The sequence below is a fragment of the Telluria sp. ZB4P36 genome, assembly GCF_059685865.1.
On record NZ_JCASIE010000010.1, the window covers coordinates 1 to 115,343 of the forward strand.

General features: G+C 67.4%; 78 protein-coding genes and 3 pseudogenes (1 of these 81 running past the window's edge). 28 read left to right on the forward strand and 53 right to left on the reverse strand.

Going from position 1 to position 115,343, the window contains the following annotated elements; all coding sequences use genetic code 11:
* Positions 1-111: 111 nt before the first annotated feature.
* Entirely contained in the window at positions 112-669 is a 558-nt protein-coding gene (locus AC56LK_RS14250; protein WP_497185153.1) for a hypothetical protein, read from the reverse strand.
* Between the two features lie 731 nt (positions 670-1,400).
* On the opposite strand from AC56LK_RS14250, the gene AC56LK_RS14255 reads away from it, so the two are divergent.
* Positions 1,401-2,723 carry a TonB family protein gene (locus AC56LK_RS14255; protein WP_497185154.1) on the forward strand — a complete coding sequence of 441 codons (1,323 nt, stop codon included), beginning with the start codon at positions 1,401-1,403 and terminating at the stop codon, positions 2,721-2,723.
* A gap of 10 nt (positions 2,724-2,733) precedes the next feature.
* Here the strand turns inward: AC56LK_RS14255 and AC56LK_RS14260 are convergent, their stop codons facing one another.
* Positions 2,734-6,474, reverse strand: a complete 3,741-nt coding sequence (locus AC56LK_RS14260) for a PAS domain S-box protein (protein WP_497185155.1) — start codon at positions 6,472-6,474, stop codon at positions 2,734-2,736.
* Positions 6,475-6,651: 177 nt separating this feature from the next.
* On the opposite strand from AC56LK_RS14260, the gene AC56LK_RS14265 reads away from it, so the two are divergent.
* The 3 genes from AC56LK_RS14265 to AC56LK_RS14275 all read left to right on the forward strand — a co-directional run bounded on the left by AC56LK_RS14265 (position 6,652) and on the right by AC56LK_RS14275 (position 8,329).
* Entirely contained in the window at positions 6,652-7,062 is a 411-nt protein-coding gene (locus tag AC56LK_RS14265; RefSeq protein ID WP_497185156.1) for a hypothetical protein, read from the forward strand.
* Positions 7,063-7,089: 27 nt separating this feature from the next.
* Entirely contained in the window at positions 7,090-7,479 is a 390-nt protein-coding gene (locus tag AC56LK_RS14270; protein WP_497185157.1) for a hypothetical protein, read from the forward strand.
* 61 nt (positions 7,480-7,540) lie between these two features.
* Positions 7,541-8,329: a hypothetical protein gene (locus AC56LK_RS14275; protein WP_497185158.1), complete on the forward strand. Its 789-nt coding sequence runs from the start codon at positions 7,541-7,543 to the stop codon at positions 8,327-8,329.
* A 40-nt stretch (positions 8,330-8,369) separates the two neighbouring features.
* Here AC56LK_RS14275 and AC56LK_RS14280 read toward each other — a convergent pair whose 3' ends face one another.
* Complete coding sequence (locus tag AC56LK_RS14280; protein ID WP_497185159.1) at positions 8,370-9,602, reverse strand: MFS transporter; 1,233 nt, start codon at positions 9,600-9,602, stop codon at positions 8,370-8,372.
* Positions 9,603-9,689: 87 nt separating this feature from the next.
* On the opposite strand from AC56LK_RS14280, the gene AC56LK_RS14285 reads away from it, so the two are divergent.
* Positions 9,690-10,475 (forward strand): AraC family transcriptional regulator, encoded by a 786-nt coding sequence (locus AC56LK_RS14285; RefSeq protein WP_497185160.1) that lies wholly within the window; start codon positions 9,690-9,692, stop codon positions 10,473-10,475.
* Here AC56LK_RS14285 and AC56LK_RS14290 read toward each other — a convergent pair.
* The gene (locus AC56LK_RS14290) at positions 10,465-11,709 is read right to left on the reverse strand and encodes a sensor histidine kinase (protein ID WP_497185161.1); all 1,245 of its coding nucleotides are present in this window, start codon (positions 11,707-11,709) and stop codon (positions 10,465-10,467) included. The genes AC56LK_RS14285 and AC56LK_RS14290 overlap by 11 nt on opposite strands.
* The gene (locus tag AC56LK_RS14295) at positions 11,699-13,045 is read right to left on the reverse strand and encodes a sigma-54-dependent transcriptional regulator (protein ID WP_497185162.1); all 1,347 of its coding nucleotides are present in this window, start codon (positions 13,043-13,045) and stop codon (positions 11,699-11,701) included. The genes AC56LK_RS14290 and AC56LK_RS14295 overlap by 11 nt, the downstream gene beginning before the upstream one ends.
* Positions 13,046-13,259: 214 nt before the next feature.
* On the opposite strand from AC56LK_RS14295, the gene AC56LK_RS14300 reads away from it, so the two are divergent.
* The 4 genes from AC56LK_RS14300 to AC56LK_RS14315 all read left to right on the forward strand — a co-directional run bounded on the left by AC56LK_RS14300 (position 13,260) and on the right by AC56LK_RS14315 (position 20,181).
* Complete coding sequence (locus tag AC56LK_RS14300) at positions 13,260-14,552, forward strand: efflux RND transporter periplasmic adaptor subunit (protein WP_497185163.1); 1,293 nt, start codon at positions 13,260-13,262, stop codon at positions 14,550-14,552.
* Positions 14,553-14,578: 26 nt separating this feature from the next.
* Complete coding sequence (locus AC56LK_RS14305) at positions 14,579-15,259, forward strand: ABC transporter ATP-binding protein (protein WP_497185164.1); 681 nt, start codon at positions 14,579-14,581, stop codon at positions 15,257-15,259.
* A gap of 10 nt (positions 15,260-15,269) precedes the next feature.
* Positions 15,270-17,678 (forward strand): ABC transporter permease, encoded by a 2,409-nt coding sequence (locus AC56LK_RS14310; protein ID WP_497185165.1) that lies wholly within the window; start codon positions 15,270-15,272, stop codon positions 17,676-17,678.
* Between the two features lie 148 nt (positions 17,679-17,826).
* Positions 17,827-20,181: a GH92 family glycosyl hydrolase gene (locus AC56LK_RS14315; protein WP_497185166.1), complete on the forward strand. Its 2,355-nt coding sequence runs from the start codon at positions 17,827-17,829 to the stop codon at positions 20,179-20,181.
* On the opposite strand, the gene AC56LK_RS14320 is transcribed toward AC56LK_RS14315, so the two are convergent.
* Positions 20,182-20,823 (reverse strand): hypothetical protein, encoded by a 642-nt coding sequence (locus tag AC56LK_RS14320; RefSeq protein ID WP_497185167.1) that lies wholly within the window; start codon positions 20,821-20,823, stop codon positions 20,182-20,184. It abuts the gene before it with no gap.
* A 114-nt stretch (positions 20,824-20,937) separates the two neighbouring features.
* Between AC56LK_RS14320 and AC56LK_RS14325 the strand changes: the two genes are divergently transcribed.
* From AC56LK_RS14325 to AC56LK_RS14345, 5 genes are all read left to right on the forward strand, one after another.
* A complete protein-coding gene (locus tag AC56LK_RS14325) occupies positions 20,938-21,282 on the forward strand; it encodes a four-helix bundle copper-binding protein (protein WP_497185168.1) in 345 nt (114 codons plus the stop codon).
* 258 nt (positions 21,283-21,540) lie between these two features.
* On the forward strand, positions 21,541-23,538 hold the full coding sequence (locus tag AC56LK_RS14330; protein WP_497185169.1) for an LTA synthase family protein: 1,998 nt from the start codon (positions 21,541-21,543) through the stop codon (positions 23,536-23,538).
* 152 nt (positions 23,539-23,690) lie between these two features.
* Entirely contained in the window at positions 23,691-25,802 is a 2,112-nt protein-coding gene (locus tag AC56LK_RS14335) for a protein-disulfide reductase DsbD family protein (RefSeq protein ID WP_497185170.1), read from the forward strand.
* 45 nt (positions 25,803-25,847) lie between these two features.
* Positions 25,848-26,453: a redoxin domain-containing protein gene (locus tag AC56LK_RS14340; protein WP_497185171.1), complete on the forward strand. Its 606-nt coding sequence runs from the start codon at positions 25,848-25,850 to the stop codon at positions 26,451-26,453.
* Between the two features lie 52 nt (positions 26,454-26,505).
* The gene (locus AC56LK_RS14345; RefSeq protein WP_497185172.1) at positions 26,506-27,405 is read left to right on the forward strand and encodes an alpha/beta fold hydrolase; all 900 of its coding nucleotides are present in this window, start codon (positions 26,506-26,508) and stop codon (positions 27,403-27,405) included.
* A 9-nt stretch (positions 27,406-27,414) separates the two neighbouring features.
* Here AC56LK_RS14345 and AC56LK_RS14350 read toward each other — a convergent pair whose 3' ends face one another.
* Together AC56LK_RS14350 and AC56LK_RS14355 are read right to left on the reverse strand one after the other, a co-directional pair.
* On the reverse strand, positions 27,415-27,558 hold the full coding sequence (locus tag AC56LK_RS14350; protein WP_497185173.1) for a hypothetical protein: 144 nt from the start codon (positions 27,556-27,558) through the stop codon (positions 27,415-27,417).
* Between the two features lie 122 nt (positions 27,559-27,680).
* Positions 27,681-31,205, reverse strand: coding sequence for an indolepyruvate ferredoxin oxidoreductase family protein (locus tag AC56LK_RS14355; protein ID WP_497185269.1), 3,525 nt, complete (start codon positions 31,203-31,205; stop codon positions 27,681-27,683).
* 124 nt (positions 31,206-31,329) lie between these two features.
* Here AC56LK_RS14355 and AC56LK_RS14360 point away from each other — a divergent pair, with 124 nt between their 5' ends.
* The gene (locus tag AC56LK_RS14360; protein ID WP_436105446.1) at positions 31,330-31,797 is read left to right on the forward strand and encodes an Lrp/AsnC family transcriptional regulator; all 468 of its coding nucleotides are present in this window, start codon (positions 31,330-31,332) and stop codon (positions 31,795-31,797) included.
* On the opposite strand, the gene AC56LK_RS14365 is transcribed toward AC56LK_RS14360, so the two are convergent.
* The 4 genes from AC56LK_RS14365 to AC56LK_RS14380 all read right to left on the reverse strand — a co-directional run bounded on the left by AC56LK_RS14365 (position 31,794) and on the right by AC56LK_RS14380 (position 40,474).
* Positions 31,794-33,374: an EAL domain-containing protein gene (locus AC56LK_RS14365; RefSeq protein WP_497185174.1), complete on the reverse strand. Its 1,581-nt coding sequence runs from the start codon at positions 33,372-33,374 to the stop codon at positions 31,794-31,796. The genes AC56LK_RS14360 and AC56LK_RS14365 overlap by 4 nt on opposite strands.
* Before the next feature lie 151 nt (positions 33,375-33,525).
* Entirely contained in the window at positions 33,526-36,444 is a 2,919-nt protein-coding gene (locus tag AC56LK_RS14370) for a TonB-dependent receptor domain-containing protein (protein WP_497185175.1), read from the reverse strand.
* Positions 36,445-36,770: 326 nt separating this feature from the next.
* Complete coding sequence (locus tag AC56LK_RS14375; protein WP_497185176.1) at positions 36,771-38,210, reverse strand: PQQ-dependent sugar dehydrogenase; 1,440 nt, start codon at positions 38,208-38,210, stop codon at positions 36,771-36,773.
* Positions 38,211-38,386: 176 nt separating this feature from the next.
* Complete coding sequence (locus AC56LK_RS14380; RefSeq protein ID WP_497185177.1) at positions 38,387-40,474, reverse strand: putative bifunctional diguanylate cyclase/phosphodiesterase; 2,088 nt, start codon at positions 40,472-40,474, stop codon at positions 38,387-38,389.
* A gap of 269 nt (positions 40,475-40,743) precedes the next feature.
* Here AC56LK_RS14380 and AC56LK_RS14385 point away from each other — a divergent pair, with 269 nt between their 5' ends.
* Positions 40,744-41,910 carry a hypothetical protein gene (locus AC56LK_RS14385; protein WP_497185178.1) on the forward strand — a complete coding sequence of 389 codons (1,167 nt, stop codon included), beginning with the start codon at positions 40,744-40,746 and terminating at the stop codon, positions 41,908-41,910.
* 23 nt (positions 41,911-41,933) lie between these two features.
* On the opposite strand, the gene AC56LK_RS14390 is transcribed toward AC56LK_RS14385, so the two are convergent.
* The 13 genes from AC56LK_RS14390 to AC56LK_RS14450 all read right to left on the reverse strand — a co-directional run bounded on the left by AC56LK_RS14390 (position 41,934) and on the right by AC56LK_RS14450 (position 65,961).
* Positions 41,934-43,166, reverse strand: coding sequence for a hypothetical protein (locus AC56LK_RS14390; RefSeq protein WP_497185179.1), 1,233 nt, complete (start codon positions 43,164-43,166; stop codon positions 41,934-41,936).
* Between the two features lie 72 nt (positions 43,167-43,238).
* Positions 43,239-43,784, reverse strand: a complete 546-nt coding sequence (locus AC56LK_RS14395) for a hypothetical protein (RefSeq protein WP_497185180.1) — start codon at positions 43,782-43,784, stop codon at positions 43,239-43,241.
* Positions 43,785-43,828: 44 nt separating this feature from the next.
* Complete coding sequence (locus AC56LK_RS14400) at positions 43,829-45,088, reverse strand: sugar MFS transporter (protein ID WP_497185181.1); 1,260 nt, start codon at positions 45,086-45,088, stop codon at positions 43,829-43,831.
* Positions 45,089-45,120: 32 nt separating this feature from the next.
* Positions 45,121-47,526 (reverse strand): GH92 family glycosyl hydrolase, encoded by a 2,406-nt coding sequence (locus tag AC56LK_RS14405; RefSeq protein ID WP_497185270.1) that lies wholly within the window; start codon positions 47,524-47,526, stop codon positions 45,121-45,123.
* On the reverse strand, positions 47,526-48,449 hold the full coding sequence (locus AC56LK_RS14410) for a carbohydrate kinase family protein (protein WP_497185182.1): 924 nt from the start codon (positions 48,447-48,449) through the stop codon (positions 47,526-47,528). Before AC56LK_RS14410 ends, AC56LK_RS14405 begins: the two co-directional genes overlap by 1 nt.
* Positions 48,442-49,656 carry an AGE family epimerase/isomerase gene (locus AC56LK_RS14415; protein ID WP_497185183.1) on the reverse strand — a complete coding sequence of 405 codons (1,215 nt, stop codon included), beginning with the start codon at positions 49,654-49,656 and terminating at the stop codon, positions 48,442-48,444. The genes AC56LK_RS14410 and AC56LK_RS14415 overlap by 8 nt, the downstream gene beginning before the upstream one ends.
* Before the next feature lie 23 nt (positions 49,657-49,679).
* The gene (locus AC56LK_RS14420; protein WP_497185184.1) at positions 49,680-50,666 is read right to left on the reverse strand and encodes a LacI family DNA-binding transcriptional regulator; all 987 of its coding nucleotides are present in this window, start codon (positions 50,664-50,666) and stop codon (positions 49,680-49,682) included.
* Between the two features lie 142 nt (positions 50,667-50,808).
* Positions 50,809-54,132 (reverse strand): GH92 family glycosyl hydrolase, encoded by a 3,324-nt coding sequence (locus tag AC56LK_RS14425; protein WP_497185185.1) that lies wholly within the window; start codon positions 54,130-54,132, stop codon positions 50,809-50,811.
* Positions 54,129-56,795, reverse strand: coding sequence for a beta-mannosidase (locus tag AC56LK_RS14430; protein ID WP_497185186.1), 2,667 nt, complete (start codon positions 56,793-56,795; stop codon positions 54,129-54,131). The genes AC56LK_RS14425 and AC56LK_RS14430 overlap by 4 nt, the downstream gene beginning before the upstream one ends.
* Positions 56,792-58,309, reverse strand: a complete 1,518-nt coding sequence (locus AC56LK_RS14435) for a tryptophan halogenase family protein (RefSeq protein ID WP_497185187.1) — start codon at positions 58,307-58,309, stop codon at positions 56,792-56,794. The genes AC56LK_RS14430 and AC56LK_RS14435 overlap by 4 nt, the downstream gene beginning before the upstream one ends.
* 61 nt (positions 58,310-58,370) lie before the next feature.
* Positions 58,371-61,493 (reverse strand): TonB-dependent receptor, encoded by a 3,123-nt coding sequence (locus AC56LK_RS14440; RefSeq protein ID WP_497185188.1) that lies wholly within the window; start codon positions 61,491-61,493, stop codon positions 58,371-58,373.
* A gap of 202 nt (positions 61,494-61,695) precedes the next feature.
* The gene (locus tag AC56LK_RS14445) at positions 61,696-64,245 is read right to left on the reverse strand and encodes a family 20 glycosylhydrolase (protein ID WP_497185189.1); all 2,550 of its coding nucleotides are present in this window, start codon (positions 64,243-64,245) and stop codon (positions 61,696-61,698) included.
* Positions 64,246-64,254: 9 nt separating this feature from the next.
* On the reverse strand, positions 64,255-65,961 hold the full coding sequence (locus AC56LK_RS14450; RefSeq protein WP_497185190.1) for an MFS transporter: 1,707 nt from the start codon (positions 65,959-65,961) through the stop codon (positions 64,255-64,257).
* A gap of 248 nt (positions 65,962-66,209) precedes the next feature.
* Between AC56LK_RS14450 and AC56LK_RS14455 the strand changes: the two genes are divergently transcribed.
* A complete protein-coding gene (locus AC56LK_RS14455) occupies positions 66,210-66,917 on the forward strand; it encodes a hypothetical protein (protein WP_497185191.1) in 708 nt (235 codons plus the stop codon).
* On the opposite strand, the gene AC56LK_RS14460 is transcribed toward AC56LK_RS14455, so the two are convergent.
* Together AC56LK_RS14460 and AC56LK_RS14465 are read right to left on the reverse strand one after the other, a co-directional pair.
* Positions 66,895-68,121, reverse strand: a complete 1,227-nt coding sequence (locus AC56LK_RS14460; RefSeq protein WP_497185192.1) for an MFS transporter — start codon at positions 68,119-68,121, stop codon at positions 66,895-66,897. The genes AC56LK_RS14455 and AC56LK_RS14460 overlap by 23 nt on opposite strands.
* A gap of 62 nt (positions 68,122-68,183) precedes the next feature.
* A pseudogene (locus AC56LK_RS14465) lies at positions 68,184-69,112 on the reverse strand (NAD(P)-dependent alcohol dehydrogenase).
* A gap of 167 nt (positions 69,113-69,279) precedes the next feature.
* Here AC56LK_RS14465 and AC56LK_RS14470 point away from each other — a divergent pair.
* Positions 69,280-70,173 (forward strand): LysR family transcriptional regulator, encoded by an 894-nt coding sequence (locus AC56LK_RS14470; RefSeq protein WP_497185193.1) that lies wholly within the window; start codon positions 69,280-69,282, stop codon positions 70,171-70,173.
* Here AC56LK_RS14470 and AC56LK_RS14475 read toward each other — a convergent pair.
* The 12 genes from AC56LK_RS14475 to AC56LK_RS14530 all read right to left on the reverse strand — a co-directional run bounded on the left by AC56LK_RS14475 (position 70,170) and on the right by AC56LK_RS14530 (position 84,519).
* The gene (locus tag AC56LK_RS14475; protein WP_497185194.1) at positions 70,170-70,511 is read right to left on the reverse strand and encodes a cyclophilin-like fold protein; all 342 of its coding nucleotides are present in this window, start codon (positions 70,509-70,511) and stop codon (positions 70,170-70,172) included. The genes AC56LK_RS14470 and AC56LK_RS14475 overlap by 4 nt on opposite strands.
* Before the next feature lie 17 nt (positions 70,512-70,528).
* Positions 70,529-70,894, reverse strand: a complete 366-nt coding sequence (locus tag AC56LK_RS14480; RefSeq protein WP_497185195.1) for a (R)-mandelonitrile lyase — start codon at positions 70,892-70,894, stop codon at positions 70,529-70,531.
* Positions 70,888-71,100, reverse strand: coding sequence for a hypothetical protein (locus tag AC56LK_RS14485; RefSeq protein ID WP_497185196.1), 213 nt, complete (start codon positions 71,098-71,100; stop codon positions 70,888-70,890). The genes AC56LK_RS14480 and AC56LK_RS14485 overlap by 7 nt, the downstream gene beginning before the upstream one ends.
* Positions 71,101-71,216: 116 nt before the next feature.
* Positions 71,217-74,066 carry a TonB-dependent receptor gene (locus tag AC56LK_RS14490; protein ID WP_497185197.1) on the reverse strand — a complete coding sequence of 950 codons (2,850 nt, stop codon included), beginning with the start codon at positions 74,064-74,066 and terminating at the stop codon, positions 71,217-71,219.
* 228 nt (positions 74,067-74,294) lie between these two features.
* Positions 74,295-75,230, reverse strand: a complete 936-nt coding sequence (locus AC56LK_RS14495) for a carbohydrate kinase family protein (RefSeq protein WP_497185198.1) — start codon at positions 75,228-75,230, stop codon at positions 74,295-74,297.
* The gene (locus AC56LK_RS14500; protein WP_497185199.1) at positions 75,227-76,321 is read right to left on the reverse strand and encodes an ABC transporter ATP-binding protein; all 1,095 of its coding nucleotides are present in this window, start codon (positions 76,319-76,321) and stop codon (positions 75,227-75,229) included. Before AC56LK_RS14500 ends, AC56LK_RS14495 begins: the two co-directional genes overlap by 4 nt.
* An 8-nt stretch (positions 76,322-76,329) precedes the next feature.
* Positions 76,330-79,263: a glycoside hydrolase family 32 protein gene (locus tag AC56LK_RS14505; RefSeq protein WP_497185200.1), complete on the reverse strand. Its 2,934-nt coding sequence runs from the start codon at positions 79,261-79,263 to the stop codon at positions 76,330-76,332.
* 31 nt (positions 79,264-79,294) lie between these two features.
* Positions 79,295-80,284 carry a family 43 glycosylhydrolase gene (locus AC56LK_RS14510; protein WP_497185201.1) on the reverse strand — a complete coding sequence of 330 codons (990 nt, stop codon included), beginning with the start codon at positions 80,282-80,284 and terminating at the stop codon, positions 79,295-79,297.
* A 17-nt stretch (positions 80,285-80,301) separates the two neighbouring features.
* Complete coding sequence (locus AC56LK_RS14515) at positions 80,302-81,186, reverse strand: carbohydrate ABC transporter permease (protein ID WP_436105361.1); 885 nt, start codon at positions 81,184-81,186, stop codon at positions 80,302-80,304.
* Positions 81,183-82,229, reverse strand: coding sequence for a carbohydrate ABC transporter permease (locus tag AC56LK_RS14520; RefSeq protein ID WP_497185202.1), 1,047 nt, complete (start codon positions 82,227-82,229; stop codon positions 81,183-81,185). The genes AC56LK_RS14515 and AC56LK_RS14520 overlap by 4 nt, the downstream gene beginning before the upstream one ends.
* Positions 82,226-83,500, reverse strand: a complete 1,275-nt coding sequence (locus tag AC56LK_RS14525; protein WP_497185203.1) for an extracellular solute-binding protein — start codon at positions 83,498-83,500, stop codon at positions 82,226-82,228. Before AC56LK_RS14525 ends, AC56LK_RS14520 begins: the two co-directional genes overlap by 4 nt.
* The gene (locus tag AC56LK_RS14530) at positions 83,497-84,519 is read right to left on the reverse strand and encodes a LacI family DNA-binding transcriptional regulator (protein WP_497185204.1); all 1,023 of its coding nucleotides are present in this window, start codon (positions 84,517-84,519) and stop codon (positions 83,497-83,499) included. The genes AC56LK_RS14525 and AC56LK_RS14530 overlap by 4 nt, the downstream gene beginning before the upstream one ends.
* Positions 84,520-84,839: 320 nt before the next feature.
* Between AC56LK_RS14530 and AC56LK_RS14535 the strand changes: the two genes are divergently transcribed.
* Positions 84,840-85,211: a hypothetical protein gene (locus AC56LK_RS14535; protein WP_497185205.1), complete on the forward strand. Its 372-nt coding sequence runs from the start codon at positions 84,840-84,842 to the stop codon at positions 85,209-85,211.
* A gap of 19 nt (positions 85,212-85,230) precedes the next feature.
* Here the strand turns inward: AC56LK_RS14535 and AC56LK_RS14540 are convergent.
* Positions 85,231-85,788 (reverse strand): annotated as a pseudogene (locus AC56LK_RS14540) (SUMF1/EgtB/PvdO family nonheme iron enzyme); the annotation flags it as partial.
* Positions 85,789-85,953: 165 nt separating this feature from the next.
* Positions 85,954-86,199 carry a LysR substrate-binding domain-containing protein gene (locus AC56LK_RS14545; RefSeq protein WP_497185206.1) on the reverse strand — a complete coding sequence of 82 codons (246 nt, stop codon included), beginning with the start codon at positions 86,197-86,199 and terminating at the stop codon, positions 85,954-85,956.
* Between the two features lie 38 nt (positions 86,200-86,237).
* On the opposite strand from AC56LK_RS14545, the gene AC56LK_RS14550 reads away from it, so the two are divergent.
* The 4 genes from AC56LK_RS14550 (at position 86,238) to AC56LK_RS14565 (ending at position 90,089) form a co-directional block, all read left to right on the forward strand.
* Positions 86,238-86,555 (forward strand): LysR substrate-binding domain-containing protein, encoded by a 318-nt coding sequence (locus tag AC56LK_RS14550; protein WP_497185207.1) that lies wholly within the window; start codon positions 86,238-86,240, stop codon positions 86,553-86,555.
* A 448-nt stretch (positions 86,556-87,003) separates the two neighbouring features.
* The gene (locus tag AC56LK_RS14555; RefSeq protein ID WP_497185208.1) at positions 87,004-87,729 is read left to right on the forward strand and encodes a FadR/GntR family transcriptional regulator; all 726 of its coding nucleotides are present in this window, start codon (positions 87,004-87,006) and stop codon (positions 87,727-87,729) included.
* Positions 87,730-87,733: 4 nt separating this feature from the next.
* Positions 87,734-88,582 (forward strand): NAD-dependent epimerase/dehydratase family protein, encoded by an 849-nt coding sequence (locus tag AC56LK_RS14560; RefSeq protein ID WP_497185209.1) that lies wholly within the window; start codon positions 87,734-87,736, stop codon positions 88,580-88,582.
* 10 nt (positions 88,583-88,592) lie between these two features.
* Entirely contained in the window at positions 88,593-90,089 is a 1,497-nt protein-coding gene (locus tag AC56LK_RS14565) for a GH39 family glycosyl hydrolase (RefSeq protein ID WP_497185210.1), read from the forward strand.
* Positions 90,090-90,140: 51 nt separating this feature from the next.
* On the opposite strand, the gene AC56LK_RS14570 is transcribed toward AC56LK_RS14565, so the two are convergent.
* Genes AC56LK_RS14570 through AC56LK_RS14580 form a run of 3 tightly spaced genes read right to left on the reverse strand, consistent with a single transcriptional unit; the run spans position 90,141 to position 93,382 of the window.
* Positions 90,141-91,436, reverse strand: coding sequence for an MFS transporter (locus AC56LK_RS14570; RefSeq protein WP_497185211.1), 1,296 nt, complete (start codon positions 91,434-91,436; stop codon positions 90,141-90,143).
* Between the two features lie 12 nt (positions 91,437-91,448).
* On the reverse strand, positions 91,449-92,174 hold the full coding sequence (locus AC56LK_RS14575; RefSeq protein WP_497185212.1) for a ribonuclease activity regulator RraA: 726 nt from the start codon (positions 92,172-92,174) through the stop codon (positions 91,449-91,451).
* Positions 92,175-92,182: 8 nt separating this feature from the next.
* Positions 92,183-93,382, reverse strand: coding sequence for a mandelate racemase/muconate lactonizing enzyme family protein (locus tag AC56LK_RS14580; RefSeq protein WP_497185213.1), 1,200 nt, complete (start codon positions 93,380-93,382; stop codon positions 92,183-92,185).
* A gap of 136 nt (positions 93,383-93,518) precedes the next feature.
* On the opposite strand from AC56LK_RS14580, the gene AC56LK_RS14585 reads away from it, so the two are divergent.
* The gene (locus AC56LK_RS14585) at positions 93,519-94,247 is read left to right on the forward strand and encodes a FadR/GntR family transcriptional regulator (protein WP_497185214.1); all 729 of its coding nucleotides are present in this window, start codon (positions 93,519-93,521) and stop codon (positions 94,245-94,247) included.
* Positions 94,248-94,351: 104 nt separating this feature from the next.
* Here AC56LK_RS14585 and AC56LK_RS14590 read toward each other — a convergent pair whose 3' ends face one another.
* The 7 genes from AC56LK_RS14590 to AC56LK_RS14620 all read right to left on the reverse strand — a co-directional run bounded on the left by AC56LK_RS14590 (position 94,352) and on the right by AC56LK_RS14620 (position 105,011).
* On the reverse strand, positions 94,352-95,146 hold the full coding sequence (locus AC56LK_RS14590; protein ID WP_497185215.1) for a hypothetical protein: 795 nt from the start codon (positions 95,144-95,146) through the stop codon (positions 94,352-94,354).
* A 47-nt stretch (positions 95,147-95,193) separates the two neighbouring features.
* Positions 95,194-98,028: a TonB-dependent receptor gene (locus AC56LK_RS14595; RefSeq protein ID WP_497185216.1), complete on the reverse strand. Its 2,835-nt coding sequence runs from the start codon at positions 98,026-98,028 to the stop codon at positions 95,194-95,196.
* A gap of 147 nt (positions 98,029-98,175) precedes the next feature.
* Positions 98,176-99,528: a TolB-like translocation protein gene (locus AC56LK_RS14600; RefSeq protein ID WP_497185217.1), complete on the reverse strand. Its 1,353-nt coding sequence runs from the start codon at positions 99,526-99,528 to the stop codon at positions 98,176-98,178.
* Entirely contained in the window at positions 99,525-100,988 is a 1,464-nt protein-coding gene (locus tag AC56LK_RS14605) for a glycoside hydrolase family 125 protein (RefSeq protein ID WP_497185218.1), read from the reverse strand. The genes AC56LK_RS14600 and AC56LK_RS14605 overlap by 4 nt, the downstream gene beginning before the upstream one ends.
* Positions 100,989-101,025: 37 nt before the next feature.
* Complete coding sequence (locus AC56LK_RS14610; RefSeq protein ID WP_497185219.1) at positions 101,026-102,270, reverse strand: XylR family transcriptional regulator; 1,245 nt, start codon at positions 102,268-102,270, stop codon at positions 101,026-101,028.
* Positions 102,271-102,519: 249 nt separating this feature from the next.
* A complete protein-coding gene (locus AC56LK_RS14615) occupies positions 102,520-103,428 on the reverse strand; it encodes an SMP-30/gluconolactonase/LRE family protein (RefSeq protein WP_497185220.1) in 909 nt (302 codons plus the stop codon).
* Positions 103,425-105,011 carry an aldehyde dehydrogenase (NADP(+)) gene (locus AC56LK_RS14620; RefSeq protein WP_497185221.1) on the reverse strand — a complete coding sequence of 529 codons (1,587 nt, stop codon included), beginning with the start codon at positions 105,009-105,011 and terminating at the stop codon, positions 103,425-103,427. The genes AC56LK_RS14615 and AC56LK_RS14620 overlap by 4 nt, the downstream gene beginning before the upstream one ends.
* A gap of 396 nt (positions 105,012-105,407) precedes the next feature.
* Here AC56LK_RS14620 and AC56LK_RS14625 point away from each other — a divergent pair, with 396 nt between their 5' ends.
* From AC56LK_RS14625 to AC56LK_RS14635, 3 genes are read left to right on the forward strand one after another with little or no spacing between them, the layout of a single operon-like run.
* On the forward strand, positions 105,408-107,501 hold the full coding sequence (locus AC56LK_RS14625) for an alpha-galactosidase (RefSeq protein ID WP_497185222.1): 2,094 nt from the start codon (positions 105,408-105,410) through the stop codon (positions 107,499-107,501).
* Between the two features lie 31 nt (positions 107,502-107,532).
* Positions 107,533-109,803 carry a GH92 family glycosyl hydrolase gene (locus tag AC56LK_RS14630; protein WP_497185223.1) on the forward strand — a complete coding sequence of 757 codons (2,271 nt, stop codon included), beginning with the start codon at positions 107,533-107,535 and terminating at the stop codon, positions 109,801-109,803.
* The gene (locus tag AC56LK_RS14635) at positions 109,764-110,672 is read left to right on the forward strand and encodes a sialate O-acetylesterase (RefSeq protein ID WP_497185224.1); all 909 of its coding nucleotides are present in this window, start codon (positions 109,764-109,766) and stop codon (positions 110,670-110,672) included. The genes AC56LK_RS14630 and AC56LK_RS14635 overlap by 40 nt, the downstream gene beginning before the upstream one ends.
* Here AC56LK_RS14635 and AC56LK_RS14640 read toward each other — a convergent pair.
* Positions 110,669-112,282, reverse strand: a pseudogene (locus tag AC56LK_RS14640) (MGH1-like glycoside hydrolase domain-containing protein). The gene AC56LK_RS14635 and the pseudogene AC56LK_RS14640 overlap by 4 nt on opposite strands.
* A gap of 266 nt (positions 112,283-112,548) precedes the next feature.
* On the opposite strand from AC56LK_RS14640, the gene AC56LK_RS14645 reads away from it, so the two are divergent.
* Positions 112,549-114,759 (forward strand): beta-glucosidase, encoded by a 2,211-nt coding sequence (locus AC56LK_RS14645; protein WP_497185225.1) that lies wholly within the window; start codon positions 112,549-112,551, stop codon positions 114,757-114,759.
* A 324-nt stretch (positions 114,760-115,083) separates the two neighbouring features.
* On the opposite strand, the gene rbsK is transcribed toward AC56LK_RS14645, so the two are convergent.
* A protein-coding gene (gene rbsK / locus AC56LK_RS14650) for a ribokinase (RefSeq protein ID WP_497185226.1) crosses the window boundary here: on the reverse strand, positions 115,084-115,343 show its final stretch. The gene runs 700 nt beyond the window's last position; the window shows 260 of its 960 coding nt (coding positions 701-960); the start codon falls outside the window, past its right edge — the gene reads right to left on this strand; it ends in the stop codon at positions 115,084-115,086.

The window sequence follows — 115,343 nt, forward strand, 5'->3', positions numbered from 1 at the left end:
CTTCACGGCTTCTTCCTTGAGTTCCGGGGTGTACGTCTTCTTCAATGTCATCATAAAAGCTCCTGTTGGTGAACTTTACCAAACAAGAGTGTCCGAAAAAATCAGAGTACCTCACCGGTACAGGCGCGTGAATTCGAGCGTTTGAGAGTGGTAGTCTGTCTCACGCTGAATCTTTTCACGTGTCGCGACGTTGATGGGATTGCCAACCTCAGAGGAAAACGAAGGAAGATTCTTGTGGCATGAGGCACATTGCGGCGGTTTTCCCACCGCTGGGCACGTTATAGGAGTGCGACTAGTTCCCCACCCCGCCCTAGGGCAAGCAAAGGCCCAAAGGAACCAATTTTGATGTTGCAGCCCCCAATTGAACCGGCAAACCGGCTGCATGCTTGGATGAAAATTATTGCTTTCGTTGGCATCGTTGCCGTATTCAATATGGTCCAGAGTACCGCCAGGAGCTTCACAAACCTCCTTCGCAAGATCTAATTCGTTGGGGTACATGTAGATGGAAGAGCTGTACCCTTCCAGCGGCGGTCGTGCCAATGTTTCTGCAATGGATGGCGAAGCCAACCCAAGCATTACAAAAACGCTCAAGAGGAAGCGCCATAGCGGAGGTCTTACAGCGTGGTACTGCCATTTGTGCGTTTCGAAAAGAACAAATAGAACCTGCATGATTATTCCAGCTTCGCATTGGGACAACCAACATGATAATTTATATTTCCATGCGGAAACTATCAAAAATTCACGTTTCCTTCGTTGCAGCAAAGTCGGAATTGATCAGGTGCCGCGTTTCGAGTAGCACGCCCAAGTAGAGGATATCAAGGCACGACGAGGTGCTCACACCGGCTCGCAAGGAGCTGATTGATGAGGATACCGTCATGGCGTCCTGCCCCATTGGGAAGCGGCACCTTACTTGCTAGGAAATAGTTCGGATCATTGCGCGAGCATCAATCTGCTCTCGACCTAGGCTGTCTAAAACCTCATAGCAGAATCTGTGAGCCGTGTTTCGCGGGTCGGAACGCGTCCCGACCTACATAGCAGCCCCGCAGTGGTTTATTCCCCACCTCATTGGGGCCCCGGCCTTGCTTCGAGTGGGTTCGGAATGGACTGGCTGTCGACGCTCGACGCCGTCCCCTCCTGGATGGCTCATACCATGTCGGCGGTTTTCCTGACCTCGTTCGGAATAGGGATGAGGGCCGTCACCGTGGCCCTCACTGCCGTGCACGGGGGCGATGAGTGGACGGGCGTGCTCTCTGCTGTCGTGAGTATGTCGCAGCAGATTGGTGCAGCCTTGGCTTGCCATCTTCACGAAGGTGGTTGTGTCGCCGACGCACGAGCACTTGCCGGACGCAGCAATCGATTCTCGTCAAGCAGCGTGACAATCCGCGTATCTGTAGCACCTCATGAACGCGTACATTCATGAAATGAAGACCACCATCCTTTTTTTCGCTGCCGCCGCCTTCATTCTTCCCACGCATGCAAGTGCCGCCCGCATCCAGGACGCGCAGCAGGTGATGGTGATCGATTTGAACGCCTGCCCTCGCCCCGTCTGGCCCGCTGCCGCGCTGGCGCAGCGCGCCGAGGGCAAGACGACGGTCGAGGTACAGATCGGCGAGAAAGGCCTGGTCACCGATGCCCGCGTGCTCGTCTCCAGCGGCAGGGAAGACCTCGACCAGGCGGCGCTCGACGGCATCCGCCGCTGCGTCTTCCGCGCGGTGCTCGCCACGAACGAGACGCCCACCGGCTGGCTCAAGACGCAATATGTCTGGGTGCCTGGTACGGCAAACAGCGCGACGGCGCAGGATGCCGCGCAGCTGGCCAGTACCAGGGCGCTGGCGGCATCCGGCGAGCCGGTCGCGCAGAACAGGCTTGGCGCCTGGTACGAGAATGGCACCTACGTCAAGGCCGACCTGACCCAGGCCGCAGTCTATTACCGTTTGGCAGCGCAGGCGGGCAACGCCGTTGCGCAGAACAACCTCGGGGTGCTGTACAACCGTGGCGCCGGCGTTCCGCGTGACCAGAAGCAGGCGGTCGAATGGTATGCCAAAGCGGCTGGGCAGGGACACGGCTGGGCACAGGCAAATCTCGCCTACGCCTATCAATTCGGGACCGCCGGAGAACGCGATCTCGACAAGGCGCAATACTGGCTGACGAAATCCGCCGAGGGCGGACTGGCTGCCGCCCAGGTTCGGCTTGGCCTGTTGCTGATGCAGCGCGCGCAAACCGATGAAGAGCGTACGGCAGCGTCGGCGTGGCTGGCACGCGCCGCGGCCCGCGACTATCCCCAGGGCCTCTACTATCTCGGCCGCAGCTTCGAACTGGGATTGGGCAATGCCCAGGACGATGCCCAGGCGTTGGCACTGTACCGACGCGCGCTCGGACGTAGCGAGGGCCGCGCCGAAACCGCGTTGGGAACCCTGCTCGAGGCGGGACGGGCCGATATTGCCGGCGACGAGGAACTGAGCCGGCTGTACCGGAAAGCCATGCAATCGCGTTACCCGGCTGCCTTCTATCGCTATGGCCTCCTGCTCGAACGCCAGGGAGAAACCGGCATGGCGGCAGCGGTTCTCCGGCAGGGTGCGGAACTGGGCGACTGCGATGCGGCACTCAAGCTGCTGCAACTGCGGCAAGCGCAAGGCGTGACCGGTGCCGATGCCGCCGACGCCACGCTGGACCCGCAGGCCCGCTTGTGCACCGTTCTCCAGGCCTTGCCACCAGGGCTTTGATCGGCCTGTCTCAGGCTGCCGCGGCCAGCCGGCCGAGCAGCGCGTCGATCTCTTCCAGCCCGGCGGGCTTGGTGAGGTGGGCGTCGAAGCCGGCGGCCGTCGCCTCGCTGCGGTCGTGTTCCGCACCCCAGCCGGTATGCGCGGCCAGCAGCGCGCCGTCCAGGTGCGGCAGCCGGCGCAGGGCGCGCGCCAGCTCGTAGCCGGACAGGCCGGGCATGCCGATGTCGAGGATCAGCAGTTCGAAGCGGGCTTCGCGCGCCAGCGCCAGCGCGGCGGGTCCGTCGTGCGCCAGCGTCACCCGGTGGCCGCGCGCCTCCAGCACGGCGGCGAGCATGGTGGCCGCGTCGACGTTGTCGTCCGCGACCAGGATCGGCAAGCCGCTGGCCCGACCGGCCGGCACGGCGGCGCCGCCATCCGGGCCGTCACCGCCTGCAGGCAGGCAGGCCGGTGCCAACGGCAGACAGAGCGTGAAGCAGCTGCCCTGTCCCACCCCGGCGCTCTCGGCATGGATGGTCCCGCCATGCATCTGCACCAGGCTGCGCACCAGCGCCAGGCCGATCCCGAGGCCGCCCTGGGCGCGGCCGATGTTCTGCGACACCTGGCTGAACATGTCGAACACGCTTTCCAGCGCGTCCGGCGGGATGCCCATGCCGGTGTCGCGCACCGCGACCGCGACGCTCTCGGTGCCGTCGGCGCGCGCCGACAGCGTGACCATGCCGCCCGGCGGCGTGTACTTGCAGGCGTTGGTGAGCAGGTTGGTCAGGACCTGCGCCAGCCGGGTCGGGTCGGCGTCGAGCCACAGCGCCTCTTCCGGCAGCTCGGCATCCAGCCGGTGCCCGGCCGCCTCCATCATCGGCATCACGCCCTCGATCGCGATCGTGACGACCTGGCGCAGCGCGACATGCTCGCGCTTGAGCTCGATCTTGCCGCTGTCGATGCGGGCGATGTCCATCAGGTCGTCGATCAGGTGCACCATCTGGCGCAGCTGGCGGTCCATCATCGTGCGCGCCCGTGCCAGCGTCTGCGGGCTGCTGCCCGGCAGCTGCATCAGGTCGAGCCCGGTGCGCAGCGGCGCCAGCGGATTGCGCAGCTCGTGCGCCAGCGTCGCCAGGAAGCGGGTCTTGCGGTTGTTGGCGTCCTGCAGGTCCACCGTGACCTGGCGCAGGCGTTCCTCGGCCAGCTTGCGCTCGGTGATGTTGCGGCTGACCGTGGCATAGCCTTCGGGCTGGCCATCCTGATCGCGGATCACATAGACAGCGTAGATCATCCAGATCGCCGCGCCGGAACGGACGTGCCGCATGCGCACCTCGGTTTCGCCATACCCGTCGCGTGCGACGCGCGGCAGGAACTCCTGCGCGATGTAATCGCGGTCTTCGGGGAAGAAGAAGCCTTCCACCGGCGTGGCCAGCGCTTCCTCGAGCGAGGCCGCGCCGATCAGGCGCACCGCGGCCGAGTTCAGGAAGAACACGTTCAGGTCGAGTCCGGCCATGCCGATGAAGTCCTCGCTGCGCTCGGCCAGCGAGACGAAGCGCTGGCGTTCCAGCTCGCTCTGGCGGCGGTCATGGATGTCGGTGGTGGTGCCCACCCACTCGCGGATCGCACCGTCCTGGCCGAAGATCGGCACCGCGCGCGCGACGGTCCAGCGGTACATGCCGTCCGCCGTGCGCAGGCGCTGCTCGGACTCGTAGGGGATGCACCGGGCGACACACGCGCGCCAGTGCGCCTGCGCGGCCGCGCGGTCGTCCGGATGGACGGCGTCGAGCCAGCCGAAGCCTTTCCATTCGTCGTAGGTCTGGCCGGTGTAGGCGCGCCAGGTCGGCGAATCGGCTTCCATCATGCCTTCCGGCCCGCAATGCCATACCATCTGGGTGGTCGCGACGATCAGCGAACGGAAGCGCTCCTCGTTCTGCCGGATCGCTTCTTCAGCCTCCAGGCGCTCGGTGACGTCACGCGTGGTGCCGGCCACTGCCTCGACCTCGCCGTCCGGTCCGAACACCGGCACGAAGATGTACTCGTACATGCGGCGCCCGAAGCTGCCGTCGAAGGGCACGATGCCCTTGATCGGCGCCCTGGTCGCCTTGACCTGTTCGATCTCGCGGCCATGCATCTCGGCGTGCCAGGCTTCGTAGCCGAGCTCGAGGCAGGTCTTGCCGATCGAGTCTTCCCAGCTGCGGTTCCACATCTTGAGCAGGACGTCGTTGGCATAGGTGAAGCGGTGCTCGAGGTCGAACACATAGGCCAGGTCCGGGGTGTTCGACAAGAAGGTCTCGTATAGGCGACGCCGCTGTTCCGACGCGCGGCTCAGCTCCTGGAGCTCGCGCTCGGTCTCGCGCTGGCGCGTGATGTCGCGGTACAGCACCGCCACCCCCTCGTCATACGGGTAGGCATGCACGCTGTACCAGCGCGTCTGCCCGTCGCGCTCGTAGGACACCGGCATGGCGGCGGCGACGCGCTCGCGCATCACGCGCCGGTACAGCTCCCCGGCCGCCTGCCGCTCCGAGCCCGGCCACGCGTCCCAGTGCGTGCGTCCGACAATCTCGGCGGCGGACCGCCCGTCCATGGCGGCGCCGGCGGCATTGATCTGCAGGATGCGGTAGTCCCGGTCCATCAGCACGAAGCCATCCTGCAGGGTCTGCAGGATGCGGTGGCTGCGCTGCTGTTCCAGGTGCAGCTGCGCCTGGGCGCGTTCGCGTTCGACGATCGGCGCCAGGTGGCGCGCGCAGATGTCGGTGAGCTGCATCTCACGTTCGTCCGGCACGCGCTGATCGGAAAAGTACATGCTGATCACGCCCAGTGCGCTGCCGTCGTTGGCAAAGAAGGGCGTACTGTACAGCGCCTTGATGCCCTGCTCCAGCGCGAAACCGCGGCACTCGGCGTACAGCGGGTCGGTGGCGATGTCGGCGACGACGATCCGCCGCTTGTCCCTGAAGGCGGTGCCGCAGGCGCCCGCGCCCACCGGCACGCAGCGCAGCGCGGCCAGGCCGGCAGTGCTGATGCCCTGGCTGGCCTGGGTCACCAGGCCACCGGCGCCGGCATCGTGGAGCGAGACCACGCCCTGGTGGCAGCCATGCAGCTGCGTAACGGTGCGCAACACGATGTCGAACTGGCCGGACAGCGTGCGTGCCTCGAGCAGGCGCTCGCTCATCGCATGCAGCTGCTGCCAGTCGCCGAGCTGGCGTTGCAGCTGGTGCTCGGACACCGCCAGCGCGACCTCGCTGCGCATCGCCGCCGCCGCCAGGGCAGCCCGGGTTTGGTGTTCCGCGGTGACGTCCTTGCAGATCGCCAGCACGCCGCGCACCCCGTCGTCGTCCTCGATCGGGCTGTAGCCGTAGGTCCACCAGGCATCGGACAGCACGCCGTCGCGCACCAGCGGCACCAGGTGGTCTTCGTGCCAGGTCGCGCCGCCGCCGCGCATCACCTGCTCGATCTGGGGTCCGATGATCGGCCATGCCTCTTCCCAGCAGGCGCGTCCGCGCTGGCCGAGCGCGGACGGGTGGCGCCGCGCGTCCAGGGTGGCGCGGTAGGCATCGTTGTAGAACTGGATGAGTTCCGGCCCCCACCAGATGAACATCGGATGGTTCGAGGTCAGCAGCAGGCGCAGCGTGGTCTTGAGGGCGGTGGGCCAGGCTGCCGGCTCGCCCAGGGGCGTGGCGTTCCAGTCGCAGGCACGCATCAGTGCGCCCATTTCGCCGCCGCCCGAAAGGAAGGCTGCCGGCGCGGACATCAGCTTGTCGCAATCGGCAGGCAGCATGGCGTCATCAGGTGATGTTGAGGTGGCGGACAGTATAGCCCACCTGCCCGTCTACCCCCTGTCTTGCAGGAAAGCACCACGGGCCTTCCCGTAACGCGCGGAAACGAATGTTTCGTCCGTTACGGTTTGGAACAATTTTGAATCGTGCAGTCGCTCAGCCGGGATTACGATTTATGCATGAACTTCAGCTTTTCAACCCCAACCAGCGGCGAGTGCCTGGTGAAACTCTGGGCCAGCGGCCGCTACGGATTCTCGCTGCCGAAGAAGGTCGAGATCACCGGGCCGGACGGCCTGACCTCGACCTATCAATACCACAGCCGGAAAGTCGGGCTCTCGGCCGAACTCACCAACCGTATGCTTGTCAGAATCGCGATTGCCCACTACCTGGCAGGCGCCAGGGGCGAGACGGCGGACGAGATCCGGCAGATCGACGACACGGTGGCGCCCTTCGACGGCACCCTGAGCCAGATCCGGCCCTTCGCCCCTCCGCCGCCGCCGCCGCGCGTACGGCCCTCGCGGATCATGCCGAAGGCGGCGTCCGTCCATCCGCGGCCAGGCAGGCTCGCCTGCAGCAAGGAAGCGGCATGAACCCACCACCGAAGACGAGGTAGACGCATGCGTATCAGCTTCACTCCCGGCCAGGTCGCCATGCTCGTCGGCAGGGCCGAACGCCAACTCGAACAGATCGTCGCCGACTCGATACGCGATTCCGGCAACGGGCGCAACATCGCGCGCGGCGCGCAGCACATGCTGCACGAAACAGTGGTCACCCTGATCCGCCTGTACCGCGAGCAGGTGCAGGATGGCGCGCCGGTGGCGACCCGCATTGCCCGGGCCTACGCCAAGGGAGCCGACGCCCAGAGCGGGGTGCCGACCCTGGCCTGCGTGCGCAGCATCCTGGCGATCATCCGCGACGCCCGCGCGCTGCTGGCGGCGCCGCAGGAGGAGACGCCGCAAACGGCGCCGCCGCCGGCACCGCAAACACGCGCCAACATAACAATCTGATAGTTTTCCGGCTGCGCCGCCACGCTACACTCCCCAGATCACACGATATTGGGGAGAACCAATGCGCGCACTCTTGAAGCTGTGGAACGCAGTGCTCATCGGCCTGGCGCCGGCCATCGCACTGGCGGCGCTGCCCGACGGCTGCGGGCCGGTAGAGGATACGCAGCAGCTCGCGCGCACGGCGCCCATCATCCTGGTCGGCGAAATGCACGGCACCCATGAATATCCGGCGCTGGTGGCGCGCCTGGCCTGCCTGGCACTGGACGGCGGCCGTCCGGTGACGCTGGCCCTCGAAATGCCGCATGAGGAAGAGGCGCGGCTGGCCGCCTACCTGGCGTCAAGCGGCGACGCCCTGGCGAGCCGCGCACTGACGGCCGATTCCCCGTTCTGGCAAAAGATCCGCGACGGCCGCTCGAGCGGCGCGATGCTGGTCCTGATCGAGCAGGCGCGGCGCTGGCGCGCCCAGGGCAAGCCGGTGCGGGCGATCACGATCGACAAGCCGCGCGCCGCGCCGGGCAGCCGCGACGAGCACATGGCCGCCCGCGTGCGCCAGGCGGCGCTGGACGGACCGCAGACCCTGGTCATCGCCCTGACCGGCAACATGCACAACCGGCTGACGCCTTTCGAAGCCCACGACCTGCCCGTCCCCATCCCGACGCCGATGGGCGTGCTGCTGCGCGACCTGGCGCCGGTCTCGATCGGCAGTGTGGGCTCGCGCGGCAGCTTCTTCGCATGCATGCCCGACTGCCGGGTGCACGGAGAGCAAGACGGCGGCGCGCCCCTGGCCGTGCCGCGCATTACACCAGCCCCGGACCGTGGCCGCGGGCCCTTACCCACCTGGTGGAACTAGGCAGCACGACGGCATCGGCGCCTGCCATCGACGCCCTGCGCTAGGCTGCCTTCCTGCTGCCCGCGACCTGGCGCGCACGGGTGCTCCCGCCCACGCCCACCGCGGTGGCGATCGCCAGCGCCTGGAACAGGGCCACGCCGGCGAACACCCAGCCCGGCCGGCCCGCATCCATCACCAGGCCGAACAGCAGCGGCCCGATCGCCAGCCCGCTGTCCAGGCCCGAGTAGACGACGCCGTACACGCGGCCGGTGGCGCCCTGCGGCGCGGCGGCGCGGATCATCAGGTCGCGCGAGGGTCCCGCCACGCCCGAGCACAGGCCGATCAGTCCCATCAGCGGCAAGGCCATCCAGGACGGACCGGCGCCGGCCGCCAGCACCAGCGCCAGCAGCGCGGCCGCTGAAAACGCCAGGGCCACGGTGCGGTCATGGTGTTTCGCGTTCGCGCCGAGGAAGCCGCCGGCCAGCATGCCCAGCGCCGAGGCCAGCATGTACGCCGTATAGGAACTGGTTGCCAGCGCATGCGAGATCCCGTACAGCGATTCCAGGCTGATGGTCGCGAAGCTCTGGATGCCGCCCAGCGCCACCGCCGTCAGCAGGAAGAAGCCGAAGCACAGCCACACTGCGCGCAGCTTGAGGAAGCCCAGGGCGCCCTCCTTGCCGCCCTGGCTTGCGCCGCTCCGGCGCACGATCGGGTCCGGGTACAGGACCTGCCGGTTCAGCACCAGCAGCGCCAGCACCACCATCGGGATTGCGGCCGCCGACAGCAAGGCGACGCGCCAGCCCTGGCTGGCGGCGATCGCGGCCAGGAAGACCGGCGCGGCAGCCCAGCCGATGTTGCCGCTGATGCCGTGCACCGAGAAGCCGTGCGCCAGCCGTTCGCGCGAGACGCGCTGGTTCAGCAGCGTGTAGTCGGCCGGGTGGAAGATCGCATTGCCGCAGCCGGCCAGCAGCGCCCCCGCCAGCAGGCCGGCGTAGCTGTCGGCGCCGGACAGCACCAGCGCCGACACGCCCAGCATCGACATGCCATAGAACAGCACGGCGCGCGCGCCGACCCGGTCGACCACGAAGCCGGCCAGGGCCTGTCCGATGCCCGAGACCACGAAGAACACCGTCATCAGGAGACCCAGCTCGGTGTAAGTCAGGTTGAAGGCCGGCTTGAGCCAGGGGATCAGGGCCGCCAGGATCAGGTGGTAGAAGTGCGAGGTGCCGTGCGCCAGGCCCACCAGGCCGATCACCCGCGCGTCGTGGCGCATGCTGTTGTTCTGTTTGCTCATCCCTGCCCTCCGGTCGAAAAAGCCAGTGTAAGCAGAATTCCGGCGTCCGATTTAAGATAGCGTGTCAAGATTTATCGAGAATCTGCCATGCGCACCTTGCCTCCTACCCCGGGACCGGGCCCCACCGGCGAGCGCCCGGTCTGCCTGTATGCACGCGACCTGCCAGCCGACGTCTCGGTCGGCGCCCACAGCCACGAGTGGGGGCAGCTGACCTATGCGCACAACGGCATGATGCGGGTGAGCGCGGAAAACAGCAGCTGGATCGTCCCGCCCCAGCGCGCGATCTGGATCGCGCCGCACGTCGTCCACGAAGTCACGATGCTGGAAGCGGCCTGCCTCAGCCCCTTGCGCATCCACACCACGCGCGACCCGTTCCGGGGCGAGCGCTGCCGCGTCGTCGAAGTGGGCAGCCTGCTGCGCGAGCTGATCGCCGCCCTCGAGCCGGGCGACCAGCCGCGCGCTCCGCAGCGCGCGGAACTGCTGGGGGAGCTGATCCTGGACGAGCTGGCGCGCGCGCCCTCGCGCCCGATCCGCGTCCCGCTGCCGGCCGACAAGCGGCTCAGGGGCCTGTGCCAGGCGCTGATCGACGCTCCCGGCGACACCCGGACCCTCGCGGACTGGGCGCCGGCAGTGGGCGCCTCCGAGCGCACGCTGGCGCGCCTGTTCGAGCGCGAGCTGGACATGAGCTTCGGCCAGTGGCGCCAGCAGGTGCGCCTGGCCCATGGCGCCTCCCTGATCGCACGCGGCATGCCGCTGTGGCAGGTGGCCCAGCAGCTCGGCTACGCCAGCCAGTCGGCCTTTACGGCGATGTTCAGGAAAACCTTCGGGACCACGCCGTCCGCCTTCTTCGCGGACGACCGCGTCAGAAGCTGATGATAAAGCGCGCGCCTGCGCCGACCGGCCGCGCATAGCGCACCGTGCCGCCGTTCTCGTGCGCCAGGTGGCGCACCATCGCCAGCCCGATGCCGCCGCCCTGCTTCTTGGTCGTGAAGAAGGGCGTGAAGATGTGCTTGACGAGTTCGGCCGGCACGCCGGGACCGTCGTCCGCCACCTCGATGCGCAGGCGCCCGCCGCGCACCAGCCTTGCGCTGACCCGGGCCCCGCCCCGGGCGACGCCGGCGCTGGCCTCGAAGGCATTCTTCAGCAGGTTGATCAAGGCCTGCTCCAGCTGCCCCGGATCGGCCACCAGCTCGAGCGAGCCGGGTTCCACCGAAAACAGGACCTCGCCGCCACGGGCACGCCAAGCGGGCGACACCAGCGCGCGCACCCGTTCGAACAGGGCGGCGACAAGAATCCGTTCCGGCCGCGCGGCCGGTACGTTCGACAGGCTGCGGTAGCTGGTCACGAAGTCGGCCAGGCTGTCGGCGCGCCGGCTGATGGCATCCAGGGCCGTGACCAGGTCATGCCCGACATCCGGCGGCAAGGCCTCGCGGCAATCCTCCAGCATGTCGCGCGCGGTGCGCGACAACGAGGCCACCGGGGTGAGCGAATTCATGATCTCGTGGGTCAGCACGTGCACCAGCTGGCGCCAGGCGTTCAGGGCCTCCGCTTCCAGCTCGCTCTCGACCGGCATCAGGGCCGCCAGGCGCTGGGCGCTGCCCTGCAGCGAAAGCAGCGATACCGCCAGCATGGCACGCTCGGCCCCGCGCTCGGTGTCGAACTGGATCAGGCTGCGGCGCTCCGAGGCTTCCTGCGCCAGCTGCCGGTACAGCGCTGCCGGATCGCTGGCGCGGCCCGGTGCGACCAGCTTGCGCGCATTGCCGTTCAGGGGCGCCACCTTGCCTTCCCCATGGACGCCGTCGATGCGGAACAGCGCGATCGGCGCGTGTTCGAGGCTGGTCTCCAGCGCCAGCGCATTGTCGACCAGGTGCTGCTGCTCGATGCTGAGCACGGCCTTCGGTTCCGGCGGCTTGGGATGGCGCAGCATGGCCAGGCGGTCCAGGCAGCGCCACAGCCTGAACACGAACGGCAGCGCCGCCAGGCCGCACAGCACCACCAGGCGCGGGGAATCGTGGACCATGCCCGCGCCGAAACCGAGCAGCGCGACGCCTGCCACGCACAGCAGGACGCCGGCTTTGAGCCGGGTCTCCTGTGAGTCAGATGCCATGCTTGCCCAGCTTGCGGTACAGGGCGGCGCGGCTCAGGCCCAGCATGCGCGCCGCCAGGCTGATGTTGCCCTTGGCCTTGTCGAGGGCGGCGGCGATGGTCTCGCGTTCCAGCGTGCCGAGGCTGAATTCCTCGGGCTGCGCCGGCTCGGGCACGGCAACGGGGACGGCTGCCGGCGCGGCCAGCCCGAAGTCCTCGAAGCGGTATTCCGGCTGGGCCGCCAGGATCGCCGCGCGCTCGCAGGCATGGCGCAGCGCGCGCACGTTGCCGTGCCAGGGCCAGGCGCACAAGGCTTCCTGCGCATTCGGCGCCAGCTCGCGCACCGGGCGCCCGTACTGCTGTTCGTACAGCGACAGGTAGTGGTGCAGCAGTTGCGGGATGTCTTCGCGGCGCTCGCGCAGCGGCGGCACGCGCAGCACGATGGTGTTCAGGCGGAACAGCAGGTCGGGCCGGAACACGGCCGGATCGAACAAGCGCGCCTCGTCCAGGTTGGTGGCGCTGATGATGCGCACGTCGATCGTCTCGGCGCGGTCGGCGCCCAGCGGGGTAACTTCGCGCCGCTCCAGCGCAGTCAGCAGCTTGGCCTGGGCGCCGAGCGGCATGTTGCCGATCTCGTCGAGGAAGAGGCTGCCGCCGCGCGCGGCCTGGAAGCGCCCGGCGCGGTCGGTCCTGGCATCGGTGAAGGAACCCTTGCGGTGGCCGAACAATTCGCTTTCGAAGGTCGATTCCGGCAGTGCGCCCATGTCGACCGCCAGGAAGGTGGCGCCGGCGCGCTTCGAGGCAGCGTGAATGGCGCGCGCGACCAGTTCCTTGCCGACGCCGTTTTCGCCCAGCACCATCACATTGGCCTCGGTCGGCGCGACGGCGGCGATCATCGCGCGCAGTTCGCGCATCGGGCCTGACTCGCCCATCAGCGGCGAGGCGGCCGGGGCGGCCGGCGCGGATGCCGCCTGGCGCGCCAGCGCGCCGTCGACCGCCGCCACCAGGCGCGCGTTGTCCCAGGGCTTGGTGATGAAGTCGCTGGCGCCGCGCTTGAGCGCCTCGACCGCCAGCGGAATGTCGGCATAGGCGGTCAGCGCGATCACACCCGGCGGCCGCGGCAGCGCGCGCAGGCGGTCGAGCACCGCGAGGCCCTCGGCGCCGTCGATGCGGCCCGGGGTGAAGTTCAGGTCGAGCAGCACCAGGTCGGGAATACCGTCCGCCAACTGCGCCTCCAGTCCGCGCGGATCGTCCAGGGTCGCGACCCGGCCATGGCGCCGGCGCAGCAGCATCTGCGCGGCGCAGGCGACGTCGGCGTCGTCGTCGAGGATCAGGATGGATGCGGTCGAAGGAAGCATGCAGGGTGGGCGCAGGTAGGAACAAAGCGCATTCTAGCAGCGCAGAAAGGGCAAGTGATCGTCCGCCGGACAGCTGTCCGCCTGCGAACATGCATACCTGTCCGGATCCGGACACTTTTGTCCGAAACCCTGTCCGGACGGGCGAAAAAACGGGTGGCACGGAAGTTGCGATGACTGAGGCATCGCAAACCAGTCATACGCTGATTCTGAAAACATGGACCGACTCCCTCCCCAAGCCGTCACCGGCGCCGCCATGGATGCGGTGCTGCCCAAGCGCCGCAGCAAGCTGTATCTGCGTGCCGGCCGCAGTTTAGCCCTGCTCGCCCTGCTGGCCGCCTTCGGCGCCGCCGCCTGGCACTTCATGCCGCACGGCCTGCAGGTGGCCGCCGCCGACGTGCGCTTGGCAAGCGCCGCCAACGGCATCTTCCGCGACGACATCGTGGTGCGCGCCAGCGCCCAGCCGCTGAATTCGATCATGCTCGACTCGGTCGAATCCGGCCGCGTCGAAGAAGTGCTGGTGCAGGACGGCCAGTCGGTCGACAAGGGCCAGCTGCTGTTCCGCCTGTCCAATCCACAGCGCAACCTGGCCCTGCTCGAGCGCCAGGCCGAGCACGCGCAGCAGATCTCCAACCTGGCGAACCTGCGCGTGGCCCAGGAAACCAGCCGCAGCGAGCATCGCCGCCGCTTGTCGGACGCGCAGTATGCCGTGCAGCAGGCCGAGAAGCAGCATGCCCGCAACAGCCGCCTGTCGCAGCAGGGCTTCATCTCGGCGGTGGCGCTGGAAGAATCCGCCGACAGGCTGGCGCAGCAGCGCCGCACCCTCGACAACGAGCGGCGCCGCTTCGACATCGAAGAAGGCGTGCGCCAGCGCGGCCTGCAGCAGATGGAGACCGCCATCGACGGCCTGGCCTCCGGCCTGCGGCTGGTCAGCGCCACCGTCGATGCGCTCGCGGTGCGCGCTCCGGCGGCCGGCATGCTCACCGATTTCCGCCTGCAGGTGGGCCAGACCGTGCAGCCGAACCAGAACATCGGCCGCATCGACGATCCCAAGCGCTTCAAGCTGTCGGTCCAGATCGACGAGTTCTACCTGCGCCGCATCACGCGCGGCCTGTTCGGCAGCGCGACCCAGGATGGCAAAGCCTACCCGCTGCAGGTCAGCGCGGTGTTCCCGCAGATCCGCGAAGGCCGCTTCACCGCCGAGATGGTATTCACCAAGGACCAGCCGGCCGTGATCAGTCCGGGCCAGAGCCTGGACGCCCAGCTGACCCTGGGCCAGTCGGTCCAGGCCCTGCTGCTGCCGACCGGCGCCTTCGTGAACGACACCGGCGGCGCCTGGGTCTTCGTGGTCGACAAGGCCAGCGGCCGCGCGGAAAAGCGCCCGGTGCGCCTGGGCCGCCGCAACAACAGCCACGTCGAGGTCCTGTCGGGCCTGGCCGCCGGCGAGCAGGTCATCATTTCCGGCTACGGCCCCTTCGGCAAGGCCGAGCAGCTCCAGGTCAATCAATAAAACAATTCAACACGAAAGGAAGCAGCATGCTGAAACTCAGGGGCGTCTCCAAGATCCACCTCGCGGGCGAAGTCCAGACCCGCGCCCTCGACCGTGTCGATCTCGACATCGCGGCCGGCGAATACGTCGCCATCACCGGGCCTTCCGGCTGCGGCAAGTCCACCCTGCTGAGCGTACTCGGCCTGCTGGACGTGCCGAACGAGGGCGAGTACTTCTTCGAAGGCCAGAACGTGGCCGGCTGGAGCGAGGCGCGCCTGAACGCGCTGCGCCGCGGGCGGGTCGGCTTCATCTTCCAGAGCTTCAACCTGATCGAGGAGCTGAGCGTCTACGAGAACGTCGAACTGGCGCTCGAGTACACCGGCACCCCGGCGGCCGAGCGGCGCCGCCGCGTCGACGCCATGCTGGACCGCCTCGGCGTGGCGCACCGCGCCAAACACCGCCCTTCCCAGCTGTCGGGCGGCCAGCAGCAGCGCGTCGCGATCGCGCGCGCCCTGGTGGCCAAACCGGCCATGCTGCTGGCCGACGAACCGACCGGCAACCTGGATACGGCCCATGGCGACGAGGTGATGCGCCTGCTGCGCAACATCAACGCCGAGGGCACCACCGTGGTCATGGTCACCCACTCGCCCGCGCACGCGGCCCAGGCCTCGCGCACCCTGCACCTGGTCGACGGCCGCGTGGTGGTCGACGCCCTGCAGGCAGCATGAGGAGCCAGCGATGATCTTGCGCGACTTCCGCATCGGCTGGCGCCTGCTGGTCAAGGAATCCAGTTACTCGGCCGTGGTGGTGCTGGGGCTGGCGGTCGGCTTCGCCGCCTGCTTCCTGCTGCTCGGCTACGTGGCCCATTCGCTGTCCTACGACCGCCACGTGCCGCAGCGTGAGCATATCTACCGCCTCATGCAGAAATGGAATACCTCGGGCGCGAGCGGCCACTGGAACGATTCGACCAGCCTGCCCGCCCGCGACGCCATCGTCGCCAGCGGCGCGCCGCTGCTGGCCAGCGCCTTCATCGCGCGCGACATCGACGTGCGCTCTGTCGTCAACGGCAATGCCCAGGTGCAGACCATCAGCCTGACCGTGGTCGACCCCGACTTCCGCCGCATCTTCAAGCCGCCGGTCCTCGCCGGCGACCTGGCCGCCGCGCTGGCCCGCCCGGATGCCCTGGCCCTGACCCGCGAAACCGCGGTCAAGCTGTTCGGCAATACCGACGTGGTCGGCAAGACGGTGCAGGTGGGGGGCCAGCCCTACCAGGTGCTGGCGCTGCTGGAAGACCAGCCGGCCGCCACCACCCTGCCCTATGCCTCGCTGGCCGGCAGCAAGACCTCGATCTGGCACCCGGAATACCGCCAGCTGGTCACCACCAACTGGGGGTCCTCGCACGGCGGCGTCTATGTCAAGCTGCTGCCCGGCGCCCGCACCGCGCTCGATGCGGTGCGCCGCGCCATGCTGGCCTCGAGCTTCTACCAGCGCCAGAGCCCCGAGCAGATCGCGTCCCTGAATGGCCGCGACATGATCGATTTCCGGCTCGGCCCGCTGGGCGAAGCCTACCTCGACCCGCTCATCAAGGGGTCGACATCGACCCACGGCGACCGCAAGACCATCTTCGGCCTGGCCGCGGTCGGCGTGCTGATCCTGGTGCTGGCCGCCACCAACTACGTCAACCTGGCCACCGTGCGCACCCTGCGCCGGCAGCGCGAAATCGCGGTGCGCAAGGTGCTCGGCGCGTCCACCCAGGCGGTGAGCCGCCATTTCCTGGCCGAGTCGGTACTGGTGTGCCTGATCGCGACCGCCATCGGCCTGCTGCTGGCCTGGCTGCTGCTGCCGGTGTTCTCCGACCTGGTGCAGCGCAAGCTGGACCGCATGTTCACCCCGGCCTCGCTCGGGCTGAGCGTGCTGCTGGGCGTATTCGTCGGCGTGCTGGCCGGCGCCTATCCGGCCTGGTCGGCCATCAAGGTGCGCCCGACCTCGGCCCTGGCCGGCCGCGGCAACAGCGAAACCGTGGGCGGCCTGCGCCTGCGCCGCGTCCTCACGGTGCTGCAGTTCGCCACCGCGATGGGCCTGACCGGCCTGACCCTGGCGGTGGCCTGGCAGACGCGCTACGCCAGCAATCTCGATCCAGGCTTCGACGCGGCCCCGCTGCTGATCGTGCCGACCGCCGACGACATGCGCAGCGCCAACGTGCGCGCCTTCCGCGACGCCCTGGCGCGGCTGCCGGGCGTGTCCGGCGTGGCCGTCAGCGATGCCCCGGTGACCATCAACTTCAACAGCACTGCCCTACAGCGCGACGGCGGCGCCCCGATCGAGATCAACTGGTCCCGGGTCAGTCCGGAATTCTTCGGCGTCTACCGGCTCAAGCCGGCGGCCGGACGGGCGTATGAGGCAGCGCGCGACAAGCCCGAGGACGAGAACAAGATCGTCATCAACGAGGCCGCGGTGCGCAAGTTCGGCTTCGCCAGCGCCCAGGATGCGGTCGGCAAGTTCGTCCGCACCCCGCACGACAAGGACGTCATGCAGGTGCTCGGCGTGGTGCCGGACATCCGCCACCGCTCGGCCCACGAGGAAATGCAGGCCACGGTCTACTTCCTGGGCGACCGCACCGGCATCTTCACCGTCCGCGCCGAGCAGGATCAGGCGGCGGTCCAGCGCGCCATCGAGGAACTGTGGCCGCGCTACTTCCCGAACGACGTGCTGGAGGTGCGGCGCATGGCGGCCATGTTCGCGTCCAGCTATGCGGACGACCTGCGCCTGGCCAAGCTGCTGGCCGCGTCGAGCGTGATCGCCACGGCCATCGCCGCCTTCGGCATCTATGTGCTGGCGGCCTACAGCGTCCAGCGCAAGGCGCGCGAGATCGTGCTGCGCAAGCTGTACGGCGCCGGCCACTCGGCCATCGGCCGCCTGGTGGCGCGCGAGTTCGTGGTGCTGATCGGGATCGGCGCCCTGTTCGGCCTGCCGGTGGCCTTCGTGGCGGTCCAGCGCTATCTCGCCAGCTTCACCGAGCAGGCGCCGGTCGGGGCCTGGACCCTGGCGGGTGCCCTGGTGGTGGCGGCGCTGGTGGCGATGGGCTCGACCGCCCGCCACGCGGTGGCGGCAATGCAGATTCGTCCGGCGCAGGCGCTGCGCGAGTAAGGGCGAAGGCCGGATGCCCAACGCATCCGGCCTCTTGTTTAGTAAACCAGCTAAACAATGGCTGAGTTTCGGCCGCAATATTGCTCAAAAAGCAAACTGAGCTTATACATGGGGACACGATTCGTTTGCCGTCATCGTTGGAGACCCCATGACCGTTCGCACCACCCGCACAGCCATCTGCCACCCTGCCCTGGTCCTGTTGGCCGCACTTGCCACCGGCATGGCGCCGGCGCAGGCCGCGGCGCCCGGCACCCCGGCCGCCGCCGTCAACGTCTTCATCGGCACCGGCGGCGACGGCCACACCTTCCCCGGCGCCTCCCGCCCCTTCGGCATGGTGCAGCTCAGTCCCGACACCCAGGTGCGCCACTTCCGCCAGAGCTACCCCTGGGCCGCCGGCTACCGCTACGAAGACACGTCGATCCTCGGCTTCTCGCATACCCACTTTTCCGGCAGCGGCCACTCCGACCTGGGCGACGTGCTCCTGATGCCGTATAGCGGCGAGACCAAGCTGGAGCCGGGCTATCCCGAGCGCCCCCACTCCGGCTACCGCTCGCGCTTCTCGCACGAGCAGGAAAAAGCGGAACCGGGCTACTACGCGGTGCGCCTGAAGGACAACGAGGTGGACGTGGAACTCACCGCCAGCGAGCGCGTGGGCCTGCACCGCTACCGCTTCGGCAAGGATGCGCAGGCCAAGGTGATCCTCGACCTGCGCGGCAGCATCTACGACCACGCCGGCAAGAACCTGTGGTCGCGCCTGCGCCTGCGCGACGCCCATACCCTGACCGGCATGCGCGAGACGCGCGGCTGGGCGCCCGGCCGCCAGCTCTACTTCGCCGTGAAATTCTCGCGTCCCATGAGCGCGCACCAGCTGCACAACCGCGAGGAAGCCATCGAGTACCGCGGTTTCGCCGCGCCGGGCAAGACCCCGGCGGACAAGGTGCTGATCGAGGGCAAAGCCCTGGTGGCGGCGCTGGAATTCGGCGCCCCGCCGGATGGCACCCTGCTGGTGAAGGTGGCGCTGTCGCCGGTCAGCGAAGACAATGCGCTGGCCAACCTGGACGAGATGCCGGGCTGGGACTTCGACGCCGAGCGGGCCACCGCCTCCAGCGCCTGGAACGGGGCGCTGTCCAGCGTCAAGGCCGAGGCGCCGGAACCGATGCGCACCATGTTCTACACCGCCCTGTACCACAGCATGCTGGCGCCTTCGCTGTTCATGGACCGCGACGGCCGCTACCGCGGGCCGGACAACCAGGTGCACCAGGCCAAAGGCTTCAACTTCCATTCGACCTTCTCGCTGTGGGATACCTACCGCGCCCTGCACCCGCTGCTCACCCTGGTGGCGCCGGAAAAACGCAATGCCGACTTCGTGAATTCCCTGATCGCGGCCCGCGAGCACAGCCCCTACGGCATCCTGCCGGTGTGGTCCTTCCACGGCCTCGAGACCTGGTGCATGATCGGCTACCACGCGGTGCCGGTGATCGCCGACGCCTACATGAAGGGCATCCGCGGCTTCGATGCGGACAAGGCCCTGGCCGCGATGCGGGCCAGCGCCGAATACGGCCCCTACGGCGGGCTGGAACACTACATGAAGCTCGGCTACGTGCCGATCGACCGCGAGCCGGAAGCCGCGTCCAAGACCGTGGAGTATGCCTTCGATGACTGGACCATCGCGCGCATGGCCGAGAAGATGGGCAGGAAGGATGTCGCCGCTACTTACTACAAGCGGGCGCAGAACTACCGCAACGTGTTCGACAGGGAGACCGGTTTCATCCGCGCCCGCAAGTCGACCGGCGAATTCCGCACGCCCTTCAACCCGGTGCAGTCGAACTACGGCAGCGACTACACCGAGGGCAGCGCCTGGCAGTATTCCTGGTATATGCCGCACGATAATGCGGGACTGATTTCCATGCTGGGCGGCGATACCGCGCTGGCGGCAAAGCTCGACCAGGTGTTCGACGCCAGGATCGACGACAAGGTCTACGGCCACATGGAAGACATCTCCGGCCTGATCGGCCACTACGCCCACGGCAACGAGCCTTCGCACCACGTGGCCTACCTGTACAACTATGCGGGCGCGCCCTGGCGTACCCAGGAGCGCCTGAGCCACATCATGGCGACCCAGTACGGCAACCGCCCGGACGGCCTGTCGGGCAACGACGACCTGGGCCAGATGTCGGCCTGGTTCGCGTTTACCGCGCTGGGCTTCTACCCGGTGGCGCCTGCTAGCGGCGAGTACGTGATCGGGCGTCCCTTCCTCGACAAAGCCCAGCTGGCCCTGCCGAACGGGAAGCGCTTCACGGTACGCGCCGAACAGTTGTCGGACGCGAACCGCTACGTCGGCCGCGTCACCCTGAACGGCAAGCCGCTGGCCCGGACTTACCTGAAGCACGAGGAGCTCAGCGCCGGCGGGGAGCTGGTGTTCACGATGCAGGCGACGCCGAACAAGGACTGGGGCAAGGAGCGCGCTGCCCGTCCCTACACCCAGACCGCCTACCAGCCGTGATCAGCGCAGGTCGCCCGTCTCGAAGTAGATAGTGCCGCGTACCGGAGCCAGGCGCTTGATCTGTGCTTCCGGGTTGTCGAGACCGGACTTGCGGATCGTGAGCGGGGACGGCGCCGGCGCGGACAGCGCGACGATGTGGTCGAAGTCGGGCCGGCTGTCGATTTCCTTGACCAGGAAGCGGCCGACCGGCAGGTAGCGCGCCTCGAGGCGGCTGCGCACGGCAGGGTCGAGCCGGCGGTACAGGATCACCTGCTCGACCATGAACTGCGCCGCGGCATGCACGCGCTTGCCCTCGCGTTCGAAGTGGCCGTTGAAGACATCCGCGCCGAATGCGCGCAAGGGCGAGGCGTTGGCCGGATCGAGCCGCGACAGTTCAAAACGCTCCGGCTCGATGGTCCACAATGCCGTCTTCCGGTCCAGCTGCGCGCGCAGGGCACGGTCGAGCGCAGGGTCGGCCAGCTTCACCCTGAGCACCACCTGGTGCTCGTGCGGCGCACGGAACAGCGGCAGGTGCGAGAGGTAGAGCCCGTCGCGGTCGCCGAACAGGGCCATGCCATGGGTGCCGAAGCTGTGGTCATGCGCGTGGGCGGTGCCGCCCGTCAGGGCGAGCAGCAGCAGGAGAGCAAACAGGCGACGGATCATGGGAGCGATGCGATGGAGGACAAACCGGCATTATGCCTTCTTTCATCGCGGAATCGGACGCTCGGCAGGCAGGCGATGCGCTAGCATGGGCGCCTACACAGCAAGGAGACCAAGATGGGCGAATCCGAAATGGCGAACGTGCAGTCGTGCATCCAGGCTTGCGAAGAGGCGATGCGGGCCTGCCAGGCCTGTGCGGCAGCCGACATCCGCGAAGGCCGGAACAACTGCGCGCTGATCAACCTCGACTGCGCCGACATCTGTGCGGCCACCCTCAACGTACTGTCGCGCGGCTCGCCCCACCACGGCGACTTCTGCGCGCTGTGCGCCCACATCTGCCGCGCCTGTGCCGCGGAATGCGCCAAACATGCGGCCATGCACCGGCATTGCGCCGACTGCCGGGCGGCCTGCGAACGCTGCGCCGCCGAGTGCGACAAGCACGCGCGCGAACGCCACATCTGACGGTGCCGGCGGCCACGCCGCCGCCTTGCCTCCCTTGCCAGCTTCCGGGCTGGCCTCGCCGCGTCCATGTCACCGGAGGGCAACAGTTGTGCCAGACCGTCAAGATTTGACCCGGCAAAAACCTCCCTTTTCCGCGTGGCATCAGCTATGATTTGTCCATACATATGCATATAGGCTGCGGCGCTTACCAGTGCCGGGCCACCGGACATCGCCTGGCGATGTGTGTTCCACGTCAACAGGCGGCCTTACGCGGTTTCCATGATTCCAACAGCATCGGGCATTACCCAGCAGGACAAGACCCCTTCCGCGCGGCTGGCGCGCTTCACCCGCTGGGCCGGGCCCTATGCCAGCCTGCTCCAGATGCTGCTCATCGGGCTGGCTTTCCTGAGCCTGTCGCGCCTGGGCCTGGCCGTCTGGCAGTGGGACCGGGTGCAGGCCACCGGCATCTCGGGCGTCCTCTTCCTGCAGGGCCTGCGCGCCGACCTTATCCTGCTCGGCTATTTCCTGGCCATTCCGCTGCTGCTGGCGCCCCTGCTCGCGCACCGCTTCGCGGCCCGCTTCTGGCGCGCGGCCACGGTGGGCTGGGCCACCTTCGCCCTCGTTTTCATCGTCTTCATGGAACTGTCCTCGCCGCAGTTCATCATGCAGTACGACGTACGCCCGAACCGCCTGTTCATCGAATACCTGAGCTATCCGCGCGAAGTGTTCGCGACCCTGTGGAACGGCTTCCGCACCGCCCTGCTGCTGGGCGTGGGTGCGACCCTGGTGCTGGCCGTGGTCCTGTTCCGGCTGCTGCAGCGCGCCTCCTCGGGCATGCACATGTGGACCTCGCGCAAGCTGCTGCTGCTCTGGCCGCTGCTCTGCCTGGCCGTGATCATGCAGGTGCGCTCGACCACCGGCCACCGCCCGGCCAACCCCGCCCTGTTCGCGCTGACCGGGGACTCGATGGTCAATTCCCTGATCATCAATTCGGCCTGGTCGGTATTCGACGCCCTCGGCTCGATGCGCAAGGAAGCCGTGTCGTCCGAGATCTACGGCGACATCCCGCGCGCCAAAGTGCTGGAGCAGGTGAAGGCGGCGCCCTGGCTGCGTGAGGCCCGCTTCGACAACCCGCAACTGCCGACCCTGCATCACCAGCAGGCCGCGATCGCGCGCGCGCGGCCGCTCAACCTGGTGATCGTCCTCCAGGAAAGCCTGGGCGCGACCTTCGTCGAATCGCTGGGCGGCCTGCCGGTGACGCCGGAGCTGGAAAAGCTGAAGCACGAAGGCTGGTGGTTCGAGCAGCTGTACGCCACCGGCACCCGCTCGGTGCGCGGCATCGAAGCGGTGGTCGCCGGCTATGCGCCGACGCCGGCGCGCAGCGTCGTCAAGCTGTCGCTGGCCCAGCAGAATTTCTACACGCTGGCGGCCGGCCTGGGACAGCAGGGCTACCAGACCGAGTTCGTGTACGGCGGCGAAGCCCACTTCGACAACATGCGCAGCTTCTTTACCGGGAACGGCTTCCAGCGGGTGGTCGACATCGGCCAGATGCGCCCGAACTTCGTGGGCAGCTGGGGCGCCTCGGACGAAGACCTGTTCGACAAGGCGCTGGAGCGCCTCAAGGACCTGCACGCGCAGAAGAAGCCCTTCTTCAGCTTGGTGTTCACCTCGTCCAACCATGAACCCTTCGAATTCCCGGACGGGAAAATCGCGCTGCACGACCCCACTAAACAGACCGTCAACAACGCGGTGAAGTATGCCGACTACGCGCTCGGCAAATTCATCCGCGCAGCGAAGCAGCAGGACTACTGGAAGGACACCCTGTTCCTGATCGTGGCCGACCACGACAACCGGGTCTACGGCAATGCCCTGGTGCCGATCAAGAAGTTCCACATCCCGGGCCTGATCCTCGGCGCCGACATCCAGCCAAAGCGGATCGCCACCATCGCCAGCCAGGTCGACCTGGGCCCGACCCTGTTGTCGCTGCTGGGCGTATCGAGCACCCACCCGATGATCGGCCGCGATTTCGCACGCGACAGCACGACGCCAGGCCGCGCCCTGATCCAGTTCGACAACCTGTTCACCTGGCTGGAGGGCAGCTCGGCCACGATCCTGCGGCCCGGCAAAGCCCCCCTGCTGGGCCGCTACGATGCCGCCACCGGCGTCCTCGATCCGCATGCGGGCACGCCCAGCCAGGCCCAGGTCGACCAGGCGATGGCACACGTGATGCTGCCTTCCCTGCTCTACCGCGAACAGCGCTACCGGCCGGCACCCTAGGCTTGCAGCGCGGCAGCGCTGGAAACAAAACTGCAACAAAGTCGGCCGGCCACGACGGTTTCTTCGACTTGGGATCCTGCTAATATTGTCCTGCCCCGCTCGCCTTGGCGGCGGGTGCAAGGCGCAGTGCTCTTCCAACCGGGGACGACCAGATGAACGCATTACCGCAAGCGACGAATGGCGGCCTGTCTGGTCGCGCCGTGCGCTTTTTCCTCGCTCTTGTCCTCCTCTTCCAGGCCGCCTGGGGGCAGGCCGCCTCCTCGGCCGCCACCGGCCATGCGCGCGCCGAACTGCTGGTCCACGCCCCTGGCGGCGTCAAGCCGGGCGCCGAGGTCTGGCTGGGCCTGCGCATCCTCCACGATCCGGGCTGGCATACCTACTGGCTGAACCCGGGCGATTCCGGCCTGCCGACCACCATGGCCTGGACCCTGCCGGCCGGCTTCACGGCCGGCGCGATCGCCTGGCCGACCCCGAAGCAGATGCCGCTCGGTCCCCTGATGAACTACGGCTACGACGGCGAACTCCTGCTGCCGGTGCGCCTGACCGTGCCGGCCAGCTATCGGGGCGGCGCGCTGCCGGTGAAGCTGCGCGCGGACTTCCTGATCTGCGAGGAAGCCTGCATCCCCGAATTCGCCGAACTGGACACCGAGCTCGCGCCGGGGCCGGCTTCCGCGCATGCGGCGCTGTTCGAGCGCGCCTTCCGGGCCGCACCGGTCGCCGTCCCCGGCCTGCGCGCCGGCGCCCGCATCGAGAACAATGCGCTGGTGATCGAGGCCACCGGCCTGCCGCCCGCCTGGCGCGGCCGGCCGCTGCAGCTGTTCCCGGAAAACGGCGGCGTGCTCGAACCCCCGGCGCCGCCGGCACAGGAATGGCAGGGAGAGAAGCTGGTGCTGCGTGCGCCCCTGTCGGCGCAGCGCAGCGACAGCCCGGCTGCGATGGACGCGGTCATCACGGCGGACCACAAGGCGCCGGGCGTGCGCATCGGCTTCGCGATCGCCGGCGCCTGGCCGCAGGCCGGCGCCGCAGCGGCGCCCGCTGCGCCACCCGCCGCCGATGCTGCCCGTCCCTGGCTGCTGGTGCTGGCCTTCACCTTCCTCGGCGGCGCCATCCTGAACCTGATGCCCTGCGTATTTCCGGTGCTGTCCCTGAAGGTGCTCGGCTTCGCCCAGCACGGCGGCGAGCGCCGGCGCATCGTGGCCGGCGGCTTCGCCTATACCGCCGGCGTGATCGCCTCCTTCCTGCTGCTGGCGGCCCTGCTGCTGGCGCTGCGTGCCAGCGGCGAGCAGCTGGGCTGGGGATTCCAGCTGCAGTCGCCATTGTTCGTGGCCGCCCTCGCCGTCCTGTTCACCCTGATCGGCTTCAACCTGGCCGGCCTGTTCGAATTCCACCACATGCTGCCGAATCGCCTGCTGAATGCGCGCGCCCGCAACCCGGTGCTGGACGACTTCCTCACCGGCGTGCTGGCGGTCGCCGTCGCCTCGCCCTGCACCGCGCCCTTCATGGGGGCGGCCCTGGGCGCCGCGCTGGCGCAGCCCGCGCCCCAGGCCTTGTCCGTGTTCGCGGCGCTGGGCGCCGGCATGGCCGCGCCCTACCTGGCCGCCAGCCTGTTCCCCGGCCTGGCGCGCATGCTGCCGCGCCCGGGACCCTGGATGGCCCGCTTCAAGACCTTCATGGCCTTCCCGATGTTCGCCACCGTCGTCTGGCTGCTGTGGGTGCTCGGCCTGCAGGCCGGTCCCGACGCGATCGCGGCGACCCTCGGCCTGGTCGTGGCGGCCGCCTTCGGCGTCTGGGTGCTGGGCATCCCGGCGCGCAGCAGTGCCGGCAAGTTGATCGGGATCGGCGCCGCCGGGCTGGCAGTGGCCGGCGCCGCCTTCTGGGCCTGGCCCGCCTTCCAGGGCGCACAAGCGGCTGCACCGGCTGCCGCCGGCTGGCAGGCCTGGTCGCCGCAGGCCCTGGCCCTGGCGCGCCAGGAGGGGCGGCCGGTGTTCGTCGACTTCACGGCCGCCTGGTGCGTCACCTGCCAGTACAACAAGCGCACCACCCTCGCCGACCCGGGACTGATGGAAGACTTCCGGGCGAAGCAGGTCGTGCTGCTGCGCGCCGACTGGACCCGGCGCGACGAAACGATCACGCAGGCACTCAAGGAACTCGGACGCAGCGGCGTGCCGGTATATGCGCTGTACCGCGAGGGCGCGGCGCAGCCGGCGCTGTTGTCGGAACTGCCGAGCGTGGAAGAAGTCAGGCAGGCACTCGCCGCGCCCTGATGCATCAGTAGCAGAGACCAACCACACCATCACCAGGAGGATCACATGAAGCGCACCATCGCACTCTCGCTGCTCGCCGCCGGCCTGACCCTGGGCGGTAGCGCCGTGGCCGACGCCGTCGTCGGACAGGCGGCGCCGGCCTTCAAGGGCGTCGACGCCGCCGGCAAGCCGGTCTCGCTGGACCAGTACAAGGGCAAGTACGTGGTGCTCGAATGGGTCAATCCGGAATGCCCCTTCGTCAAGAAGCACTACGATAGCGGCAACATGCCCAGCACGCAGAAATACGCCGCCGACAAGGGCGTGGTCTGGCTGGCGGTGAGCACCAGCGCCGACGGCGACCGCGCCGGCAAGTCCGCGGCCATCAACGACTGGGTCAAGGCGAAGAAGGCCATGCCCGCCGCGACCATCATGGACCTTGGGGGTGCGATCGGCAAGGCCTACGGCGCGCGCACCACGCCGCACATGTACCTGATCGACCCGAGCGGCAAGCTGGTGTATGCGGGCGCGATCGACAGCAAGCCGAGCGCCAACCCGGGCGACATCAAGGACGCCACCAACTACATGGTCAAGGCGATCGACGAATCGCTGGCCGGCAAGCCGCTGAGCCAGGCCGTCACCAAGCCTTACGGCTGCTCGGTCAAGTACGGCTGATGCACCTGGCCGGCCGGAGTTCCGGCCGGCCGCTCATAACAAGGGGATCCGAATGCGTCACACACCAACTTCCCGCCGTGCCCTGCTGGGCGCTGCGGTCCTTGCAGCCTTCCTGCCGCTGGCGAATGCGCTCGCGGCGCCCTTCGAATCGCAGCGCATCACCGTGCGCACCGAGGGTTCCGGTCCCGACGTCGTCCTGATTCCGGGCCTGAATTCCTCGCCGCGCGCCTGGGCGACGACCGTGGCCGCCTTGCCGGGCTACCGCTACCACCTGGTGCAGGTGTCAGGCTTCGCCGGCCAGCCGGCGGGCGGCAACAAGGAAGGCAATGTGGCGGCGCCGGTGGCCGAGGAGATCGCACGCTACATCAAGGAAGCAGGCCTGAAGCAGCCTGCCGTGATCGGCCACTCGATGGGCGGCACCATGGGCATGATGCTGGCGGCCCGCCATCCGGAGGTGCTGTCGCGCCTGATGGTGGTCGACATGGTCCCTTACCTGGGCACCTTCTTCGCCGGCCCCGGCGCGGCGCCGGACAAGGTCGAGGCGGTCGCGAATGCAGCGATGGTGGGCATCCGCAGCGCCAGCCCGGAACAGCGCGCGAAGAACGTCAGCGATACCATCGCCAGCATGGTCGACACCGAGGCGATGCGCGCCGGCGCCATCGCGGATTCCTCGGCGAGCGACCTGGACGTCAGCAGCCGCGCCTTCCGCGAGCTGCTGGTCACCAACCTGATCCCGGAACTGCCGAAGATCACCAAGCCGGTGACCGTGCTCTACGTGCAGCCGAAGGGCGTGCCGCTCCCGGCCGAACAATTCGATTACGTCTACAAGAGCGCGTATGCGCCGGTGAAATCCCTGACCCTGAAACGGATTCCGGACAGCGCCCACTTCATCATGTGGGACCAGCCGCAGCGCTTCCAGGGCGAGGTGAAGGCCTTCCTGGCCGCGCCGTGACAAGCTTGGTCAGATGAAGGGCCAGGACAGGACGCGCTTCAAGTGCAGCACGGTGCGCGCGACCGGATAGCCGATCGCGAAGGCGAAGGCCGGCAGGCTCCAGGCATCGCCGAGCACCGCCAGCCAGGCGCCGCCGACCGTGGCGGCGGCCACCAGTCGTGTTCGCAGTTTGGCAATGTTAGAAATGAAAGTCCGGCGCCGGAAATGCAAATCGCCGGCACGGGCCGGCGATTTACTATTTTTTGTTGCAATGCATTATAACTGCGTGAGCCGCTTCAACGCTGCATGCGCACCAGCGCAATCTCCTTGACCGGCTGCCTGAACTCCTGCAGCAGGCGTGCCGTCTCCTCCTGCGCGCGCGCCATGTTCGCCGCCTTCACGTGACCATAGCCGCGGATCGACTCCGCCACCTGGGCCAGCTTGAGCGCCGCCGCGCGGTTGTCCGCGCTCAGTTCGGCGGCCAGCATGTCGACCAGCGCGAGGTAGTCCGAACGCAGCCGGCGCTCGGCACGCCGCTCGTGGGTATAGCCGAAGACGTCGAAGGCGGTCCCGCGCAGCACTTTCAGGGGCGCCAGCATGCGGAAGGCCGAGCGCATCCACGGACCGAAGCGCATCTTCGCCGGGATGTCGCTGCCGGGCTTCCTGCGCGCCAGCAGCGGCGGCGCCAGGTGATATTCCACCCGGAAGTCACCCTCGAACTGCTGCTGCAGCCCCTCCAGGAAGCCGGTCTGCGTGTGCAGGCGCGCCACCTCGTATTCGTCCTTGTAGGCCATCACCTTGAACAGCGAGCGGGCCACCGCCTTGCTCACGGCCCGCTTCGATGCCGGTCCTTCGATCTCGACTTCACGCGCTTCGACCTTCGCCACGGCGGCGCGGTACTGCTGCGCATACGCGGCATCCTGGTACTGCGTCAGCCAGTCGGCGCGGAAGGCCACCAGTTCCTCGAGCGAGGCCGGCGGCGTGAACTGCACCACCCTGGCCGGCTGCGCCAGGCGCGCCGCCGCCTTCTCGTCGGCCGCCACCAGGCGGCCCAGCATGAAGGCCTTCTTGTTCATCTCGATGGCGACGCTGTTCAACTCGATCGCCCGCATCAGGGCTTCCAGGCTGACGGGCACCAGTCCCAGTTGCCAGGCCGCGCCCATCATGAGGATGTTGGCGCCGATCGGGTCGCCCAGCACGCCGCTGGCGACCTGCTGCGCGTTCAGGCGCAGCGCCGGGCCGCCGGCGTCCATGATCTTGGCGAGCAGCTCGTCCTTGCGGATGTCGGCGTCCGGATCGCGCGTGAATTCGGCGGTCGGGGTCTCGTTCTCGTTGGCCACCACGCGGGTGTGCCCGCGCCGCATCACCGCCAGCGCATCCGGCATCGCCGCCACCACCAGGTCGCAGGCCAGCAGGGCGTCGGCCTGCTGCAGGTCGATGCGCACCTGGTGCAGCGCCGCGGGCGACGGCGCCACCCGCACATGCGACATCACCGCCCCGCCCTTTTGCGCGAAGCCCATGAAGTCCAGGGTCGAGGCGCCCTTGCCTTCCAGGTGGGCGGCCATTGTGATCAGGGCGCCCACCGTGACCACGCCGGTGCCGCCGACGCCGGCCACCAGCATCTCGAAGGGCTTCTCAAAAGCGTAGGGCTGGGGCAGCGGATAGGCGGCCAGCATCTCCTCGAGCCGGCGCAGTTCGAGGGCGGCGGCGGCCGGCTTCTTCAGCTGGCCGCCGATGACCGACACGAAGCTCGGGCAGAAGCCCTCGACGCAGGAATAATCCTTGTTGCAGGAAGCCTGGTCGATCTGGCGCTTGCGCCCCAGCGGCGTCTCGAGCGGCAGGATCGACAGGCAGTTCGACTGCACGCCGCAGTCGCCGCAGCCCTCGCACACGGCCGGATTGATGACCATGCGGCGCGCCGGATCGGGGAACACCAGCTTGTCCGGCTTGTTCTTCTTGCGGCGGCGGCGCTTCTCGGCGGCGCAGGTCTGGTCGTAGACCAGCACCGTGACGCCGGGCGTGTCGCGCAGGCGGCGCTGGACCGCATCGAGTTCGCTGCGGTGGTGCACGGCCACGCCGGCAGGCAGGGTGACGCCCTCGTAGTTCGCCGGCTCGTCGGTGACCACGGTCGCCGATACCGCGCCTTCGCTCAGCACCTGTTGCAGGATCTGCGGCACGCTGAGCTTACCGTCGACCGGCTGGCCGCCGGTCATGGCGACGGCGTCGTTGTACAGGATTTTATAGGTGATGTTGGCGCGCGCCGCGATGGCCTGGCGGATGGCCAGGGAGCCCGAGTGGTAATAGGTGCCGTCGCCCAGGTTCTGGAACACGTGCTTCTCGCGCGAGAAGCGCGAAGCCGCGACCCAGGGCACCCCCTCGCCGCCCATCTGGGTGAGCGTGACGGTGTCGCGCTTCATCCAGCTCGCCATGAAGTGGCAGCCGATGCCGGCCAGCGCGCGGCTGCCCTCGGGCACCCGGGTCGAGGTATTGTGCGGGCAGCCGGAGCAGAAGTAAGGCGTGCGCTTGATCGCGTCGGCGCCATTGGACAGGACGTCGGCGCGGCAGAACTGCGGCAGGAATTCCTCGAGGCGCAGGTCCGGGAAGGCCGGCGCCAGCCAGCGCACCAGCACCGGCGCGATGCGCGAGGGGCGCAGCTCGCCCAGGTTCGACAACAGCGGCGCGCCCGCGGCGTCGTGCTTGCCGAGCACCTGGGGACGCCGCTCGGGCGCCAGGTTGTAGAACAGGCTTTTCAGCTGGCCTTCGATGACCTCGCCCTTCTCTTCCACCACCAGCACTTCCCGCAGGCCGTGCGCGAAAGCCTTCAGGCGGCTGCGCTCGAGCGGAAAGGTCAGGCCCGGCTTGTACAGGCGCAGGCCGCGTTCCTTCAGCTTGTCCAGCGTGAGGCCGAGGCGCGCGAAGGCTTCCAGCAGGTCGAGATAAGCCTTGCCGGCCGCGATGATGCCGAGCGTGGCGCCGGGTGCGGCCACCACCAGCTTGTCGATCGAGTTCACGCCCGCGAAGGCATGCACGGCCTCGAGCTTGTCGGCGACCCGCTGCTCGATCGCGAGGCTGGGCAGGTCCGGCCAGCGGTAGTGCAGGCCGTCGGCGGGCGGCACATAGGTTTCCGGGGTCTTGAACACGGGTGGCGCGGGCAGTTCCACGACGGCGCCGCCTTCGACGGTTTCCGAGATCGCCTTGAAACCGACCCAGGCGCCCGAGAAGCGCGACAGCGCCCATCCGTACAGGCCGAACTCCAGGTATTCCTCGATATTGGCCGGGTTCAGGACCGGCATGCCCCAGGCCATGAAGGCATGGTCGCTCTGGTGCGGCATCGACGAGGATACGCAGCCGTGGTCGTCGCCGGCCACCACCAGCACGCCGCCCAGCTGCGAGGAGCCATAGGCATTGCCGTGCTTGAGCGCGTCGCCGGCACGGTCCACGCCCGGTCCTTTGCCGTACCACATGGCGAATACGCCGTCGACGGTGCGGTTCGGATCGCCGCCGACCTGCTGGCTCCCCAGTACGGCGGTGGCGCCCAGTTCTTCGTTGATCGCGGGGAGGAATTCGATGGCGTTCTGCTGCAGGATCGTCGAGGCGCGCCAGGCTTCCTGGTCGACCGCGCCCAGCGGCGAACCGCGGTAACCGGAGATGAAGCCGCCGGTATTCAGGCCGGCGCGCTCGTCGAGCGCCTTTTGCATGAGCGGCAGGCGGATCAGGGCCTGGGTCCCGGTCAGGAATACCCGCCCTTCGCTGCGCTTCAGGTTGTCGTCCAGCCGGTAGGAGGGATCAGCCAGCCCGACTTCCTCATGCATCGTTCCCATCTTGTTGGTCTCCACTGTGCTCTTCTTTAGTGGGGACATGATAGGTCCGTGTAAAGGAAATAACTTTTCTAACTTACCGACTTTTGCTTCAGAATAGGCAAATCATTTCGATTTATACCTATTTATGGACAAGAATAACCTCGACCCCGCTTCGCTGCGCATCTTGCGCGAACTGCAGCAGGATGCCCGCCTCTCCGTCAACGAACTGGCCGAGCGGGTCGGCATGTCGGCCTCGCCCTGCTGGCGGCGCCAGAAGGAGCTCGAAGAGAACGGTTTCATCCGGCGCTACGCCGCCATCCTCGAGCGCCGCAAGCTCGATCTCGGACTGGTGTGCGTGCTGCACGTCTCGCTGACCCGGCACGAGGCCGGCGTGGTCGACACCTTCGAGGCGCAGATGAAGGCCTGCCGGGAGGTGATGGAGTGCTACGAGGTGACCGGCACCTCGGACTACATCGTCAAGGTGATGGTCGCGAACATGGATGCCTACCACGACCTGCTGCACAACGTCCTGCTCAAGCTGCCGGGTGTCTCTCAGCTGAATACCAGCGTGGCGCTGCGCGAAGTGAAGTACGAGACCGCCCTGCCGCTCTAGGCTGTCGCATCCTGCCGCCCCTGTTGCTGCGCCAGGCCTAGCGCATCGGCAAAGGACATCGGCCTGCCGAACAGCCAGCCCTGCGCATACTGCACCCCGTGGTCCCTCAGGAAGCCCGCCTGGGCCTCGGTTTCGACGCCCTCCGCGATCATGCGCAGTCCCAGGGTGCGCGCCATGGCGATGATGTGCCCGACCACCTGGCTGGTCGGCGCACGGGTACCGATGGCTTCGATGAAGGAGCGGTCGATCTTCAGGAAATCGAGTTCCAGCGATTCCAGATAGGACAGGCTCGAGTAACCGGTGCCGAAGTCGTCGATCGCCACCTCGATGCCGCGCGCGCGGAAGGCCGCGATGACGCGCAAGGCATTGTCCATGTCGAGGAAGCCGCGCTCTGTGATCTCGACGATCAGGTTGGACGGGGTGGCGCCGCTGCGCTGGAGGAAGCGCTCGACCAAGCCGACGATCGCCGTCGATTGCAGGTCGGCCGCCGACAGGTTGAGCGCCACGTGGAAGCCGGGATGGGCTGCCAGGTAGCCGCCCGCGTCGGCTTCGACCAGCGCCAGCACCCGCTCGGTCAGGCGGGTGATGATGCCGGAATGTTCGGCGACCGGAATGAACAGCTCGGGCCCGATCGGCTCCCCGGGCGCGCGCCTCCAGCGCAGCAGCGCCTCCACGCCGACGCAGCGTCCACTCGCCAGCTCGACGATGGGCTGATACTCCAGGTAGAACTCGTCATGGCGCAAGGCATGACGCATGGCGGCGCCGATCGAGCGCTGCTGGCGCCCCAGGGCCAGCACGGCCGCCGCCATCGCCAGCCCGACCAGCGCCGCCGCGGGAACCAGGCGCCAGGCGATGCCGATGGCGCGCTCCTCCATGGTCGCAGCCGGCACCGCCGCGACAGCCACCATCAGGAAACGGGACGAGCGGACCATGGCGACCAGTTGCTCGCCGTCGATGAAGGCGGCTTCCGGCCGGGCGCCAAGCGTCGCGAGCCAGGCCCGCCTGACGGCGCCCCGCCTCAGTTCGGGGGCACTGCCGACGGCCGCCTCCACGTGCATCAAGCCGAGTGCGGTCCCGGGAATCGAGGCCGAGATATCGAGCGGGAGGTCACGGTGCAACAGCGCGGCGAAGCCTCCGCGCTCCAGGGCCATCAGCGGCGAGGCGCCTGCCGACGCCAGCGGGACATGCGTATAGACGGCGACGCCGCGCGAGGTACGCAGGGTGGGTTTGCCGAGCGGTACCGGCACGCTTCCCATCGAGGAGCACACGATCGTGTCGTCCCGGACGAAGCCGACCGCCTGGATATAGGTGGATGTCAGATCGAGCTGGCGCATCAGCGCCAGTGCCTCCGGCGCACAGGGGTCCCCTTGCACGCTCGCCAGGCGCCGCATCGCGGCATCCGCCTGCCCGGCGGTCTGGTCGGCGCGATGCAGGACCGCGCGCGCATACGCCCGGGTCATCTCGGCCGCCGCATCCCAGGCCTGGCGCTGCGCCTCCTGCCACGCCAGCCAGGGCAGCAGGATGGCGACCGCCAGGGCACTGAGGACGCTGATCCAGGTGATGGTCCGGCTGCGCATGCGCTAACCCTGCGATGAATGTGGAAACGTGGCCTTGCCGCGGCGGTAAGCGGTCGTGACAGTATATCGCCTCCGAAAAAAAGGCGGCATGGGCGGCGGTTCCCCGCCACGCATGCCGCCCCGATTCAGGAGCTCAGGGACTGGCCCCTGCTTAGAACTTGTACTCCATCGACACGCGCACCACGCGGCCCATCATGTCGGCCATGCTGGTCAGGTAGCCGCCGCTGTAGATGGTGTTGGCGGTCAGCGGTGGCCATTCTTCCGTGATGTTGTTCACGCCCAGCGACAGGGTGGTGTTCTTGATGCCCGTGTAGCGCACGTTCACGTTGAACTGGCTGTACGATTCCACTTCGGTCAGGGTCGATCCGGCACGCGGCGTCAGGTCGGTCAGCGCGGTGTTGAAGCGCTGCGACAGGGTCGCCTTCCAGTCGCCGGTGCTGTAGGTGACCGCGGCGGTGTACTTCCAGCGCGGGTTCACCTGCGGCATGCCGGCCAGGCCCGAGTTCGGACCGGCGCTGCCGAAGCGGCCGTCGTTGGTGATGATGCCGACGTTGCTGTTCCATGCACCGCCCGCCTCGCTCTGGAACTCGTACTTGTGGTACCAGGTCGCGTCCAGCTTCGCATCGAAGCTGCCGATGCTGGTCTTCGGGAAGCGGTAGGAACCCGAGATGTCGGCGCCGCGGATGCGGGTCTGGCCACGGTTGGCCTGGCTGGCGATGATGTAGTCGATGGTCCCGTCGGCGCGGCGGTTGATGACGCTGTCGTACTTGACCGGGTTCTGCTGGATCTCGGCGATCGAGACCGCACCCAGCACGTCACGCAGTTTCAGGCCCCAGTAGTCGACCGTCAGCGACAGGTTCTTGATCGGCTCGAGGCCGATGCCGAAGTTGAAGCCGCGCGACTTCTCGGGCTTCAGGTGGGTGTTGTTCGGCGACTTGGTCCAGTAGGTGGTCTGCACGTTGCAGACCTGGTCGGCCGTGAAACCCTGGCGCGGGGTACCGGTGCCGGCCACCAGTGGCTGGCTGCTCGGGCACAGGACCGGGTCGTCCATCACCAGGGTGCGGACTTCCGGCGTCGGGTTCTGGATGTCCATGATGGACGGCGCGCGGAAGCCGCTCGAGACCGAGCTGCGCAGCACCAGCTGCTGCATCGGCTGCCAGCGCGCCGCCAGCGCCGGGTTCACCGTGGTCTGCTTCAGGTCGTCGTAACGGTCGGCGCGCACCGAGCCGTTGACCAGGAAGGTCTTGGTGATCGGCGCATCGACCTCGAGCACCAGCGAGGAGATCTTGCGCTTGAGTTTCTTGGCCACGCCCTGCGGCAATTCGCCGACCAGGTCGCTCTGCACCACGTTGCCCGAGGCGTCGATGTTGTAGCTGCCGTCGGCCTTCTTCAGCACATAGTCGAGCGGCGCGTTGAAGGTGCGCGCCGAATCCTCGCGCAGTTCGCCCGACACCGCCAGGATCATGTCGCCGCCACCCAGCTCCCACACCGGACGGGTGACGGTCAGGTCGACGCTCTTGTTGAAGGCCTTGTTCAGGCGATAGGTGTAATCCTCGGCCTGGATGCTGCGCAGGTAGTCGGCGCCGGCGGCGTCCTGCGGACCGAAGGGATTCAGGATGCCCTTGTCGAAGCCTTCCTGGGCCTTGGAGTACAGGATGTAGCCTTCGCCGACGCGGGTGTCGCGCTTCGAGCGGCCGTAGTTCAGGCCGGCGCGGTAGTCCCAGCCCAGCACTTCGCCTTCGGCCGACAGCACGATGCGGTCATTGCCCTGCTCGTCGTTACGGTAGGCCGGCCCGAGTTCGCCCGGCCCCCACTGGAAGTAGATGGTCCGGTTGTTCATGTTCAGGTCGCTGACCGCGCCGGTGGTCCGGGTCGGGTCGATGAACATGGCCGGGGTGTTGGCGCCGGTATTGCTGCCCACGACTTTCGGCAGCGGCGTGATGCCCTTGCCCGGGTAGAAGCGGCTGGTCGGCGCCATCGAATAGGTGGTGAACGGCTGGTTCGTGCCCGGCACCTGCATGCCGCGGAATTTCTGCACGGTGAACTCGGAATGCAGCACGTCGAGGTCGATCTTGTGGCCGCCCGCCACGTTCCAGCTGGCGCGCGCGCTGACGGTGGTGATCTCGCTGCCGTCGGTCACCGCATTCCAGAACAGCGGATTGCGGATGCAGCCCGGCGCATAGGTCGGCGGCGTATTCTGGCTGAGGTTGCCCAGGGTCGGCAGCGAGTACGGCGAGCTGCAGCCGGTGGCGAAGTTCGGATTGAAGTTGGAGTTCGCGTTGCGGGCGAAGCCGAAGTTGGCCAGCGGGTTGGGATTGCGTCCATCCGGCGTGATGCCCAGGCCCAGGGTGCGCAGCACGGCCGGGTCGTGCTGCTCCGGGCGGTCGCCCTGGAACAGCGCATCCTTCTTCTGGTGGTCGACCGCGATGTAGGCATTGAAGCCGTTTTCGCCCAGGTCGCCCCAGCCGGCGATCGCGCCGATGGCCTTGGTCGTGCCGCCTCCGCTCAGTTCCGGACGGGCGTATTCGGCCTTGATCGACGCGCCCTTGTAGCCACGCTTGGTCCAGTAGTTCTGCACGCCGCCGATGGCGTCGGCGCCATAGATCGAGGCGCCGCCGCCGTTGAGGGTCTCGACGCGGTCCAGCGCCATGCGCGGGATCACGTTGACCGAGACGTACTGGTCCTGCAGCGGCTCGTTCGCCAGGCGGCGGCCGTTCAGCAGCGACAGGGTGCGCATCGGGCCGAGGCCGCGCAGGTTGGTCACCGGACCGGCCGCGCCCGAGTTGGTGCCGAGCGACAGCGACTGCGGCTGCTCGAGCACGAAATCCTTCAGTTCGGTATGGCCGCGCGCCTCCATTTCCGCCGCCTTGACGGTGGTGACGGGATTGGTGCCCTCGTCATCGACGCGGCGGATCAGCGAACCGGTCACGACCACGGCCTGGGCAACCGGGCTCGAGGAAGGTGCATCGGCATTCTGCGCCTGGGCCTGCGCGGACAGCTGGAACAGCGCCAGGCTCACCGCGGAGGCGAGCTGGGCTCGGCGCAGGGTGGGAACGAAGTAGGGGTGCATTCACGTCTCCTTAATTATTGTATAAGAATTGATATGACCAAACTACAAATTGGTCAGGCCACTCTGCTTGCAAAGCTGCGAACCTTTCCGCCAATTCTCAGCCGCCTTTGCTGGCTTTTTTCGAATTGATATGACCGCATTATAAAGTGGTCGGGCCACTTTGTTGAAAAAAATATTTACGCTGTTCAAAAGATACGGAATGCCGCGTAAACGCGCACGGGCCCTGGATGGGCCCGTGGCGACATCGATCTGCATTGTTTGGCCCGACACCGCCGGAGCCGGCGCCTGGCCCCGATCCAGTCGCCGTCCTGCGTTCGGGAGGGACTTCAGCGCCGTGCGCGCACGAACTTCATGACCGCGCCTGTATTGCCGAGCAAGGTGCCGGTGCGGTTGGCCAGGACGTACAGCTCGCCCCGGTGATCCTGGGCGAAGCCCAGCACCGCCATGTCGAAGGGATTCCGGCTCACCGGGGTGATATGTTCGACCCGATTGTTCCGGCCCAGCACGAACAGGCTGCCACGCGGCGTGGCGGTACCCCTGCCGGCATAGTCGCCGAACACGTAGTGGCCGCGCAGGTCGCGGACCCGGTTGCCGCGGTAGACGTAGCCGCCGATGACGGCGACCCGTTCCGGCGGCCCGCCCGCGCGGTCGGCGCGGTCGTACTGGGCGAGGGGATCGACCAGGTTGGCCGGCAAACCGGGGCTGTCGGCATACACGAAGCTGGGGGCGTCCGGTCCGGCGGTATCGAGCAGGAAAGTCCCCTCCTTGATGCGCCAGCCGTAGTTCCCGCCTGCCGTGACGACGTCCACTTCCTCGACGGCATTCTGGCCGACGTCACCCACGATCAGGCGGCCGGAGGCATCGATGGACATGCGGAAGGGGTTGCGGAAGCCGTAGGCGAAGATTTCGTCGGCGCCGGTCCTGCCGACGAAGGGATTGTCCGCCGGGATGCCGTACTTGCCGTTGGCCGCGTTCTGTCCAAGCGGGTCGATGCGCAGTATCTTGCCGAGCACGTTGCCGGCCGCCAGGCTCTGCGCATTGCCCTCGGGAGCGTGGCCGACGCCCTCGTCGTCCGCGCCGCCGCCATCGCCCAGCGAGATGTACAGCATCTGGTCGGTGCCGAACGCGAGCGCGCCGCCGTTGTGGTTGAACTGGGGCTTGTCGATGCGCATCAGCTCGCGCGCGCTCGACAGGTCGACCGGGCTGTTGCGCCTGCCCGGGCGCTGGACCCGCCATTCGGTCACGACGCTCTGGTGGTTCGGCGCCACGCCCTCCGGCATGGTGCTGAAGTCGGCACGGCCCCGCACCGGCTGGGAGGTGAAGGTATAGAAGCGCCCGTTGAAGCGGAATTGCGGGTGGAAGGCGATGCCGAGCAGGCCGCGTTCGTCATATCGGCCCGGCCCCAGGCCCAGCGGCGAGACCAGCAGGCGGCTCACGTCCAGGAACAGTTCCGGCCGCCCCGATCCGCCGTCGTCGTCGTCGTCCTCGTCCTCGCGGTTGGCGATGGGAACGCGCCAGAGCTGGCCGGGCTGGTCGGCCACGTACAAATGCCGCCGGTCGCCCGGCGCAACCGCCGCGGCCACCGGCGACACCAGGCCGGATATCACGGTTTCCAGGTCGAACCTGGCGGGGTTGTGTGGAATCGGTGCTGGTATCGGATCGAGCAGCGGGGTACGTTCCTGCGCGCCTGCTGCGGCATAGGCAGAAGCCGCGGCGATGCCGGCGACTGCCTGGATGATGACGCGGGTAATGGTGCGAGTTCTCATGATCTCCCCTTCCCTTCGGCCTCACGGCTGTTAAGAAGACTTCAGGTTATTCCTGAAGCACGCACAAGTGGTTAACGATTTTGAACACCTGCCAAATAAATTCACGAGCCCGCCTGCTCGAAGAGTCTGTGGGGCAAACGAATGCAGCGCAGCAATGGGGGTGTTGCCGGAGGCTCTCAGGCGCAGACGCCGGTGTCGAGCATTTCGCCCATCCGGCCCGCATCGACCGGCTTGCTGAAGAAGTAGCCCTGCCCCTCGTTGCAGCCGTGTGCCTTGAGGAAAGCATGCTGGCCGGCGTCCTCGACGCCTTCGGCAATGACGCGCTGGTGCAGGTTCTTGCCCATCCCGATCACGGCGCTGACAATGGCCCCATCCGTGTCCGCCGCGCCGTCGATCGCCCTGACGAAGGACTGGTCGATCTTGAGCACGTCGATCGCGAACTGGTTCAGGTAGCTCAGGCTCGAATAGCCGGTGCCGAAGTCGTCCACGGCAATCTGCACGCCCATCGCCTTGAACCTGGCGAGCAGGCCGGCACTGGTGGCGACGTCGCGCATCAGCACGCTTTCGGTCAGCTCGAGCTGCAGGCAGGCCGGGTCGACGCCGCTGTCCTTGAACACGGCAAGCGCATGATCGAAGAAATCCCGGTGCCGGAATTCGAGGGCCGACACATTCACGGCGATCGACACGGGGGACAGGCCGCGGCCGCGCCAGCGCACCGCCTGCGCGCAGGCTTCGGCCAATACCCAGCGCCCGATCGGGATGATCAGGCCGCACTCCTCGGCAATGACGATGAAGCGCTCCGGCAGCGTCATTCCCCATTCCGGGTGCTCCCAGCGCAGCAGGGCTTCGACACCGCTGATGCGCCTGGTTTCCAGGTCGACCTTGGGCTGGTAGTGCAGCGCGAACTCGTGGCGTTCGAGCGCCCGCCGCAGGCTGCTTTCGATCAGTTGGCGCTCCACGGCGCGGGTGTTCATGTCGGGACGGAAGAACTGGTAACTACCGCGCCCGCTCTCCTTGGCGTGATACATCGCGGTGTCGGCATTCTTGATCAGGGCTGCGGCGTCGCCGCCGTCGAGCGGAAACACACTGATGCCGATGCTCGTCGAGGTGTGCAATTGCTGCCCCTCGATGTCGAAGGGGCTCGACAGGGCCAGCAGGATCTTTTCAGCCGTGAGCGCCGCGTCGTGCGGGCGCCGTTCGTCCGCCAGCAGGATCACGAACTCGTCGCCGCCGTGGCGGCTGACCGTGTCCGAGGTGCGCACGCACTGGAGCAGGCGTGCGGAGACGGCCTGGAGCAACTGGTCGCCCACTGCATGGCCCAGGGAATCGTTGATGTGCTTGAATTTGTCCAGGTCAAGGAACAACAGGGCCGGGTTGGTGTCATGGCGTCTGGTTGCGGCAATGGCTTGTGTGATGCGGTCGTGCAGCAGCACACGGTTGGGCAGGCCGGTCAGGAAATCATGCTGTGCCTGGTGCCGCATTTTCGATGTCAGCGCGACGGTATCGGAGATGTCCCTGAACACCATGACGGCACCGACGAGCTGCTCGTTCCAGTCGTGGATCGGGGTGGCCGAATCGTCGATCGGAATGCGCCTGCCATCGCGGGCGACCAGGACGGCATCGCTGCTCAGCTCCTCTGAATGACCTCTCTGCAGGATGGTGTCGAAGGGGTTGGCGATGGCATCCCCGCTGAGCCCGTCGACCATGGCGAGCACCTCCCGGACAAGCCGCCCGCGGGCCTCGTCGCGCGGCCACCCGGTGATGAGTTCGGCCGCGCTGTTCAGGTAATCGACGCGGCCATGCATGTCGACCGAGATGACGGCATCGCCGATCGAGTTCAGCGTGACCGCGGCACGTGCCTGGGCAAGGTAGAGGCCTTGCTCCACCTTCATGCGCTCGATGATGTTGCGCAAGGCCTGGGGCACCAGGCTGTTGTCGAAGTAGCCCTTCGACAGCCAGCCCTGGGCGCCCTGCTGGACCGTCTCGCGGGCGTTTTCCTCGTCGTCGAGTGCGCACAAGGTCAGGATGGGCGTGTGGCGCGCCGCTTCGTGACACCGGGCGAAGGAAGCCAGGCCCTGGCTGTCCGGCAACATCATGTCCATGAGGATGACATCGATCCCGCCCTGGCGGACGCGGCCGATGCCCGCGGCCAGGGTGGACGCGCTCTCGACATCGAAGGGGCCGTCGCGCGCATCGCCCAAGGCATGTTCCAGCGCACGGATGTCGTCCGCGCTGGGCGAAATGATGAGGACTCGGTTTGCCACTATGCCTCCGCTGCCGCCTGCCTGGCCTGGCCCGGCGGTGTCCCATGCTAGCACGATGCGGACAACGTCGTTGGTCATCGCAGGCGTGCGCACAACAGCTTTCCTGTCCCCCGGAGTACACTCTGGAGACGGGGCCTTCCATGCATGGCCCCGCCTGCCCTTCCCGGTCGCCCGGCGACCACCATCAGCCCGCATGCTGCGGGCCGTACCAGTACGGCACGACCGTTCCAACGGCAAGCACCAACCCTCAACGGCAGCAGGAGGACATCATGCGGCATACCTTGAAAGCGGTCTACGAAGACCGCGGCACGGCCCAGCGCGCGCTGGATCAATTACTGGCCTCGGGCTATCCGGACGCCGAGCTGGCGCTGGCGAACGCGCCGGTGGCCGGAGACGCCGCCTCCCCCGTATGGCAGGATCCGCCAGGCACATCGACGGCACGCTTCCTGTCGCGGCTGTTCGACCATGCGCGCAGCGATCCGGTCGCGGCCGCCCCCGACCCGCTCCCCCATGACAGCTACATTCTTACTCTTGCGACACACTCCGAAGCCGAAGCGGAGCGCGCCGTTTCCCTGGTCCCGGGCTTCGTTCGCATCGACAGGGAGGATGCCGGCACCTGGCAGCCCAGGCGCGAACAGCGCAATGCGCCGGGAGCGCTGCAGCACTACGGACGCGGCCCCGCCCACTATTTCGGCACCCGCGACGCGGACGACACGTCCACGATCGGCACCACCTTCCGCGAACCGATGCTTCCCGCCGGGCAGTGGCCGGACACGGCGCCGGACGCGCCCCGCGGCGGCGCGGCGCTGGCCGCCTACCGCTTCGGCCGCGACCTGCACGACAGCGACCGTTACCGCAACCGTTCGTGGGACGAGTCCCGCACCGAACTGCGGCAGGCCTGGGAGGCAGGCGATCCGGAAGGGCCGGCCTGGGACGCTTCCGAAGCGGCGATCCGCACCGGTTGGGACAGCACCAGCCCGGAGATCGACGGCGACGAGCATTACCGGAGCCACTGGAAGACCCACTACGCGAGCGGAAGAGGCGCCGGCGGCCCTGCCGCCCACCGCCCGGACCCGGAGGATGCCGGCGCGGCGGCCAGCACCTGGAAGCGGCGCCACCCCGGCGAACTGCCGCCCTGGGAAGGCTTCATGGATGCCCTGCGCCACGGATGGGACAGGATTTCCCTGGGCATGGATACGGACGAGGCCAGCTACCGCTCCCACCACGCGGACAATTATCCCGGCACCCCTTACGAAGATCTTGCCCCGGCTTACCGCTACGGCAAGAATACGCACCGCCGGGCGGCGTTCCAGGGCCGTGACTGGGACGATGTGGAAGACGGGCTGCGCGCCGAGTGGGAAGGCGCTCATCCGGACGCCCGTCCCTTGCCATGGGACGGCATCCGGGCGGCCGTGCACCGCGGCTGGGACCAGTGAGCGGTCCGGCGCTGCGCTAAGTACTAGAAGGCCAGCGTGACGCTGCGCGGGCAGTGATCGCTGGTCTCGATGCGCTGGCCCGGCGCCTGCACGACGGCCGTCTTGCGCGAGCCCAGGCCGGCCGGCTGGCGCGCCGCCAGCGAGCCGCTGAGCACGATATGGTCCAGGCCCGAGAAGCCGCGGCACCCCTCCTCGACGCCCGCCAGCGGCACCTGCTGCAGCGACCTGCCGCCGTCATTCAGCTCCTGCCACAGGTAGCGCGTCGCCACCCTGCCGTCCGCCGCCGGCGCCGGTACGCCGGCGGGACCGCTGCCGTCCGCGCGCACCTGTGCCGGAGGGATGCCTGCCGCGGCCTCCTCATCGATGCGGCGGTTGAAGTCGCCCAGCAGGACGAAATCGGCGCTCCCCTTCGCCACGCTGTCGATCCAGCGCTCCAGCGGGGCCACCTGGCGGTTCAGGACCTTGCAGGCGCCGGCCGGATCGTCGAGCAGGCGCGCCTGGTAGACCGGGGTCGGCACGATGTTGGCGCAGCCCGACTTCAGATGCACGTTCAGGAAGCTGATGCGGCGTCCCGCCACCTGCAGCTCGAGCGCCAGCCCCGGACGTACCTTGCGCGCATCCGGATCGGCGGGATTGTCGCTTACCGCCAGGCCGGTCTCCACGCTGCAGCGGCCCTCCTGGCCCAGGCTGCGGTCCCAGGCGAAGGCCAGGGTCTGGAATCCCTCGTGCGGCGCGTCGCAGACGCCGAAGCGCTCGGCATGGCGGCCGAGCAGCTGCTTCACCACCTCGGCCGAGCGCACTTCCTGGAAGGCGATCACGCGCACGCCCTCGCCTTCGATCAGCCTGGCGATGGTCGCCTGCAGGCCGGCCAGCTTGGCTGCATAGTCGGCGCTGACCAGCGGCACCGGGGCGCCGCGGCCCTGGTAGGCGTTACACGGCGCCATCATGGCCGCCCCCGCCGGCCCGCCGGCCAGGCGCTCGGTATCGGCGACGCACTGGCGTGCCACCCGCGTGGCTTCTTCGGTGATGGTGGCCTGCCCCGGCTGGCGCCGCGGGCGCGTATCGCACCAGAACACGGTCTTGCAGACGGCATTCTGGCGGTCGAAATCCTGTTGCGAGCCGGCCCAGGCCATGTTGAAGGAAGCGACGCCGATCCGCACGGGCGCCGGCTGCGGGGCGGGATCGGCGGCATGGACGGCTGGCGCGGCGAGCAGCGCGGCCAGGACGGCGGACGAGAGCGGCTTGAAGGTGAACATCGGGACTTTCCTGTGGTTGGACGCTGGATTGACAGCAGCGATTATCGCGGAGACTGCTTCCCACAGCAATGGCTAGGGCTTTTCCGCAAGGACGCGCTTGAGCGCCGTCTCCGGGTCCAGACCGGCCATCAGGAGGTTGATGATCTCCTGCTTGTCTTCCTGCGTGAGGGTTTCGCAGGCAGCGCGGTGGGAACAGAAATACGCGTACCAGGCCACGTCCGCCGGACGTTCCTTGCGCGGCTTGAAGCGTGCCGGCACGGTCGCGCGGATCGCGTCGGCATAGGCAGGCAGCTGCGTATCCGCCGTGGACCAGTCGAAGGCGGCGACGGCGCGCCGCTCCGCTTCCAGCCCCGCAGGCAGGCTGCCCTTGCCCACCGCGAGGCAGGCCAGGTTGGGATAGCCGTGGGCCGCGCAGAAACCCTCGACGAAGCGCAGTTTCGGCCCGATGCCGACCACCACCGCCCGGCCCAGCACCGCATCTTTCGAGTGCAGGGAACGCGCCAGCGTGAGCAGGTCGCCATGCGTGATCGGCATGCCCTGCAGGGACTGCGCCTGCCTGACCAGGGCTTCGACCAGGCGCGCGCCGACCTCGATGTCGTTGTGGGTGAACTGGATCATTGCTGGATGCCGACTCTTCAAAACCGGCATCTTAGCAAACACGCTTACTGCGCGGCGTACATGGACGCGTACTTGACGCCGAAATACAGGATGAAGGCATAGCAGGCCGCCGGCAGCAGGAAGGATGCCTGGACGCCCATGGCATCGGCCAGCGCGCCCTGTGCGAAGGGCACCACCGCGCCGCCGACGATGGCCATGCACAGGATGCCCGAGCCCTGGCCCGTGTACTTGCCGAGGCCGTGCAGCGCCATGCTGAAGACGGTCGGGAACATGATCGAATTGCACAGGCCCACGGCCAGGATCGCCCACATGGCGACAGCGCCCTCGCCGAAGGTCCCGGCCAGCACCAGGGCGATCGCCGCCAGCGCATTGAAGGCCAGGGTCTTGCCCGGGCTGACCACGCGCATCACCGCGAAGCCGATGAAGCGGCCGACCATGGCACCGCCCCAGTAGATGCTGACGTAGTGCGCGGCGTCGGCGTGCGACAGGCCGGCGATATGCGACTCGCCGAGGAAGTTGATCAGGAAGCTGCCGATGCTGACTTCCGCCCCCACGTACAGGAAGATCCCGATCGCGCCCAGCACCAGGTGGCGATGCGCCAGGGCAGAGCCGTGGCCCTCGCCCGCCAGCGGCAGGTCTTCGCTCTCGGCGATGTGCGGCAGCTTCGCCGCCAGGAACAGCACTGCCAGCACGGCCAGCGCGCCGGCCAGGGCCAGGTAGGGGCCGCGCACGCTCGCCGCATCCGCGGCGACTGCCGCGCCGGCGGCCGAGAAGATCAGCAGGCCGCCGACCGCCGGGCCGATGGTGGTGCCGAGCGAGTTGAAGGCCTGGGTCAGGGTCAGGCGGCTGGATGCCGTGCGCGCCGGTCCGAGTACCGCCACATAGGGATTGGCCGCCACCTGCAGCACCGTGATGCCCGAGGCCAGCACGAAGAAGGCGAACAGGAACAGTCCGTAGCCGCTGAACGAGGCGGGATAGAACAGCGCGCAGCCGGCCGCGGCGATCAGGAGCCCGGCCACGGCGCCTTTCTGGTAGCCGATGCGGCGGATCAGGGCGCCGGCCGGCAGCGACACGATGAAATAGGCGCCGAAGAAGCAGAACTGGACCAGCATCGCCTGCACATAGGTCAGCGTGTAGATCGCCTTCAGGTGGGGAATCAGGACGTCGTTCAGCGAGGTGATCAAGCCCCACATGAAGAACAGGATGGTGACGATCACCAGTGCGCTCCTGTTGCTCCCCTGCTGCGCCATCCCTGCCCCCTCATGGGGGGCGGCGGGCGCCACGTTGTTGACCATGTTTGCCATGCTGTCTCCTGGTGTCGAATAAGTTTATATAGTTATTTTGCTTGCAGGCCGGCCGGTGGGCGCGGCAGGTCGGCGGCGCGCGTGCCCCATCCCGCGCTGTCCGGCTGCGCCGTGAGGCGGTAGCCGAGGGTGCCGCCGGCCTGCAGCTGCTCCCAGTCCAGCCACACCCGCGACACGGGGCGCCCTGCCCACTCTACATCCTGCACGAAGCGGCGTTCGCCGGGCTTCGTCCCGGGCGCCTCGATGCGCAGCACGCGGCCCTGCGGCAGGTCGATCTCGGCGCGCGCGAAGCGCGGCGCGTGCAGCAGGAAGCGGCCGCTGCCCGGCGCGTCCGGATACAGGCCCAGGGCGCTGAACAGGTACCAGGCCGACATGGTGCCGAGGTCGTCGTTGCCGGTGACGCCGCCGGGGCCGTTGGTGAACAGGGTTTCCGCGCCGCGCAGCACCGCGGTGGTCTTCCAGGGCTGGCCCATCAGGGTGTACATCCAGGGCGCGTGCAGGTCCGGCTCGTTGTTCGGATTGTAGCGGAACTGGCTGTAATAGCTGTATGGTCCCACCACCCAGGACTTGCGCACCGCATTCGGGTCGGCCAGCACGGCCTCGTAGTCGAAGAACTGGTCGAGGCGGCGCAGGGCCTGGGCGGTGCCGCCCATCGCCGCGGCCAGGCCGGGCACGTCCTGCTGCACCAGCCACTGGTATTGCCAGGCCGTGCCTTCGTGGAAGCCGTGGTCGCCGCGCGGGTCGAAGCCGCTGCCGACGTCGGCGAACCAGCTGCCGTCTTCCAGGCGCGGACGCGGGAAGCCGCGCTGCCCGGTCGGGGCGTCGACCACGGACGGGTCCCAGACCTTCTTCCAGTTGAGGGCGCGCTGGGCCAGTACCTGCGCGTCTTTCGTGTGGCCGAGTGCTTTCGCCATCTGCGCCAGCGCGCTGTCGGCCAGTGCATATTCCAGGGTCGCGGAGGCGCCGTGGTGCGGGTCGGTGTCCATGCCCTTGGAAATGAAGCCGCGGTCGTACTGCACGAAGCCCTGGCGCAGGTAGCTCGGGTTGCCGGCACGCCCCTGCGGACGGATGGAGAAGGCCGGCACGCCGAAGGCGTTCTCGCGCAGCGCGGCATAGGCCTGCTTCTCGCGGCCCTTCAGGGCGCCGTAACGCCACAGGTCGACCAGGAAGGGCGTGACCGGATCGCCGGTCATGATGTTGGTCTCGAAGCTGGCATAGCCCCAGCGCGGCAGCCAGCCGCCTTGTTCGCGGATCTTCAGCACCGAGTTGGCGATGTCGCGCGCCCGCTGCGGACGCAGCAGCGCGATCAGCTGGTTCTGGGCGCGGTAGGTGTCCCACAGCGAGAAGTACTCGTAATAGGTCCAGTCCTTGGCGACGTGAATCTTGTCGTCGTAGCCGCGGTAGCGTCCGTCGGCGTCGTTGCCGGTCATCGGCTGCAGCAGCGCGTGGTAGAGCGCGGTGTAGAACACGGTGCGGTCGTCATGGCTGCCGCCCTCGATGCGCACGCTGCCCAGTTCGCGCTGCCACCCGGCCTGCGACTTCGCCTTCATGGCGTCGAAACTCAGCGGCCGGCCGTTCGCCATGCCATCTGCCTTCAGGTTGATCCTCGCGCCTTCGGCATCCACGTGCGAGATCGCGCTGACTGCGGTGACCGCCTTGCCGTTCTTCAGGTCGAAGCTCAGCCAGACGCCATGCGGCTTGCCCTCACCCTGCTGGCTGGGACCGTTCGCGCCGGGCCAGCCGCCGCGGTCGTCCCAGATGCCCTGCGCGGCGAAAGGCTGGTCGAACACCATGCGGAACCAGGTGGTGTACTTGGCGCCGCCGCAGAAGCTCCTGGTGACGATGCGGCCCTCGACGCTGCGCTCGTCGACGATCCTGACCTCGCTGCCGATGACCGAATGGCGCTCGTTGGCCTGGCCCAGGTTGAGCAGCAGGTGGCCGCTTGCAGTGCCGGGCGCGAAGGTATAGCGCTCGGCCGCGGCGCGGGTCAGCGCGGTCGATTCGGCGGTGATGCCGCCATAGCTGCTCAGCTTCACCTTGTAGTAGCCGGCCTGGCCGACCTCGCCCTCATGGCTGTACTCGGCGGCATACTTCTTGTGGTCGAAGCTGCCCGGCTTGGCGGTGTCGAAGTCGCCGCCCGGCTGGATGCTGCCGGTGACCGGCAGCACCGACAGCTGCCCGCCCTGCTCCCAGCAGCCGGCGCCGGACACGAAGGAGTGGCCGAAGCCGCGGATGCGCTTGTCGCTGTAGCGGTAGCCGGCGTAATGGTCGGCGATCGGGCTGACCTGGATCTTGCCGAAAGGCGCAGACGCGCCGGGGAAGGTATTGCCTTCGTCCTGGGTGCCGATGAAGGTGTTCACCGGCGTCGGGTTGGCAAGCGCCGCTGCCGGCAGCAGGCAGGCCAGCAGCAGGAATGGAGCAAAACGGGCTTGGCGCATCACGATACCTCTCCTTCGAGCAGTTCGAACAATCGCTGCATGGACGCGGGCTGGGGCGGGGTGGCGCCGGCCTGCAGGCAGGCGGCGGAACCGGCCGCCAGCGCGGCGTGCAGGTGGGCCAGCAAGGACCGGCCCGGATGGCGTGCGAGGCTGTGCAGCAGGCCGGCCACGCTGGCGTCGCCGGCGCCGACGGTGTCCACCACCTCGACTGCCGGTGCATGGGCGTCGCAGCGCTGGGCGCCGTTGAACAGGCTGGCGCCCTGGCCCCCGCGCGTCAGCAGGCACATGGCGCCGGGATTGAAGGCGCGCAGGCGCAGCAGGGCCTCGTCCAGACCGACGCCGGGGAACAGGCCGCGCAGGTCGTCGTCCGAAACCTTGATCACGTCGGCCAGCGCCGCCATGGCCTGCAGGGTCGGCGTGTAGCGCTCGTCCATCAGATTGCGGTAATTCGGATCGTAGCTGATCGCCACGCCGCGGGCTTTCAGCTGCCGCGCCAGGGTGACCAGCTTCGCGGCCAGCGGCTCGCGCGCCAGGCTGATGCCGCCGAAGTGGGCCCAGCGCAGCGCGTCCGGCCAGCCGGCCGGCAAGCGGTCCGGATCGAAGTGCAGGTCGGCGCTGTTCTCGCCGATGAAGAAGTAGCGCGGCGGTTCGCCCTGCTCCACCACGGCCAGCAGCGGCGCACGGTCGACGCGCTGGGTCAGCCGCAGGTCCAGGCCCACCAGCTCGCTGGCCGCCCACAGGGCGTCGCCGAAACGGTCGCGGCCGATGGCGCCGGCGAAGGCCGTGGGTTCGCCCAGGGTCGCCAGGGCGCGCGCCACGTTCCAGGTCGAGCCTCCCACCCGGCTCACCCACTGTTCGCCGCCCCGGTGGATCATGTCGGTGAGCGCCTCGCCGGCGCACAGCATCAGGGGTGCATCATGCATGCCCGGCCTCCCTCAGCACCGCCACGATGTCGTAGCAGGCGCCCATGGTGTGGTAGTCGACCTTGCCGGCCGGGCTCTTCTCGTCGCTGAGCTTGCGGTTCTGGCGGTCCAGGATGCGGAACCAGGCGCCATGCTCGTGGTCGACCATGTGGGTCCAGCTGTACTCCCACAGGCGCTGGTACCAGTCCCAGTACCCGGCATTGCCGGTGCGCTGGGCCAGCATGGCCGCCGCCGCCGCGCTCTCGGCCTGCACCCAGAAATACTTGTGGGCGTCGCATACCGACAGGTCGGGCGCCAGCGAATAGCACAGGCCACCGTACTCGACATCCCAGCCCTTCTCCACCGCGACACTGAACAGGCGCTCGGCGGTCGGCAGCAGCCAGTCCAGGTCCTGTTCCAGCACGCCGCGGGCGCGCTTCTCCAGCTGCAGCAGCAATTTGGCCCATTCGGTGAAGTGGCCGGGCTGGTAGCCCCAGGGGCGGAACAGGTTTTCCGGATCGTCGACGTTGTAGACCCAGTCGGGCTGCCACTGGGCGTCGTAATGCTCCCAGATCAGGCCGCCGCAGCGCTCGGCCTGGCGCCGGGTGATGTTGTTGGCCACGGTGTAGGCGCGCTCCAGGTAGCGGCGCTCGCCGGTGGCCTGGTAGGCTGCCAGCAGCGCCTCGACGGCATGCATGTTGGCGTTCTGTCCGCGGTAGCCGGACAGCGTCCAGTCGCGGCTGGCTTCATCGGCATACAGGCCGGCCTGCGGATCCCAGAAGCGCTTTTCCATCAGCTCGAAGCTTTCCCCGATCCAGATCCGCGCCTGTTCCAGGCCCGCCATCGTGGCATGGGCATAGGCCAGCAGCACGAAGGCCAGGCCATAGGCATGCTGGGTGTCGTCGGCCACCTGGTCGCCGTCCAGCAGCCAGGCATAGCCGCCGCCGACGGGATCGCGGTGCCCGGTGCGCAGGAAGCGCAGGGCATGGCGCAGGCCCTCCAGGTAGGCCGGGTCCTGGAAATGGCGGTAGGCCATGGCATAGGTGAACACGAAGCGGGTGCTGCTGACCAGGTGCCGCTGGCGCGTATCGTAGACCGTGCCGTCGTCCTTGAAAAAGTGGAACAGGCCGCCGGCGGGGTCGATCGCGCGCGGGTGGTAGAAGCGCATCGTGTGGCGCGCATGGTCGAGCAGCACGGTCGGGCTGCGGAAGTTCGGGAATGTGGACATGTGGTGTGGTGGTCTGGGGTGCGTTAGTCGTCGCAGCTGCTTTCGCGCACGATCATTTCGACCGGCACGGTGATCTGGGATGGGTTTTCTTCGGGCTTGTTGAGGAGGAGTTCGACCCCGGCCCGGCCCAGGGCTTCCTTGTCCACGCGGATGGTGCTGAGCGGGGGAATGGCCGCGGCGGCGGCGGCGATGTCGTCGAAGCCGACAATGGCGATGTCGTGCGGGATCTTCATGCCCTCGTTGAGGCAGTACTTCATGGCCGCCAGCGCCGTGCTGTCGTTGTAGCAAAAGACCGCATCGGCCGGTTTCGGCAGGCTGAGCAGGCTGCGCATGGCTTCCACCACGGCCTCGTCGCCGTCGCCCATGGTGGGGACGATGACTTCCAGGGCCGGATCGGCGTGGACCTTGGCATCGAACAGGGCCTGGCGGAAGCCGCGATTGCGCTGCTGGATGCTGTAGTGGGCCAGGGAACCGGACAGCATGGCGATGCGCTTGCGGCCGCAGCGCAGCAGGTGCTGGGTGGCCAGGTAGCCGCCGCGTACGTTGTCGGGATTCACCGAGGTGAAGCCGCGGCGGTGCATGTCGACCAGCACCACCGGCTTGCCGACCTGCTGCAGGACGGCCAGCACTTCCGGCTCGAAGAAGCCGGCGCACAGGAAGGCGTCCGGCTGGTGCAGGCGGATCAGGCCGAGCACCGGTTCGGCCGGGCCGACCGCGATGAAGGACAGCGCGACGCCTTCGCGCCGGCAGGCTTCTTCGGCGCCGTGCAGCACCGGTGAATAGAAGGGGCTGGACGCCAGGGTGTTGTGCTGGCTGTGCAACAGGAAGGCGATGCGCCGGATGCGGCCCTTCTTCAATTGATTGAAGTCGTAGCCAAGCCGCAGCGCCGCATCGCGCACCTTGCCGCGGGTCGCCTCGGTCATGCCGGCCTGGTTCTTCAGGGCGCGCGACACGGTGCCGATCGACATCCCGGTGGCTTCGGCGATGTCGCGCAGGGTCACCTCGCTCATGGCTGCACAAGCGAAATACTGTGCATGGAAAAGTCTCCGATATTCATTTTATTAAACGCTGATGGCCGCGTTCTTCATAGGTAGTTCTTATAGCAGCCGCGATTTACGAGCGTCAATCACGGCGACCGGATCGGGGCGATTTTTAGCGTGTTTTAGTAAACAGCAGTTCCAGCTCGGCCAGGTCGAAGGCTGCGGCATTCTCGAAGCGCAGCCGGTACGCGCGGTAGGCGCCCGGGCTGGCGATGCGGAAGGGACGCAGTTGATGCTCCCAGGCGAAGGTTTCGCCGCGGCGCCGGTCCAGCACGGTCCAGCGGCCCCTGGCGTCGCGGCCTTCGAGCGTCCAGGCCAGCTGCGCCGGCGGCGTCTTGCCGCCGGTGATCGTGTAGTGGCTGACGGCGACCGGATCGGCAAACGCGAAGCCGACCCCGGCCCGCGCCGGCAGCGTCAGCGCGGTCGCGGCATCGTCGTCGACCAGCGCGGTGGCCGCACCGCCGCCATCGACCGTGACCGTGCGTGCCGTGCCGGAGCGGTCCTGCATGGACGCGGGCCGGCGGCCGGGCTTGCTCATCGATGGAGGCAAGGCGCCGGGATCGCTGCCCCAGGCCGAGGGCGCGCTGCCCATCGTGAATTCCAGGGTGGCGCCGGCGGCGATCAGCTCGTGGCCGATCCAGGCTTGGCGCCAGGGCTTGCCGTTGACCTTCAGCGACTGCACGTAGACGTTCTCCGGGCTGTTGCCGTGGGCGATGACGGTCAGCGTACGCCCGTTGTCGAGGCGGACCTCGGCGCGCTCGAAGGCGGGCGAGCCGATCACATACTCGGGGGCGCCCATCCGCAAGGGATACAGGCCCAGCATCGCAAAGCTGTACCAGGCCGACATCTCGCCGTTGTCTTCGTCGCCGGCGTAGCCCTGGCCGATCTCGCTGCCCAGGTAGAGCCGGCCCAGCACCTCGCGCGTGAGGCGCTGGGTCTTCCAGGGCTGGCCGGCGGCGACGTACATCCAGGGGATGTGGTGCGAAGGCTGGTTGCTGTGGGCATACATGCCCATGCGGACCTCGCGCGCCTCGGTCATCTCGTGGATCACCTGGCCGTAGCTGCCGGCAAAGCGGCGCTCGGCGGTTTCCGGGGTGGCGAAGAAGGTGTCCAGACGGCGTGCCAGCGCCTCGCGGCCGCCCAGCAGCGTCGCCAGGCCCTCAGCGTCATGGGGCACGGTGAAGGCGAAGTTCCAGGCATTGGCCTCGGTGTAGTCGCCGCCCCACTCGCGCGGCTCGAAGCCGGCCGCCGGCTGGCGCCACTGGCCGCCGGCGTCGCGGCCGCGGAAGAAGCCGGTGGCCGGGTCGAACAGGTGGACATAGTCGGCGGCGCGGGCCCCGAAGTAGTCGGCTTCCTCGCGATAGCGGCGCGCCCGTGCCGGATCGCGCTCCTCCCGCGCCAGGGCCTGGGCGAACCGGGCCAGGCCGAAGTCGTTGAGCGCGCCCTCCAGCGTCCACGACAGGCCTTCATGGACGCTCGACTCGACGTAACCGCGGTACATCGAGCGCGCCAGTCCCTTGCGGCCGACGTTCGCTACCGGCGGCACGGCGCTGGCGTTCTTCAGTGCGGCCTCGTAGGCCAGGCGCGCATCGAAGCCGCGCACACCCTTGCGCCAGGCATCGGCGAAGGCGACGTCGGAACTGGTGCCGACCATCAGGTCCGCATAGCCCGGGGAGGACCAGCGCGCCACCCAGCCGCCGTCGCGGTATTGCTGCAGGAAGCCGTCGATCATCTCGCCGGCACGCCGCGGCGTGAACAGCGCGTAGGCCGGCCAGGTCGTACGGAAGGTGTCCCAGAAACCGTTGTTGACGTAGGTTTTGCCGGCGCGGACCGGCGCCGAGGTGCGCAAGGCGTCGCCGCCCGTGTTCTTGTCGGACCAGGAGCTCTGGTCGGCGTGGCGCCAGTCGGGCCGCTGCGCGCTGCCGACATTTTCGTGGGCCACGTTCGGATACAGGAACAGGCGGTAGAGATTGGAATAGACGGTGGTCAGCTGGTCTTCGCTGGCGCCCTGCACTTTCACGCGTCCGAGCAGGGCATCCCAGGCCGCCTGGGCGCGCTCGCGCACCGTCTCGAAGCCGGCTTCGCCGATTTCCAGGTCGAGGTTGCGCCGGGCCTGCTCGACCGAGATCAGGGAGGTGGCGATGCGCATCCGCACTTCGCCGTCGTCGGCGGCGAACTTGACATAGCCGGTCGGGCGTCCGGTCTCGAGGGCACCGCTGTCGCGCCAGCGCTGGTCGAAGCGGGCGAACACGAACATGCGGGCGGCGCCGTTCGACAGGCCGCTGCGCGTATCCGTGTAGCCGTGCAGGGTCTGGGTGGCCGCATCCAGGGTCAGGCCGCCGCGCGCGTCGACGTTGTCGAACAGGAGATTGGCGTCGCCCGCGCGCGGAAAGCGGAAACGGAAGATCGCCGCGCGCTCGCTGGGGGCGATCTCGGCGCGGATGCCGTTGTCAAAATCGACCCGGTAGCTGTGCGGGCGGGCCAGCTCGCGCTCGTGCGAAAACGGCAGCGCGCGGCGCGCACGGTCGGGGTCGGGGCGCCCGGACGCGTTCGAGGGCATCACCTGGAAGGTCTGGCGGTCGCCCATCCAGGGACTTGGCTGGTGGCTCAGCGACAGCGCCTGCAGGCGCGGGCGGTTGTCGGCGTCGTTCTTTTCGTTCCAGCGATACAGCCAGCCCAAGGTGCCGGCGTCGGTGACCGGCGTCCAGAAATTGAAGCCATGCGGCATGGCCGTCGCCGGAATATTATTCCCGCGCGAGAAGCTGCCGTTGGCCTGGGTGCCGCGCGTGGTCAGCACATAGTCGGATGGGCGGGCGGCGGACATCCTGGCCTGCTCGCCGATGACGATGTCGTCGAGCCAGCCGCTGGCAGCAGTCCCGCCCGCGGGCCGCAGCTCGACTTCGATCGCGCGGATGCGGCGCCCTTTCAAGGCGCCCAGCCTGACCGCCTTGTGCGCCCACTGCTGCGGATACAGCGTCTTCGATTGCGCCTGGCTTGCCGCGCCGAGCGCCGCGCCGTGATGGTCGCGCAAGCCCAGGCTTGAGATCCGGCGGCCGTCCTCGAGCACCAGGTCGAGCGCCACGCCGGTGGAGGCTTCCGGGTTCGCGCCGACGATCTCCGGCAGCACCTTCCAGGACAGCGTGGTGTCCTCGGCGATGAGGATGTCGACCTGGTACAGCTGCAGGCGCCCGCCCCCGCCTTCGGACGCATAGCGCAGGGCGCGCGTGCCGCTGTAGCCGGCCTTGGGCTTGGCCGCGTAGGGACGGTCCGGGCCGCTGCCCGGCTCCACCCGCACCGCGTCGCCCGCCAGGACCGCGGGAAGCGGATCGCCGGCTTCGAAGGAGGTGGCGAAACGCTGGTCGGCGGCGCCGGCGGCGGCACTGGCGAGCAGCAGGATCAGGGCCGGCAAGGGCCTGCGCATGGAAGTCGGCATCATGGTGCGGGGGAACTCCTGGGTAAAAGCTTGGGTGATTGCACGGTGTCGGCCAGCGACCGGATCCGCAGTGCGGCGCGCAGGGCCTCGCTGCCGGCGGCCGATGCCACGCGCAGCGTGACTCGCTCGCCGGGCAGCAGGGTCAGGGCATTGTCGGAAAGCTCGGCGTCGAGATCGCCGAAGTCGATCCAGACCGCGCGTGCCAGCCTGGACGCCGTGAGGTCGAGAACGTGAGCATTGCCGTCGCGGCGCAGGTCCGCGCGCAGGCCGGCGGGCGTCCAGTCCATCTGCTTGGCGGCCGCGAAATACACGACGGCGCGCGCCGGTGGCTCGCCTTCCGCCTCCAGCTCGAAGACCGCGGCCGTGGAGGCCGGATCGGCGCTGCCGAGCAGGTCGGCATCGAGGTAAGTCGCCGCCTTCGTGGCCGACAGCGGCGCCAGCTCGACCGCCTTGCGCTCCTCGCGCAAGAGCTTGCCGTCGAGGCCTATCAGCCGCAGTCTCAGCGTGCCGCCGAGCCGCCGGGTGCGGTCGTTGAGCAGGCTGACCGTGGTCTTGCCCTCGGGCCGGCGCAGTGCGGCGACCGCCACCGGCGCAAAGAAGCGGCGCGCATGGAAGTGCAGCGCCTTCCAGCGCCCGAACCAGTCCACGCTGGACCAGGACGCGCCCGGCCACACGTCGTTGAGCTGCCAGTACAGCGAGCCCATGGTCGTCGGGCGGCTGGCGCGGTGGTGCAGCGCCGCCAGTGCGATGCCCTCGGCCTGCATGGCCTGGCTCAGGTAGGCGAAACCGGCAAAATCCTGCGGTTCGCCGAATTCGTCGCGCACGTATTTCAGCAGCCGCTCGTTGCCCTTGCCGGCCATGAATTTCTGGTGCGCCTCGACCACCGGCGTGGCGATGCCCTGCTCGTCCCGTGTGGCGAAGGCGTCGATCGTGCGCTGCACCGGCCAGGCCTGCAGGCCGTACTCGGACATGAAGCGCGGGGTGAGGTCCAGGTACTTCGTCACCGGATGCGCCGGGTTGCCCCACACCTCCCAGTAATGCATGTCGCCGCTGGCCGGCACGTTGGCGGGGTCGCGCAGGTCGTCGCCGGGAGAGCTGGACCAGTAGGCGATGCCGCCGCCCTCCTCCGCGACCACCTGGCGCAGGTCGCCGCCGAACAGCTGGACGTAGCCTTGCCAGACCCGGTCGGCGAAGGCCGGATCGGCCGCCTTCAGGGTCTTGCCATGTCCCCAGTACTTCCACGCGATCTCTTCTTCATTGTTGCCGCACCAGAGAACGATGCTGGGATGGTTGCGCAGGCGGCGCACCTGGTCGCGCGCTTCGCTGACCACGCTGGCGCGGAAGGCGGCGTCAAAGGCCGGCTGCATGCCGCCGCCGAACATGAAGTCCTGCCATACCAGGAGGCCGAGCTCGTCGGCCAGCTCGTAGAAATCGTCGTTTTCGTAGTAGCCGCCGCCCCAGCTGCGCAGCATGTTCATGTTGGCGTCGCGGGCGGATGTGAGCACCCGGCGCAGCTGCGCCTTGCTGACCCGCGGCTGGAACATGTCGAAGGGGATGCTGTTCGCACCCTTGGCGAACACGGGAATGCCGTTGACGACGAAGGTGAAACTGCTGCCCTGCCCGTCCGGGTCGCGGCGCAGCGCGACGCTGCGCAGGCCGGTGCGCGCGGCGATCCGGGCGACCGTGGCCCGGCCGGCGCCGACCTCGAGCTCGTAGCGGTACAGCGGCTGGGCGCCGTAGCCGTTCGGGAACCAGCGTTGCGGATGGTCGACGCGCACGGGCAGCGAGATGCGGTTTACGCCGGCGCGCAGGTCGGCGCGGCGCTGGGCCGCCAGGCTGCGCTTCCCGTTGGGCGCGGTCTGCCACAGGCGCAGCGCGACGCTGCCGGCGCGCACCGCATTGAGGGTGGCGATCGCGACGAGGTCGGCGCGCGCCGCGTCGACCCGGTCCTGGCGCAACTGCAGGTCGTCGGCGCGCACCGCATCCCAGCCCTGCAGGACGACCGGTTTCGTGATGCCGGCCGTGACGTAGCGCGGCCCCCAATCCCAGCCATAGTGGTAGGCCGGCTTGCGCGCGAAGTTGCCGGTCATGGCGTCCTTGGGCTCGTCGCCATAGGGCGAGGGGTAATTGCCGGCGATCTTGTGCGGCATCGCCTGCACCTTGGGCAGCAAGGTCGCGATCGGCGAGCGGAACACGATGCGCAATTCGTTGCCGGTCGCGCGCAACTTGCCCTGCACAGGCACACGCCAGGTCCGGTGCGCATTGTCGGCCGCCAGCAGCCTGGCGCCGTTCAGCCAGACCTCGGCATAGGTATCGAGGCCGCCGAACACCAGCTCGCTGCGCGCCTTGGCCAGCATGGCAGGCGGGACGTCGAAGCTGCTGCGGTATTCCCAGTCGGCCAGGCCGATCCATTGCAGGCCGGCTTCCGCCGCGCCGACATAGGGATCGGGAATCAGTCCGTGTGCGAGCAGGTCGGTATGCACCGTGCCCGGCACCGCTGCCGCGCGCCATTCCGCCGCTTCCGGATGGCCGGCCGCTTGCGCATGGCCGGGAACGAGACGGAAGCTCCAGCCCTTGTCGAGGACGAGCTGCCCCGGTGTGGCCGCCATGGCCATGCCCGCGGCAAGCGCGAGGACGGCGCACAGCATCCAGCGTGCGAGCCTCATGGCGCAGCCGCCTTCCAGTAGCGGTCTATCCATTCCTGGTGGCTCGGCATGGTGGACACGGCCTGGGCCAGGGTGTTGCGCATGCCCTCGACGTAGTCGACCAGCTTTTCCTCGGGCATCTCGTCCACGATCGGGTGATAGGCACGCGGCAGGATGCCCTGCCCCAGCATCACCTGGACCCAGCTCGGCAGCGCGAAGAAATCCTCGCCATGGCGGAAATAGCGGCCGTCGCTGCGGAACAGCGCGATCGCCTCGCGCAGGCTGTCCGGGATCTCCATCGTGCGGCAGGCATTCCAGAACGGCGAATCGTCGCGTTCGGTCGCGTGGTAGTGCAGGATCAGGAAATCGCGCACCCGCTCGTACTCGAAGGCGGACTCGCGGTTGTACCGGTCGGCCAGCAGCGGATCGACGTCGCGCCGCGGGAACAGGGCCAGCAGGCGCGTGATGCCCGACTGCGCCAGGTAGATGCTGGTCGACTCGAGCGGCTCCAGGAAGCCGCTGGCCAGCCCCAGGGCCACGACGTTCTTGTTCCAGAATTTCTTGCGCATGCCGGTGGTGAAGCGCAGTTGGCGCGGCTCGGCCAGGGCCCTGCCGTCCAGGTTCGCCAGCAGGGTCGCGGCGGCCTCGTCGTCGCTGATGTGGCGGCTCGCATAGACGTAGCCATTGCCGGTCCGGTGCTGCAGCGGGATGCGCCACTGCCAGCCCGCGGCCTGCGCGCTGGCACGGGTATAGGGGGTGATCGGCGCCGTGCGTTCGCTGGGCACCGCCCACGCGCGGTCGCAGGGCAGCCAGTGGCTCCAGTCTTCGTAGCCGGTCTCCAGCGCGCCCTCGATCAGCAGCCCGCGGAAGCCCGAACAGTCGATGAACAGCTCGCCGCCGACGGCTTCGCCATTCTCCAGCATCACCGATTCGATGAAGCCGTCAGCGGCGCGCCGTTTCACGCCGACGATCTTGCCCTCGATGCGGCGCACGCCGCGCGCCTCGGCCAGCTCGCGCAGGAAGCGCGCGTACAGGGTGGCGTCGAAATGGTAGGCGTAGGCGATGTCGCCCAGCGGCGAATTCGGCGGCGCATTGCGGTCGCCCGGCGCGAACCTGCCCTGCGGCGCCATCACGGTCTGCGGCGAGTAGGCGCCGATCGGGCCGGCGCGCCCCGCCAGGTGGAGTTTCAGCCAGAACTGGTGGAAAGGCAGCGGCCCGAGCGAGCGGCCGATGGCGCCGAAGCCGTGGATGTAGCTGTCGCCGATGCGGCCCCAGTCATTGAATTGGATGCCGAGCTTGGCGGTCGCCTGGGTCCGCTTCACGAACTCGGCTTCTTCGATGCCGAGCCACTGCCCGTTGAACATCCTGATGTGCGGAACGCTGGCTTCGCCGACGCCGACGATGCCGATTTCCTCGGACTCGATCAGGCGGATCGCCGTTCCCTTGCCCAGGTAAGTGGCCAGTGCGGCCGCGGCCATCCAGCCGGCACTGCCGCCGCCGACGATGGTGATGTTGTTGATCCGGTCGGTGTCCATGCGCCTCGTCCAGAAAAAGACAAAACCCCGCGCCTGGCGGCGCGGGGGCATTGCTGCGGGATCAGAACTTGTAGTTCAGGCCCGCATACACGACACGGCCGGCATAGCCGTTGGAGAAGAAGCGGTCCTTGGTGTCGTTGCCAAGGTGGGCGCGGGTCTCTTCCTTGGTCAGGTTCAGCACCGACGCGGTCAGGCTCAGCTGCTTTGTGAAGTTGTAGGCCACGTTCAGGTCGATCTGGCTGTACGGCTCTTCATACACGTTCAAGCCGTTGACCAGGCCGTTGACCACTTCGCCGCGGCGGTTGTACGAGGCCCGTGCCAGCCACTTGTCGGTCGAGTAGAACACCGTCAGGTTGAACTGGTTCCTGGCGCTGCCGACCAGCGGCGACTTGCCGATCTCGGTGCCGTCCTCGAGGGTGATGGCGGCCTGGTTGGTCTTGTTGTACGTGTAGTTCACCTGGAAGCCGAGGCCGGACTGCAGGGTGTGCTGCGCATACAGTTCGACGCCCTGCGACACCGCGTCGCGGCCGCCGGCACTGGTCGAGTAGTTCTGCACCGTCACGGTCTGGCCGGCGATCTCCATCGACATGTCGACCACCACCGGCACCGCGAAGTTGCTCACGTTCTTGCGGAACAGGCCGGCGCCGAGCACCGAGCCGCGGTCGAAGTACCATTCCAGGCCCAGGTCGTACTGGGTGGCCTTGTAGGGCTCCAGGTTCTTGTTGCTGCCCGAGCCGAACCAGCCCTGCTGGTCGCCGCCGCCGATCAGGCGGCGGTCGTTGACGTATTCCTGGCTGTAGTAGTTCAGGCCGCCCGGGAAGGCGATGTCGCCGTAGCTCGGACGCGCCACCACCTTGGACGCGGCGCCGCGCAGCAGCAGGGTATCGCTCAGCTCATAGGCCAGGTTCAGGCTCGGCAGCACGTCGTTATAGCTGCGGTCGAGCGAACTGATCTCGAAGGACGACTTGCGTGCGGTGCTGTCCGGCAGCCTGGTGAAGCCGCTGGTGCAGCCGGAACCGGCCGGTGCGCCGAGCGCCGGCAGGCCACCCGCCCGGCAAGGCGCGGGCGCGCCGTTGGCGCCATTGTAGAAGTAGTCGTTGTAGCTTTCGACCTGGTCGGTCGAGTCCGCATGCTGCCTGGTCCGCACATAGCGCAGGCCGAGGTTGCCGCGCAGGCGCTCCATCTTGATGTTGGCCTGCAGGTAGGCCGCAGAAATCTTTTCGTCGACGTGGTAGACGAAGTTCTCTTCGTTACGGGTCTGCATCGCACCATAAGTCGCGTTCAGGTGGGCGATGTAGGCCGGGTAGTTAATCGCCGGGAAGGCGCTGGTCTTGATGCCGCCAGCCAGGTTGCCCAGGGATTCCGAGTACAGGAAGGACGGCTGGAAGCGGCTGGCGGTCGCGTCGCAGCCGGCCTGGTAGCGCTTGTCGTAGTCGGCCGGGTTGGCGCCCTTGCACACCCAGTAGTTGTTGCCGGTGCTGCGGCTGGTTCCGCCGTCGCGGTACTTGGCGCCGAATTGCAGCGAATCCAGCCAGTTGCTGTCGGTACGCCAGGTGAAGTCGGCCTGGGCGTATTTCTGCTGGGTGCTGTTGCGGGTCCAGGAAGACGAGGTCGAGCCGAGGTCGATCTCGCCGATCCCGTTCTGCAGGTTCTGCATCAGGGCCGGCGCAAACGTCATGGTCGGCGTGCCGGACAGGTCCCAGGCGCTGGCGGTGTTGCCGAGGGCCCAGCTGCCGTCCGCATTCTGGCGGCGCGGCTTGATCGGCATGCCGAACTGCAGCTCCGGACCGCCGCCGGCCCAGGTACGGCCGGCCGTGAGGTTCATGTCCAGCGACTCGCCGCGCCATTCGGCCGTGAAGTCGAAGACTTGCGAGCGGGCCTTTTCGCGGTTGAAGCTGCCGGTGATCTGCGGGGTCGGAATGGTGCAGTCGTCCGGACCGAAGCCGCCGGTGTTGGTCAGGCCGCCGGCCGCGGCCGCTTCACCGCTGCAATAGTATTTCTTGCCGGGGCGCGCGCTGTACTGGGCGCCGGTGACGATGGTGCCGCTCGGGTCGAAACTCAGGCCGTCGAGCAGGCGGCCGCCCGGCCAGTTGCCGTCGCCGTCATAGCGCGCCAGGTTCCATTCCGGGACCTTGAGGGTATTCGTCTGGGAATTCTGCGACAGGTCGAAGCGGAAGTAGTTCGCCGTCAGGTTCAGGTTGCGCAGCGGCTTGAACTGCAGGGTCAGCTGGCCGCCCTTGCGCTCGCGCTCCTCGCTCTTGACGTTCAGGTTGACCGAGGTCGGCATCATGAAGTTCTTGTAGTACTTGCCGTTCTGGTCGTAGAAACCCGACTGCCCCCACCAGTAGGAGTTCAGGTCCGATTCCTTGCCGTTGACGTCGGTCGCCGGATTGGTGCGGTAGTTATCGGCGTACCATTGCCAGTTTTCGGTGCTGGCGCCCATGGTGCGGGTGGTGCGCTTCTGCTTGGTCAATCCGACCAGCACGCCGAAGCGCTTGCTCTCGTCGTGCCAGGCATATTGGCCGGAGATCTGGCCGTCGGTCTTCTTGGTGGTGTCGGCCCAGGTGCCTTCGGTATTGATGAAGCCGCTGCCCGACTCCACGTCCAGCGGACGGCGGGTGCGCAGGATCACGGTCCCGCCGATGCCGCCTTCGTCGAGGCGCGCTTCCGGCGTCTTGTACAGCTCGGCGCTGGACAGCATGTTCGACGGCATCAGCATGTAGTTGAAGGAACGGGTCGGATCGCCGTTCGATTCGGCCGTGGCGACGTAGTTGCCGTTCAGCTGGGTCAGGGTCAGTTCCGACGACAGGCCGCGCACGCTGACGTTCTTGCCCTCGCCGCCGCTGCGGCTGACGACCACGCCCGGCACGCGCTGCAGCGCGTCGGCCACGTTCTTGTCGGGGAACTTGCCGACGTCTTCGGCGGTGATCACCTCGACGATCGCATTGGCGTTGCGCTTCTGGTCGAGGCTTTTTTCGATCGCATAGCGGTAACCGGTCACGACCACGGTCTGCGCGCCTTCCGCCTCGGCCTGCTTTTCCACCGGCGTATCCGGCGAAGCGGCAGCCGGCGCGGATTGCGCGTGGGCGTTGGACAGCGAAAGCAGGGCGAGGCCGACCGCCATGGCGATCGGGGTGGCGCGGAAAAGGAATTGCCGCGATGCGAGTTGAGTCCTTGAGGTCATGCGTGTCTCCTGAATTCCCGATGTCGGGCTTATTTTTTTCGATTTGCGGCAGGCATCGCGGTGCATCCTTGAGGATTTACTAAAACCCTCGCGACGGTGCTTGCAGCTCGCTGGAACCCTTCATTCCATAGGAGAGTATTTATACAAACGAAAATAACGAGGATCAATAAACTTTCAAATTTCGGCGAAAGTTTAGTGCCGTTTAGTAAACGACGGTGGACGACGCGATGCTGGCGACCGGTCCTCGCCTGCCCTTGCGGTCGAAGGCCGCGACCCGGATCGTGCCGCGCTCCAGGATCGGCCCGGTCACCGGCTTGCTGGCGGGCGTCGGCTCGCTGCCGTCGCTGGTATAGCGCAGCACCGTCCCCGGCAGCACGTGGTTGGCCAGCACCCTGTCCCCGTCGCGCACCAGGCCCGGCGGGGCGATGCGGTAGGCCACAGCGGAGCCGTCCAGGTCGAGGCGCGGCAGCACGCGCTGGCCCAGGGCGTTGACGAAGCCAGACCAGGCGCTGCGGTGCAGGACCGCGCCCTTGACCGGGTCGGCGGCGCTGGCCCAGGGCGGATCGGCCGCCCAGGCGCGCTCGGCCAGGGCCGCGAGGCGCGGCATCACCAGGTAGTCGATGCGGCTTGACTCGCGCGCGGTTTCCGCGAACAGGTTGGCCTGGATGCCGCGCACGCGCCGCTTGCCGTAGTCGGTCAGGCGGTCCTTGCCGATGCGGGCCGCCTCCGGCGCATCGCGCATGATGTCGAAGGGGACGAAATCGTAGACCGTGTCGAGTTCGACGTAGGCGCCCCAGTTGACGCCGTGTTCTTCCGGATTGGCGTTGTGCGCCATGTCGAAGTAGGTGCGGGTCACCGGCGTGAGCACGATGTCGTAGCCGGCATTGGCCAGGCGGTAGGCCAGGTCTTCGGCGCCGACCGTGTTGTTCCACACGTAGGCGATGAAGCCGTGGCGGGTGAAGCGCGGATTCGGGATCATCTTCGCTGCGCCGTCCAGCGTCGTCTTGCGCGCGGCCAGCTCTTCCCAGCCGGACGTCACCATGCCGTGCTTGCGCACGATGGCGTCGACGCGCTCGTAAAAATAATCCCACAGGTCGGCCGTGGTCTCGAGCCCGTTCCTGCGCATCATGGCCTGGCTGGCGGGCGACTTTTCCCAGGCGCCGTTGGCCAGTTCGTCGCCGCCCATGTGGATCGTCGCCAGGGGCACGCCGGCCGCCCGGTGCAGCGCCGCGACTTCCCTGACCACATGGTCGATGAAGGTATAGCTCGACTCGTGTCCGGGATTGATGACGTTGTCCCTGAAGTACTGGGCCGACAGATACTCGGAGCGGTCCTCCAGGTCGTTGAGCAGGTAGCGCGCGGCATCGCGGCTTCCCTGCGCCTGCAGGCGGCGGTAGCGCGCCTCCATGGCCTGCACGGCGGCGCGCGCATGGCCGGGCATCTCGATCTCGGGGATCACCTCGATGTGGCGCGCTTGCGCGTAGCGCAGGATCTCGATGTAGTCGGCGCGGGTGTAATGGCCGCTGCCGGCGCGGTCGCGCGGATCGGGGCCGGAGCCGTAGGCCGGCTGCAGGCGCAGGCCGGGCCCGGCGCTGTGGCCGCGCACGGCGCCGATCGCGGTCAGTTCCGGCAGGCCGGCGATCTCGATGCGCCAGCCCTCGTCGTCGGTCAGGTGGAAGTGGAATTTGTTGAGCTTGAAGCGCGCCATCAGGTCGAGCCACTTGAACACGGTCTCCTTGCCGTGGAAGTTGCGCGCCACGTCCAGCATGAAGCCGCGGTAGCCGAAGCGCGGCGCGTCCACGATCGTCAGTTCGGGCAGGTCGAGCACCGCCGCACCGGGCAGCGGCATCAGCTCGCGCAGGGTCTGCAGGCCATGGGCGACACCGGCCGCGCTGTTGCCGACGATGTCGATGCCGCCGGCGGCGCTGATCGCGAGGCGGTAGGCCTCAGGCGAGGCCTGCCCCTCGACCACGCCGACGCGCAGGCGCAGGGAAGGCCCGCCGCCGCCAGGCAGGGCAGCCGGGAACAGCGAGCGTGCCAGCGCGGCCTCGTTGGCCAGCGCCGCGGAGGCGCTGACGGCGGGACGTCCCGCCAGCGCCAGCCGGCCGGCGCCGGGGCGGAGCTGCACCGGGGTCGGCAAGACCGGCGGCACGCTCGACGCGGGCAGCAGCTCGGCGCGCGCGTTGCGCCAATAGGTATCCTCCGGCGACACCGCCGAATGCGGGCTGCCGGCCTTGCCGCGCTGGGCCGGCTCGGTCAGGGTCGCCACCGTGAACTGGAGCGGGACCGCCGCATCCGGCGCCGCGTCGTACACCAGGTAAGGCCCGCTCGGCGAGCGTGAGGGCATGAACACCGCATCCCTGTGGAGGTAGGCGAATTCCAGCGTCTGGCCCGGGGCCAGGCCCTTGAAATCCGGGCCGGGGCGCAGGCGGAACAGGCCGCCGGCCACCTGCTCCAGCACCAGCCCACTCGACTGGACGCCGGCCGGCATGCGGTCGATGCCGGTGAAGTACAGCGACCAGCCGGACGGCGGCAGCGCGTGCCGGTCCTGGTTGCTCAGGATGAAGCGCGCCGGCGAAGCGCCCTGCGGCAGCTGCAGGCCCGCCGGCTTGCGCTGCAGTTCCCAGCGCAGCTGCAGGCGGGCGCCGTCGGCCAACCCGGACGCCGCCACGGCGACGGCCTGCAGCGCCATCAGCACGGCCAGCAGGCGCGACGCGACCGCGGCCCTGCCCATCATCATCGTCTTCTTCATTCGTTCTCCTCAGCCGGCCGTCCTGGTGCGGGCGAACAGCCGCTCGATCTCTTCCAGCGACTTGCCCCTGGTCTCGGGCAGGAAGAAGCTCGCCGTGATGAAGTAGACAAGGGTGCAGGCCGCCCAGAACAGGAACATCATGTGATAGCCGAAATTGCCCACGATCGGCAGGAAGGCGCCGGCGATCAGCGTGCCGGTGCCCTGGTTGATCAGGAGGGCCACGCCCATGCCCACCGAGCGGATCCGGGTCGGCATCAGCTCGGACAGCGCCAGCCAGACGCACACGCCGGGCCCGATCGAGAAGGCGGCGATGAAGCCGGCGATGCAGAGCGCCGCCAGCAGCCCGCTGCTCCTGTCGGGGATCGGGCCGACGCTGGCGCGCAGGACCTGCAGGGGTGCTGCGCCAAGGCCCGCGGGAGGCCGGATGGCGATGCGCTGGACAGACGCCTTAGCGGTCGACGTAGTCGCTTCGGCCAACTGCTGCTTTTCGCCGTACTGGTAGAGGATGCTCAGCTGCACCGGCCCGGCCGGGGACTGCGCGAAGCGGGCGTCGCGCACATCCAGGTCGAGCGCATTGCCGCGCACCAGCGCCGCCACCTCGGCGCGCACGTCGACGCGCTGCGCTTCGAAGCGGTGGAACAGCAGCGCCAGCAGGCAGAGCGACACCATGATGCCGGCAGTACCGATCCGGAGCAGGAAGACCCTGCCCTTGCGCTCGACCAGCATGATCGCGAACACCGTCATCACCATGTTCAGGATCTTGATGGTGGTGCCGTAGCCGGCCGCGCTCACCGGATCGAGCCCGGCGTGCTGCAGGATGGTCGACATGAACTGCAGGATGGAATTGATGCCGGTGGCCTGGTTGCAGCCCAGGATCACGCAGGCCAGCACGAAGGGCAGCACGTAGCGCCGCTCGGTCAGCATGCCGGCCAGCGCCGCGCCGCGGCCGAGTGCGGGACGCGCTCTTTCCTCGCTGAGTGCCGCTTCGATTTCGGCCATCTCGGCCTCGCATTGCGCCGCCGGCCGCAGGCGCGCCAGCACGCTTGCCGCCTGCGCCCCGCGCCCGCGCCGCATCAGCCAGCGCGGCGATTCGCTCACGAACAGGCAGCCGAGGAGGAACAGGCTGCCCGGATACAGCACCGCCAGGAACATGCTGCGCCAGGCGCGGTCGGCGGCGGCGGCACTTGCGGCGGCATCGCTGCCGGCGGCCTCGATCGCCAGTTCGGCGTTTCCCAGGTAATGGTTGCCGATGAAGGCGGCCAGCACGATGCCGGCCGTGAGCGCGAACTGGAACAGCGCCAGCCCGCGTCCGCGCTGGCTGGCCGGCAGGCACTCGGCCAGGTAAAGCGGCACCACCACCGCGATCACCCCGCCGCTCAGGCCCTGCACCAGGCGCCCCAGCAACAAGGGAATAAAGGATTGCGACAGGTAGATCAGGGTGACGCCGCCGACGAACAGCAGTGCGCTGACCACCATCATGGGCCGCCGGCCCAGCCAGTCGGCCAGCATGCCGGCCACCACCGAGCCCAGGATCGAGCCGCCCATCACCGCCGCCACCACCAGCGACAGCTGCGCTTCGGTGAGGCTGGTGGCCCGGTGCAGGTAGGGCAAGGCGGGATCGATGATGCCGATATCGATCCCGTACAGGAGTCCGCCCATGCCGCTGATCGCGGTCAGGAACAGCAGGTGCAGGCGCTGCTTGTTGTGTGTCGACATTGCTTGCCTCGGATGCGCAGGTTGAATGACGCCGGCGCAGCCCGCATGCTGGCGCATTGTCGGCAACATATCTTAATCGCAATAGTCGGCAATAACGGTGGAAGCGGGTTTTCGGTCCTTCTGTTTAGTGAACAAGCGCGCAAATACAGACGGCCGCAAATTCGTTACAAGTCTTCGACAAATCTTGTCTATTTCAAGATACAGGCCTCGCCTATCCTCCACGTTCCCCACACCACACAGGACAGTCGATGGCCACTCAACAACACCTCATCCTGGGCATACTGACGACGGCCTGCCTGCTCGCCGCCTGCGGCGGCGACGATCCGGCGCCTCCGGTGCCCCAGATCGCGACCGTGTTTAGTACTTCTGCGGATGGATGGCAGGGTGCGTATGCCGACTACCACGCCGAGACCGAGCCCAGGGACGTCGTCTGGGAGCCGCGCGCCCTGCCCGCTCCCTTGTCCGGCCAGGCCTATTACACGGGCGGCACGAACCGCAGCGACGACCTGTTTATCTACAATAAGAAGAAGTTCAGCGGCTATGCGCCGTCCCGGCAATACAAGCTCAGCTTCGAGATCGAGATCGCGACCAACCAGTCGTCCGGCTGCGTCGGCGTCGGCGGCGCACCCGGCGAAAGCGTGTACGTCGTGGCGGGAGCGGCCCCGACCGAACCGAAAACCGTGCTCACCGGCGGCGAATACGTCGTCAACCTGGAGCGCGGCAACCAGGCCACGCCGGGTCCGGCCTCCCAGGTGCTCGGCAACGTCGCCAACACCGTAAAGGATTGCGGACCCCAGGTGTACCAGACCAAGACGCTCAAGAGCACGGCGCCGTTGACCGCGGCCAGCAATGCCAATGGCGAGATCTGGGTCTTCTTCGGGATCGACTCCGGTTTCGAGGCGAAGAGTTCGGTCTTCTACAAGTCGATCAAGGTCACGGTCGAAGCGGCGCAGTGAGTGCCTCGCCGGCCGCCCGTCCCGCGAGGGCGGCCAGTACGGACGCCACGAGGAGAACGGCGGCGCTGGCCATAAAGGTAGCCTGGTAGCCGAGCGCGTCGTACAAGATCCCGCCCAGGGTCGCGCCGCCGGCGATGGCAAGCTGGACGACCGCCACCATCAGTCCCCCTCCCCGCTCGGCGTCCTTGGGCAGGGTGCGCGCCAGCCAGGTCCACCAGCCGACCGGCGCCGCGGTCCCGATCAGCCCCCAGATCCCCACCAGAACGGCGGTAGCCGCCACCGAGTCGCCGAAGCGCAGCAGCGCCAGTGCCAGCAGCGCCATCCCGATCGGGATCACGACGAGCGTGCGGTACATGCCCTCCTTCAGGAAGGCGCCGATCACGGTGGTGCCGATCAGGCCGGCCACGCCAATCACGAGCAGCAGCAGCGACAGCGTGGCATTGTCGACGCGGGTGACCGTCTCGAGGAAGGGCCGCAGATAGGTGAACAGGGTGAACTGGCCCATGAAGAACAGGCTGACTGCCGCCATGCCCAGCGCGACCGCAGGCCGGCGCAGCAGGGCGAACACGTTGCCGCTTTTCGCTCCATCTTGTGCCCCGCCCTGCGCGGGAATCGGCGGCAGGCTGACCAGTTTCCATGCCAGGGCCAGTATCGCGACCGGGATCAGGCAGAAGAAGGCGCCGCGCCAGCCGATGATGGCGCCGAGGTAGCTGCCAAGCGGAGCCGCCACGACCGTGGCCAGCGCATTGCCGCCATTCAGGATGGCCAGGGCGCGCGGCACGTTCTGGACCGGGACGAGGCGCATGGCAGTCGCCGCCGACAGGGACCAGAAGCCGCCGATGGCGACGCCGATCAGGGCGCGGCCCACCATGAGGATGGGATAGTTGGGGGCGAAGGCTGCGAGCGTTCCCGACAGGATCATCAGGAGCGTCAGTCCCAGCAGCAGGAGCTTGCGGTCGATCCGCCCGGCCAGTGATGGCATGCACAGGCTGGTGACGAGGGCGAAGGCGCCGGAGACGGAAATGGCCTGGCCCGCCTGGCCCTGGGTGACGCCGAGGTCGTCCGCGATCGGGCTCAAGAGGCTGACCGGCATGAAATCGGAGGCCACCAGGACGAAGGCGCCGAGCGACATGGCGAGGACGCCGCCCCATGCGGGCCGCGCGGCCACGCTGTCGGCGGCGTGGGTGATATTGGTTGGATTCATGGTCGTAGCAAGGCATACGGCGCCAGAGTGGCGCCGCAGGGGTGAGAGAAGGAATGCGCGGACTAGTCCGCGAGCGAGGCGCTGTCGATGACGAAGCGATACTTCACATCGCCCTTGAGCATGCGCTCGTAGGCCGCGTTGATCTCGTCGGCACGGATCATTTCGATGTCGGCGACGATGCCGTGCTGCGCGCAGAAATCCAGCATCTCCTGGGTTTCCGCGATCCCGCCGATCATCGAACCGGCCAGGGCGCGGCGCTTCAAGATCAGCTTGAAGACTTGCGGCGACGGATGGGGCGAAGACGGCGCCGACCAGCACCATGCTGCCATCGCGCCTGAGCAGGCTCAGATTGGCGTCGAGGTCGTGCGGCGCGGCCACGGTATTGACGATCAGGTCGAGGGTTCCGGCGCGGGCGGACATGGCAGCGGGGTCGCGCGACATGACGACTTCATGGGCCCAAGCGCCTGCGCGTCCTGGCATTCCAGTGGCTCAGCGGCGACCAGGTCGTGATGCCCGCGCACAGCAGCGGGGCGACCGCCACCAGCTGCTCCGGCGCATGGCGCACGCGCAGCACATAGTGCTCGTGCACGACGATCTGCTGCGAGTAGCCGCCCAGCGTATGCCCGGGTGCGTCGCCGGTGCGGCCGTTGTAGGTGCCGACCATGCCGTCGCAATAATTTTCCAGGCCCGCTTCGCAGTCCGCGCAATGACGGCAGCTGTCGACCATGCAGCCGACACCCACCAGGTCGCCGACCTGGAACGCGTCCACATGGGCGCCGACCGCGGAAACGCGGCCGACGATTTCATGACCCGGGACACAGGGATACAGGGTGCCCGCCCACTCGCCGCGCGCCTGGTGCAGGTCCGAATGGCATACGCCGCAGTAGGCGATGTCGATCCGGACGTCGTGCGCGCCGACCGCGCGGCGCACGATGTCGATGGGTTCGAGGGGCTGGTCGCCCGCATGGGCGCCGTAGGCCTTGACTGTCATATTGTTCGCTCCATTGCTTATTTCTGAAAGCTGCACATGGTAGCCGCGAAAAGCCGCGGAAAAACGCGCTGAAATGGGATGGCCTTATGAACCGGCGTCATGAATAGAGGCTAGTATTATTCATCCAGTGTAATAAAATGCTGCAGAGATCAACAAGGGAATCCGACATGGCGCGTGACACGATCAATGACATCCTGGTGTTCATCGCCATTGCGCGGGAACGCAGCTTCACGCGTGCCGCCGCCAAGCTCGGCATGACCCAGTCATCCCTCAGCCACATCATGCGCGGCCTCGAAGAGCGCCTCGGTGTGCGGCTGCTCACGCGCACGACGCGCAGCGTCTCGCCGACCGAAGCGGGCGAACGCCTGCTGCGCAACGTCGGCCCGCGCCTGGAAGAGATCGAGGAGGAAATCGCGGCGATCAGCGATCTGGGCGACAAGCCATCCGGCCTGGTGCGCATCACGGCCATCGACCACGTGATCGACAACATCCTGTGGCCGCGCCTGGCCGAGCTCGTGCTCCAGTACCCGGACATCCAGCTGGAGATCAGCTCCGACTACAGGATGGTCGACATCGCCGCCGAGCGCTTCGACATCGGCGTGCGCTGGGGCGACCAGGTCGAGAAGGACATGATTGCGGCCCGCATCACCCCAGACGTCAAGATGATGATCGTGGGCTCGCCGGCCTACTTTGCGCGGCGCCCGAAGCCGTCCTCGCTGCAGGACCTACTGAAGCACAACTGCATCCAGCTGCGCCTGGCGACGAGTGGCGGCCTGTATGCCTGGGAGCTGCAGCACGAGGGCCGCAACGTCGAAGCCCGGATCCAGGGCCAGCTGGTCTTCAATGGCGTTTACCCGATGCTCAACGCCGCCCTGAGCGGCTGCGGACTCACTTTCCTGTCGGACGACCTGGTCGCCCACCACGTGCGCGAGGGGCGCCTGGTCAGCGTGATGGAAGACTGGTGCCCGCACTTCCCCGGACTGCATGCCTATTATCCGAGCCGCCGCCATTCCTCGCGGGCGCTGGGGCTGGTGATCGACGCGCTCCGCCACAAGGGCTAGTTGCGGGAAAACGCGATCCGCACCTCGCCCCTGCCGAGCGCCCGGGCCAGGCCATCGGGATCGTCCACCCGGCCAAGGCGCGTGTACGAATACGGCGAGTCGAAGCCCGGATAGAACGCCACCAGGGTGGTCAAGCCGTACAGCATGAGATCGCCGTTGCGGATCGTGCCGGGACGGCTGGCGCTGGCCGGCAAGGCCTTGGGCAGCTCCGCATGCTTTTCGTTGCTGTTGAGGTCGGCCATGGCGATCGTCAGCGGCAGCATCGCCGCGAAGGCCCGGGCGGCTTCAGTATCAGCCAGGGTGATGGCGAAACGGCGTTCGCCGACGGTCATCCACATGCGATGCTGCTCCGATTTCACGCTGACGGCGGCCGCTGCCCCAGGCTGGGCGGCATCACATCCACCCATGTCATCCCGGTGGACGGGGCGGCCCCGTGCCAGTGCTTGACCCCGGGCGGGGTCCAGATGACATCGCCGGGCCGGATGTCCTGGACCGGACCGCCCCATTGCTGGACCCGGCCGGCACCCGCGGTGACGACCAGTACCTGCCCGGCCGGATGGGTATGCCAGGCCGAGCGCGCGCCCGGCGCGAAGTTGACGTAGGCGCCCGTCGTGGCCGCGGGCGGATGGGCGCCGAACAGCGAATCCACGCGCACGCTGCCGGTGAAGTACTGGGCGGGACCCTGGCTCGATGCCTGGCTGCCGGCGCGGGTAATCACCATGTCCGGCGTGGGAGCACCGACCGGTCGAGATACAGCACGCCCTGTTCGCGGTCGTAGCCGATCTCGGTCTGCCCATGCACCCGGATGCCCGAGCGGACGGCGCTGCCCGGCTGCAGGCGCAGTTCGATCCCGAACACGTCGCCGGCCGCATTCACCGTGGCCCCCACCAGCCTCGCGGCCTGTCCGATCCCTATCGTGCTTTCCATGATCATATTTGGACACTTCGGCTCACATTTGGCTCGACTAGAGTCGAGTTCCTTCCATGAGAGTGGGGCAGCGCCGACGGCTGCCCCAAGGGAGAGAAGATGCGTAGCCGCTCCGCTCAGAAGCGGTAAGTCAGGCTGAAGCGGATGGTGCGGCCGAACAGCGGACGGGCCACGCCGCGGTTACGCGTACTGTCCGGGGACAGCAGGTCCGTGAACAAGGGGTCGCCTTCGGTGAACGACAGCGAGTTGTTCAGGTTGGCCACGTGGATCTGCGCCATCAGCCGTTCGGTCGCCTGGTACTGCGCGCCCAGGTTCAGGATCGAGTACTCCGGGAGCAGCGTGACGTCGCGGTCGGTCGCTTCGGAGAAGCGCGATCCGGTGAACTGGTACTGGGCGTATACGGTGAGCGGAATGCCGGTCAGGTTCACCAGGTCCCACGACGGCATGAAGTTCAGCATGCGCTTCGCGAGACGCCGTGGACGGCGGCCGTCCTCGCTCACCTGGTTGAACTCATAGCCGGTGATCACGCCCTGTGGATCGCGCACGCTGCGCACCAGGGTGTACTGCGCGCCGTTGACTTTTGGGTTCTGGGCCACCACGGTGCCCTTCAGCTCCAGGCCTTCGACAAACGACGGGCGCCAGCTCAACTCGACCTCGGTGCCGACGTTCTTCACGCCGCGCTTGTACAGCTGCGCCACGTTGGGACAGGTCGAAATCTGCGGGATGCCGCCCAGCGACGAGCATTGCGGCGAGGTAAAGTCGTTGTACTGGTTGATCTGGCTGCGCGGCGTGAAGTCGTTGTAGAACACCGCCACCGCCGCGCCGAAACCGCGGGTCAGGTAACGCAGGCCGGCCTCGTACTGGCGAATCTTCTCGACCGCTTCGATATTGATGGTCCGGCCATTGACGACCACCGGACGGGCGGTTGCCAGGTTGTTCAGGTCCTCCACGCTGGGCAGGCGGAACGAATGCGAGGCGAGCGCGTAGACGGCGAGCGGACGGCTCAAGCTGTAGTTGGCGCCGATCGACCAGCCGACCGCATCGAACTTCCTGTCCAGCTTCTGCGACGGACCGGGGAACAGGAGGCCGTCATCGGCGGCCGTATCCTGCAGCGAACCGGGCACGATATTGGCCGGCGTGACGTTGGTCACCTGGTCGCGGTCGCGGCGGTCGACGCGCGCATGCACGTCCTGCCAGCGCACGCCGATGTCCATCTTCAGCTTGCCACCCATGGTTTCCCAGTGATCCAACAGGTAGGCAGCGCTGCCGTCGGCCTTGACGTCGCTGACGAAGCCGAACCAGCCTGGCAGGATTGCGCTGCCGGTGGTCAGGCTCGGGCCCACCCGGTTGCCGTTGGCGTCGACCGGGAACAGTTCGGCCAGACGCGAATTCTCGGCGCTCTCGCCCACCATCAAGGATGCCTGGAAGTTCGGCGAGAACGCGTAGCGGCTCTTGTACAGGCCGAGGGTGATGTCGTGGCTGCCCGCCAGTTGGAAGGTCTTCTGCGCCTTGACGTCGAGCGAGCTGCCGTGCGCTTCGGACTGGGCCACGAAGGGAATCAGGAAGTTCAGCAGCTTGTTGGGCTGCACCGCCGTGCCGTCGTTGAGCCATTTGCCGGAGACTGCGGTGGCGCGGGCGTAGCGCCGGATGAAGTCGTCGCGGCTGATGTTGGCGAACTGCGCGCAGGCGTTCGATGACGGCACGCTGAAGTAGCCGAGCAGCTTCGCATCGTTCAGGTTACAGGCCAGCGCAGCATTGTGGGCCGGCGACACCACGTCGTTCTGATAGCGGGCGTTCAGGAAGTTCGATGCCGTGGTGGTGTCGTTACCCGTGAAGACCGCATTGAAGCCGCTGCTCCCGTCGGTGTGGCGCAAGCCGGTGGACAGGCGCAGGCCGTTGTCCAGCTCATGCGCCAGCTTGAGCGTGAAGATCTTGAAGTTCGGGTGGATGCCGTCGGCCTGGTCGACCGTGCGCTTGCCGTACTCCCCGAGCATCGGGAATTTGCGGTTGTGGGGCGAAGCCGTGGTGCCGTGTGCGAACGGGATGCCGAGCGGCTCGATGCTGTCCGAATCGAGCACGGTCGGATTGTCGGGAGTGCCGCTTGCGGTGAAGCGCGGCACCGAGATCGGCAGGTTCTGGTAGAAGGCGGTGCGGTCGTTCAGCAGCAAGGCGTCTACCCGGGCCTGGGTCTTGCGGTCCTGGCTGTTCCACAGCAGGTTGCCGCGGATCTGGCCGCCCTTGTCGGCCGTGTAGCCGGTGTTGCGGATGCCGTCCGACTGGCGATAGAAGCCACCCACGGCGTAGGTCAGGTTGGGATTGATCGGGCCGGAAACGAAGGCGTCATGGCGGTAGAAGCCGTAGTCCGCGTATTCGAACTTGTAGCCGCCTTCGCGCGTCTGGCGGCCGGTGCGGGTCACGTGGTTGACCGTCGCGCCCAGGCCGTTCGAGTACAGGATGCCGCCGGTACCGCCCTTGACCACCTCCACGCTCTCGGTCATCAGGTCATCGCGGATGAACACGTCGTTGTTCATCAGCGGCACTTCCGGCTCTTCATAGGCCGGCAGGCCGTCGATCAGCTGCGGCGCGAAGCGGTAGCCGCCCACCACGGGCAGGCCGCGCACGGTGATGTTGTTGCTGGCCTCGCCGGCGGTACTGCCTTCGGCATAGATCCCGGGAATGTTGTTGAGCAGGTCCGCCGTACTCATCGGCGCCAGCTTCTGGATATCCTCTGCGGACAGCGTATTGATTGAAAACGTGGCGTTCTTCTTGCTCGTGCTGCGGGTGACCCCTGTCACGATCACCACATGAGGCGGATCGTCCGACTTCTTCTCGAGCGCCGGCTCGGCCTGGGTCTGTTGGCTCGCCTGCTCCTGGGCAGACTGCTGTTGAGCGAATACGGCAGCCGGCAGCAGGCAGATGGCCAGCGCGGCGGAACGTCCAATGTAACGTGCAATCGAATAACGCATGAAGTGTCCCCTTCGTTGAATTTTATAAGCCTTCAATTGGCGCGGTGGCAACTTTTCGCCGCCTGAGCCTCGATCATCTTGTTGTTGTTGCTGTGTCGTGCCTGCCCTCCCCCCAGATGCAGCGCTTGATGTCCACCGTTGTCATCGTAAGCGCGTCTTTACAAGATGTCTATCGTTGTCATTCCTGGTGTCTAACGAGAGACATTTCTACAACAGAACATGTCGGTGTTATTCCCCGCTGACTTCGCGAAGGCGCGGCAGATCGGCGCCGCGACGCGAACAGGTGATGGCGGCTGCGCGTGCCGCGAAACCCAGTGCCGCGGCCAGGGTCGCGCAGTCCAGCCTGCGCAGGCCTTCGCGGTGCAGCAGCGCGTGCCGTGACAGCCAGGAAAGCAGCCCGGCCTGGAAAGTGTCCCCTGCACCGACCGTGTCGATCACCTGCACGGGCACCGAGGGCAGCTCCGCGCTCGCCCCGTGCGCGCTGGCCGCCAGCACGCCGTCGCCGCCGCGCGTGACCACCACCAGCTGCGCACCGGCGTCGAGCGCATGACGCATGAACGCCTGCGGCGACCAGTGCGGATACAGGTGATGCAGGTCTTCGTCGCTGATTTTCAGGAGATCGGTACGCGGCAGCATCCATTCGAGCGCGTCACGCCACACCTCGATGCGCGCTTCGACCGCCAGCCGGATGTTGGGGTCGTAGGCGATCAGGCTGCGGCCCTGCTGGCGCTCTACCAGGGCGCGCAGCGTCCCGGCCACCGGCTCAGCCACCATGCAGTAGGAGCCCACGTGGATCAGGCTTGCGTCGTCGGGGACCAGGGCCAGGTCCGCCGGCAGCACGCTGCGTTCGGCTGTGGCCGATCCATAGAAGCTGTAGGCCGGTATGCCGCCGGCATCGACGCTGACCATGACCAGCGCGGTCTGCGCATCCGGCCGCGGCGCGGCGCCGACATCGACGCCTTCGGCAGCCAGCGCGGCAGCCAGCCGCTCGCCGAACAGGTCGCGCGCCAGGCCGCCGAAGAACAGCGGCGGCGCGCCCAGCCGGGCCAGCCCCACCGCGAGATTGAAAGGCGAACCGCCAATACGTGCCGACAGGTCGATCCCGCCCGCATGGGACGCGCCGGGAAAGACGTCGAACAGGGCTTCACCGCAGACGACGATCATGCTACCTCCTTGATACCGCCGGGCTCCGCGCTGTCGACGCGCAGGCCCTGTTCATCGAATACGTGGATCTGGCCGGCCGCCGGGCGCACGGCCCAGGCGCTGTCTTCGCGCGGAGGCTCGCCGCGCAGCGCCACCACCAGCGGCATCGCCAGCCCCGGTACGTTCAGGTGCACGTAGGATTCCGCGCCCAGGCGCTCGATCAGCGCGACCGTGCCGCGCAAGGGACCGTCCGGGTCGGGCGCCAGATGCTCGGGCCGCAGGCCGACCGTGACCCGGCTGCCGGAAGGAATGGCGCCGAACCACGGAAGACGCGCCTGCTCGCCCAGCTGCAGCGCGCCTTCGGCCACGCTGGCCGGCAGCAGGTTCATCTTCGGACTGCCGATGAAGCCCGCCACGAACACATTGGCCGGACGCTCGTACAGCGTCATCGGAGTGCCGATCTGCATTACGCCATTGGGACTCAACACCACGATGCGGTCGGCCAGGGTCATGGCTTCGACCTGGTCATGGGTGACGTACACCATGGTCGCGCCCAGCTGCCTGTGCAGCCGGGCGATCTCGACACGCATGTCGGCGCGGAGGGCCGCGTCCAGGTTCGACAGGGGTTCGTCGAACAGGAAGGCGCGCGGCTTGCGCACGATGGCGCGGCCGATCGCCACGCGCTGCCGCTGTCCGCCCGAAAGCTGGGGCGGGCGGCGCTCCAGCAGATGCTCGAGCTGCAGCATCTTCGCGACCGCGCGCACCGCCGTGTGGATCTCGGCCTTCGGCACCTTGGCCAGGCGCAGGCCGAAGGCGATGTTTTCGAACACGCTCATGTGCGCATACAGCGCATAGTTCTGGAACACCATCGACAGCCCGCGCCTGGCGGGCGGTGTCTCGTTGATCCGTTCGCCGTCGATGCGGATCTCGCCGCCGCTGATCTCTTCCAGCCCGGCGATCATGCGAAGCAGGGTCGACTTGCCGCAGCCGGACGGGCCGACCAGCACGACGAACTCGCCATCTTCGATGGTGAAGCTGATGCCCTTGAGGATATGGGCGCTTTCCTTTCCCGGATACGACTTGGCGACATCCGCGAGCACGATCGATGCCATGCTTTCTCCTATTTCACCAGCCGTGCGACCGGCACGTTGATGCTGTCCAGGTTGAGGTGGCCGCCCTTGCGGGTGGCGCGATCGACGGCCTTCAGGTACAAGGTTTCTCCCTTGTATACGGCCGCATCCCAGAATACGCGCTGGTACTGTTCGAAATCCAGCCCGGTAGCCTTCATCAGTTCCCGATTATCCGCCGCACGCACCAGCGCCAGGTACAGGCGCTCGCTGTCGCGGCCACCGGAGATCAGGAAGTTGATCTGGCCGTCGCCGCCCAGCACGAAGCGGCTCGACTCCATCACGCCGACGGCGCTGTCGCCGTCCGGCACCCCGGCGCCGGCGTAGTGGCAGGCGTCCACGGGACGATCATTGCCGTAATAGCCCACGGTGCCGCCGACGAGTTTCTGGCGGCTGATGCCTGCACCCGAGAATGCCATCCCCTCTTTCACGGTCCAGCCGGACAGGTCGCAGGCGGCGAAGTCGCCGTTGGGCAGGCCGGTCCGGAAGGCGGATGCGGGGTCGACGCGGATACCCGCCGGCGCCACCGGCACCGGCGGCTTGCCGTCCTTGGCATTGAGCGGCCAGACCTTGAGCGACCGCACGCGGTCGCCCGGCGCGGCGAGCAGGTCCAGGCCGAGCGAGTCCAGACGAGCAGGGAACACACGGCTGGTCAGGCTCTTGCGCTCGTTGACATAGGCTTCGACCATCGAGCGGTCCAGGTAGACGCGCAGGCGCAGCGGTTCACCGTTCAGGGCAAAGTCGCCGCCCTGCACCCCGTGCGAGCGCATGTCCGGGTCCAGGGTGCTGCGGCTGCGGTCGATCTCGAAGCGTGCGCGCGCGGTGTCCACATACAACGCGGTCTGCTCGCTGCCGTCGGGCGCCTTGCGCAGCACCAGGCCACGTTTGGCGGCCACGCCGGCCGCAGGCAGCAGTTCCAGCTCGACTTCGATCACGTCGCCGCCGGCCCTGGCCAGCGCGGCGCGGGCCTGGGCCACGCTGACGTTCTCCAGCGAGAGGATGGGCGCCTGGCGCAGCGCCTTCAGTTCGTCGATGGGCTTGAGGCGCAGGTCGCCATCCGGGCCGATCTTCATCTCGACCGGCAGGCCGGCGTTGTGCGCCCAGCCGGCATCCCAGTCGATCTGCGCGGTGCGCTCGCCCTGGGCGATCGACATCACGATGGTGCGGCCGCTCTTCGGGTCGACGAAACCGGACGGGCCGGAGAAGTGGCCCTGGCCCAGGTCAAATACGCGTGGCGCTTCCGAGTCAGGTGTGAAACGCGCGCTGTCCGGATCGAACACGCCGGTCCAGTAGTAGCTCTGCGCACCGATATCGTTGAGGAAGACGTGGCGTTCCCGTCCATCGACACCCTTCCCGATCGGCAGCAATACCGGCAGCTCGAAGGTCTTCTCGAAGCCTGGATACTTTTTCGCATCGATGGTGAACAGCGGGCCACGGTAGGTCCAGTTGATCAGGTCCCTGGACTCGTGGATCATCGCCATGCCGCTGCCGCCCGGGATGCGCGAGCCGACCAGCTGGAACCAGCGCTTGCCTGCCTCGTCGCGGAACACGAAAGGATCGCGGAAGTCGCCGGTGTAGCCAGGACCGCTCTGCTGCAGCGTGACCGGCCTCGGATATTTTTCCCATTCGAGCAGGTAGGGGTCCTGCAGGTTTTTCGGCGTGGCCAGCGCGCTGCGTTCGCGGATGCGCTCACTGTCGTTCCCGGCGGTGAAGAACAGCACCGGCGTGCCGTCTTCCTTGAAGGCCGCACTGCCCGACCAGATTCCGTCCGGCGCCAGGGTATCGTCTTCCGGCGCGATGGCAATCGGCTGCTCGCGCCAGTGCACCATGTCCGGGCTGGTCCAGTGGCCCCAGTGGATCTGATGCCAGAAGGGTCCGAACGGATTCTTCTGGAAGAACAGGTGGTATTGGCCCTGATAGTAGAACGGCGCATGCGGCTCGTTCATCCAGCCCGCATCGGGCATCGCGTGGTATTGCGGCCGATAGCGGTCGCCGTCGAAGGTCGCGAGCGGCACCTTCACATCGTCCGGATGGAGTGCGGGCGCCTTGCCGCCGCGCGCGCCCAGGTCGTCCGCGATCATCCGTGCCAGCAGCGCGGCATCGGCTGCGCCGGTGCCGATACGCACCTCGTCCATCAGGCCGAAGTAGGTATTCAACTGGAACACCCCTGCCACCGACAGCGGCTGCGAATGCCGTCCGACCGTCAAGCCCGTTGCGGGCACGGTGAAGTCGCCCTGCGCGGGCGCGGGCCGGCTGGCTACCTGCACGCCATTCAGGAACAGGCGCGCCATGCGGCTGACCGGATCGTAGCTTGCAGCGACATGGGCCCACTGGTCGCGCGCCAGCTTGCGGTCACGCACGCGCAGGTCGATCACGCTGGAACCGAAGCCGAGTTTGACGCCCCAGCTGCCGTGGCGGTGGATGCCGAACGAGAAGCCCTGCTTGCTGGCCTCGTCGAACTGGCTGAGGACCGCGGAATAGTGGTCGCCGTCACCCCATTCGAAGGCATGGGGCGCAACCCAGGCGGACAAGGTCAGGCCCCCGCGCACCTGGGCCGCGCTCAGGCCGGGTGCGGCGATATCGGTCGAATAGCCGTCGAACAGCAGGCAGCCGCCCTTGATGCACTTGGCCGGTGCGCGCCAGAGCGGATCGGAATCGGGCTTGAAGCGGGCGCGCTTGAACACGAACTGCACGCTGTCCGCGCGGCCGCTGAGACGCTCGCGCGCCGCGCCGCCGGCCGCATCGTCCAGCGTCCAATGCGCCAGGCCGTCCGGCACGGACGGCATCGCCCCGGCCGCAACGGGCGCAGGCGTGGCGCCGCCGGGCGCCGCGGTGGCGCCGCCGCATGCCGCCATCGCAAGCGTCGCCACCAGCGCCACGCTCCCCTGCGCCACCAGCCGTGTGCGCAGTCCCCTGTCGTTCTTCATACCTGTCTCCTGTTGTTATTGTCCACCGTTGTCATTCGGGTGTCAAAAATCCGGCGAGCGAATAGCGTCCCTGCGCCAGGGTCAGCGGGATCGGATCGGTGATGCGGCCCACGAAAGCGCCATCAGGGCCGGTATCCTCGAATGCCATCAGGCAGTCCCCACCGGTGACCGGATCGCGCAGGATCTTGCCGGCGTAACGGCGGCACGGCACCGCGCCGTCGAGGAATTGCTCGGCCGGGCGCCACGGTCCGAGCGGATGCTCGGCCACCAGATAGGAAGTGCCTGACACGCCGCCGTCGCAGGCCTCGAGCATCGCCGCCGACCAGTGTTCGCGGATATTGCAGAAAGTGCAAAACCACTGGCCGTCACGTGCGAATACCTGGGGCACTTCCAGCTGCCCGTAGTGGCCGCCCTCGTACACGGGCGCGCTCGCCTCCCAGTGCACGAGGTCCGGCGACACCGCGTGGCCAATCACGCCGCGCTCGTATTTGTCGCCGTCCTTGCGGCGGGCGGTGAAGAACATGTGGTACATGCCGTCGATCTTTTCGGGCAGCACGTAGGGGTCGCGCAGGGCGCGGTCGTGCCAGCGGCCTTCGGCATGCTCTTCATAGAAGCGCTCGTCCAGGTCGAGCGCGAGGCCGGCGCCCAGGCCGCAGTCGACCCGGGTCCACGGGCCGTGGATCGAGCGCGCGGTGGCGTGGCCGATACGCTGGCGCATGCCGTTCTCGGCGCGGCAGGTACCGGTATAGAACAGGTGGTAGCAGCCTTCGGCCTTGATCACCGAGCCGGTCCAGGTGGTGTAGTCGTCCCAGGCCGGCGCAGCGGACGGCCGGAACACGGTACCCTTCACCTGCCAGTTGCGCAGGTCGTTTGACACCGCATGGCCCACCGAGACGTTCCAGTGGCGCAGGTCCGGGTTTCCGATGGCGCGGTCGGCCTGCAGGTAAAACAGGTGCTGGATCCCGTCTTCCGCATAGTGCCAGAAGTCCCAGATGAATTTGTCGTCGATTTTGAGGGTCATTGTCGTTTGGAGAGAGGTTAGCCTTTGATGCCCGTTCCCGCGACCGAGGCCACGAACTGCCGCTGGAAGGCCAGGAATACCGCCAGCACCGGGAAAGTGATGACCGTCGCATAGGCCATGATCTGACCCCATGAGTTGCTGCGGCCGAAGAACTGCTGGATGCCCGGCTGGACCGGCCGGAAGCTCTCCGACTGGATCACCATGATCGGCCACAGGTACTGGTTCCACGCGCCGATGAACAGGATGATGGCGGCGGTGGCGATCACCGGGCCGCTGTTGGGCATGATGACGCGCAGGTAGATGGTCCACGGCCCTGCCCCGTCCATCTTGGCCGCTTCGTCCAGCTCCTGAGGAATATCGCGGAAGAACTGATAGAACAGGAAAGTGCAGAAGGCGTTGGCGACGAAGGGAATGATCTGCACGTGCAGGCTGTTGAACCAGCCGGTGCGCAGGGCGAGCATGCCCTCTTCGAAGGACAGCCAGGGCAGCTGGGCCACCAGCGACAGCAGCGGGATCGAGATCACTTCGAACGGCACGATGACCAGCGCCACCACGATGCCCAGTACCACGTGGCGTCCGCCCCAGCGCATGCGTGCCAGGGCATAGGCCAGCATGCTGTTGAGAATCACGCCGGCAACCACGGTGCACACGGCGACGATGGTGGAATTGAGCAGGAAGCCCGGCAGGTCGCTCTTTTCGAAGATCGCACGGTAATTGTCCAGCGACCAGCCGGGGCCGGGCACATAGCTCGACCAGTGCGCCAGATTATCGAACACCGCCGTGTCGCCCTTGAAGGACGCCGCGAACATGAAGGCGAGTGGCATGGCGAAGATCACGCCCAGCGCCGTCATCATGGCCAGCAGCAGGGTCTTCCTGATCATGGTCTGCGTGGGCTGGTTCATGTCTTGCCTCCGTTTCCGCCCAGGCGGCGCTGCAGCAGCGACACGCCGAGCACGATCGTGAAGAACACCAGCGTGATGGTGGAGCCGTAGCCGATGTCCTGTTCTTCGAAGCCCTTGCGCACCGCGTGGTAGACCACGGTCGAGGTCGAGTCGAGCGGCCCGCCCAGCGTCATCACGTCGACCTGGGTGAACAGGCCGAACGCCAGCAAGGTGGTCGAGACCAGCACGAAGACGATGGTGTTGCGCAGGCCCGGCAGGGTCACGTGCACGAAGCGCTGCCAGGCATTCGCGCCCATCAGCGTGGCCGCCTCGTACTGTTCGTGGGGGATCGACTGCAGGCCGGCCAGGAACACCAGCATCTGGAAGCCTGCGCCCTGCCAGGCCGACATCAGCGCGATCGATGGCAAGGCCAGGCTGGGACTGCCCAGCCAGTCCGGGCTCAGGTCGGGGTTGCCCAGCAGGACGCGCAGGATGGCGTTGATCAGGCCACGGTCGGTGTTGAGCAGGAAGGACCAGACGATCGAGGCCACCACCATCGAGGTCACCACCGGTGCGAAGTAGACGGTGCGGAAGAAGATCCGGCCGCGCAGCTTCTGGTTGACCAGGATCGCCAACCCCAGTGCGGCACCGCACTGCAGCGGCAGCACCAGGATGGCGAACAGGAAGGTGTTGATCAGCGAGCGGTAGAACAAGGGGTCGCGCGCGGCCAGCACGTAGCGGGTGTCGCCCAGTTCGAGCTGGAAGGCCGGGCGGTAGCCCGACAGTTCGGGATGCAGCTGCCGCGTCTCGCGCCAAGTCGGATAGCGTCCGGCTTCCTTCTCGACGCTGAGCGTCTGCACCGACAAGAGGCGCACGTAGTTGTCAAGGCCGATGAAACGGGTCGGCTCGGGCGACACCAGGCGGTGGTTGGTGAAGGTGGCCGTTGCCGCCAGCAGCAAGGGCAGCAGGATGAAGCTCGCGAACAGCAGCATGGCAGGCGCCGCGAACGAAGCCACGTCCCACGCCCTGTCCTGCCCCAGTCGGGCTGTCGTGCGCAGTTTCATGGCTGTGCTCCGGCGGGGAGTTTGGACGAGAACCCGTAACCGTTGTTGCGGGCGATATTATGTTCGATCGCTTCGACCGCTTCGTCGAGCGCTTCGGCCGGGTCCTTCCCTGCGCGCAGGTCGGACATGGTCTTTTCGAACACCGCCGAGATGGCCGGATAGGCCGGCGTGGCGGGACGCGGCACCGCGTAGCGCTGCGCGAATTCGAAGAAGATGCGGCGCGCACCGCCCTCGCGATAATGCTCGGTGCGCGCGGCCGCGGCGGCGCTGACCGGCACGTGGCCGGCGGCGCGCGACATCTCGGCCATTTCCTCGATCGAGATCATGTGGTTCAGGAAGGCCGCCGCGCCCTCGGGCTGGCGGCAGTCGCGCGAGATGGCCCACTGCCAGGAAGCGGCGCCGATGCGCGGCCCCTTGCCGAAGTCGGGCGGCGGCATCGCCACCAGGTCACGGCCGAAGATGCGGTCGTAGTCGTCGGCCTTCCACGAGCCGGTATAGTGGAACAGCGCGCGGCCCTGCTCGAAGGCGCGGTCGTCCGCGGGATTGCGTTCGGCCAACCGCTCCCTGAACAGCTGTGCATAGTAGCGCGCCACGCCTTGCGCCTGCGGGCTGTTGAGAATGCCGTCGACGCGCAGGTAGCCGCCGCGGTCGATCAGGTCGGCGCCGGCGCTCTGCAGCCAGGGCGAGAATGCATAGCTCAGCCACTCGGCACGCGAGCGGCCGTTCATGTCGAGCGGAAAACGGTAGGCTCCGACCTGCTTGACCTTGACCAGGATGTCGTGGAACTCCTGCGCACTGTAAGGCTGCCCGATGGTGGCGATGCGCACGCCCAGCCGGGCCAGCTCCGAACGGCGCGAGAACAGCGCCAGCACCACGTCGAACTGGCCCACGCTATACAGCTTGCCGCGGTAGGTGCCGCGCCCGCCCGGCAGCAGCCGCTCCACCGCCTCGGCCGGCAGCAGTTCGTCCAGCGCGCGTACATGGCCGGCCCACGCAAAGTTGGGGACGGTCGGCTGGTCGATCGCGATCACGCAGGGCAGCTGGCGCACCAGCGAGGCTGCCGTGATGGCGCCGGTGTAGGTGGCTTGCGGCATGCTCTGCATGACCACCTTCCACTTCGACTGGCTCGCGTTGAAGCGGGCCACTGCGGCGCGCCCGGCCGCCATTTCGGCGTCGCCGGTGTCGTGGCGCCACATGCGGATTTCGACCGGCGCGGCGGCGCAAGTCAAGGCCGGCAGCAGCAGCGCGATCGCGGCGAGACATGGTTTCATGCGCGTTGTCCTTTCGGCGGCCTGGTCACGGTGCCGCGTTCGACCGGACGGCACGGGAGCAGCATGGTGCCGGCGGAGGCGTCACCCGCGAACGCGTGGCGTGCGGCCTGCTCGCCCATCTCCCGATACGGCAGTGCGACGGTGGTCAGGCCCGGATCGAGCGCTTCCGAGATCAGGCGGAAATCGTCGAAGCCGACCACCGACACGTCGTCGGGCACGCGCAGGCCGCGGCGCTGCAGGATGAAGATCGTGCGCATGGCCATCTTGTCGTTACCGCACAGGATGGCGGTGGGCCGGTCGCCGGTGGCGAACAGGCGGTCGATGGCGTCCTGCAGGTGGCTGAACTCCGCATCGGGAATCGGCGCCGCGCCGTACTGCAGCCATTCGGCGCGTGGCGTCACCCCGTGCTCGGCCATGGCCCGCAGGAAGCCTCGGAAGCGCAGCTCGGTCGCCACCATGTACGGAATCAGCTGCAGCAGCGCGATCTTCTTGTGACCGGCATTGAGCACCAGTTTCGCGGCCGCGTAGCCGCCGCCCTCGTCATCCGGCACGATCTGCGGATAGCGGGCCGGCGTCTCGAAGCAGTTGGCAAGCACCGTCGGGGTCGCGCCCAGGATCGGCTCGAGCGTGACCTGCGCATGGAAAGGCGTGGCAAACATGATGGCTTCGACGCGGCGCTCGCGCAGGTCGTTCACCAGCCGGCTGGCGTTCTGCGCGTGCCCGCCCGTCTCGCCGATCAGCAGCATCTTGCCCCGCTGCTCGCAGACCGACTGGATGCCCTTGATGATTTCGGACGAATCGGGCGAGGTGGTGAGCTGTTCGGCGATCACCGCGACCAGGTCGGTCGGACGACCGCGCAACATGCGCGCCGCCGCCGACGGCGCAAAGTCGAGCGCCTGCATGGCCTGCTCGATCTTCTTGCGGGTCTTTTCCGAGACCGAGCTGGCGTCGTTGAGCACGCGCGACACGGTCTTGATCGACACCCCGGCCTTCTCGGCCACATCGTGAATGGTTGACACTTCCCCTCCGTCTCCTGCACAAAACAGCTGGAGCGCCGTTTTGTCCATCGTTGTCATTTTTGATTATGGTAGTTCGGAAGAATGCGCGGGTCAACAAGTAAATTTTACTTGCGCCACAGTTCCGGCGGCGTCCGCGCGTACACAGTCGCATGCGCGTCTCACAAACCGCAAATGGCGATCCCGTGCGCGCGATCGCCATAAGCGGCCGCATGGAGCGCGCGGACGTGTCGCACCGCTATGAAGAATAGAACTTTTTGCTTGCATTTGACACAACACATCCCTAGACTGGATGTGGTCGCGCGGTATGTACAGTGAGATCGATGGCATTGCTTCAAACGCGCGAGAATCCATTCAACCCTTTGGACCTGGTCGCCATGACTGAAATACGTGCGCTTATCGAATTACTTGTCGAGGACCGGGCGCCTGGCGTCCCGGCAGAGGCAATCGCGGAAGTGCTGGACCGGATGATCTGGTGTGTCGCCGACAATGGAGAAAGCATCCTCGCGGTGCGCGACGAATGGCTGGAGTCAGGCGACGAATACCGGATCGCGATTGCTCTGTCCATGAACGACGTTTTCCCGTTCAACACCAGGCCGCAACTGGAGCAGGGATTGGCGGGCATCGCCCTCCGCTTTCCCAGCTTGCGTGGCAAATGCGTCGAGTGGCTGGGTCATTCCGGCGAGCTGCCCTGAACCTGGTGACTGCGCCGCCTCACGGCGGCGCCGTGGACGCGGTGCGGAACCCCACGTGAACCGCGCCAAGCCCGGTGTCGTGCGGATGACGCGCCGCCGCCCGGTAGCGTACGCAATAGTCGGTGGCGCACAGGAATGAGCCTCCCTTGATCAGCCCCTCCTCGCCTGATACCCTGCCCGGCGCCCCGCTGCCGTGCGGCTGGTGGCTGCCGTGCCACGGCTCCGATGTCCACTCCCACACATTGCCGATCATGTCGTAGAGGCCGAAACCGTTCGCAGCGTAGCAGCCAACCGGGGCGCGAGCGGCATGGCCGTCCTCGCGCGTATCCATGAAGGGAAACAAGCCCTGCCAGAAATTCGCGCTCGGCCTGCCAAGGCGGTCGCGCGGACCGCGTTCGATCCGCTCGCCCTTCCCACCCGCCTTGGCCGCATACTCCCATTGCGCCTCGGTCGGCAGGCTCCGGCCCAGCCATCGGGCGTAGGCAGAGGCGTCGGCACGGGTGATCTGTACCACCGGCTGGTTCGCCCTTCCCGCCAGCGTACTGCCCGGTCCTTCCGGGTGGCGCCAGTCGGCGCCCGCCAGGTGAAACACGATATCCGCCGGCGTGTCGAACAGCGCGTCGAGGACGCCGGGCGCGCCGAAGTCCCCGGTGACCGTACGCACGCGCGCATCGCAGGATCGATCGGCGAACCGAACATCCGCCAGCGTGATCCGGATCGGTGCCGGGCGGCCTGGCAGGCCCTACGGCGTCGGTAACAGTGTCAGGACAACCCAGTCGAGCGATTCCAGCTCCTCAGGCTGGACGGGCGGCTTCCTGTGCCGAAAATAGTCCGGCGACGCCATCAGGTACTGCTCGAGCTCTCCCAGCTTGACCGCCCGGTTGGAAGAGTCGCGCAGCCAGCCGAGACGGATGCTGACATCGATCCCGGCCTCGATGAGATCGACTACGCGGTCGCTCGTGCGCAGGTCGAGGGCAGGCAGAGCCATACTCATCCTTATTGTTAAGAAAAGCAGCAAAATGAATTATGAATTGGTCTGTTTTTACCTGGACCTTCGCCTCCCGTACCGGAGAAACCAGGACCATCCACGTCAAATCGCGCATCCGTGTCGATTCGCCTGGCGCATTGCGCTCCATGCTACACGAAGGCATGGGCGTCTCGGTCATGGACCAGTTCAGCGCCCAGGGCGGCATCGCCTCGAAGCAGCTGGTCCGTCCCCTGCCCGAATGGGCCCTTCCATCTGCCGGCATCGTCGCCGTCTACCCGCCCGGCAGGCAGGCGTCGGCGAAAGTCCGGGCATTTACGGATTATTACCGGCAGTATTTGAACGACCCACACCAATGAACTCGTCGGGCTAACCGGCCGATTTACGCTGGAAGAATGAGGATGGACGAAGCGCAAATGCAAATTGCCGGCATAAGCCGGCAATTCATTTAGTTCTGGTTTCGATCGATACCCGATGCGAGGGTACGAGATATTCTGGAGGCGAGGACGGGAGTCGAACCCATCGAGACGACTTTGCAGGCTGTATCTCATCAATTGAATTAGTTGTTTGCATGAAAACCTCATGTTGCGGCTCGCAGTGATCAGCGTGTGTAAGTACCGTGCACGGCAGAGGATTGCGTCCCTCATGGAATAGAGGATTATGAAAATCACGGCGGTCCCGGCCGCTATTTCCAAGCACGACGAATTTCATAATCAAGTGTCCGGGCTGAACGCCGGGATATCGCTAGCAGAGGCAATGTGCACATGCTAGGATATAACATATCTTAACTGTATTGATGAGTTGTTCATGCATTCGATGCCCCAGCTGGAACCGCGGCGCACTCTGTCCATTGCCATCGGCCAGGAAATCACGGAATGGATCACTTCAGGACGCTACACCCCCGGCCAGCACCTCCCGGCCGAAGCGGAGCTGGCGCGCATTTTCAATGTCAGCAAGCCCAGCGTCCGGGAAGCCCTGCGCCAGCTGGTCGCGATCGGCGCGCTCGAGATCGTGCACGGCAAGCCGGCGCGTGTGCTGGCCATGAATTCCCTGCCCTTGGTGAATTTCTTCAACCTGGCGCTGTCGTCACAGCCCGGCTCCCTCCATGAAGCGGTCGAACTGCGTCGCGGCCTCGAAGTGGAGAGCGCGCTGCTGGCCTGCGAGCGCGCCACGGCCGAAGACATCGCGCGCCTGGGCGCACTGATCGGAGAGCTCGACCGCTGCAAGGACGATTACGAGCGCTGGGTACCCACCCATGTCGCTTTCCACGTCGCTCTGGTGAACGCCTCGCACAACCGCTTCTACGCTTTCCTGCAGGACGCGCTGCGCTCGACCATCGAAGAGGTCAACCAGCGCATCATCGCGGCGCAGCCGCACCGTAACGCGGAACTCAGCTTCCAGCGCCACCTCGACCTGTTCGAGGCCATCAAGAGCGGGCGCCGCGAACGGGTGCGTGCCGCCATCGACATGCATTTCGCGGCGGTCGACGCAGTTCTCAGCCGGCCAGCAGACGCCCTCCTTCACTCCAATTGATCACATGACGATCCATCACGCAGACAGCCCCGCTCCGCCGGGCGAGGTCTTCATCACGGGCGGCTCGGGCCGCATCGGCAGCGACTTGCGCGCACGTCTCGCCGCACTCGGCTACCGGGTGCGCTTCTCCGACATCCGCCCTCCCCTGGACGGCCGGCTCGATGGTTTCCACCAGCTCGACCTGGCCGACCAGGACGGCATGGCGGCTGCCATGCAAGGCTGCCGGGCATTGGTGCACCTGGGCGGCCACCCGCGCGAAGCCGACTGGCCTACCATCGAGGCGCTGAACTTCAGCGGCACCTACAATGCGCTGATGGCTGCCCGGCGCGCGGGCGTTTCCACCATCGTCTACGCCAGCTCGAACCATTACTGCGGCCTGCACGCGGCCGACGTCGTCCTGAGCCCGGACCTGCCGGCCAACCCGACCGGACTGTACGGCGCCTCCAAGGTGTTCGGGGAAAGCCTGCTGCGGGCGGAGGCCGAAGCCTTCGGCGTGATCGCCTTCGCCTGGCGCATCTGCGCCTACAAGCCGGAACCGGTGAACGCACGCGACCTGCGCATGTGGTGCAGCCCGGACGACGCCGCGCACCTGGTCGACCGCTGCCTGCGCTGGACCGAACCCGGCTTCCAGGTGATCTGGGGGGTATCCAGCAACACACGCACCCGAAAGGACGACCCCGCCGCCGTGCGCATCGGCTACCGCCCGCAGGACGACGCCGAACGCTGGCTGCCGCAGTTGCAGGCTGCCGGCGTGGATACCGGCCGCTTATCCGAATGGTCGCGCCTGGGCGGCGAAAAGGCCGCCGACTGGCTGCAGCAGCGCCGTCCCGGCGTTCCAACCCCTTCCGCTTGACGAGGATTGCATGATTCCTGCCCGACGAACCCTCTTGCTGGCCCTCTCCACCCTGCCCGCCGCACTCGCGGCCGCGCCCGCCCTTGCCCAGCAGGGGAACAGCGTCCTGCCGGAAATCGGCGAGGTCGCCCCGCGCCCCGCACATGCGGGCACCCGCAGCAACTGGCTGCTCGGCTGCGAAACCCTGGACCGCGACTTCGCCGACTACGACGCCTACAAGGATTACCTGGTACCGCTCGGCATACGCCGCCTGCGCATGCAGGCCGGCTGGGCCAAGACCGAAAGGAAACCCGGCGAATACGACTGGGCATGGCTCGACCACATCGTCGACGACGCCGCCTCGCGCGGCCTGGCGCCCTGGCTGCAGCTGTCGTACGGGAATGCGATCTATCCGGGCGGTGGGGGAACCAACCTGTCTGCCGGCGTACCCAGCTCTCCTGCCGCACTGGCGGCCTGGGACCGCTGGGTGACGGCGCTGGTGACGCGCTACCGCGACCGCGTCGACGAATGGGAAGTCTGGAACGAACCGAACTTCGGCGACAACAGCTATAACACGCCGGAAGACTTCGCAGCACTGTCGGCGCGCAGCGCCGCCATCATCCGCAAGCTGCAGCCCAAGGCGCGCATCTCCGGCCTGGCGCTGGGCCACATCGACTACGACTACGCCGAGCGCTTCTTCAAGGCCCTCGCCGCGCGCGGCCAGCTCAAGCTGTTCGACAACATCACCTACCACGACTACGCCTACAACCCCGACCAGCACTACCCGAAGGTGGAAAAGCTGCGCGCGATCCTGCACAAGTATGCGCCCGGCATGCCCTTGCGCCAGGGCGAGAATGGCGCTCCGTCGGTGCCCTACAGCGGGGGCGCGCTGGGCGACTGGGCCTGGTCCGAGATCGCCCAGGCCAAGTGGAGCACGCGCCGCATGCTGGGCGACCTCGGACACGACATCGAGTCGAGCGTGTTCACCATCATCGAGATCGCCTATACCAAGGGCCCGATCAACACCCTCAACACCAAGGGACTGATCAAGTCCGATTCCACCAAACGCGCCCTGCGCCCGAAGGCCGCCTACCGCGCCGTGCAGACGGTCACTGCGATCTTTGACGACAGCCTGCGCCGCCTGCCCGATATCCGGCACGTGTACAACGACAAGCTGGTGCCTGCCGACCCGAAGCAGGTCTTGATGACGGTGTCCACCGACCGCCTGGTCGCCGCCTACGGCTACCGCCACGGTGCCACCGGCAAGGACGTGTACACGCTGTGGCTGGCGGACGTCATCCCAGGCAGCGAGCTGGCCAAGAAGGGCTACCGCATCGGCCTGGCCAATGCACGCTTCGAGCAGCCGGTCTACGTCGACGTTATCAGCGGCAAGGTGTACGAGATCCCGCGCGGCGAATGGTCGATGCAGGAAGGACGCGCAGTATTCACGAACATCCCGCTGTTCGACGGCCCGGTGCTGATCGCGGACAAATCCCTGGTGCCGATGGCGCCTCGCGCGCCGCGTTGATCGACGCAGGCGCAGGTAGAAGGAACAAGGGGCGCCGAGGCGCCCCTTTTCTTATGCCGCGGCCTTGGCCTCGGCCGCTATTCGCCTTCCATAGGCGAGCTGCAGGATTACGGCGGCCAGCGGATGCATGCAGGCCAACGCCAGGAACACAGGGATATAGCCGACCAGGTCGAGGGTGACGCCGACATAGGTGGTGAAGATCGACGCGCCCACGGTGCCGCAGGCATTCACCAGCCCGACGGCCACGCCGACACCCTTGTCGCGGAACAGGTCGGTGACCATGATGTTGCTCATGACCAGCCACAGGTAGGCAATGAAGTAACCCAGCGCCAGCAGTGCGATCACCAGCGGCAGGCTGCTGACGTGCGGCACCAGGAAGATCGCCGGGGCCAGCACGGCGGTGCACTGCATGATGCGCATGCGGCTGCGCACCGGCGACCATCCCGCACGCACCAGCCGGTCCGAAAAGATGCCCACGGCGACCATCACGAGCGAGGCCGACAGCGGCGCTATCCACAGCAGGTAGCCGACCTGCTTCAGGGTCAGGCCCATCTTCTCCTGCAGGTAGCCGGCCTGCCAGTAGTTCAGGAAGAACCACAGCGGATCCGAGACCACCCGCGCCAGCAGCACGCCCCACAGGGCTGGGTGGCGCAGGATGTCGAGCGCCCGTGTCTTGATCTTGGGCGCGGCCGCACGATCGCGGTAGGCCGGCGGATTGCGGTCGGCGATGAACCAGGCGACACCGAAGAAGATGCCGATCAGGCCAGGCAGGATGAAGGCATAGTGCCAGCTGGTCTGCAGGGTGATCCAGACCACCAGCGGGGTGCAGATGATCGGGCCGACAGACTGCAGCGCGCTGCGCAGCGAGCCGGCAGTGCCGATCTTCGCCTTGGGGAACCAGATCACCAGCGCCATCAGCGAGGCCGGCAACAGGCCGGCCTCGGCGGCGCCGATAATGGCGCGGTACACGATCATCTCCTCCAGCGAGCGCGCGATCCCGCACAGCAGCGTGGCGCTGGACCAGATGATGACAAAGGCCGACAGGGTGCGGCGGGTGCCGTACTTGTCGGTCAGGGCGCCGCAGATCGGATAGAACAGCGCATACGGGATCAGGAAGGCGTTCACCAGCATCGAATAGCCGGCATTGTCGGTATTGAACTCCGCCATCAAGGTGGTTTTGAGAGCGGAGATCGACTGGCGGTCGATGATCCCGATGATGCTCTCGAGCGTCAGCAGGCCGAGGATGATCCAGGCCTTGAACGGGACGGTATCGACCTCCGGGGTATCGGCTGCGGCGCCGGGTGCGGCCGCCAGGCCCGCCGCCGGCGTTGAATTGAGGTGGGCCATTGCGGCTTCCCGTCAGGCCGCGACGGCCTCGCCGCGCGCACGCAGCCAGGCTTGGTAGCGCACGGTCGTGTCGGGGTCGGTGGCCGGATACAGGCCGATGATGCTGCGGCCTTCCCGCACCTCTTCCAGCACGAAGGTCTCGAAGCGTTCCATCTCGGCCGCTTCGGCGGCCAGTTCCTCGACCAGGTGGGCGGGGATACAGACCACGCCGTCGTCGTCGCCCAGCATCAGGTCGCCTGGATAGACCGGCACCCCGCCGCAGGCGATCGGCAGGTTCAGGTCGACCGCGTGGTGGCGGATCAGGTTGGTCGGGGCCGAGGCGCCCGAGCAGTACGAAGGCATGTCAAGCGCCGCGATGCCCGCGGCGTCGCGCAGGCCGCCGTCGGTCACGATGCCGGCCGCGCCGCGCACCTGCATGCGGGTGGCCAGTATGCTGCCGGCCGAGGCCACGCTGGTGTCGCCGCGGCAGTCCATGACCAGCACCGCGCCGGGCGGGATGGTCTCGACCGCAACGCGCTGCGGATGCTGGGGGTCGCGGAACACGGTGATCGGATCGAGGTCTTCGCGCGACGGGATGTAGCGCAACGTGAAGGCCGGCCCGAGCAGGCGCTGTCCCGGTTTCAACGGCTTCGCGCCCTGGATGAACACGTTGCGCAGGCCGCGCTTGTACAGCAGCGAGGTCAGGGTCGCGGTACTGGCGGTCCCCAGGCGCGCCAGGGTCTCCTTGGAATAATTCATGTTACGCCTCAGCTTGGTTTGAAATAATGGTGACGCCCTTGGCGGGACTGGAAATACACGGCTTCCGCTTCGGTGCCGGGCGCATAGGCCCCGCCTCCTTCGGTGATCGGCAGGCGACAGTTGCGCAGGCTCGGGTTGCCCGCCACGAAATCCTCGTCGATGTCCACGCCCAGCCCCGGACGGTCGGGTACGGTCAGGTAACCGTCCACGCATTCCAGGGAATGGCTCAGCACGGCCTGCTTGCCCGGCCAGTCGTCCTCGAAGCGCTCCAGGATCAGCGCGTTCGGGATCGAGGCCAAGAAATGCAGCGCGGCATATTCGGCCACCGGGCCCAGGGTGCCGGCATGCGGCGCGACGGTAACGAAATGGGCTTCGGCCAGCGCCGCGATCTTCTTGAGCTGGGTGAGCCCGCCGGCGCGTCCGGTATCGGGCTGGATGATGTCGACTAGTCCTTCGGTGATCAGGCTGCGCGCGCCGTACAGGCCGGCTAGGCGCTCGCCGGCAGCCAGCGGCACGCTGGTCGACGCACGCACGCGGCGCAGCGCGTCCAGCGCCTCCGGCGCCACCGGCTCTTCTACGAACAGGGGGTGGAACTGCTCCATCTCGCGGCACAGCGCGATCGCGTCCGGCGCCGTCAGCCATGGCGGGCCATGCAGGTCGACCGCCAGGTCGATCTCGGCGCCAAGCGCGGCACGCAGCTCGGCCAGCTTGCCCAGGGGGTCAGCCACGCCGCCCGTCTTGATCGCGGTATAACCGCGCGCAACCAGGCTTTGAGCGCTGGCCACCGTGCTGGCGTGCGAATACGCGCGCACCCGGTCGCGCATCTTGCCCCCCAGTAGGTTCCAGACCGGGGTATCGAGCACCTTGCCCTTGATGTCCCACAGCGCCATGTCGAGCCCCGACATCGCGCCGTGACCGACCACGCCGCTCTGGCCGTGTCCCATGAGCGCCGTATGCATCCGTTGCCAGAGCCGCTCGATGTGGGTGGGATCCTCGCCGACCAAGATAGGGGCAAGGTCCTTGACCGCCGCTTCGGCGACACGCGGCCAGCCGCTGCATTCGCCGAGGCCGGTAACGCCGGCGTCGGTATAGACCTTGACGAACAGCCAATTGCGCGTGCCTTCGCTGCTGATGCCTTTGGCCGACCAAGCCGTTTCTTTGGGCGACCCTGCCTGCATCAGGAAGGTCTTGATCTCGGTAATTTTCATGGCCGCCTATTTTTCCGTTCTTACATTGGCTTCGGTATTTCGCTGCGCAGATTGCTCCGGGGGTGAGTAAGCGCTACCATGCAGCATCCGAACACGTTTTATCATATCACATATCTTAACAGTTGAAGGAAACAACATGGAGACCATCGCTGTGGCCCACGAGCCGCGCCGGTCGCTGACCCAGCAGGTGACCGACGAGATCACATCCTGGCTCGTCACCGGACGCTACACGCCGGGCGACCACCTGCCCCCCGAAGCCGAACTGGCGCGCCTGTTCAACGTCAGCAAACCGAGCGTGCGCGAAGCGCTCAAGCACCTTGCCGCGATCGGCGCCATCGAGATTTCCCATGGCAAGCCGCCGACGGTCAGCAAGATGAATTCGATGCCGCTGGTGAACTTCTTCCACTTCGCCGTCAATGCCGGCGACGACAGCCTGCGCGAAGCGATCGAACTGCGCCGCGGCCTCGAGATCGAAAGCATGCTGCTGGCAACCGAGCGCGCCACCGCCGAGGACATCGAGCGCCTTGGCAGGCTGATCGAGATCCTGGAGCGCCATCAATCGGATTACGACCGTTGGGTTCCGGCCCACGTCGAGTTCCACGCTGCCCTGGTGGCGGCATCGCACAACCGTTTCTACACCTTCCTGCAGGACGCGCTCAAGACCACGATCGAGCGCATCAACCGCCACATCATCGCGGCCCAGCCTTCGCGCGACCCCGCCGTGAGCTTCCGCCGCCACGTCGAGCTGTTCGAGGCGATCAAGAGCGGCAAGCGCGACCGTGCCCGGGAAGCGATCGAGTCGCACTTCGACGCCGTCGATGCGGTCGTCAACGCAACCATGCGGCGCGCCGAACCCCGGCGCTGAGCGGCTTACCTTGGCGGCCCGCAGCGGCCTTTCCTGTTCCGTTTTTCGCAAAAAAACCCGTCCACTCGCATGGACGGGCAAGAGAGGTTCGTCAATCGAAAGACCTAGGGCAGCAGGCGGGTCTTGGCGTCGGCATCGAGGCGCGCCAGGATCTGCGCGCTCGGCAAGCCGGCGGCGGTGATTACGGTGGCTGCGGTCTGGCCCGGCTGCGGCGTCAGCGACTTGACGCGCAGCTGTTCGAACACCTGGCTTTGCGCATTGCCCGCCGCGGAGGCGGTCTTTGCTACCAGCTGACCGGTCAGGAAGTCGGCCGGCACGGCCACCGTGGGCGCCGCCTGGTTGGCCTGGACCACGGCCACCACCCGGGCAATTGACGCCTCACGCAGCTGCTGCGACGCCATCAGGTCGCGGAAACGGTTCAGTTCCGCCAGGGCGGTCGGCGCCTGGGTCGCATAATTGTTCTGGCCGACCGGGAACACGAAGCCGGTCTGCGCCCAGACGTACTGTGTCAGCATCTCGGTCAGCGGCGTGATGTTGGCGCGGCTGCCATCGCCCGGGGCGACCGAGCGCAGCACCGTGGCGGTGACGCCGCTGACGATGGTGGCCGTCAGCACGCAAGGTCCCGAGGTCAGCCCGGTGGTGGTCACCGTGTAGTTGCCGTTGGCATCGCTCATCGCGGTGCCGTGGCCGTTGCGGCAGTCGATCGTGACCGGGACCGACAGCGCGGTCACCGCGGGGGTGGCCGCGGTGCTGGTAGCGACCGTGCCGCTGACCGTGATCGGCTTCGATTCGAACGGCGGCGCGTCGTCGCTGCCGCCGCCGCAGGCGCTCAGCGCCGCCAGGGCGGCAAGGGTGGTGGCGCGCAGCACGCTGCGCGGGATGGAGTCGAAGATGTGCATGTTCCTGTCCTTGGGGTTCATGGTGGCTGCGTCGCGCTGCGATGGCATCAGAATGCGCCGCGCATGGTCAGCGAATAATTACGGCCCGGCAGGTTCGCGCCTTCCAGGCGCGAATGCTCGTCGCCGTTGCGTCCCTCGAAATGACGCAGGAACTCGTAGCTGCGGGTATCGGTCAGATTGGTCGCGTCCAGGCGCAGCTCGACAAATTTGTTGAATTTGTAACTGATCGACGCATCCAGGAAGCCGCGCTTGTTGTGCCAGCGCTGGTAGCCCAGTGGATTGAGGGCGGTATTGCTGAAGTTCGCGAACTCGCTCTTGCGGTTGTACGAGGTGCGGAAAGCGAAGGGGCCGTCTTCGTAGTAGATGGTCGCCGCCAGAGTGCGCTTGGGCACGATCGGCAGTTCGTACACAATATTGTTGTAGGTCCGCTTGACCCCGGCGGTCTCGATGCTGGTCAGGCTCAGGATCGAACCGAAGTTGCTGAAAGGGTAAGGCAGGAAACGGTAGTTCTGCTGGTGCGTGAGTTCCAGGCCCCGGATGTCGAAGGCTTCCGCGTTCTTGGCAAAGCGGACTTCGACCGGCGATTCCGGATTCGCCGTCAGCAGCGCGACGCCGCCCGCCGTGAACAGGTTGACCGGAATGCCGAGCGTATTGAACGGAGCAAAGGTCGAGGTCGTGGTCGGGCGGTCCTTGATGTTCTTGCGGAAGCCCGACAGCGCCAGTACCGCGCCTTTCTCGAAGTACCACTCGATGCTGGCGTCCATGTTGGTCGAGCTTTCCGGCTTGAGCTCCGGGTTGCCGATCTGGACCACCAGGTCGCCGCCGTTGGGCACGTTGATCGAGCGTGCGATGGCGGAGATCGAGCTGCGCTTGATGGTCTTGCCGACCGAGCTGCGGAGCACCAGGTCACGGGTCAGGTCATACGACACGCTGGCCGAAGGCAGGACGTTGCTGTAGCTGCCTTCCAGATGGTCGGGTACGTGGCCAGCCGGGGTGATGCGGAAGTTGTCGACGTCGGAATCGGTTCTCACATAGCGCACGCCGGCATTGGCGCGCAACGGCCGGCCGAACACTTCTTTCTCGAAGTCGGACTGGATGTAGAAGGCGCGCACGGTTTCCACCGCGGTGAAGGTGCCGCCTTTGTTCGGCGCGGATGCCATGTTGGCGCCCAGCGCGCCCAGTGTGTTGTAGATGAAGTTGCGGTCGACCGTGAGCCAGTCGCGCGGCATGTTGCCGCCGAGTTCGATGTTGGTCAGGTCGTTCGGTGTCAGGAACTGGCGGGCGTAGGCGATCCTCGCTTCGGGCGTGGCGGCCGAATACAGGGTGCCGTCGGCGAGGCGCCGGTCATTGAGCAGGTTGCCCGGCAAGTACTGGTTGGCGATCTTGGTGCTCTCGACCTGGCTCACGCCGGTCTTGAAACGCCCGTCGATGCCCCAGAAGTCGTAGTCGTACTGCAGGCCCAGGCGGAAGGTCTTCTGCTTGTCGACCTCGGTCTGATAGTTGCCGCTGTAGGTCATGGCGCTGTAGATGCGCGGATCGAGCAGGTCGCGGTCGGTTTTCACGTCCGGGAACATCGGGTCCCGGGTCGTGTTGAAGGTGAGCGTATGGCGCCAGGCCGCATCGAGCCCGTCCAGCGACACGGTGGTGCCGTTGCGCCAGGCACGGCTCTGGTTGATCGCGAAGGAGCCGGTCAGGCGCAGCTTGTCGCTGACGCGGTAGCGCGCATTAAGCGCGTTGTAGACGAATTTCGTCTGGGACAGGCCCAGCACCGTATTGGTGCCGATGGCATAGTTGCCGATCGTGCCCTGGATGTTGTTGCTCCCGTCGATCGAGACGTCGATCGGCACCAGGGCGCGTGCCCCTGTGCTGCCGTTCGTAACGAAGTTCAGGTAATTGTTCTTGGTATCGTCGTCCAGCTTCGAATACATCGAGTCCCAGCTCGCCTCGAGCCGGTCGCCCTTGAACTGCAGCGAGTTGGCCACCCCGATGCGGTCGCGCCGGTTGTCGGTGGCGGTCATGCGGAGCAGGCGCGGGAGGTTCGCGTCGTACAGCTGGGCGGCGGTCAGATTGCCCAGCTTCGCCCGCGGGTCTGCCAGGTTCCAGGCATACGGGAAGTTACCCGACGTGAAACGCTGGTTGTAGCTGGCATAGGTGCCGGTGGACTGGAAGCCCGCATTCGCATTATGCGTGCGGTTGCTGGCAATACTGGTCAGGAAGCCCCACTGGCCCCAGGTATTGCTGAACAGCACGTTGGCACGCGGTGACGTACCCTTGCTGCGCGTGTTGTAGGTGGCGGTCACGCCGTAACGGATCACGCGTCCCTTGCGATCGAAGGGTCGCGGGGTCTGCATGTCGACCACACCGGCCACGCCGCCCTCTTCCAGCTCCGCCAACGGTGTCTTGTAGACGTCGACCCGGCCGAACAGCTCGGAGGGGAACACGTCGTAGTTGAAATCGCGGGTCGAGCCGCCGATGCCGCCGGCCGAGGTGGCGCGCACAGGGGCGCCGTTGAAGGTGGTGACCGTATATTCCGAGGGCAGGCCGCGCAGCTGGATACGCTGGCCTTCGTTGCTGGCGCCATCCTTGACCACTTCGACGCCCGGCAGCCGCGCCATGGCGTCGGCCACGTTCTGCTCCGGGAACTTGCCGATATCCTCGGCCACGATCGAGTCGCGCTGGCCCACCTGCGAGCGCTTCAGGTCCAACGCCTTCTCCAGGCTGGAGCGGAAGCCGCTGACCAACACGGTCTGCAACGCCGGCTCCGTCTTCGTCTCCGCTTCGGAAGGCGCTTGCGGTGCGTTCTGCGCCCAGGCGGGCAGCGCCATCGCCGTGCACGCGCTGGCGACTGCCGCACACAACATTTTCTTTCGTAAGCTCCGCATACTTGTCTCCTGATCGATTCTTGATTTGTTATGTAATGCCACTGAAAAAAATAATATCAGATATCAGGTCTCTTTCTATTACGTATTTTCGCATCGGCAGACAGCTGTGAAAAAAACCACAAAGCGGCGTGCATACCGCACCGGCGCCTAGCGCCGGACCTCGGATTTCGTGGAGCCGGTAACGCGCGCCACCTCTTGCGACAGGTCGATCAGCCAGACGTTGCGGCGGCAGCCGGCAAAGCCGTTGACGACCACGTAACGGCCGCTGCGGTCCCAGGCGGGATGCGGGTCGATGCGGAACTCGCCGCCGGCCTGGGACACGAAGATCTCGGCGACCTGGGTTTCGCTGCGGTCGGCGAGATTGATCAGGCGGATCGGCACCACCCCGTTGCCCTTGGTGACCGGTTCACCGGGATAGGCGTCCGTGACCATGAGGGGCAGTCCGCCCGGGTGCATGGACGGATGTCCCGAGCCGGGGTCGTACATGACTTCGAGCCCGCTGCCGTCGTAGCGCACCGACACCAGTTCCACCCCCGGCTCGTCGTCGACGTTCAGGTTCATCGAGATGCGTTCGCCATCCGGCATCCAGTTGATGTGATGGCCGCCCCTTGCCCATTGCTCCGGCGTGATGGCGGTGCGGATATCGCTGCCGTCCGGCTTCATGGTGAGCGCGGCACGGCGCCGGTCGCCGCCGGGAACATGCCACTGGAAGGACAGCAGCAGGCGGGTGCCCTGGGGATTCCACTTGGTCTGGAACACGTAGAACTCGTGCGCCTCGGGCCGCTCGACCTGCAGTTTCGGCAGGCTCTGCTCGACCAGCTGGCGCGGCGTTACGACCAGGCGGCGCTTGCCTGACCCGACCTCGGTGATCCATACCCCGTGCTCGGGCACGTCGAGGCCGGTCTTGCGCGTGACGCCGCCGTCAGGGACGACCACGCCATACCCGACCTGCGCGAAGCGCGCCGTCTCCATCTTGTGGCCGGCCATGCGCTTGCCATCCCGCGACAGCATGAACAGGGGACCGTCGATCCGGCGCCGCTTGCCGCTGAACGGATCGAGGCGGACTGCGTAGGAGGTCCAGCTGCGGGTATCGACGTCGTTGTAGAACAGCTCGCGGTCGCTGGCGCCCCACTGCAGCTGGCTGCCGAGCTGCAGTTCGAAGCCGCGGGTCTCGCCAAGCTTGCGCTCCTTGCCAGTTTTCAGGTCGACCAGCACGATGTCGGCACGGTCGCCCGGCGCCACCGAGCGGCTCTCGTCATGGAAGCGGGTCAGCGCAAGGTAACGCCCGGAAGGACTGATCGGGGACGTGTCGAAGAAGCGGTGCAGCGCCCCCTGGTCCGCCACCATGCGCATGCTGCTGCCGACGGCATGCGTCATCAAGCCTGCCTGCGCCGGCGTGGCCGGACACACCGGCGCCTCGGCAGCGCCTGCCGCCATCGCCGCCGCCCCCAGCGCGAGCGCCGCCGCGCCGCTCAGGACCCGCCGCAGGACGGCGCTCATGCCGTGGCTCCCTGCCCACCGGCGGCACGCGCCGCACCAAGCGGAGCGGCCAGCAGGGCCGGACGTTCGTCCAGCACCCGCAGCACCAGTTCGCCGAACAGCGAATTGGCCCAGGCGAACCATTTACGGGTGAAGCGGGCCGGGTCGTCCTTGTCGAAGGCCTCGTGCATGAAACCGGTATCCGCGTGGGTGTCGCGCAAGACCCGCAGGCAGTCGCGCACCTCGCCCGCATCGCTGGCGGTGAAGGCGCGCGCCATGATGCTCATCGGCCAGATCATGTTGCGCCCGGCGTGCGGACCGGTGATTCCGGCGGCCGCCCTTCCCGCTACCATATAGGGATGGGCGCCGGGCGTGAGCAGGAAGCGGCGGGTGCGCTGGTACAGCGGAGAGCGCCGGTCGAGTGCTCCCAGGTAGGGAAGCGCCAGCAAGCTGGGTATGTTGGAATCGTCGATCAGGAGCTGCGAGCCGAAGCCGTCGACTTCGTAAGCGAGGATACGGCCGAATTTCGGATGCTCGACCGTCGCATGCTGACGCAAACCTTCTTCCACCTCGTGCGCCAGCGCGAGCGCGTCGGCCCCCAGGCCGGAACGATCTTGCGCCGCGCGCAGCAGTTCGGCCAGCTGGCGCAGCGCCGACACCGCAAAATAGTTGGCCGGCACCAGGAAGGGAAAGACCGTGCCGTCATCCGACGGCCGGAACACCGACGCAATCATGCCGCAGGGCCGCACCGGCCAGCCTCGCCCCCATCCCGCCGCGGTGTCGTGAGGATAGTCGGTACGGCGCCGGAACACATACGGTCCATCGTCAGTGCGGCGCTGCTGCTCGCGGAAGGTGCGCAGGATCAGGCGCATCGCGTCCAGCCAACCCGCGTCGGCAACGAAGGACAGGTCGCCACTGTGCTTCCAGTAGCCATGCGCGAGGCGCATCACGTAGCACAGGGAGTCGACTTCCCACTTGCGCTCGTGGACGCCGGGATGCATGTCGGTCTTGTCGTCCTTGTGATGCGAGACCTTGTGGCCGTCGCGGTAGAAGGCATTGGCATAGGGGTCGATGCGCACGCAGTGCGCCTGCCGGTAGACCAGCCCGAGCACCATCCGGCGCAGCGCCGGATCCTGCCGCATCAGCGGCAGGTAGGGCCAGACCTGGGCCGCCGAGTCGCGCAGCCACATCGCATCGATGTCGCCGGTGATGACGTAGGTGTCCGGCCGGCCGTCGAGGCTGCCGGTAAACACCGTCGTGTCGAGGGTGTTGGGAAAGCAGTTGGCGAACAGCCAGGACAGTTCCGGGTCCGCAATCCGCGCGGTGGCGCGGGCGATGGTCTGCTCCACTGCAGCGCTGGTGAAGCGGCGCTCGCCAAGGGGCGGACGGCGCGACGCGAACGCGGCGCCGGAGGCCGCCGCGGGCAATGCGGCGGCTAGGCCGGCGGCGGTGCCGGCATGGAAGAATTGGCGTCGGTCCATCAATTGTGCTCCTTGCGATCGTTTATGCATGTACCCGTCATGCCGCCAGGCCGCGCGGCGGGGCGGCGTGCCGCTCGGGCACGCCGTGGAAGGAGATGCCGGGCTTGGCGTACTGCTTCTGGTACTCCCGCGGGGTGCAGCCGACCTCGCGTGCGAACACGGTGTACAGGTACTGGACCGAGGTAAAGCCGCAGTGCTGCGCCACGTCGGCGATCTTCCAGGTACCGCTGGCCAGGTAGCGCTTGGCCTGCTCCAGCTTGTAGCCGAGGATCTCTTCATGCACGCTGCGTCCCAGCTCACGACGGAAGGTCGCATCCAGGCCCGAGCGGCATACGCCGACGTAGTCGGCCACCTGCTCGGACTTGATGCCGCGCCGCGCCTGTTGGCGGATGAAATGCAGGGCGCGCGTGATTTGCGGGTGGCGTCCGGCGGCGCGCGCACACGACGCCTGGACGTTGACGCCCACCGGGGGCACCAGCACTCGTTCCGCACCGAGGTACTGCCCTTGCAGCGCGCGGTGCAGCAGGCGGGCCGCCGCCTGCCCCATCGCTTCGCCGCCCTGGATGACCGAACTGAGCGGGATCTGGGCGAGCGCCCGCTCCAGCGGATCGTTGTCGATGCCGATGATGGCCACGTCCTCCGATACGTTCAAGCCCGCGATCGCACAGGCCTGGACCAGATGGCGCGCACGGGCATCGGTGACCGCGATGATGCCCACCGGGCGCGGAAGGGTGTGCAGCCAGGCGACCAGTTCGTCCATGTCCTGCTCGCGTCCACCGATGCCGCTGTCGTGGCCGCGGTAGATCACCGGCTCGGCATGGTCACGCCGCATGCGGCGCGCAAACGCCCGTTCGCGCTCCAGTGCCCAGCGCCGGCCGGGCGCGGCCGGCAGGCTGTACAGCGCGAAGCTGCTCACGCCGGCGTCGATCAGGTGTTCATGGGCCAGCCGGATGACGGCTTCGTTGTCGGTGGCGACGTAGGGCAGGTCGGCCGGATAGTCGGCCTGGCTGGCATAGGAGCCTCCGACACCGACCACCGGGCAATGTGCGCGGCAGCGCACGAGCGCGCTGGCCATGCGGGGATCGTCGGCATCGGCGATGATGCCGCTGCCCTGCCACCGTCCGAGCGCGACCGGGTCGCCGCGCAGCTCGTCCTCGAGGCACAGGTCCCAGTCGAGCTGGTGGAGACGCTTGTATTCGGCCACGCCGGCAATCACGTCGCGATCGTGGCTCCGGTGGGCATTGAACAGCAGGGCAATGCGGGATCGGGTCGGTTCGTTCATTTCAGCTCCATACACGTGCATGGGATACGGCGAAGCGGCGCGGGTACGCCGCGCGGCTCTTGCAAGGGAAAGGGCGCAATGCGCCGGGGATCAGGCGGGCGCGGGCGGGTATGAGGGGCGGTTCATGGCTGTCTCCTGTCGAAGCGCCGGCGGAACGCTGCACGTTTCTCGAGTCCGGCTGCAATTTTGATTTATGATATCAGATAACTTAAAACACGCAAGCAGATTGTGCAGGCGTTTCGGCAGGACTCAGGCGACGAGGCGCACCTCGGCCCCTGCCACCCCGATCGGCCCGACGTACATGGCGAGGAGGTGGCCGGCGAGCGGTTCGGCGGCGCGCTGCGCCTCGCCGAGCGTGGCGCTGATGCTGGTGATGAAGAGGGTATCCAGGTCCTTGCCGCCGATCGCGACCTTGCTCGGTTTGGACACCGGCAGGTCGATCCGGCGGTCGATGCGCCCGTCCGGGGTGATGCGCAGCACCGCCCAGCCGTCGACCGCGGCGATCCAGTAGCAGCCGTCGGCGTCGACCGTCGCGCCGTCGGGCCGGCCGGGCAGCGCACCGCCATCCATGAACAGGAAGCGGTTCGACAGGGCCCCGGTGCCGGGATCGAGGTCGAAGCGCCAGACCCGGTTGACCTCGGGATGCGAATCGGCCAGGTACAGGTTGCGCCCGTCGGGGCTGCAGGCCAGGCCATTGGAGAGCCCGAGGCCGGGCACATGGCGCACGGCTGCGCCGCGCCCATCCCAGCCGAACAGCTCTCCCGTGCGCGGTCCCTTAAGGCCAGCCATGTTCATGCTGCCGCACCAGAAGCGCCCGCTTGTGTCGACGGTGCTGTCGTTGCAGCGGTTGTTGGCGGCATGCTCCAGGCGGCATAGTTCGTGGGACTCCCCGCTGGCGGGGTCGAGCCGCCAAAAACCGCTTTCCAGCCCGATCAGGATGGCGCCGTCAGCGGCCGGCGCGACGCAGCCGGTGCGCTGTGGCAGCACCCAGCTTTCCATCCGGCTGCTTGCAGGATCGAAGCGCAGCACGCTGTTGGCCCAGGCGTCGACCCAGAGCAGGCGCTGGCTGCGCATGCACCAGACCGCGCCCTCGCCTACTTGGGCCGGGACCGCGCTCAGTACCTCGATGCCCTTGCTGGAAACGGGCGACCGGCTCATGCCGCACCCCGCAGCTCGCCATCGAGCATGCGCACCAGCCGGAGCGGATTGTGCTCGCGCAGGGCGGACGGCAGCAGCTCGCCGGGCACACCCTGGTAGCACACCGGGCGCAGGAAGCGCTCGATCGCCAGCGCGCCCACCGACGTGCTGCGACTGTCGCTACTGGCCGGGAAGGGGCCGCCATGCACCATCGCGTGCGCCACTTCCACGCCGGTGGGGAATCCGTTGAACAGCACCCTCCCCGCCTTGCGCTCGAGGACCGGCAGCAGCGCGCCGGCCAGGGCGTGGTCGGCTGCCTGCGCATGCACGGCGGCGGTCAGCTGGCCCTGCAGCGCCTCGGCGGCCTGCAGCAGCTGTGTCTGACCGGCGCAGCGCACCACCAGGGCGCATGGACCGAAGACTTCGTCCTGCAGGTCCGGGCTGGCAAGGAAGGTCCTCACGTCGCAGGTGAACAGGGCGGCCTGGGCGGCGCAGCCCGCGCCGTCACCGGCAGCCGCTCCCAGCGCCGCCGGCGTCACCCCGCTGGCCGCGCCAAGGCGCGCCAGGCCGGCGCCGTAGGCCTGGTGGATGCCGGCGCTGAGCATGGTGCCCGCACCCTTGTATTCCAGCGCGTGGGCGGCGGCGCGCATGAAGTCGTCCAGCGGCGGGCCATCGAGCGCCAGCAGCAAGCCGGGGTTGGTGCAGAACTGGCCGACGCCCAGCGTGAGCGAGTCGACGAAGGCCAGCGCCAGCGCGGCACCGCCCTGTTCGAGCGCAGCGGGCAGCAGGAACACCGGGTTCACGCTGCTCATTTCGGCATATACCGGAATCGGTTCCGGGCGCGCAGCGGCGCTGCGCATCAAGGCGGTGCCGCCCTGGCGCGAACCGGTGAAGCCGACCGCCTTGATGGCCGTATGCCTGACCAACTGCTGGCCAATGCCGGGGCCATCCCCATGCAGCATCGAGAACACGCCTTCCGGCAAGCAGCACTGCCGCACCGCATGCTGGACCGCGCGCGCGGCCAGCTCGGAAGTGCCCGGGTGGGCGCCGTGCGCCTTGACCACCACCGGGCAGCCGGCGGCCAGCGCCGCCGCGGTATCGCCGCCGGCAACCGAGAACGCCAGCGGAAAATTGCTGGCCCCAAAGACGGCGACCGGGCCGAGGCCGATCTTGCACAATCGTAGGTCGGGCCGTGGTGGGGTCCGCCCGGGTATCGAGCCGTCCAGCCTCGCTCCCAGAAAATGACCGTCGCGCACGACTTTCGCGAACAGCCGCAGCTGGTTGACGGTGCGCGCCAGCTCTCCTTCCAGGCGCGCCGTCGGCAGCGCGGTTTCCTGCCCGGCGCGCTCGACGAGGGCCTTGCCGCGGACGAGCAGGGCGTCGCCGACGGCTTCGAGGAAGCGGGCGCGCTGCTCCAGCGGCAGCGCGCGGTACGGGTCGAACGCCGCTGCCGCCAGTGCGCAGGCCCGTTCGACGTCCGCGCTGGTGGCCTGGCCGAAGGCCGGAGCCAGGATGGCCCCGGTTGCCGGGTGGACGGCGAATTGCTCGCCCCCGGCACCACGGACGCACTGCCCGCCGATCGTCATCTCACCCGTGATATGCATTGCTTGACTCCTTGTATCTGGTTTGTTCTGCCGCCGCAGCCGGCTGCCCGTCTATCTGATGGTGACCACCGCCTGCGCGCCATCGCCAGCGGCGAAGATGACGGAAAGTAATAGTCGGTGCAACATAGATCTCCCGATATTGTTATGTATGGCCGGCTACGCAGCGGGCGCGTGCCGCTCAATATGTTATAAGATATCTTAACTGATTTTTCGCAATTTCGCTGCGCACCCGGGCCTGAACCGTTGGATGCGCGGCCACCACCGCGAGCCTGCGGAGTCGACGGAGGACGCCGGAAAAACCTGAACCAAGCTGGAAATATCACAATTGCTCCGGCCCAGGCCCCCCCGCTATGATGGCGCGAGCGCCGACTCGGCCGTATATGCGGACATGGAGATATGAAGAAGTCAACGACGGCCAGGCGTGCGCTTGGCGGCATCATCATGACGGCCCTGATGCTGCTGGCCCCTGTCCATCCGGCGCTTGCCGACGAAGCTGCCGCCAGCGCGCAAGCGGCCGAGCAACGCGCCACACTGGGCACGGCGTCGGCACGTTGGACCGGACAATGGCTGGAATTGGCAAACAGCGCAATGTCGATGCGTTTCGAACTGCGCGGCAGCGCGCTGGTGCCCGTCTCCTTTCAAGCGGGGGCCGGCGGATCCTTACTGGCCACGCCGACCGCCAGCGCTACCAATACAGTGCCGCCCGGCTATCTGCGCGTTGTCTCGTCGACGTCCAGGGCATATGCCTGGGAAGCGCCAAGCTTGCAGCTCACCGTCACCCTGCCCAACACCGCCGATGTAATCAAGCTGCGCCTGTTCGAACATGCTCCCGCCGTGGTAATGCAACGCGCCGGCGCGGCGCCGGCATCGGCTACCGCCGCCGACGCCCGTATCGCCGCGACCGAGATCGAGACCAGCCAGGCCGGCTTGCGCGTCGAGAAGCGCGATCCTGCCGCGCTGTGGCATTTGAAAGGTCCACACTGGATCGCCAATGCGCCGCTGTTGATGGACCAGAGCGATCGGAAGAACGAGCTGGTGCAGCCGCGAAGCTGGACCCTGTGGCCGCGCGAAGAACCGTTCGCCATTCATTCCAACATTCTTCACGTGGACAGCCCCGTTACAGGCGCGGGGCTGCTTTGGATGAAGATGGCACCGCTGGAGCATGCGCGCGGACAGCGCGCCGGCTTCGACTTCCGCATCGAAGGCGCGAGCCGATCGATCGAGCTGGGGCGCGACAACTACCCGGTGGTGGTAGTGAGCTACCAGGGCGGCAAGCTTGGGCGCGCAAAGGCCCTGCAGCAGACCCAGCGTCGCCTGCATGAGTGGCAGCCGGGAATCGACGGTCAGTTCATCACCAGCACGTGGGGCGACCGAAACCAGGACAGTAAAGTCGACAGCGCATTCGTCGCCGCCGAGTTGCGGGCGGGCGGCCGCATCGGCGCCGACTTCGTCTCGATCGACGACGGCTGGCAGCGGGGCAGGACCGGCAACTCCAAACGGACCCGGCCCTACCCGACCGTCAGCGCGTCCGGCGGTTTCTGGGCGTATCCAGAACCGTTCTGGGATGCCGACCCCCGGCAATTCCCAGAGGGACTGCTGCCGCTGGCACGCCAGGCCGGCCCCGCCGGCACCCGTCTGGCACTCTGGTATGGCCTGGACGCGGCGCAAGACCACGCATTCTGGGAAAAGGATGCGGCGCAGATTCTTGAGCTTTACCGCACGCTCGGCGTGCATCACTTCAAGCTCGATTTTTCGCAGCTGGGCACGCTCCAGTCCGAGCAGCGCATGCACGACATGCTGAGCCTGCTGGCGCGCGGTAGCGATGGCAAGATCGGCATCGACTATGACATTACAGCGCGCAAGCGCCTCGGCTACTTCGGAAATTTTTCCAGCACCTTGTTTTTGGCGAACCGTTATACCGACTTCCAATCCTATTGGCCGCACCTGACTCTGAAGAACCTGTGGCAGCTGAGCGAGTATGTCGATCCGCCGCGCCTGCGCGTGGAATTTCTGAACCAGCAGCGGGCGCCCGCCAACTACGCAGACGATCCGTTGTCACCGTCCCGCTACCGGATCGACACGCTGTTCGCCACCACCATGATCGCCAGCCCCTTGGGCTGGTTCGAAGCCAGCGGTTTGTCGGACCAGCAGATCCGTGAACTGCGCCCGCTGGTCGACCGCTGGAAGCGCGAGCGTGAGCGCCTCCACAAAGGCACCATCGTACCCATCGGCCAGGTGCCCGATGCCCTTGCATGGACCGGGTTCGCGTCGCTCAGCGGGTCCCGCTCTGCCGATCTCATCGTGTTCCGCGAAGCCAATCCCAGCGCCAACTTTTCGCTCGACCTGTCGACACTGGGCATGGAGCGTGTCACCAGCGCCCGGATGATATATGGACGTGGCACGGCAAGCGTCAAGGATGGGGCGCTGCGCGTTCATATTCCTTCCGCTCTCGATTTCCTATGGATCAGGCTGGGACGATCCGATCATTGAATTATCCACTTTCGTGAGACTCCGTTATCCCATGAGCTACCGCCCCATCCTGTTCCTAGTTCTCCAATCGATTCCCTGCCTCGACGCTGCGCTCCGAGCCAACGCGTGGCGCGCGCACCGATCCCTGTGTGTTGCCGCAGCCCTGACACTGCCTGCCGGCCTGGCATATGCCGACGTCCTGCGCCATGTCGACACCCGCATCGGCGTACTGGGCGAAGGCGCCACGGTCATCGGCCCCTCCCTGCCCTTCGGCTCGGTCCATCCTAGCCCGGATACCGCCGACGGCGACCACGACGGCTACAAGCCCGACCGGCCGATCCGGGGCTTCAGCCAGCTGCACGTCAGCGGCACCGGCTGGGGCCAGTACGGCAACTTCCTGGTCTCGCCCCAGATCGGACTGGCCACCCAGCCCGATAGCCACGACTCGCCCAAGGCCGACGAGCGTCCCGAAGCGCACCAGTACCGCGTGCGCCTGGCGCGCTGGGACATCGGCGTCGAGCTCGCGCCGGCGAAGCGGGCGGCGATCTACCGCTTCCGCTTCCCCAAAACGGAAGACGCGCACATCGTCTTCGACGCGGTCCAGCACATCCCCGGCGACCTCAACAAGTGGATGATCAAGCAGTACCGCAAGCCGGTCCCGGCGACCCTGGAACTGGGGCCGGACGGCCGCAGCCTGTGGGGCCATGCCGACTTTCCCGGCGGCTTCGGCGGCCCCTACCGCGCCTACTTCTATGCCGAGACCGACCGCAGCCCCAGCGCCTTCGGCACCTGGCGCGACGGCGCCACCCAATCGGGCGCGCGCCGCATCGACAGCAGCGGCAAGCTGGAACACCTGGGATCCTGGGCCCGCTTCGACACGCGCGACGGCAAGCCGGTGCAGATGAAGATCGCGGTGTCCTTCCACAGCGTGGACAAGGCGCGCGCCTCGCTGGCCGCCGACATCCCCGGCTGGGACTACGATGCGGTGCGCGACGCCGCGGCCAGGTCCTGGCGCGAGGCGCTCGGGGCCATCGACGTCGCGGGCGGCAGCGAGGCCGCACGCACCATCTTCTACACGGCGCTGTACCACACCCACGTGATGCCGCGCGAGCGCAGCGGCGAGTTCCAGCGCTTCCCGGAAAAGACGCCGATGTGGGACGACCATTACGCCATCTGGGACACCTGGCGCACCCTGTATCCGCTGTACGCCCTGATCCGCCCCGACGTGGTGCGCGACACCGTCAAGTCCTTCATTGCGCGTCAGGCCGTGGACGGCAGCGTACCCGACACCTTCATCGCCGGCGTGCCGCAGCCGCGCGAGCAGGGCGGCAACGGCGTCGACATGGTGATCGCCGATGCCCATGCCAAGCGGGTTCCCGGCATCGACTGGCAGCAGGCCTTCGCCGTGATGAAGCACAACGCTGACCGGCGCCGCACCGGCGCCCATTTCGATGCCGCGGGCAAGGACGGCGACTACCGCCGGCTGGGCTGGATCCCGGCCGGCATCATGTCCAATTCGATGTCGCTCGAGTATGCCTATAACGACTTCGGCGCAGCCGCGCTGGCCGAATCCCTCGGCCGCCACGAGGACGCGGCGCGCTGGCGCGCGCGCTCGCGCCAGTGGACCCAGCTGTGGAATCCGGACACCGTCAGCGACGGCTTCAAGGGCTTCACCATGCCGCGCAAGGAGGACGGCAGCTGGATCGACTTCGACACCAAGGTCTACGGCGGTTCATGGAAGCCTTACTTCTACGAGTCGAATTCCTGGACCTATTCCTACTTCGTTCCGCACCAGGTGGCAACGCTGGTCGAGCGCATGGGCGGCCCCCAGCGCTTCGCCGAGCGGCTCGAATACGCTTTCGAGCACAATCTGATCGATACCTTCAACGAGCCTTCGTTCCTGGTGCCGCAGCTGTTCCACTACGTTAACCGCCCCGACCTGTCGGCCAAATGGACGGCGCGCATCACCGGCGAGAAGTTCACCCTGCAGGCCTACCCAGGCGACGACGATAGCGGCGCCATGTCTTCCTATTACGTGTGGAGCAGGCTGGGCCTGTTCCCGAATGCCGGCCAGGATGTCTACTTCCTGAACGGGCCGGCATTCGAAAGAATCAGCGTGCGCCGCCCTGGCCGCGGCAAGCTGGAGATCACGCGCAGCGGCCAGGGTATCTACGTGGCCGGCGTTACCCTGGACGGCCGCCCGCACGCGCTCTCCTGGCTGCGGCATGCCGAACTGGAGAAGACGCGGCACCTGCATTTCACGATGAGCACCACGCCGACCGCATGGGGAACCAGGAGCGCGCCGCCGCCGTCCATGCCATGAACGGGCGGCGCCGCGTCACGCTCGTGCTGGCCGTCCTGCTGGCATCCTGCGGGCGCCCGGCCCCGCATGGCGCCGCGGCCCCGGCCGAGGTTTTCCTGCTGGTGGGCCAGTCGAACATGTCGGGACGCGGACTCGGACCCGACCCTCAGGCCAATGCGCCCACCGATCCGCGGCTGCTGGCCTGGGACCCCGCCGCCGGGCGCCTGGCGGCCGCGCGCGAGCCCTTGCCGCACCAGGACCTGGGTAGCCGCCCGGTCGCAGTCGGCCCCGGCCTGTCCTTCGGGCGCAGCCGCTTGCGCAGCACCCTGCCTGGCATGCGCGTCGTGCTGGTCCCGGCCGCCTTCGGCGGCACCGGATTCGGCGACCGGCATGGGAGCTGGCGCGTCACGGGCGACCGGGTGTCCCCGCTGACGCTCGAAGCCGTGCGGCGGACGAACGCCGCCATGCATGCGCTGCGGTCAACCGGTGCGCCAGTACGCTTCGCGGGTATCCTCTGGCACCAGGGAGAGACGGATGCCGCCGCGGGCCTGCATCCGGACGCATATCGCGCCGAGCTCGAGGCGCTGGTGCGCTACCTGCGCAGCCACATCGACGGCGCTGGCCCCGCCACGCCCTTCGTGCTCGGCCAGTACGTGCCGGACCGCATCGCCGCCAGTGCGCAGCTGGCCGCACTCGCCGCGCTCAACCGCACCCTGGCGCGGCGCCTGGGCCGTGCCGGCTGCGCCGGCAGCGCAGGCCTGTCGGGCAACCCGGCTCCCGACACCATCCACTTCGACGCGGCTTCGCAGCGTGCGCTCGGCGAGCGCTATGCCGCCGCGCTGGCACTGGCCGAGCGCGGCGGCATAGCGGACTGTTCCTGGCGCGACTAGGCGCTCGCCTGGATGGTGCGGCGGCCGCCTTCCCACACGAGCTCCACCTGAAGCGGACGGTTGGCACTGATGACGACCTCGGGGACCTCGCGGGCGTGGGCACGGGCTTTCGCCGACAGCTGAACCAGGGTATCGCCACCGACCGGGTAGTCCCTGACTCCGTGCGCCTCGAGCAGGCGCAGGTCCCAGACCAGCACCCGGCGCGAAAAATCGGGACGCAGGCCGAGTACGTACTCGAGGAACACCGCGATCGGCCCCACCCCTCCCCAGCCGACGAAGTCGTCCTTGGCCGGCTTGCCCGGCCCCGCCTTCTCGGGCAGGTAGTTCTCCCAGTAGGTGCCGGTCTGCTCGTACGCCGTCGTCACCATCGCGTGGTGCCGGCTCCCGAGCCGGTGCGCCAGCGCATGTTCGCCCAGCGAGGACAGGGCGCGCAGCACCATGTAGTTGGTGGACGGCCAGACCGAGCCCAGCCAGTATGAGCCGGTCTCCGCCTAGTATTGCGGATCGTCCGCGGACAGAGTCGGAACCGGGTGCGGACGTCCGAAGGTGGTCGGATCAGTGAGGTGGGCGAGCATGCGGGCGCGCCGCTTTGGCGGGGCAATGCCTGCCGCCAGCACCCAGTAACCGGCGATCGACTTGCATTTGCTGCGCGAGCCGTCGCGCCGCACGTCGACGTAGAAGCCGAGCTGTTCGTCCCACATGTGCAGGTTGATGTAGTCGCTCAGGGCCCGTGCTTCCGTCTCCAGCTCGCCGACTTCATGCCGGCGCCCGAGCACCGCGGCCATCTTCAGCAGGATCCTGGCGGCAAACACCGCCTGCGCCGTGGTATCGACCCAGCTCATGTGATCGTGGTCGAACTCCGGACTCGCGCCTTTCGACACGCGCGGCTGGTTGTCCATGCCGCAGGCCCAGCCGGTAGCCCAGTAGGTGCCGTTCTGCCAGGTCCGGTTCTTGCGGAACCAGCGGTAGTAGGCGAGCAGCGCCGGGAAAACCGCGGCCAGGCGTTCGCGATCGCCGAACTGTTCGTAGTACTCCCATTCGGACCAAGGCAGCAGGTTCGGCCCGGTGCTGTTCGGGTCGGCCGCGGAGAAATCGTCGGCACCGGTTTTCTGGTTGATCTGCCGGCAAATGAAGCCGTCGTGGTGCTGTTTGGCGTAGAAGTTGTCGAGCGTGCGCTGGAACGAGAATGCGCGCTCGCCGTAGCGGGCGAACATGAGGATGAACACGGCGTCCCACATGAACAGGCTGTTGTTGAAAGCCGCGTCGATGAAAGGCGAGACGAAACCGTTGGCGGCAGTGACCTGCCTGGTGTTCCTGAAGGCGAGCTCCCAGGCCTTCCAGTAGCCGTCCACGGCGCTGTCGTGCCCGTCCCAGAAAGGTTTGGGCAAGGCCGCGCGCGCTTCCTGGAAACCCGGCGGACGAGTGAAATCCTGCGCGCGCTTCAGGAAGCCGTTGTCCTTGACCAGGGGCTCAGGCTTGGACTCGTCGATATAGTGGCGCGACCGTTTCCAGGGCAGCAGCGGCGTGCCGGCGTCGGCGCGCGCGGCGCCGAGATGCGCGGCCGCGCCGGCGGCCAGCGCGGATTTGAGCAGATTGCGGCGGTTTGTCATGGAGTCCGGGTCCGATGTCGTATGTGTTCAAGCTGCTCAGTTTGGAGTAGCCGCGTGAGCCACGCAATTTCAATATTCCCGGACGATTTGCGATTTTTTCGGTACCCATTGCGATTTTGTAGACGAATGCAGGGCGCCGGGCCGGCCGCCGCAGTTTTCGCAATTGCGGCATTCGCGGGAAGTGCGCAAGATGACAGCTTGTCTTGTCCGCGGTACGCGCCTGCGGAGTTTTCGTGCGCATACATCCAACCCGACCGTCCATACCCATGTCCCTGCAAAAGAACCTACTTTCCGTTGCCATCCTTCTGGCCCTGAACGCCAGCGCGTTTGCCCAGCCGAATCAGAACCACCCCTGGCAAGATCGCAGCCTGCCGGCCTCCGAACGAGCCGCGCTGGCGCTCAAGGCCATGAGCAACGAAGAGAAGATGAACCTCGTCTTCGGCTACTTCGGTGGCGATATTCCCGAGCGCAACTACAAGCGTCCCGAGGGCGCACGGCCGCAATCGGCGGGTTACGTGCGCGGCGTGCCGCGTCTCGGCATTCCCGACCTGCACGAGACCGACGCCGGCATCGGCGTGGCGAGCCAGCGCGGCCCCACGCCGCGCGAACGCACCGCCCTGCCCTCCGGGCTGGCCACCGCTGCCACCTGGAATCCGGAACTGGCCTACCAGGGGGGCGCCATGATCGGCGCCGAGGCGCGCGCGTCGGGCTTCAACGTGATGCTGGCCGGCGGCATCAACCTGACCCGCGAACCGCGCGCCGGGCGCAACTTCGAATATGCGGGCGAGGATCCCTGGCTCGCCGGCGTGATGGTCGGCGCCCAGATCCGCGGCATCCAGTCGAACCACCTGATCTCGACCATCAAACACCTGGCGGCGAACGACCAGGAAACCTCGCGCATGGGCGTCAACGTCAGGATGAGCGACCGCGACGCGCGCCTGTCCGACCTGCTGGCCTTCCAGTTCGCCATCGAGAACTCGAATCCCGGTTCGGTGATGTGCGCCTACAACCGCTACAACGATGTCTATGCCTGCGAGAGCGACTACCTGCTCAACCAGGTGCTCAAGCAGGACTGGAAGTTCAAGGGCTTCGTCATGAGCGACTGGGGCGCGACCCATTCGACGATCCCGGCCGCGCTGGCCGGGCTGGACCGGCAGTCCGGCTGGCCGCTCGACAAGCACCAGTATTTCACCGCCGCCCTGCAGGAAGCGGTCGCCAACGGACACGTGCCGCAGGCACGCCTGGACGACATGGTGCGCCGCATCCTGTGGGCCATGTTCGACAAGGGCGTGGTCGACCACCCGGTGGCCGAAGGCGGCGCCATCGACGCCGCGCGCCATGAAGCGATCAGCCAGGCCGACGCCGAAGAAAGCATGGTCCTGCTGAAGAACGAAGGCAATTTGCTGCCGCTGGCCGCATCCCTGAAGAACGTCGCCGTGATCGGCTCGCACGCCGACATCGGCGTGCTCTCGGGCGGCGGCTCTTCCCAGGTGTACCCGCGCGGCGGCCTGCCGCTGCCGGGACTCGGGCCCAAGGAATTCCCAGGCCCGCTGGTCTGGTTCCCCTCCTCGCCCCTGAAGGCGCTGCAGCAACGTCACAAGGCCAGGTTCACCTACGACGACGGAAGCGACCCGGAACGCGCCGCGCGCGCCGCCGCCGGGGCCGACGTCGCCATCGTGTTCGCCCACCAGTGGACCGCCGAGTCGATCGACGCCTCGCTCGACCTGGCCGAGCGCCAGAACGAGATGATCGCCGCGGTGGCGCGCGCCAATCCGCGCACGGTCGTGGTGCTGGAAACCGGTGGACCGGTCCTGATGCCGTGGCTGGCGCAAGTGCCTGCCGTGCTGCAGGCCTGGTATCCCGGCACCTCCGGCGGCGCAGCGATTGCCCGTGTGCTCACCGGCGAAGTGGACGCTTCCGGACGCTTGCCGATCACCTTCCCGGCCTCGCTCGACCAGTTGCCCCATCCGCAGCTGCCGGGCGAAGGCAAGGGACCGGAAGACCGCTTCGACCTGAGCTACCGCGAGGGCGCGGCGGTCGGCTATAAATGGTATGAGCGCCAGGGCCTGAAGCCGCTGTTCCCGTTCGGGCACGGCCTGTCCTACGGCCAGGTGGACCTGGACGGGCTCAAGCTGCGCATGGAGGGCAAGACATTGAAGGTCGCCTTCCGCATGAGCAACCGCAGCCAGCGCGTGGCCAGCCAGGTGGGGCAAGTCTACGTGGCCGCGCCGCGCGGCCGCTGGGGAGCGCCCAAGCGCCTGGCCAATTTCGCCAAGGCCAGCCTGCAGCCGGGCGAAAGCCGCAGTTTCGAGCTGAGCGTCGATCCGCGCCTGCTGGCCGATTGGGACAGCCGCAGCAAGACCTGGAAGATCGCCGCCGGCAGCTACCAGGTGCTGCTGGCCCGGTCCGCCGCCGACGTCGCCGCCACGGCGCCGCTCAAGCTGGACCAGCGCACCCTCAACCTGCACGGCCGCTGACACGCCGCGCCGATCAGGGACGCTGGCCCGGTCCCTCGATGGCCGCCACCAGGTGGCGGCCGCGCGTGCCTGCATCCTCTCGACGAATGAAAGGCGGTTGAACAAGCCGGGCGGCGGCCCGCGCACCGCGTGGTATTGATGGCGGCAATGCGGCGCGCGTCGTCGACCGGCAGCGTACTGATGTTGTGGCCGAACAGCCCGTCCTTCAGGTCGAGCCGGCGTAGGCCCGGTTCTGCGTGGCGGCGGCAGGCCTGTTCGAAGCCAGCGCCGGCCATGGCGCTGAGCATGGTAAGCATGGGCGGCGCGTTACGGCGCTGAGCGCGCTCATGCCGCCGGACCGGCTTCCAGGGTCGGTTGCGTGCGCTTGATGAACACGTCCACCTCGGCGCGCAGCGGGATCGAGCTCTGCGCGCCGGGGCGCGTCACGGTCAGCGCGGCCGCATAGCGCGCCCGGCCGGCCGCATCCAGCATGCTCGCGGCGCCCGCGATGGCGACGGCGAAACTGCCGACGAACGTGTCGCCCGCGGCCGTCGTGTCGAGCGCCTGCACGGCTATCGCCGGCATCAGCGTGCAGCCGTCGGCGC

Coding starts and splice junctions, on each gene's coding strand:
- AC56LK_RS14250 (WP_497185153.1), bottom strand. CDS start 669: ATGCAGGTTCTATTTGTTCTTTTCGAAACGCACAAATGGCAGTACCAC.
- AC56LK_RS14345 (WP_497185172.1), top strand. CDS start 26,506: ATGCGTCACACACCAACTTCCCGCCGTGCCCTGCTGGGCGCTGCGGTC.
- AC56LK_RS14585 (WP_497185214.1), top strand. CDS start 93,519: ATGGAGACCATCGCTGTGGCCCACGAGCCGCGCCGGTCGCTGACCCAG.
- AC56LK_RS14630 (WP_497185223.1), top strand. CDS start 107,533: ATGAGCTACCGCCCCATCCTGTTCCTAGTTCTCCAATCGATTCCCTGC.
- AC56LK_RS14620 (WP_497185221.1), bottom strand. CDS start 105,011: ATGCATATCACGGGTGAGATGACGATCGGCGGGCAGTGCGTCCGTGGT.
- AC56LK_RS14295 (WP_497185162.1), bottom strand. CDS start 13,045: ATGCTTCCTTCGACCGCATCCATCCTGATCCTCGACGACGACGCCGAC.
- AC56LK_RS14490 (WP_497185197.1), bottom strand. CDS start 74,066: ATGCGTTATTCGATTGCACGTTACATTGGACGTTCCGCCGCGCTGGCC.
- AC56LK_RS14270 (WP_497185157.1), top strand. CDS start 7,090: ATGCGTATCAGCTTCACTCCCGGCCAGGTCGCCATGCTCGTCGGCAGG.
- AC56LK_RS14435 (WP_497185187.1), bottom strand. CDS start 58,309: ATGGACACCGACCGGATCAACAACATCACCATCGTCGGCGGCGGCAGT.
- AC56LK_RS14560 (WP_497185209.1), top strand. CDS start 87,734: ATGACGATCCATCACGCAGACAGCCCCGCTCCGCCGGGCGAGGTCTTC.
- AC56LK_RS14260 (WP_497185155.1), bottom strand. CDS start 6,474: ATGCTGCCTGCCGATTGCGACAAGCTGATGTCCGCGCCGGCAGCCTTC.
- AC56LK_RS14430 (WP_497185186.1), bottom strand. CDS start 56,795: ATGAGGCTCGCACGCTGGATGCTGTGCGCCGTCCTCGCGCTTGCCGCG.
- AC56LK_RS14545 (WP_497185206.1), bottom strand. CDS start 86,199: ATGGCTCTGCCTGCCCTCGACCTGCGCACGAGCGACCGCGTAGTCGAT.
- AC56LK_RS14440 (WP_497185188.1), bottom strand. CDS start 61,493: ATGACCTCAAGGACTCAACTCGCATCGCGGCAATTCCTTTTCCGCGCC.
- AC56LK_RS14520 (WP_497185202.1), bottom strand. CDS start 82,229: ATGAAACTGCGCACGACAGCCCGACTGGGGCAGGACAGGGCGTGGGAC.
- AC56LK_RS14515 (WP_436105361.1), bottom strand. CDS start 81,186: ATGAACCAGCCCACGCAGACCATGATCAGGAAGACCCTGCTGCTGGCC.
- AC56LK_RS14510 (WP_497185201.1), bottom strand. CDS start 80,284: ATGACCCTCAAAATCGACGACAAATTCATCTGGGACTTCTGGCACTAT.
- AC56LK_RS14645 (WP_497185225.1), top strand. CDS start 112,549: ATGTCCCTGCAAAAGAACCTACTTTCCGTTGCCATCCTTCTGGCCCTG.
- AC56LK_RS14395 (WP_497185180.1), bottom strand. CDS start 43,784: ATGATCCAGTTCACCCACAACGACATCGAGGTCGGCGCGCGCCTGGTC.
- AC56LK_RS14360 (WP_436105446.1), top strand. CDS start 31,330: ATGGACAAGAATAACCTCGACCCCGCTTCGCTGCGCATCTTGCGCGAA.
- AC56LK_RS14305 (WP_497185164.1), top strand. CDS start 14,579: ATGCTGAAACTCAGGGGCGTCTCCAAGATCCACCTCGCGGGCGAAGTC.
- AC56LK_RS14485 (WP_497185196.1), bottom strand. CDS start 71,100: ATGGAAAGCACGATAGGGATCGGACAGGCCGCGAGGCTGGTGGGGGCC.
- AC56LK_RS14300 (WP_497185163.1), top strand. CDS start 13,260: ATGGACCGACTCCCTCCCCAAGCCGTCACCGGCGCCGCCATGGATGCG.
- AC56LK_RS14495 (WP_497185198.1), bottom strand. CDS start 75,230: ATGATCGTCGTCTGCGGTGAAGCCCTGTTCGACGTCTTTCCCGGCGCG.
- AC56LK_RS14570 (WP_497185211.1), bottom strand. CDS start 91,436: ATGGCCCACCTCAATTCAACGCCGGCGGCGGGCCTGGCGGCCGCACCC.
- AC56LK_RS14425 (WP_497185185.1), bottom strand. CDS start 54,132: ATGATGCCGACTTCCATGCGCAGGCCCTTGCCGGCCCTGATCCTGCTG.
- AC56LK_RS14280 (WP_497185159.1), bottom strand. CDS start 9,602: ATGAGCAAACAGAACAACAGCATGCGCCACGACGCGCGGGTGATCGGC.
- AC56LK_RS14335 (WP_497185170.1), top strand. CDS start 23,691: ATGAACGCATTACCGCAAGCGACGAATGGCGGCCTGTCTGGTCGCGCC.
- AC56LK_RS14415 (WP_497185183.1), bottom strand. CDS start 49,656: ATGTCCACATTCCCGAACTTCCGCAGCCCGACCGTGCTGCTCGACCAT.
- AC56LK_RS14550 (WP_497185207.1), top strand. CDS start 86,238: ATGAATTGGTCTGTTTTTACCTGGACCTTCGCCTCCCGTACCGGAGAA.
- AC56LK_RS14595 (WP_497185216.1), bottom strand. CDS start 98,028: ATGCGGAGCTTACGAAAGAAAATGTTGTGTGCGGCAGTCGCCAGCGCG.
- AC56LK_RS14475 (WP_497185194.1), bottom strand. CDS start 70,511: ATGTGGATGACCGTCGGCGAACGCCGTTTCGCCATCACCCTGGCTGAT.
- AC56LK_RS14615 (WP_497185220.1), bottom strand. CDS start 103,428: ATGAGCCGGTCGCCCGTTTCCAGCAAGGGCATCGAGGTACTGAGCGCG.
- AC56LK_RS14405 (WP_497185270.1), bottom strand. CDS start 47,526: ATGCGCCAAGCCCGTTTTGCTCCATTCCTGCTGCTGGCCTGCCTGCTG.
- AC56LK_RS14320 (WP_497185167.1), bottom strand. CDS start 20,823: ATGATCCGTCGCCTGTTTGCTCTCCTGCTGCTGCTCGCCCTGACGGGC.
- AC56LK_RS14635 (WP_497185224.1), top strand. CDS start 109,764: ATGGGGAACCAGGAGCGCGCCGCCGCCGTCCATGCCATGAACGGGCGG.
- AC56LK_RS14480 (WP_497185195.1), bottom strand. CDS start 70,894: ATGGTGATTACCCGCGCCGGCAGCCAGGCATCGAGCCAGGGTCCCGCC.
- AC56LK_RS14390 (WP_497185179.1), bottom strand. CDS start 43,166: ATGTTCACCTTCAAGCCGCTCTCGTCCGCCGTCCTGGCCGCGCTGCTC.
- AC56LK_RS14420 (WP_497185184.1), bottom strand. CDS start 50,666: ATGAGCGAGGTGACCCTGCGCGACATCGCCGAAGCCACCGGGATGTCG.
- AC56LK_RS14575 (WP_497185212.1), bottom strand. CDS start 92,174: ATGAATTATTCCAAGGAGACCCTGGCGCGCCTGGGGACCGCCAGTACC.
- AC56LK_RS14400 (WP_497185181.1), bottom strand. CDS start 45,088: ATGGCAAACATGGTCAACAACGTGGCGCCCGCCGCCCCCCATGAGGGG.
- AC56LK_RS14340 (WP_497185171.1), top strand. CDS start 25,848: ATGAAGCGCACCATCGCACTCTCGCTGCTCGCCGCCGGCCTGACCCTG.
- AC56LK_RS14365 (WP_497185174.1), bottom strand. CDS start 33,374: ATGCGCAGCCGGACCATCACCTGGATCAGCGTCCTCAGTGCCCTGGCG.
- AC56LK_RS14255 (WP_497185154.1), top strand. CDS start 1,401: ATGAACGCGTACATTCATGAAATGAAGACCACCATCCTTTTTTTCGCT.
- AC56LK_RS14375 (WP_497185176.1), bottom strand. CDS start 38,210: ATGAGAACTCGCACCATTACCCGCGTCATCATCCAGGCAGTCGCCGGC.
- AC56LK_RS14385 (WP_497185178.1), top strand. CDS start 40,744: ATGCGGCATACCTTGAAAGCGGTCTACGAAGACCGCGGCACGGCCCAG.
- AC56LK_RS14455 (WP_497185191.1), top strand. CDS start 66,210: ATGGCCACTCAACAACACCTCATCCTGGGCATACTGACGACGGCCTGC.
- AC56LK_RS14330 (WP_497185169.1), top strand. CDS start 21,541: ATGATTCCAACAGCATCGGGCATTACCCAGCAGGACAAGACCCCTTCC.
- AC56LK_RS14525 (WP_497185203.1), bottom strand. CDS start 83,500: ATGAAACCATGTCTCGCCGCGATCGCGCTGCTGCTGCCGGCCTTGACT.
- AC56LK_RS14325 (WP_497185168.1), top strand. CDS start 20,938: ATGGGCGAATCCGAAATGGCGAACGTGCAGTCGTGCATCCAGGCTTGC.
- AC56LK_RS14450 (WP_497185190.1), bottom strand. CDS start 65,961: ATGTCGACACACAACAAGCAGCGCCTGCACCTGCTGTTCCTGACCGCG.
- AC56LK_RS14265 (WP_497185156.1), top strand. CDS start 6,652: ATGAACTTCAGCTTTTCAACCCCAACCAGCGGCGAGTGCCTGGTGAAA.
- AC56LK_RS14625 (WP_497185222.1), top strand. CDS start 105,408: ATGAAGAAGTCAACGACGGCCAGGCGTGCGCTTGGCGGCATCATCATG.
- AC56LK_RS14285 (WP_497185160.1), top strand. CDS start 9,690: ATGCGCACCTTGCCTCCTACCCCGGGACCGGGCCCCACCGGCGAGCGC.
- AC56LK_RS14555 (WP_497185208.1), top strand. CDS start 87,004: ATGCATTCGATGCCCCAGCTGGAACCGCGGCGCACTCTGTCCATTGCC.
- AC56LK_RS14590 (WP_497185215.1), bottom strand. CDS start 95,146: ATGCACATCTTCGACTCCATCCCGCGCAGCGTGCTGCGCGCCACCACC.
- AC56LK_RS14290 (WP_497185161.1), bottom strand. CDS start 11,709: ATGGCATCTGACTCACAGGAGACCCGGCTCAAAGCCGGCGTCCTGCTG.
- AC56LK_RS14535 (WP_497185205.1), top strand. CDS start 84,840: ATGGCATTGCTTCAAACGCGCGAGAATCCATTCAACCCTTTGGACCTG.
- AC56LK_RS14275 (WP_497185158.1), top strand. CDS start 7,541: ATGCGCGCACTCTTGAAGCTGTGGAACGCAGTGCTCATCGGCCTGGCG.
- AC56LK_RS14445 (WP_497185189.1), bottom strand. CDS start 64,245: ATGAAGAAGACGATGATGATGGGCAGGGCCGCGGTCGCGTCGCGCCTG.
- AC56LK_RS14460 (WP_497185192.1), bottom strand. CDS start 68,121: ATGAATCCAACCAATATCACCCACGCCGCCGACAGCGTGGCCGCGCGG.
- AC56LK_RS14355 (WP_497185269.1), bottom strand. CDS start 31,205: ATGGGAACGATGCATGAGGAAGTCGGGCTGGCTGATCCCTCCTACCGG.
- AC56LK_RS14565 (WP_497185210.1), top strand. CDS start 88,593: ATGATTCCTGCCCGACGAACCCTCTTGCTGGCCCTCTCCACCCTGCCC.
- AC56LK_RS14500 (WP_497185199.1), bottom strand. CDS start 76,321: ATGGCATCGATCGTGCTCGCGGATGTCGCCAAGTCGTATCCGGGAAAG.
- AC56LK_RS14470 (WP_497185193.1), top strand. CDS start 69,280: ATGGCGCGTGACACGATCAATGACATCCTGGTGTTCATCGCCATTGCG.
- AC56LK_RS14410 (WP_497185182.1), bottom strand. CDS start 48,449: ATGCATGATGCACCCCTGATGCTGTGCGCCGGCGAGGCGCTCACCGAC.
- AC56LK_RS14310 (WP_497185165.1), top strand. CDS start 15,270: ATGATCTTGCGCGACTTCCGCATCGGCTGGCGCCTGCTGGTCAAGGAA.
- AC56LK_RS14505 (WP_497185200.1), bottom strand. CDS start 79,263: ATGAAGAACGACAGGGGACTGCGCACACGGCTGGTGGCGCAGGGGAGC.
- AC56LK_RS14370 (WP_497185175.1), bottom strand. CDS start 36,444: ATGCACCCCTACTTCGTTCCCACCCTGCGCCGAGCCCAGCTCGCCTCC.
- AC56LK_RS14315 (WP_497185166.1), top strand. CDS start 17,827: ATGACCGTTCGCACCACCCGCACAGCCATCTGCCACCCTGCCCTGGTC.
- AC56LK_RS14605 (WP_497185218.1), bottom strand. CDS start 100,988: ATGGACCGACGCCAATTCTTCCATGCCGGCACCGCCGCCGGCCTAGCC.
- AC56LK_RS14600 (WP_497185217.1), bottom strand. CDS start 99,528: ATGAGCGCCGTCCTGCGGCGGGTCCTGAGCGGCGCGGCGGCGCTCGCG.
- AC56LK_RS14580 (WP_497185213.1), bottom strand. CDS start 93,382: ATGAAAATTACCGAGATCAAGACCTTCCTGATGCAGGCAGGGTCGCCC.
- AC56LK_RS14610 (WP_497185219.1), bottom strand. CDS start 102,270: ATGAACGAACCGACCCGATCCCGCATTGCCCTGCTGTTCAATGCCCAC.